Origin of the sequence: Mangrovibacter sp. MFB070, assembly GCF_000705335.1 — a bacterium.
GTDB classification, from domain to species: domain Bacteria; phylum Pseudomonadota; class Gammaproteobacteria; order Enterobacterales; family Enterobacteriaceae; genus Mangrovibacter; species Mangrovibacter plantisponsor.
Map to the genome: position 1 here is coordinate 57,672 of NZ_JJMI01000002.1, position 115,343 is coordinate 173,014.

Here is a 115,343-nt window from a genome sequence, read left to right on the forward strand (position 1 = left end):
GTTTCGAGCACCACTTCACCACTCAGGTTACACACAGCGACCACCTGAGACTCACTTTCAACAGTGCCAATAAAAACCGTTGGGGAAAGTTTTAAACGCCGTTGGGTGACCAGGTGACCAATCACATTCTCCTGCACGCGGGTGAAGTCTTCTTCACTCCATACTTGCAGTAGTGTTAGCTGTAACCCCCCAAACGTTGCCAGCATATCGCCGGCAAATTGCGTGGTGTAAAACTGGTGAACCGCTGGCTGCAAGGTGATCCCCATGGCTCGCTCAACAGCGCCCAGGTCCTCAGACAGGCTAAAAGGCTGAGGTTGCCAGTACACCACATCCTCTTTAGTTTGGGTAATACAGGGCGATGCCACGCCGAACAGTTCATCACTCGCCGGGTGGGTTCCACACAGTTGTTCCCACGCCTGACTGTATCGTGTGGTAAAATCCTGCAAAGCATTCTGGACAGCGTTATCCACTCTTTTCTCCGAAGAAGTCACTGCAAACCGGCGGCCTGGCGAGAAGTAGCCAGATACCGTTGACGACCAAAGCGGACACCATACAGGATGGTAGCGTAGCTTGCTAACTTCCGGCCGCAAAATTTACACGAACAAAATAAACACCACCTTCTCGGCATCCTGTTTAAAGGTAAAGTATGACTGTTTACGATAACCACAAGGCACTCAGTGGCCTTACACTGGGTAAAACCACGGATTACCGGGATCGCTACGACGCTAATTTATTGCAACCCGTACCCCGCAGCCTGAACCGCGACCCACTGGGGCTGCATGCTGACAGCCTGCCGTTTCACGGTTGCGACATTTGGACATTGTACGAGCTCTCCTGGCTTAACAGTAAAGGGCTGCCTCAGGTTGCTGTTGGGCATGTTGAACTGGAAGCGCGCAGCGTTAACCTGATTGAATCGAAGAGCTTTAAACTGTATCTCAACAGTTTCAACCAGACCCATTTTGAAAGCTGGGACGACGTGCGCCAGACACTGATTCGTGACCTGAGCCAGTGTGCAAAGGGCCAGGTTGCCGTCACACTGTATAGCGTTGGTGACCTGGAAGGGCAACCTATCGCCGCTTTTAACGGTGAGTGTATCGATAACCAGGATATCACTATTGATGATTATCAGTTTGATGACACATTACTCGAAGGTGCCGCAAGCGCAGGCCCGGTCATCGAAGAAACACTCATCAGCCATTTACTGAAATCAAACTGCCTGATTACTCACCAGCCGGACTGGGGTTCAGTACAAATCGCCTATCAGGGCAGGCGTATTGATCGCGAAAAACTGCTGCGTTACCTGGTCTCTTTTCGCCATCATAATGAGTTCCATGAACAGTGTGTTGAACGCATATTCAATGATATTCAGCGTTATTGCCAACCTAAAGCACTGAGTGTTTATGCCCGCTATACACGCCGTGGTGGTCTGGATATCAACCCGTGGCGCAGCAATTATGCCTTCACCCCTGCTACAGGCCGCCTGCCCCGCCAATAGCCTTTGTTGCTCATGGAAGAGCAATGCTTTGAATCACTTTTCGCTATGCGAACCAACACGCGAATCAACACAATAATGCAAACTGTTGCACTCGGGTGGGTTGTTAAAACACACAAGCCAGGGCTATTGTAATCAAAGGGAGCTGTGCCTTTAGCCCCATAAGGAGTCTACTTGATTACACATATCAGCCCACTTGGTTCAATGGATTTGTTGTCGCAACTGGAAGTCGACATGCTTAAGCGCACGGCCAGTAGCGATCTTTATCAACTGTTTCGTAACTGTTCACTTGCCGTTCTGAACTCCGGTAGCCAGACAGACAGCAGCAAAGAGCTGTTATCCCGCTTTCAGAATTTCGACATCAACGTACTGCGCCGGGAACGTGGCGTTAAACTTGAGCTGATTAACCCGCCTGAAGATGCCTTTGTCGATGGGCATATCATTCGCTCACTGCAGGCCAACTTGTTTGCCGTGTTGCGCGATATTCTGTTCGTTAACGGGCAAATTAATCTTGCCAGCCGTGTACAGCACCTGGATCTGGAAGCCTCGGCACATATCACTAACCTGGTGTTTTCGATTTTGCGCAATGCCCGGGCATTGCATGTTGGTGAAGCCCCGAACCTGGTTGTTTGCTGGGGTGGTCATTCAATTAATGAAACTGAATATCTGTATGGCCGCAGCGTAGGTAACCAGCTCGGCTTGCGGGAATTGAATATCTGTACTGGCTGCGGGCCTGGTGCAATGGAAGCCCCAATGAAAGGTGCGGCGGTTGGGCACGCTCAGCAACGCTACAAAGATGGCCGGTTCATTGGTATGACTGAGCCTTCAATTATTGCCGCTGAGCCACCAAACCCGCTGGTTAATGAACTGATAATCATGCCGGATATTGAAAAACGCCTTGAAGCATTTGTGCGTATTGCCCATGGCATCATCATTTTCCCGGGAGGCGTCGGTACTGCAGAAGAACTGTTATACCTGCTCGGCATTTTGATGAATCCGGAAAACCAGAACCAGGTGCTGCCGTTGATTCTCACCGGGCCGAAAGGCAGTGCGGATTACTTCCGGGTGCTGGATGAATTTATTGTTAACACGCTGGGTGAAGAAGCCCGCAAACATTACACCATCATTGTTGATGATGCGGCTGAAGTGGCGCGCCAAATGAAAAAAGCGATGCCTCTGGTGAAAGAGAATCGCCGTGAAAGCGGAGATGCTTACAGCTTTAACTGGTCATTACGTATTGCACCAGACCTGCAACTTCCCTTCGAACCCACCCATGAGAATATGGCAAACCTTAACCTGCATACGGAACAGCCAGCAGAAAAACTGGCCGCGGACCTGCGCCGGGCTTTCTCAGGAATTGTGGCGGGTAACGTGAAAGAGGTGGGCATCAAAGCGATTGAAACCTATGGCCCGTATAAAATCCATGGTGACAGCCAGATAATGAAACGGATGGATGACTTACTACAGGGCTTTGTAGCCCAGCATCGTATGAAGCTCCCCGGGTCGACCTACATTCCTTGCTACGAAATTTGTAGTTGATAACCAGGTTAATGCGTAACCATTCATACAGGGCAGTCTTCACTGCCCTTTTTTATTGCGGTTAAATTTGGAAACTGCCGCGCATTGTTTTCCCCCAGCCTGGTAGCCAAAGCCATAAAATGGTAGGGTTCATTTATAGTAACTTGCTGAAAAATACTGCTATGTCATCACACTTACTGATAATTGACGCACTGAATCTTATCCGCCGCATTCATGCTGTATCCGGTTCCCCTTGCCGGGATACCTGCATACATGCGCTCAGGCAGTTACTCAACCACTCCAGCCCCACTCATGCTGTTGCGGTATTCGATGACGAGAACCGGCACCACGGCTGGCGCTATCGCCTGTTTCCGTCATATAAAGCAGGCCGCTCAGCAGTACCGGAAGATTTACAAAATGAGATGCCACTGATTCGCAAGGCCTTCACTGAACAGGGCGTTGCCTGCTGGTCACTGGAAAACTGCGAAGCAGATGACCTGGCAGCAACGCTGGCTGCAAAAGTTGCTGCCGCCGGGCAGTTAGCCACCATAGTTTCCACTGATAAAGGCTACTGCCAGCTCCTGTCGCCCACTATTCGGATTCGTGACTATTTCCAAAAACGCTGGCTGGATGCCCCATTTATTGCAGAAGAGTTTGGTGTAACCCCGGAAGCATTACCCCATTACTGGGGCCTGACGGGGGTTAGCAGCAGTAAAATCCCAGGGGTGCCAGGCATTGGCCCCAAAACGGCCAGCCAGTTAATCAGCCAGTACCAGACTCTGGAAAACCTCTGGCAACACCTGGATGACGTTCCAGAAAAGTGGAAGAAGAAGCTCGCAGGGCAATATGACACTGCCCTGCTTAGCAGAAAACTGGTTACGCTGGAAACCGGGATGGTGTTATCCGGCAACCTGCAGCAACTGCGCCTTAATAAGCCATAACGGGTTACTGGCGTTGTAAACCAGTAACCACAGGCACGCTTAACGCTCGTCTCGCCGCCCACCTACAGCCGCCCACCAGCGGCGCACATGCACGGTGACTTCCTCCCGGTCATGGTACAACTGCCGCGCCTGGATTGTGGCGTTAATTCCCTGTTCATCCAGTGCATTACGAATAGACGCCAGGTTTTGCGACACCTCTTCATAGCGCTTTTTCATTGGCAGTTTGAGGTTAAAAATGGTCTCCCGGCACCAGCCATTTACCAGCCACTGCACCATCAGTGCCGTTACTTTGGCGGGTTTTTCCACCATGTCGCACACCATCCATGAAATGTTGTTGCGATTAGGGCGGAAACGGAAACCATCTTCCCGTAACCAGGTCACCTGCCCGGTATCCATCAGGCTTTGTGCCATAGGCCCGTTATCAACGGAGGAAACCCACATGTTGCGTTTCACCAGTTGGTATGTCCAACCACCCGGGCAGGCTCCCAGGTCCACGGCATACATACCATTCGCCAGGCGTTCATCCCATTCATCTTCAGGAATAAACACATGAAAAGCTTCTTCAAGCTTAAGGGTTGAGCGGCTTGGTGCGTCGGAGGGAAACTTAAGGCGGGGTATCCCCATATAAAATGGCGAATTATTAGTGCTCAGGGAATAACCCACATAGCAACAACCCGGGGCGATAAAAAAGACATGAACCACCGGGCGGCGGTTGTTTTCAACTTTTGATAACACCCCGGCAGAACGCAACGCACCACGCAACGGTACCGTAAATTTACGGCAGAACTTCATCAGCTCTTTACTTTCGTTGGTATCGGCAACCTCGACACGCAAATCGCCGCCTTTATCAACCTGGCCGGTAAGTGCGGCAACAACCGGTGTGATACGGTCCTCGGGCGGTAAATCTTTAAGCAATTCGCCGGTGATAAACATTTGCCGGGCAAAAATCAGCGACATAAATGGCAGGTTTTTTATCAGTTTTTCTGCATCGCCATCCTGGTAGCATTCAAATAAAACCCAGGCAGAATGCTCTTTTACCCGGGCAAAACCGTACACTTCTAATTGCGCCGCTTTATCAGTTATTTCTGCGGCACACTCTTTTTCAAAACCCTGCCGGCAGTAAAGTACTACCTTATTCATGCGTTACACCTTTGCGTTTCAATCGAATTGCGCCAATCAGCATCAATACCCAACCGGCTAAAAAACTCACTCCACCAACGGGGGTGACAAACACCCACAAACGGAGTTGGGACAACGCCAGGCAGTACAAACTGCCGCTGAACAAAACTGTCCCTAATGCCAGAAAAACACTACTCCAGTAAAACCAGATACTGATCCGGCGTTGCATTGCCACCGCCAGCCCTAAAATTGCCAGCGTATGGAATGCCTGATACTGGAGCCCGGTATGTATCCATCCCAGTTCAGCAACCCCAATAGACTTACTGAGAACATGTGCGCCGAATGCGCCAAAGGCGACATAAACAAAACCGCTCACCGCGGCAAAAATCAGCATAAAACGGCTGGTCATGGTATTACCTTAAATTGTGCCCTGCCCAGGCAGCACAGATTAATGATCATAACGAAAACGGAATTTTTCTTGTTCACTGGCCGCTTTCGCAAGGATCCACTGCCGGAAGGCTGCGATTTTTCCCAGCTCTGCCTGGCTGTCATGACAAACCAGATAGAACGCGTTTTTACTCACCAGCACATCATTGAAAGGACAGACCAGGCGGCCTGCTTCAATCTCAGATTGCGCCATAACATTATTGGCTAACGCAATCCCTTGCCCGTGGATAGCAGCCTGCAACACCATCGAGCTGTGGCTAAATATCGGTCCTTGTTGCACATTAATATGCGCCAGCCCCAGTTGCCGGGTGTAGGCCTGCCAGTCACGGCGCGACGCATCATGCAAAAGCGTATGCTGAATTAAATCCTCAGGGGATTTTAACGGTTTATCTCCGGTTAACAACAACGGCGAACAAACAGGAAGCAAATACTCAGCATAAAGCTTTTCAACACGCAGCCCCGGCCAGTTTCCCCGGCCATAAAAAATAGCCACATCGACATCATCCGCCAGCTTATCTTCCTGCCTGTCCACCGCCTGAATACGTACATCAATGCCCGGGTAATCAGCGTTAAAGCTTGATAAACGCGGTACCAGCCACTGTATCGCAAAACTTGGCAGTAAACTGACTGTTAATGCCCCTTTCGCACTGCGCGCCTGTAGTTTGCGCGTTGCCTCAGTTAACTGGGAGAATATTTCTTTGATATCGAGAAAATAGCTTTGCCCTTCTTCTGTAAGCAGAAGGGAACGGTTACGCCGCCGGAATAATTTAAGCCCCAGAAAATCTTCCAGGGACTTTATCTGGTGGCTGACCGCCGCCTGAGTAACGAATAATTCTTCAGCCGCTTTCGTAAAACTCAACTGGCGCGCTGCAGCATCGAATACACGTAATGCGTTGAGAGGTGGAAGTCGCTTTGACATCTTTGCCTGGCTTTTATGTTAACCAATAATAACAAACAGGAAACAGAGTTTAACCTATTAGTTTTTTTTATCTGAGCCATTATAAATTGTCCGTTGAGGTTGCACCAGCAAATACCTATAGTGGCGTCACTTCCTGAGCCGGAACGAAAAGCTATTCTGAAATGAAGGTTTTAGAGGGGCTTTTGGCTTACGGTTGTGATGTTGTGTTGTTGTGTTTGCATTGGTCTGCTATTCAGACCCCGGCGGCAAAGGCTGCCTTTTTCACTTCCTGTACATTTACCCTGTCTGTCCATAGTGATTTGTATAGCACCGCAATTTGCGGTGCTTTTTTTTGCGTTAAGATCAGCGAAAATCAGTTATCCAGCGCTGTCATTTCTTTTACATCTGAACGGTTTATCTGTTGTTGAGCCCCACTGGCATCTTCATATTTAATCATGCCAGTTTCATCATCGGTTGAAGGTTTACCCTGAGTGACAATCGTTCTGCCATCATTGGTGTGCATCACATAGTTGGTTCCGGAGCAGGCTGAAAGTGCCAGTGTCATCATCCCCGCACACAGCATTGCATAAACCTTTGTCATTCTCGCCTCCTTCAGTATGAGATGCTGCTTTATAACGCAGCTGCACTATTGAAAATAAAATTGCTAACACTATTCAGCATAACAAACTCCCTGACGGCCATTTTCATTCCTGGAGGAATCTGAATCCCTGTCATGGCTTGTAGAACGCTTCAAAATACGCCACGATCTACGCCATGAAATGAGGAAAAGCATGAAATCATTTAATCCCAGCCAGTTTCGCGCCCAATTCCCTGCACTGAATGATGGCCCGATTTATCTCGATAGCGCGGCAACTGCCCTGAAACCCGGCGCAGTCATTGATGCGACTACAGCATTCTACAAAAGCAGCGGAGGCAACGTTCACCGTAGCCAGTCGGTACAGGCACAGCAACTGACGGAGCAATACGAAAATACCCGTACTCTGGTCGCTCAATATCTGAATGCCCCGGACCCAAACACGATTATCTGGACCCGGGGCACGACAGAAGCCATCAATCTGGTAGCCCAGGGGTTTGCCCGCTCTCGCCTGCAGGCCGGAGATGAAATTATCGTCAGTGAAGCAGAGCACCACGCAAACCTGGTGCCCTGGCTTATGGTGGCTGAACAGACTGGTGCCAGGGTGGTGAAATGGCCGGTGAATAGTGAAGGTCTGCCAGATATTCAGCAATTACCCGGCTTAATGACCTCTCGCAGCAAAATTTTGGCTGTTGGCCAAATGTCTAATGTGACTGGAGCCCAGCCTGACCTTGCCCGGGCGATAACACTGGCTCACCAGGCCGGTGCATTTGTTGTTGTCGATGGCGCGCAAGGTATTGTGCACAACCCACCAGACCTCACCGCACTGGGTTGTGATTTTTATGCATTCTCTGCCCACAAACTCTATGGCCCGACAGGTATTGGCGTACTGTACGGGAAAGCGGAACTGCTGGCAGATATGTCGCCGTTGCTGGGTGGCGGGAAAATGATTACTGACGTTTCCTTTGATGGCTTTACCACGCAACCAGCCCCGTGGCGTTTCGAGGCTGGCACACCCAATATGGCGGGTGTCGCAGGCCTGAATGCGGCGCTGCAATGGCTGGGGCAGGTTGATACTGCTCAGGCAGAAGCCTGGTCGGGCCAGCTAGCCGACAGCGCCGCACACCAGTTAGCACAAAGGCCCGGTGTCCGGCTGTTTCGGGCACCCCATGCCAGCCTGTTTGCTTTCACGGTTGATGGCCTGCACCACAGCGACTTAGCAACGCTGATTAGTAGCGCCGGTATCGCTTTACGCTCTGGTCAGCACTGCGCACAACCCCTGCTTGCTGCTCTGGGCGTGTCAGGTACACTACGGGTTTCATTTGCGCCTTATAATACGCCAGACGATGTTGCCGCCCTGGTTGCAGCGTTTGACCAGGCGCTGTCAATTTTGTTGGACTAAGCCATATGCCTTTAACCGGACAACACCCTTTCGGAACCCAGATAACGCCAGAATCCTTGCAACATGAATTTGCGCCGCTCACCGCCTGGGAGGAAAAGTACCGCCAGTTAATTTTGCTGGGTAAAAAGCTCCCGCCACTACCCATTGATGAACGGGAACGGGCACACGAAATCAGTGGGTGCGAAAACCGTTTATGGCTTGGGTGGGAGCAAGCCGAAAATGGGCAGTTGCACTTCTTCGGCGACAGCGAAGGGCGAATAGTGCGCGGCCTGCTGGCGATATTGTTAACGGGCATTGAAGGGAAAACCCGTGATCAACTGCAAAATAGCAGCCCACTGGCGCTATTTGAAACCTTAGGGCTCAGGGCGCAATTAAGTGCCAGCCGCAACCAGGGGCTGAATGCTCTGGAAGCGGCAGTAAAAGAAGCGGCGCACGCTCAGCCCTGAGCCAGGCGGGCAGCTTTAGCCAGCATCTTTTTCAATGCATGAGATACGGCGACAAAGCCAAAAGTTGCGGTAACCATTGTTGCCGCACCAAACCCGGAAGCACAGTCCATGCGTTTTGGCCCTTCTGCGGTACTTTTCGCGGCGCAAACGGAGCCATCCATTTGCGGGTAAACCAGGGCTTCGGTGGAGAAAACACAGTCCACACCAAGCTTTCCTTTGCTGTTTTTCACTACGCCGAAATCACTTTTCAGGCGTTCACGAACTTTGGCAGCCAGAGGATCCTGGATAGTTTTCGCCAGATCTGCCACCTGAATCTGGGTAGGATCGATTTGTCCACCCGCACCTCCCGTTGTAACCAGAGGTACTTTGTTGCGCCGGCACCAGGCTATCAGCGCAGCTTTAGGGCGCACACTGTCGATGGCATCAATCACGTAACTGAAGCCTTTATCCAGCAGTTGTGCCACGTTATCCTGAGTAACAAAGTCATCCACAACTGTCACCTGGCATTCCGGGTTGATTGCGGCGATACGTTGCGCCATAACTTCCGCTTTCGCCAGCCCGACATTCCCCTGCAATGCATGTATCTGCCGGTTTGTGTTGGTGACACAAACATCATCCATGTCAATCAGCGTAATAGCACCCACGCCTGTACGCGCCAGCGCTTCTGCAACCCATGAACCCACGCCACCAATGCCGACAACGCAAATATGTGCATCAGCAAAACACTGCAGAGCCTCACGCCCATAAAGCCTTGCAGTACCGCCAAAGCGTTGCAGCCAGGCATCCGTCAGTACGACAGCCATGAAAAACCTCAGATATTCTACAAATAAAACGGGCTGGATAATCCAGCCCGCAAGGAAGAGAGTCAGCCACTAAATATACCGGTTCCTGGCGCTGTTTTCAGCACCCAAACGCGGCCATAATGGTTAAACCAGCCCGCACGATGCCCGGCAGCATCGCCAATCCCCTGATAAATATCGAAATGCTGGCCTTTAATTGCCCCGCCAACATCAAGAGCAACCATAACTCGCAATTCATACTGGCCTGCGAATTTGCCGTTGTCATCCAGAACAGGGACTTCAGCCAGAATCGTGCTGCCTGCCGGTACAATCGAGCGGTCAGAAGCCACGGATGCTCTGCCAACCAGCGGCACCGCACTGGCACCTTTTACCGGAGCCAGTTTTTCTGGTTTAAAGAAAACAAAGGAAGGGTTCTGCTCAAGCAGTTCACGCACTTCTGCTTCACTGTGTTGCTGACCCCATTCACGAATAGCCTGCATAGACATATCTTCGCGTTTCACTTCCCCCCGGTCGATGAGTACCTTACCGATACTCACGTAGGCATGGCCATTTTTACCGGCATACCCAAAGAATGTCAGCGGCTCTCCATCACCGAAGTCAACATAACCGCTACCCTGGACATCCATAATGAAATTGTCCATCAGGGAGTTGCTCCAGGCGAGCACATAGTTATCGCTCAGTGCACCCGAGTATATCTGGGCGCGAGAAGGTAACCGGCCGCGTTTTGGTGGCATACGGTAAATCGGATACTGGAAAGCGCCCTGGCGAGTATGGCGAGCCTGAATAACCGGTGTGTAATAACCGGTGAACTGCACGTTGCCATAATTATCAACACCCTGCATTTGCCAGGCGTCAATACCGAACTGGCGTAGTGTGCGGGTATCGCCACCCGAGCGTAACCAGCGCTCTACCGCATCATAGACTGCACTCTGAGAACCGTACAACCGGGGCGATGCCCCCTGAATAAGCCCCACCTGCTTTGCAAAATCACCAGCATTGATTGGTGCGCCTATGGCATCAGGCTGGTTTACCAGTGAAAAAGGCTGAGTGAGTTCACCGTCTTTATATTGCTGACCACGATCCGTCGGTTTTGAGGAACAGGCAGCCAGCATGGTCGCCAGACAGCCTGCAATTAACACCTTCCCCCAATGAGATTTCATGATTTTCCCTTCGTTATAACTGCGTTCGCTTCGCGAAGATAACAAACCCCGGGCCTGAATAAAATCAGCAGGCTCGCGCCAACCTGTAATATGCGCAAAAACCCGGCATGTAGCTGAATATTTCACCACAACTGGCACGAATCAGCATGTTGATTTAAAAAAAGGTTGCATCACAACATGATGAGTGTATAGTGCGCTTCCACAGACGCGGGGTGGAGCAGCCTGGTAGCTCGTCGGGCTCATAACCCGAAGGTCGTCGGTTCAAATCCGGCCCCCGCAACCAATTTTGTAGATTAAGCGTTATATGCTGTTTACAAAATGAAAAAGTGAAGAAGAAAGACGGACGCGGGGTGGAGCAGCCTGGTAGCTCGTCGGGCTCATAACCCGAAGGTCGTCGGTTCAAATCCGGCCCCCGCAACCAATAAATTAACGCCCTGATGGGTGTTTTTTTGTTTCTGGCGCCAGAAAAAATCTGACTACGCCTCACTACCTGCAACGCCCCCAACCTGAAAAATCCCCGGCAGCCTTTTTCACAAGCAGCAACCCGCTATTTTTTACTGACAACAACAGAGAAGAACCCCCCGACGCGCTCTTCTCTGCTGGTGATATACCCGGGTATTAGCTGCGACGTGCCAGTTTGGAGCTGTCTGCGAAATAAGCCTGTATTCCGGAGAAAATAGACTCAGCCACTTCCTGCTGGAAGCTGGCGGTTTTGAGCTTACGCTCTTCTTCCACATTACTGATAAATGCGGTTTCCACCAGTATAGAAGGGATCTCAGGTGCTTTAAGGACGGCAAACCCGGCCTGATCTACCCGGTTTTTATGCAGCCGGTTCACTCGTTCTAATTTATTGAGCACTTCTTTGCCAAACTTCAGGCTGTCAGTGATAGTCAGTGACTGCACCATATCGAACATAGTGTGGTCCAGATAACGGTCGCCACTTTTACTGACACCACCAATTAAGTCGGCGGCGTTTTGCGTCTGCGCCAGGTATTTCGCGGCGGTACTCGTCGCCCCTTTCGTTGATAATGCAAATACGGAAGAACCGCGGGCCTCACGGCTGGTAAATGCATCCGCATGTATCGAGACAAACAAATCGGCCCGTTGTTTCTGGGCTTTCGCCACCCTGACTTTCAGCGGAATAAAGACATCTTCATTGCGTGTCATGTAGGCCTTCATGTTGGCCTGCTTATCAATCAATGACCGCAAACGGCGCGCGATTTTCAACACCACATCTTTTTCGCGTGTTTTATATTTGCCAATAGCCCCCGGATCTTCGCCACCGTGCCCGGGATCTATCATGATAACAATTGGACGATCACGGCCGGCTTTGCCCGGTTGTGGCCCCTGCGGTTGCGCAGGCATTTTTTTATCTAAATCGCCATTGTTGTAATCTTCCAGCAATGCCAGCAACGGATCCTGCTCACTGGAGGCATTAACCGGGTATAGATCCATAACCAGGCGTTCTTTAAATTCAGCAACAGGCGCCAGCGCAAATAAATGAGGGGTGACATTTTGCTTGAGTTCAAACACCAGGCGCACAGTATGGGGATCAAACTGGCCGACACGGGCGGAACGGATATAAGGATCATTAGCGTTGATAAGATTACCCAGCCCTTTCAGAACCGAGTTTAACTGCACACCTTCTATATCCAGAACAAGGCGGGATGGGTTGCTCAACGCAAACTGCTTATATTTAAGCTGGTGACTGGATTCAACTGTCACACGCGTATAACTTGATGCGGGCCAGACGCGAATCGCGATAACGTGGCTTGCGGCAGCAAAACTCAACGGGCTGACGCTCAGGAGCCACATCGCGCCAGCACCTTTAAGTAAATTTCGACGGCTAAACAATGAATGAGAATCTGACATGCTTCTCCTGAGCATTTTAAAACGCTGCGTTGCCAGGCCGGAAATGTGCCACAACGGTAAATATTAAATCGAAACTTTAACGAAAGGTTGTGCACCTGTCATCAATAAAAGGGTAAACAAACCTCAACAAGTCAGGCCTTACTCCAAAGACCCGCTATTTTACAGGGTTAAATTTGGACTTGCACCCAGGCCCATAAAAGAATAAAAATACACTTATTTCGAATAATCATGCATTGAGGGTGTTGCCGTGGTAAAGGAGCGTAGAATCGAGTTGGTGCAGGGATTCCGCCATTCTGTCCCCTATATTAACGCACACAGAGGGAAAACCTTTGTCATCATGCTGGGCGGTGAAGCCATTGAGCATGAGAATTTCTCCAGTATTGTCAATGATATTGGTTTACTGCACAGCCTTGGTATCCGCCTGGTTGTCGTTTACGGTGCGCGCCCACAAATTGATGCAAACCTTGCCGAGCACCATCACGAACCGGTTTATCATAAAAATACCCGTGTGACAGACAGTAAAACACTGGAGCTGGTGAAACAGGCAGCAGGCCTGTTGCAACTGGATATCACCGCTCGCCTGTCGATGAGCCTGAATAATACACCACTGCAGGGCGCACATATTAATGTGGTCAGCGGTAACTTTATCATCGCTCAGCCCCTCGGTGTGGACGATGGCATTGATTATTGCCACAGCGGCCGTATTCGCCGAATTGATGAAGAAGCCATTCACCGCCAGTTGGATAGTGGTGCAATTGTTTTGATGGGCCCGGTTGCTGTCTCTGTTACTGGTGAAAGCTTTAACCTGACATCAGAAGAAATCGCTACGCAACTGGCAATCAAACTGAAAGCAGAAAAAATGATTGGCTTTTGCTCATCGCAAGGTGTGACAGACGAAGACGGGAATATTATTTCTGAACTCTTCCCGAATGAAGCACAGCAGCGCGTAGATGCGCTCGAAGCAGAAGGTGATTATTATTCAGGTACTGTACGTTTCCTGCGCGGGGCAGTAAAAGCCTGCCGCAGCGGGGTACGCCGCAGCCACCTGATAAGCTACCAGGAAGATGGCGCATTGCTGCAGGAACTGTTCTCCCGCGATGGTATCGGTACCCAGATTGTGATGGAAAGTGCGGAACAAATTCGCCGCGCAACTATCAACGATATTGGTGGGATCCTTGAGCTGATTCACCCGCTGGAACAACAAGGCATTCTGGTTCGCCGTTCTCGTGAGCAGTTGGAAATGGAAATTGATAAATTCACCATTATTCAGCGAGATAACCTGACAATAGCCTGCGCCGCGCTCTACCCGTTCCCGGAAGAGAAAATTGGCGAAATGGCCTGTGTCGCCGTGCACCCTGACTACCGCAGTTCTGCCCGGGGAGAAATACTGCTGGAACGGATTGCCAGCCAGGCAAAACAAATTGGGCTGGATAAACTGTTTGTTCTGACAACCCGCAGTATTCACTGGTTCCAGGAGCGTGGGTTTACGCCTGTTGATATCGATTCATTGCCCGAAAGCAAAAAGAAAATGTACAACTACCAGCGGCGTTCTAAAGTGCTGATGGCTGACCTTACCTGAGTAGTTTGTCGCATTGCTTACCGGTGGCGAGCCTGCCACCGGTACTGTTCCTGTTTCCCGCACTAACCAGCCTGAAAGGCCTCCGGCAAACCACTGCGCCTTGTTGTGCGGTTTTTCACTGCCTGTAGCAAAACCGGCATATCGGCAAATACAGAAAGTTGTTTTTTTGCCCGGGTAACCGCGGTATAGACCAGTTCACGTGAAATTACCGGGTTCCAGCCTGGCGGCAAGATAAGTGCTGCATGGTCAAACTCCGACCCTTGTGATTTATGCACCGTCATGGCCCAGGCGGTTTCATGAGGTGGTAAACGCCCGGGTAGTACAGACTTAAGCGAGCCATCAGGCATAGAAAACCATACCCGTAAACCCAGCGGTGTGTTCAGCGTAATACCAATGTCACCATTAAATAGCCCCAGACCACTGTCATTACGATTGATCATAACCGGGCGGCCATGATACCAGCGCGATTCCCGGGCCGGGCGCTGGAGCAGATTTTTGCTAAAAAACGCCTGTTCGATTCGGTTATTCAGGCCCGTAACACCAAACGGCCCTTCCCGTAATGCACACAGAACCTGGCTGGTTGCAAATGCCAGCAAAATACTCTGTGGCTCACTGCCTTGTTTCAGGGATGAAAGAAATGGCTGATGAGCAGTGACAATCTGTTCCAGCATACTGGCGTAATCGTCCGTCGTCGCCATCGGGAATAGCCCGATATCATTAAACCGCCCGTCAAATGCAGCCTTTACAGCCGCAACCTGGTTACCATTCACCGCGCGGGCAAGAAAGCCAATACCCGAATCTTTCCCAAAACGGTAGCTTTCCTGCAACAGGCAAATGGCATCACGCAAGGTATCCACCCCGGCGGCCTGCCCTGCCGGAACCGTGCACTGGCACAGGCGGGACAGCTCAGAGGCACGTTGCGGGCTGAAACCCTCACCAACAAAATGGCAAATATCCCCGAGAACGGCACCCGCCTCAACTGAAGCGAGCTGGTCGCGGTCACCCAGAAAAATAACCCGCGCATGTGCCGGTAAAGCTGCCAGTAACCGCGACATCATAGGCAAATCGACCATGGATGCTTCATCGACCACCAGCACATCGAGGTGCAGTGGGTTACCCTGGTGATAACGGACCGCCTGGCTCCCCGGTACGGCCCCCAATAAACGGTGTAATGTACTGGCTTCATCGGGCAATGCCGCCTTCAACGATGCATCCATATTCAACCGCTGTAACGCAGCCCCCAAAGATTCGGTAAGACGCGCCGCCGCTTTACCTGTTGGCGCAGCCAGCCGAATGCGCGGCAGAGATGGCCCGGAAAGTTGCACCAGGGCTGCCAGTAGCTTTGCCACTGTGGTTGTTTTACCCGTTCCAGGCCCACCGGATATCACCGCAATGCGCCGGGTAAGGGCAACTGCCGCCGCCACTTTTTGCCAGTCTGGCCCGTTCTGGCTTCCGGGGAATAAAGTATTCAGCACGCCGGCAAGAAGGGCCTCATCAACGACCAGAGGCTGATTAGTATCACGGAAAAACTGCGCCACACGCTGCTCATTACGCCACAGGCGGTCGAGGTATAAACGCCCTGCTGACAGTTTTATAGGAGTGACATCGTCTTCATTACTGACTGCATCACTGCACAACAGTTTTTTCTGCCAGTCTTCAACCTGGCCAACACCGGCAAATAGCGGTTCACCAATTAAACTGACCGCAGGCCCAGAAAAGCTCCGTTCCGGGCTCAGGCGTTCGAGTGGTACGCAAACGTGCCCTTCGCCGGTATCACGGCTCAGAATGGCGGCAGCCAGCATAACTGCCGGGTCACCAGCAGCAACCATTTGAGCAAACTGGACATCGAGATAGCGAAAGTGCCCCTCAGCAGCTGCCTGCTCTAATAACGCCAGCAAGGGTGCTGTCATTTCACTGCCTCCATATCCCGCCCGGCAAACAGTGCATCCATTGCGGATACCAGTTGTTCATCTGGCCTGGTGGTAAAAATGCCATTGCCTGGCAAACCGGGTTCCACACCACGCAGAAAGAGGTAAATAACCCCACCAAAATGGCGCTGATATTCGTAATCAGGCACCCGATGGCGCAGGTACCGGTGCAGGGCCAGCGTGTACAACTGGTACTGGAGATCATAGCGATGTTCACACATCGCCTGGGCCATGGCATCAGGGGTATATGCCTCGCTGGTACTGCCTAACCAGTTGGATTTGTAATCCAGCAAATAGTAGCGGCCCTGCCAGCGGAATGTCAGGTCAATGAAGCCCTTCAGCATGCCGCGCACCTGCTGAAAATCCAGAGCAGGAGAACGTGCCGACAGAGGGTCATGCTGGCGAATCAACGCATCAAGTTCACCTGGAGCCAAAAGCGTATCTACAGGCAAGTAGAACTCCATTTCAACCCGTTTATCTTGCGCAGATAACACATTCAGGCTTAAGCCACCTTCAGCCAGTGGAGCGCAAAGCAAAGCCTCAAGCCAGGGTAATAAAACAGGCAGCCACTCAGCGCCATACCCTGCGGAGAGTAATTGCTGCTCCAGCCATTCGGCATCTACTGGCTGGGTGAAGTCCAGTTGTTCAAACAGGCTGTGAAGAAAAGTACCAGGTACTGCTCCACGCGGGAACGTATGGATGGTAAGTGCTTGCTCACCAGGGGAAGAGACTGCCCCTATGGCGTCAATATCCAGCCGGGGTAGCAAAGCCTGCCCGGCCGATGAACCATGCTGCTGTAGCCCTGAATAGCTGGTGACGCGCCAGAAATCGGTGAATGTTCTTGTTACTTCCCGGGCAGCCAGATTCTCGGTTGGCAATACCGGGGGTGACCACGGGGATTCATCGCTAAGGTCGATATCTTTTAAGGCGATATCGCCCCGACATAGCAGCTCCAGGGACTGCCTGAGCTCCCCGGCGTCACAAGGTTGTGCCTGCTGAATCAGCCTTCCGGGCGCACTCAGGTGGAAATCTGATGCGCCTTTTTTGGCCCGGTTACCACGAAACAGGGGGCCAACCCCCAGGCTGCAGTGCCATATCGCCCGAGTGACAGCAACGTAGAGCAGGCGCAAATCTTCGGCCAGCCGTTCAGCTTCTGCCAGCTCAAGGCTGGTTTTTTCTTTGTGTAAATCCAGTACAGCGTCGAATGTCTGGCGGTCGTGATATAACCCTTCGGCCTGAGCGCGATAATTGGCAATAAATGGCAACCACACCAGCGAGTACTCGAGTCCTTTTGACTTATGAATTGTCACTATCTGAACGAGGTGCCTGTCACTTTCCAGACGAAGTTGCTGGCTGCTTGCGTTGTCATCCGGTTCAGCAATACGTTGTGATAGCCAGCGCACCAGCGCATGCTCGCTGTCGGCCGTAGCCGCCGCTTCCTGCAATAACTCACTGACATGCATAATATCGGTCAGGCGGCGTTCACCATCCAGGCTTGCGAGAATATTTTCCGCCAGGTGCCTGTAAGCCAGCAGAGAGCGCAACATGGGCATAACCCCACGCTTTAACCAGCGTTGGCGGTAACCAACAAACTCATCAACCAGATTGTCCCAGGCCGTTTCATTCTGAGATAACTGCTCAAGGGTTGTTGCATCCAGCCCCAACAGGCTGGTTGCCAGCGCACTGCGCATGGCTGCTTCGTTTTCCGGGTTAAGCACGGCCTGCAGGACACGCAAAATATCCTGCGCCTCCTGGGTACTGAAAACGCTGTCGCGGTTAGAGAGGTAAACCGACTGAATCCCCAATAAACTCAGTGCTTCTCGTATTAATGCTGCTTCCTGACGGCTGCGCACCAGCACCGTTATATCTGCTGCGGTGACCGGGCGCGTTTTGTCCTCACGCTCCAGCACCGCGTTACCGGCCACACCAGCCACAAGCCAGTCACGAATCTGGCAGGCGCACTGGCGTGCCATGGTTTGCTGGTACTCCACCACACCACAACCTTCGCCGGGCATTAACCAAACGGACATCGCAGGCTGAGGCTCCCCATTGAGTACAAAACGCACTCCCTGGTTGCGCGGTGCCGCGTTAACGGGCAGAAAAGGGATCTCCTCAAACATGAACGGATTTTCGAGGTGGCTGAACAGCTGATTCACACTATTAACCATCGCCGGAGATGAGCGCCAGTTAGTCTCAAGCGTATAGTGAGCACTAACTTCCCCGCGAGCTTTCATGTAGGTAAAAATATCCGCGCCACGAAACGCGTAGATGGCCTGTTTCGGGTCGCCAATCAGTAACAGTGCTGTTTCAGCCTGCCCCAGCCAGATATGGCGGAAAATACGGTATTGCTGTGGGTCTGTATCCTGAAACTCATCAATCATGGCAACCGGGAAGCGCCCACGGATAGCCGCCGCCAGATTGTCACCTTCCGGTTGTGCCAGGGCCTGGTCAAGGCGGCTTAGCATATCGTCAAACCCCAGTTCACCCCGGTAACGTTTTTCCTGCGTGATGGTGTAACGAATGTCTACCAGTGCCCGGGCAATAACCAAATCGCGAATGGTCAGTGGCTGAGAAAGAAAAACATCAATGGCGGAAAATAGCGCGTGCTCAGGCGGATTACCTTCTGCTTTAGTACGCTCATAAAGAAATGACTGGGAGAAGCGAGCCAGAGCATCCGGGTAAGTGTAATTTTCTGTTGGGCTTGCCGCCCAGGCCTCAACAGCATCAAACCAGATACCCTGGTTTTTACGGTTATATTTGCGCCTGTCGATGGCGGAATTTTCAATGATATCCGGAAGATCGCCAGAAGAACTTTGCCACTGAGCTTTCAGAGTATCAATGGCATTAATGATCGCATCGTGGCGGGTCTGGAGGGTTTCATCGTCATTTACAGGTTGCTTCAGCACCGGTGCGTCGCCAGACAGGTAACGCCCAATTTCACGCAACAGAGCCTGAGGCCCCGGCCACATCTCACTGACAGCCTGAGCAACTGGCTTATTCAGCGGGTAACAATAGCGCCGCCAAAAGTCAGCACAGGCTCGCTGGCGCAATTCTGTTTCATCTTCAATCAGTTGTTGTTCAAACGGCATACCTGATTCGAATGCATTCAGGCTCAGCATTCTCTGGCAAAAACCATGAATGGTGAAAATGGCGGCTTCATCCATCTGCCGTTCAGCAAGGAGTAATATTCGTGCTGCCTGTTTTGTGTCACTGATTTCAGCGAGCAATTGCTGGTACAACGGGTTGCTGCTGCCTTGCCGGACACAGGCGATACGCAGCTCATGAATGTTGCTGCGTATACGCCCACGTAACTCTTCCGTGGCCGCTTCGGTAAATGTCACCACCAGAATAGATTCCACCGGTAGTGGCCGCACAAAAGCCGCGTCGCCCCCCAGGCCCAGCAACAGGCGCAAATAAAGGGCAGCGATGGTATAGGTTTTTCCGGTACCGGCTGACGCCTCAATTAAGCGTGCCCCTGCCAGGGGTAAACGCAGCGGGTCAAGGGCAGTTGGCTTATTATGATGCTCCGGCATCACTCAGCCCCCGACTGAGGCAATGTCTTTTGCAATGCTTCAACACTGCCCCACTGTTTCCAGCCCTCAGGTGCGGCAAAATCGGCCTTCCCTTGTTGAGTGCCACTTACCTCGGAAATAACCGCCATACCATCGTGTTCGATAACTGCCTGCCGGAAGAAATCCGCAACTTTGGCAGGTGTTAAACTGCGCACAGCGCGGATAACCGCATCATCACTATCAAACGCCATATTTGCCCGGTCGAAATCCATGCTGACTTTCGCCACTTCGTCGCCGAGAGTCTGAGGTGCCTGCTGTATCTGGCTAATGACCGCCTGCTGCACCTGAGCAAACTCAGGTTCAGGCATTTCACGCAGCCGTTTCTCTGTCCCGGCAAAGAATGCGTTATAGCGTTGCCACAGTTGAGCTGGTTGCCGGGTATTACTTTGCAACAGGAAACCTAACCCCCACTGGCGGCCCACACTCATCGGGAATGCAAACACGGCATAACCCAGTTGCTCCTGGGTGCGAAGCTGGTTGTAGAACCAGGGCTGAATAATCTGGCCCAACACTTCGCTGTATGCCGAACTGGTGTTTTCATCAAACCCGGAAGGTACAAACACGGCCGCCAGAGCTGAATCACTGCCGGATATGGTTTTTTCAAACACAATTCGCCGCGGCTGGTTAACGACCACAGACCGGTTACGGGTCCATTCCGTGCCTTTTGTTCCCAGCAACTGTTGAACCTGCAATGCCAGGTTATGTGCTGCATCAGGTGTGAGGTTGCCTACCACCAAAAACTCAGGGCGGCTGCCAGTTTTCAACTGCTCACGATAATCCAGGATATCCTGCACAGTAATAGAAGGTAAAAGTTCCCGCCGCGCCTGCCGCTCGAAATACGGCACCTGCGACATCATTTGTACTGGCATAATAGCCAGTTCATAGGCTTTACCTTTTTCCGCCGATGCCAGCATTTGCTTATACCAGGATTTGGCCTGTTCAAGCTGGCCCTGCGTTGGCTGGTAACTGAAATACCCTTTCAACAAATCAAGATAAAGTGGCGCCAGCCGCTGGGTGTACCCATTCGCGCTGACCATCAGCCCGCTATTGGCATTGGTAGAAAAATGGATACCACCTACCGCAGCCTGCTGGCTCAACTGGTCCAGGGCCAGGCCTGCCATATAGTCATTAAGTGCAAACATGACCTGATTTTTTACCGTATCCATGGCATGCGGGTTGCGCAGTACTAATGTCACACTGGCTTTTGGCTCGCTGGCAAAATAGCGGCTGGGTTGATACACCACACGCAACCCGGGGTCATTGACAATCAGCTCAGGTTTGGTCCACTTTTTATCCTGCTTAATCAATGAAAAATCATCAGGAATATAGGGATTGAGCTCCGGTAAAGTGAACGAGAGCGACTGCCCAAACTTATCCCATTCAGAAAATTTTTCCGCACTAATTTTATCGACCTGATACGGTGCCTGTACAAAGTATGCCTGCTTGTTATGAGGTTCATCCGGGCTGACATACCAAATACGGGCATGTTGAGGGGTCATCTCAGCCAGGCGGGAAGCGATCGCCTGCGGGTCGTATTGATCTGCAATATTACCGGCATCCAAAACATGGCTGACCGGCACACGAATCATGGTATCGGCTAACCACTGCACATAATCCATATCGCGGGTAATAGAGGGAAAGCGGAAGTCCAAATCAAGGACATGCGCCATTTCGTCGAAATATTGCTTACTGATGCCTTGTGATTTCAGGGTGTTGATATAACGGAAAACAGCAGCCACAACTTCATCGCGGTGAGCAAGGCCTTTATCGGTCAGAGAAACGGAAATGGCGAAAACGCCACTATTACCGGCAACAACCGGGTCAGAATCAGCACGGATGCTGTCTGCCAGACCCTGAGTTTGCAGCCAGTCAGACAACGTGTTTTTACTGCGGCTGCTAATCAGGTAGCCAATAAGCTCATCCGTTTTACTGCGAAATTTATCGCTATTATTGGCAATGCGGAATTCCACCCGCACCACTTTGCGTGGTAACGCCGGCACATAGTGAATAACTATGCCGGTCTGTGCATCCGTGACAACAGGTTCAGTTACCTCTGGGCGCTGAATATGCCTGTCGGGAACTCGCCCGTAGGTTTGCACTGCCAGTTCAGCTAAGTCTGCCAGCGGTTTGTTACTGTAAATAACCGCTTTCATGATATTTGCTGAGTAGTACTCATCGTGAAAATGGTGCAGTGCATCCAGCAATTTACTGCCGGGTTTATCACGCAGTGTTTCCAGGTTCCCACCAGAAAAACGTGCCGCAGGGTGTGCCGGATTAATGGTTTCAGCACTGACCTGCGCCATGCGCATGCCATCACGTTCCCGGGCAAGGGTCAGTTCGGCATTAACTGCATTGCGCTCACGTTCTGCATATTCCGGTGCCAATAACGGCTGGGCGATGGCATCTGCCAGGCGGTCAACCGCTCCAGCCAGCGCATCATTTTCCACTTCCAGGTAGAACGCTGTGCGGTAAGGGGCGGTGCTGGCATTATGGCTGCCACCATGCAGTTTGAGGTATTCGGCAAGGCAATCCGGCTGCGGATATTTTTTGGACCCCATCAGGGTCATGTGTTCAAGGTAGTGAGCCAACCCCAGGTGGTTATCCGGGTCCTGCAAAGAGCCCACCGGAACAACAAGTGCAGACAGCGATTTAACTGCCTGTGGGTCGGAGACTAATAGTACCGTCATGTGGTTATCAAGCTGTATTGCCTGATACAGACGGGGGTCGCTCGCACTTTTATGGATAGTCTGCTGGATGGGTTGCCAGCCGGTACCGGCCTGGCTTAAAGGGGCCCAAAAGAGCACAACGTAAACAAACAGCGCATAAAACCAGGTACTGCTCTTAGGCATTCACAAACCTCACCTTTAACAACTTTGCTATTCATCATCTGGTACTGTTCAGTGCCGATGCCTGCCTCCACCTTTTGAGGTGCTGCAGACTGTTCTTTTATCTCATTTCGACTGGTTGTACCTGAACAGGGGTAACAAAAAACGCTCTGCTTCACGCAGTATTGCCTGGTAATACTCTGGTTCAAGGGTACGCCACAAGCGTTGTAACCACATATCAGCCCCTTCACCAGCCACCATTTGGTTCCCTTCCCATACCTGGGTCAGCTTACGTCGGGCATTTTTTTGCGTATCTTCATCCCATAAAATGGCACTATTTTCGGCATCGTAACAGGCTTTTATCCATGCACCACCACTGTGCGGCAGTAAAACCAGTGGCTGAGACAACCCTTCCTGATACCCTTCAATAAGTTGAGCAAGGTACTTTTCAGCAAGATCCTTTTCCAATGGAGGGAACAGCCAACCAGAGTCATTACGCCCATATAAACGGCTGGCTCCCGTTCCACCGCCAACACAATAGACAAGGTGTTCAATCCAAAGTTGCATACCATGTGCAACACTGAGTACCGATGGCCGCCAGCGTAACAGCCCATCAGGCTGGACATGCTGTAACCACCCGGTCAACTTAACACCTGCTAAAGAGATATTCACTTCCTGCGCTGTATCAGATGTGCGCTGTGACAACACCTGGCTGGCAATTTCCTGCATTTCGTCTTGTTGCTGTGCCCAAAAAATCTCACCAAAAGGCCCGTAAGGCAAAGCCCCGGCGGCCCGGAACCGGCGATATAACCGGGCGGGATCCTCTCCGTTTACCAGTGTATTGAGCAATTGCTGATTGACCTGGAAACGATCAAGGCTATCGAGTTCAAAGGGCTCAGTATCAGGAATTTCTGTTTCATCCAAATGACTACTAATCCTCAACCGCATCTGGAAAAACGCCCTCACAGGATGGCGCCAGAAGCGTTGTAACGCCTCAAGCGCCAACTCATCAGTAGGCAACTCTGGTAACGGCTGGCGAATAAAATGCGGCTGGGGTTGCCCTACGCCAGAGGCCGCAGGCAACCATTCATGAGCAAAACTCTGTTGTGTGGCACCAGGGATAAAATTGCTGGCATCGAAAGGTGTTCGTGGGTAAACCTGCAATAAATGCTCGCGTACATGACGTGCGCTGGTGTCAATATCCTGTTGTTCATCGCCAGGCAAATAGTGGCTTTGGGCGACATAGTCAATCAGTTCCTCTACCAGAACTGATGGGTAACGTGGGGTGTTGTCCTGCACCGAGCGGCCTACATAACTGATATAGAGCTTTTCCCTGGCAGAAATAAGTGCTTCAAGGAACAAATACCGGTCGTCATCACGCCGGCTGCGATCCCCCCTGCGTGGTTTCTCGCTCATGAGATCGAACCCCAGAGGTGAGAGTGTTCTGGGGTAAACACCGTCATTCATGCCGAGCAGGCACACAACTTTAAAAGGAATAGAACGCATAGGCATCAGCGTGCAAAAATTAACTGGCCCGGCAAGAAAACGTTGGCTGATACGCTCCTGGTCCAAACGGCCAGTCAGTTCATCACATAATAAACTGAGTGGCACAGGCTGCTGATACTGGGCCTCCAGCGCCTGGTCTATGATGGACTGCCACTGCTTTTCAACCAATGCCAGCGCGGCCTCTGCATCCGGGTCTGGTGCAAAAAAATCCGCCAGTAGTTCATGGCAAACAGGTGACCACGCCAGTGGAGTACGGGAGGTATTGAGCGTGTCACGCCAGTTTTTCAGGCGCGACAGCAATGTTGCCAGTTGGCCGGCAAGTTCCGCAACCAGGCCACTGGATTCATCATACGGCAGGATATCCCGCCACTCACCTTCAGCACTGTCCATCGCATAGCCCAGTAACATGCGCGTCAGGCCGAATTGCCAGGTATGTTGCCCGGTTACTGGCAGTCCAAGGTCATGGACATTATCGTCGTCCAGCCCCCAACGAATACCTGATTCATTCACCCACTGGCGTAAATACCCTAACCCGTCTTCATCAATACCAAACCTGGCCGCCACTGCCGGCACTTCAAGTAATGCCAGTACATCTTCAGAAGTAAAACGGCTGACTGGCAGTGCCAGTAGTGCGAGGAAAGCCTGCATTGCGGGGTGAGCCTGGCTGGCCCGGCGGTCGGAAATAGCGAACGGAACATAACGTTCCCCCTGCGCACTGCCAAATACTGCCTGAATATAGGGGCTGTAACTGTCGATGTCCGCAACCATCACGATGATGTCGCGTGCTGAGAGTTCAGGCTGGTTCGCCAGCAATGCCAGCAAATAGTCGTGCAACACTTCAACTTCCCGCTGTGGACTGTGGCACAGATGGAAAGTCAGACTGGTGTCACCCGGTGCCAGGCTTTGTTTGCAGGTGCTGTGCTCAAAGCGTTCAAGGCTCAACCCTTCTTCCGTGGTATTGCTGAGGGTTAACACGTCATCCTGCAGGCGGTGCAACAGTGTGTCGCGCTCGCCATCAACGAACACATCCAGGTCATTAATATGTTCAAGGTCTGCCAACAACCAGGTGTAATCGCGGCCCAGTTTGCCCCATGAAGCCAGTAAAGCGTTAGGAAGTTCCTGTTCGCCGTTATCATCAAACAGTGAACCCAGCGCGGTTTCATCTCTGAACAAGGGGCGTGATTCATCTGACTGGTGCCGTTTGCGTGGGCGGGTAACTAAACGGGCAAGCCAGGCCTGGTCTTTAATATCTCCCCAGTAATAACGGCACGGGTTAGTAAACAATAAGTGGACGTCAATATGCCGCCCCAATGCTTCCAGCGCCTGCAGATAAACGGGTGGCAGAGCGGAAATCCCACAAATAAAGACACGCGAAGGCAAGCCTGCCGGGGGCTGGTCACTGGTTTCAAGGGTACGGATAAACCGGGTGTATAACCCGGCTCGGTGCCATCCAGGCTGGCCCAGTTCAGCAGTATGTGCAACCAGCGCCCGCCATAACGGCGCCTGCCACACCTGGGCATCGCCTAATTCACCGAGTAACTGTCCGGCCTCCCAGGCCGTCAGCCATTCAGGCCGATACACCAGGTACTGGTCGTAAAGGTCAGCTACCCGAGAAGCAAGTTGGAAACACTTACGCTGGTCGATGTCATCGTCAAGGTAATGGCGCAGAGCCTCAAATTCAGGCTCAGTTATCATGGCTGGTAACAGTGACATGAGTTTCCAGGTCATTCCCGGTTTGCTGAAGGCACTCTCCTGCGGAATGCCCGGCAGAACCGTAACAAACATTTCCCAGATAAAACGTGCCGGTAATGGGAATGACATGTTAGCGGCAATTCCGAATTTCTGCGCCAGAGTCATTTGCAACCATTGCGCCATCCCGGTGCTTTGCACCAATACCACTTCTTCAGCAAAGGGATCGGGTAATGGCTGTTGCTCAATAATAAACGCCATGATCTCTTCCAGAACATCCAGGCGATTTGAGTGATAGACCCTTAACATAAAAACTCCTGACTACCGTGCCAGTGGACAATGTAAACGAGATAGCTCGCCCTGTCTGCCTCCCGGGCTTACCAACTGAACCTGAAGGGTAAAACATGCTCCCTCTTCCCGCCGTGAACGACTTAAAAGCCAGCCTTCAGGTAAATCAGGGGCAACTACATTAACTTGCTGGCTGGCAAAACGCCCGACCATTAAGAATTCGCGCTGCGCCTGTATACCCTGCGACAATGCATGCTGCAATGCCACCAGTGCCGCCAACATCAATGCGGACATAACTACGCCAGCCAGGGTTTCGACCAGGCTGAAGCCTTGCTGGTTACGCACTACGGCAATGCGCATGCTTTACTCTCAGATAATGGACAAAAATCGATCCACCCCCGTGGCAGCCAGGTAATACCGGTGTCTGTTAGTGTTCCCCAGCGCCATAAGACCAGATGCGGCTTTGCATTATGTTCCTCTGCGGGCGTTTCCGGGCTTGCCGCCAGTAATACACGGTTTTGAGAAATCTGGCGCATACAGGCACGCCCTGAACTATTTGCCGGTGTCTGGCAAAGCCAGTCAGTTGCCGGAGACCATTGCTGCTGAGTTCCCCATGCCAGCAACGTAAACGCCATATTCCATTGTGCCAGGGCCGTTCGCTCCTGGTGGATACGGCGAAAACGCATTTCATACTGCTGTGCCTGCCCGGCCAGGACTAACAGCCCTAACAAAAACAGCATGAGGACAACCACCAGCGATGATGCGCCACCTTGCTTTTTCATGGCAGATTATACCCCACCACACTGTGCAGCACAGACAGGCGAACCTGAGGGTAACGGCGTAAGTACCCTGCCAGCGAGACTTCAAAAACTGCCGGGTTCTGTGTTGATGATGCGACAGTAAAATGAGTCACGGCCACCCATTCCGGGTCAGTAATACGCTCCCAGGTACCTTGCTGGCAACCCAGGGAACCCCGGCTGGTTTGCAGGCTTTCGCCCTGAATGCGAAACCCAAATTGAGCGGGTTGCGCGGCAGGTAAAACAGGCCATTTACCCGAGCTGTCGCTGTCCCACTGTACAACCAGACACCCCGGTTGCAGGTATACGGGCGAACCTGCACATTCACCATTACAGTAACCAGCACGTTGAATATGCTTACTCACCGTAAATGCCAGTTGCCAGAGCTCGTCATCCAGTTGCATACGCTGTGTTTCCCGGCTTACCTGAAGAGTGAGAAAGGGCAGGATCTTCAGCACAGAAGGCAATAAAACCGCGCTAATGGCGAGGGCAATCATCAGTTCCATAAGAGTGAAACCACGCTGCCTGGCTATTCGCATGATGTGTCTCCAGGCAAACATACGCGAATTCTCCCCCACGCGGAGACAATAAGCTGCCCTTCACCTGCCGGGCTGCGCACAGTTATACGGCCAGTGCGGGCAGTGTTACGGGCACCGTAAAACCCCAGCCCGTCAGTCATGCTCACCAACTGAATTTCAGGTGTTACCGGGGTATAAACCTGACGGGGTGATGAGGCACACCCGCCATGAATATGTTCAGTTGTACTGATACACCACAAGCTATTTTCATGATGGATATACAAACGCACGTCCTGATTGTTCCAGTTGGCATCATCGCGCCATGCCATTAAAAATGCGCGTAACAGATTGATGCTTTGCACCAAACGCTGTTGCTGTTGCCAGCGCATCCACTGGGTATGCCCACCGGCAGACAACCCCGCGACAATCACCATAACAACCAACATTTCCAAGAGTGTAAAACCCGCACTGTTTCGTTTTTTCATGGCGGCAATGTGCCAGAGCGCTGCAGAAGAAGTGAAGACAGATATAACGGTTCAGGAAGGCCGGCCGACAAAAACTTAACAAGGAATGTAAACGTTACACGGCATTGCGAGCGGTACCGAAAAAGTATGCCGTTCATACCGTTAACGTCAAAGATGGCAGGCAAAAAAAAAGCCCGCATCGCAGGATGCAGGCCTGGGTTACTGGCAAACAAGAGCTCTTGTTTGCTGTGAGCTGTTAGACGAGCCGCACTTAGATAGCCACTGGTGCTTTAATTGCCGGGTGCGGGTCGTAGCCTTCGATTTCGAAGTCATCAAACTGGTAGTCAAATACCGACGCAGGTTTACGCTTGATAACCAGCTTAGGTAGCGGACGAGGTTCACGGGTCAGTTGCAGATTTGCCTGTTCAAGATGATTCATATACAGGTGAGTATCGCCGCCAGTCCAGACAAAGTCGCCGGGGATCAAATCACACTGTTGCGCCACCATATGCACCAGCAGAGCATAGCTGGCAATATTGAACGGCAGGCCAAGGAACACATCGCAAGAGCGCTGGTACAACTGGCAGGACAGCTTGCCATCGGCAACATAGAACTGGAAGAACGCATGGCAAGGTGCCAGTGCCATTTTGTCCAGTTCAGACACATTCCATGCGGAAACGATAATCCGGCGTGAATCAGGGTCGTTTTTTAGCTGTTCAATAACCCGGGTAATCTGGTCAATGTGCTCACCGTCCGGTGTGGGCCACGCGCGCCATTGTTTGCCATATACAGGCCCCAGGTCACCGTTTTCATCAGCCCATTCATCCCAAATTGAGACATTGTTTTCACGCAGGTAAGCGATGTTGGTATCCCCTTTCAGGAACCACAACAGTTCATGGATGATTGAGCGCAAATGGCAGCGTTTTGTCGTCACCAGCGGGAAGCCTTCCTGCAGATTAAAACGCATTTGGTGACCAAAGATTGAACGCGTACCGGTACCAGTACGGTCATTCTTAAACGTGCCTTCATCCAGCACTTTTTTCATCAAATCAAGATACTGTTTCATGTTTTCTCACGATAACTGCGGCTGGCTTTTGCGGCGATATGCCCAGACCATCATCGCCACGCCAGCCAGGATCATTGGGATGGAGAGAATTTGCCCCATGCTGATGTACTGAACCCAGGCACCAGTAAACTGCGCATCAGGCTGGCGGAAGAATTCGACAATAATACGAAACGCGCCATAGCCTATCAGGAATAACCCGGATACAGCCCCAGCAGGGCGAGGTTTACGAATAAACACATTCAGAATAATAAACAGTACGATCCCTTCGAGGAACAGTTCATACAGTTGAGATGGGTGGCGGGGCAGCATGCCGTATTTATCAAACAGGGCCTGCCATTGCGGGTGACCAGGTAACAGCGCGATATCTTCACTACGAGAGCCAGGAAACAGCATGGCAAAACGGAAATTCGGGTCAACACGCCCCCACAACTCACCATTGATAAAGTTACCCAGACGCCCGGCGCCCAGGCCAAACGGAATTAATGGTGCAATAAAATCAGATACCTGGAAAAAAGTGCGTTTCGTGCGACGGGCAAACCAAAGCATCACACAAATAACGCCAATCAACCCGCCATGGAACGACATACCGCCATCCCACACTTTGAATAAATACAGCGGGTTATTAAGAAACGATGGCAGATTATAAAACAGGACATAACCAATACGGCCACCTAAAAAGACACCGAGAAAACCCGCATACAGTAAGTTTTCCACTTCATTTTTTGTCCAGCCGCTTCCCGGGCGGTTGGCCCGCCGCGTTGCCAGCCACATAGCAAAAACGAACCCGACCAGGTACATAACACCATACCAGTGGAGGGAGACAGGGCCGAGAGAGAAAATGACCGGGTCGAAGTCAGGGAAATGCAGATAGCCAGTGTTCATAGTCACCATATAAACGCTTATTTTTCTGCCAAAAAGCAGACAGTTGGTCATGCGCACACGGAGCATACGCGCCAGAAAGCGCGCATAATATCATAAAGGCGACAGCCAGCGGGTTATGAGTTGTAAAGAACTATTCAGCAGTTAAAACCGCCTAACGTCCACCGCGAATCAGCCCGCCCATGGAACGGCGCTCCATAAATGCCGCCACCTGATGGCGAATTTCCGTGGTCATTTGTAGTTCCAGTGCGCGTTTTGCCAGCTCCTGCGCCTCTGCGATTTCAATATGACGTAACAGATATTTAATACGAGGCACCGAACGGCCATTCATTGATAAATGGTGGTACCCCAGGCCAACCAGAAGCGCAACACACATCGGGTCACCGGCCATTTCGCCACATACGCATAAATCCAGGCCAACCTGTTCTGCTTGTTCGGCAATCATTTTCAGCGCGCGCAATACAGCCGGATGCAAACTGTCATACAGGCTTGCCACACGCGTATTGTTCCGGTCAACCGCCAGTAAATACTGAGTCAGGTCGTTGGTACCTACAGAGATAAAATCAACCCGCCCGGTCAGGTCCGGCAGCAGGAACACCATAGAAGGCACTTCCACCATAATGCCAATACGCGGACGGGGAATGTCGTACCCCAGCATTTCTTCTACTTCACGCCCAGCCCGCTCAATCAGACGCCTGGCTTCGTCGATTTCATCGAGGCTGGTTATCATTGGCAGCAAAATGCTCAGGTTTTCGCTGGCTACGTTAGCCCGCAACATTGCGCGCATCTGTACCAGAAAGATCTCAGGTTGATCCAGAGTGATACGGATCCCGCGCCAGCCAAGGCACGGGTTCTCTTCACTGATAGGCATATAAGGCAGTTGTTTATCAGCCCCGACATCCAGTGTTCGCAAAGTAACAGGCTTACCGTTAAACATTTGCAACATACCCTGGTACTGCGCCACCTGCTCATCTTCTGAAGGAAAACCAGCCTGTAACATGAACGGGATTTCGGTGCGGTATAACCCAATCCCGTCAATTCGGTCGCCCAGTTTATCTTCATGCTGTGGGCTAAGGCCGGCATTGAGCATCACCTGGATACGTTCGCCGCTTTTCAGTTGCGCGGGTTGCTCAACTTCACCTTCAGCCAGTTTACTCAGCTCAAGCTCTTCGGTTATCAGCCGCTGATATTCTTGCTCCAGTACCGGTTCCGGGTCGACCAGCACTTCACCACGGTAACCATCGACCACCAGGGTTCGGTTATGCAACAAGCCGGGTTGCATGTCCGCCCCCATAACCGTGGGGATACCCAGAGCGCGAACCATAATTGCAGCGTGTGAGTTGGCGGCACCATCCCGCACGACAACCCCCACCAGCCTGTCTGTGGGTAACTCTGCCAGGGTTGCCGCAGATAGCTCATCCGCCACCAGAACAAAGCGCTCAGGCCAGGTATCCGGGCTCTGAATCGTATCATCGAGATGGAAAAGAATGCGCTGGCCAAGTGTGCGTAAATCCCCGGCGCGCTCTTTCAGATAACCATCAGTGAGCTCAGCAAACTGGGCAGCAAATTTCTCAATGATTTTTTTAACAGCCCACTCAGCAACCGACCCACCGTCAACTTCATCGAATAACTCACGGCGCAGGCGGGCGTCGCTCAGCAGGTGCGAATAAAGGTCAAAAATTGCAGCCGTTTCTTTTTGCGCACCAGCAGAAAAGCGCTTGCTGTAGCGACGAAATTCATTAGCAGCCTCTTCCAGTGCTCCCGTCAGGCGCTCACGCTCAAGGCTTTTATCCAGTGCTGAAGCTTCTGAGACCTGCTCAATCAGTGGCGATGTGGTATCCATCCACCCGGGACCTATGGCCACCCCTGGCGATGCCGCCAGCGCACGAATACGGGTTTGGCGGTATTGGCCAAATAAAGAGGTCAGTTGAGATTGCGACAGAATGGCGGCCATTTGCGTGGCCAGGGTAACTAAAAAAGATTCTTCACTTTCATCAAACTGGCGAAGTTCTCTTTGCTGTACCACCAGTACGCCCAATAGCTGCCGGCGCTGGATAATAGGTACACCCAGAAAGGCTTTGAAGCGTTCTTCTTTAACCGCAGGAATATACTTAAAACTGGGGTGTTTTTGTGCATCAGCCAGGTTAATAGGCTCAGCAAGGCGCCCGACCAGACCAACCAGGCCTTCGTCGTACGCCAGTGTGATGGTTCGCCCACGTGGTTTTTTCAGCCCACGGGTTGCCATTAAGTAGTAACAACGCCTGTCCTGGTCTGCCAGATATACCGAGCAAACTTCAGTGTGCATCGCCTGACAGATGTCAGTAACCAGAATATCCAGCGCCTCGTTTAAACGAGGCGCACTGGCGACCTTCTCTACTATTTCTCGCAACCGCGTTAACATATATCGCCTGTATTAACCTCTTTTACGCCGATAGTTAGCATTAGCAGCCGTATTACGTTGCGGCGCGATATCCTGCAATGCCATAACAACGCTGGCGAACTCTTTCATTACGCGCCGGTAGACATCCCGTTTGAAGGAAACAACCTGGCGAACCGGATACCAGTAACTTACCCAGCGCCAGCCATCAAACTCTGGCGTACTGCTGGTTTGCATATTGATATCAGTATCATTGCTCATCAACTGTAAAAGAAACCACTTCTGTTTCTGGCCTATACAGACGGGTTTTGTATCCCAACGCACCAAACGTTTCGGTAATTTGTAACGTAACCAGTTTCGGGTCGAGGCAAGAATCCGGACATCTTTACGCTGTAATCCGACTTCTTCAAAAAGCTCACGGTACATCGCCTGCTCAGGCGACTCACCGGGGTTTATACCTCCCTGAGGGAATTGCCAGGAGTGCTGACCAAAACGTCTGGCCCACATTACCTGTCCCTGGCGATTACAGATCACAATACCTACATTCGGGCGGTAGCCATCATCATCGATCACTGGACTACCTCAAAATAAACCTGGATGCGTTTGATTGTTTCATACTCCTGTATGGCGGTAAACCACTGTATGTGGGCAAGTACAAACGAATAACAATTGAATAACTCACAGAACACGCCACAGTTATAAACACCCACACAGCAATAACAGCGGTTTTATTCACTTTTTCTGTGGATATCATTGTGAAGAAGTACCGTATTACTCAGGGAAAACTAGTGACAGACTGCGTAGCCCTCGCATTAAGCGAGAAATTAACTTCATAAATATCATTATATTAAAAAAGAAATCACCACAACCGAGCTCTGAAAGGTGATATTCATCACATTAAGGATCGGCTTACTGATGAAAGATCAACCAGCGTCGATTTTATCCACAGATTATGCCAGTATCTTAGGCACAATTTGTCTGAAAATTGGATTTTATTCGCAAGTCAAGGCTGTAAATCAAACCAGTAGTTGCCACTTTTCCCGGTTATCCCATTTTTCTGTGGATAACCCGGTGTAAGATCCTGTTTATTCCCAGTGACCAGAATTGGAAAACCTTCAGAGCGCTAAATAATCCTGTGGATGAATAATTAAAAATAGCTTAAAAATCATAAAACTGTAATTTCTTTTAGCACAACGGTAAACTGAGTGGATAACCCTGCACTTACGCGTTCAATTTTTAATCACTCAGGTGAATATTGTTATGGCTGTCCTTCGTCCTCTGCCTCACCCCCCTTCAAGCGAACTGGAACTGGTTAACCAGGCGCAACAATTGGCGGGTATGGCATTAGGCGAACTGGCAACACTGGCCGGAATGAGCACCCCACCAAATTTGAAGCGTGACAAAGGCTGGACCGGGGTTTTGCTCGAACGCTGGTTAGGCGCCAGCGCCGGGAGTAAGCCTGAACAGGATTTTGCCAACCTGGGGATTGAGCTGAAAACCATTCCAATAGATGCTCAGGGGCGACCACTGGAAACCACATTTGTGTGTGTTGCCCCACTCACCGGTAATACAGGTGTGGTTTGGGAAACCAGCCACGTGCGCCATAAACTGCACCGCGTGTTGTGGGTTCCTGTTGAAGGTGAGCGCAGTATTCCACCAGGTGAACGCCGCGTCGGCACACCATTATTGTGGTCGCCTTCTGAAGAAGAAGATGACCAGTTACGCCGTGACTGGGAAGAGTTGATGGATATGATTGTGCTGGGCCAGGTTGAGCGCATAACCGCACGCCACGGCGAAGTACTGCAAATTCGCCCCAAAGCCGCTAACAGCAAAGCACTGACCGAAGCCATTGGGGAAAACGGGCAGCCCATAATGACACTACCCCGCGGCTTCTATTTAAAGAAAAATTTCACGGGCGCTATTCTCGCGCGCCACTTCATGTTGTAGTTCACAACAGCCAGCATGTGTCAGACCTGCCAGCCAGAAATATCGCCAGCCGATCCACTCAGAAACAACGCACCCGGAGCCCTTGTAGCGGGCAGCCCTGCAACTCATTCAGGTTTGGGTATATAATATTCCCTTTCTTTTATTTCAGGGTTTTTTGATGTTATTTGCGTGGATAACCGACCCCAATGCATGGCTGGCGCTGGGAACACTGACGCTGCTGGAAATTGTTCTGGGTATCGATAATATTATTTTTCTCTCTCTGGTGGTTGCCAAACTTCCCAAAGCACAACAAAACAAAGCTCGCCGTCTCGGTTTGATGGGTGCGATGGTAATGCGTTTACTGTTACTGGCCTCAATTGCCTGGGTAACGCGCTTAACGAATCCACTTTTCTCTCTGGCGGGCCATGCAATTTCATTGCGTGATTTAATTCTGATGGCTGGCGGGCTATTCCTTATCTGGAAAGCCAGTAAAGAAATTCATGAAACAATAGAAGGTGATGAAGAGAATTTACGTACCAATGTGCACTCTTTTTTCGGTGCCATTGTTCAAATCATGCTGCTCGATATTATCTTCAGTCTGGATTCGGTGATTACCGCGGTAGGTTTGTCTGACCACCTGTTCATAATGATGGCGGCCGTAGTGATTGCCGTCGGTATTATGATGTTCGCGGCCAGGCCGATTGGTGAGTTCGTCAGCCGTCATCCTTCAGTAAAAATGCTGGCACTTTCTTTTTTGATCCTGGTGGGTTTCACCCTCATTTTGGAAAGCGTCGGCATCCATATACCTAAGGGCTACATTTATTTCGCAATGTTCTTCTCAATTGCCGTAGAAAGCCTGAATTTGTTACGAAATAAAAAAAACTCGCATTAATTTTACTGTGCGCGTGACCAACGCGCACTTATTTACATTTTTTCAGAATATACTGCTTCCTGAATTCCGCCCAATTCGCTATTACTAGTATAACTTCGCAACCCTGAGAGGAAAATAATGATGAATAAATGGGCTGTAGCCATTTCCGCCGTGGGTCTGGTTTTTACTGTTTCTGGTTGTAGCAGCGATTACGTTATGGCAACCAAAGATGGCCGAATGATCCTTACTGATGGTAAGCCTCAGGTTGATAACGACACTGGCATGATCAGCTATGAAGACCAGAAAGGGAATAAGTTACAAATCAACCGCAACGAAGTTTCACAAATTATCAAACGCTAAACCTCAACCCGGCTGGCTCTGTGCCAGCCTGTAATTTTTTACTTCCCCTTTGCCGCCCGCTCTGCCATTTTGATAGCCCCCAGCAATTAAATTGTGGTGGGCTTGCAGAATACGTCACGATAAATCTGGCCCCATGAGGCCTCGCAGTCTGCACGCCAACCCGCCTGTACAATTGAATGGCAGGAAACTGTTGTCGGGAAGCGACTCGTTGTAAACAACAAAAAGAAGGAAACCGGCTATGCATTATCACCGTATTCCCCACAGCTCACTTGAAGTCAGCGCCCTGGGCCTTGGGACAATGACATTTGGTGAGCAAAACAGCGAAGCTGAGGCCCATCTTCAGCTCGACTACGCCGTAAACCAGGGCATTAACCTGATAGATGTCGCAGAAATGTACCCCGTGCCCCCCCGCCCGGAAACTCAGGGGCTGACCGAAACCTACGTGGGCAACTGGTTACATAAACGTGGTAACCGGGAAAAACTGGTTATTGCTTCAAAAGTGAGTGGCCCTTCACGCAATAGTGACAGTGGAATCCGGCCAGAGCAGTGCCTTGACCGCAAAAATATCCGTGCGGCGCTGGATGCCAGCCTGAAACGTCTGCAAACCGACTACCTTGACCTGTATCAGGTTCACTGGCCACAACGTGCCACCAACTGTTTCGGTAAGCTGGGTTATACCTGGACTGAAAACAAGCCTGCGGTGACGTTGCTGGAAACGCTGGAAGCCTTAACGGAATTGCAACGCGCCGGGAAGATTCGTTATATCGGTGTTTCCAACGAAACCGCCTGGGGCGTGATGCGCTATCTCAATCTGGCAGAAAAACACGACCTGCCGCGTATTGTGACCATTCAGAACCCGTACAGTTTGCTTAACCGCAGTTTCGAGGTAGGCCTGGCAGAGGTGAGCCAGTATGAAGGTGTAGAGTTGCTGGCGTATTCGTGCCTCGCGTTTGGTACGCTGACAGGTAAATACCTTAATGGAGCCCGCCCGGCGGGTGCCAGAAACACATTATTCAGCCGTTTTACCCGTTACAGTAGTGAACAGGCAGAACAGGCCGTAGCCGCTTATGTCGACGTGGCAAAACGCCATAATCTGGACCCGGCACAGATGGCGCTGGCATTTGTTCGCCAGCAGGCGTTTGTTGCCAGCACCTTGCTGGGGGCAACCAGTATTGAACAGTTAGCAACAAATATTGGCAGCTATAACCTGACACTGTCTGAAGATGTGCTGGCAGAGCTGGAAGCGGTACACAAGCGCTATACCTACCCGGCACCATAACCACTGCGTTGCCTGTTTTCACAGGCAACGTTACCCCTGGCCCGTTAAGGCGCTGTGCGCTGGCGGGCTTTTTTATCCTGGCCGCGCTTCCACACCCACAGGCCACTGATAGCCACAGCAAACAACACACCAAACCCAACACCAATGCCAATCACCGGTACACCCACTTTCACCGCCAGTGAGTAGAGGCCAAGCATCAGCAACATGGCGATGTTTTCACCCAGGTTTTGGACTGCAATAGCATTGCCTGCTCCCACAGTATGTTTACCTCTGTCCTGTAACAGAGCATTCAGTGGCACAACAAAAAAGCCGCCCAACATACCAATCACCATCAACAGGATATAAGCAGGCAACAGGCTGTGTTGTACGGCAAAAAAGGCCACACCGACACCAATCAGCACCCCGGCAGGCATGCACCGGGCAACCGTTTTAAGCGTTACCAGGCGCGCGGCAGCTCCTGCACCAGCCACAATGCCAATCGCCACCATCGCGTTAAGATAGGTTGGCGTAGCGTTGTCCGTCAGCCCCAGCGCAACAGGCACCCACAGCACCAATAAGAAACGCAGAGTCACCCCTGCCCCCCAGAACATGCTGGTACCCACCAGTGAAAAACGGGTCTCTCCCATGTGCCAGAGTGTGCGGCAGGCCAAAGAAAAGTGCGCCACCATTTTTCCCGGATGCCAGGATAACCCGGTACGTGCAGGTTGCAGGCGGGGAATCAAAAAGTTTGCTGCAACAGCACCGCCATAAACCAGTACACACACTCCCAGTGCCGCCAGTATGTGCCAGTCGGCCAGTACTCCCCCGGCCACTGAGCCCATAAGAATGGCGGCAATAGTTGAGGACTCCATCAAACCATTAGCTTTAACTAAACGGTCACCGGTAGTCAGCTCGCCCAAAATGCCATATTTCGCTGGCGAGTATGCCGCCGCGCCAATACCAACCAGGGTATAGCCGACAAACGGGTTAAACCCGGCACAAATCACCGCTGCGCCAAACAATTTCAGGGCGTTGGCAATCATCATTACTCGCCCTTTGGCAAGGCTGTCCGCAAACTGCCCCACAAAAGGAGCAAACAAAATATAGGCGCCAACAAATACCATTTGCAGTACAGGCTGGCTCCAGTCCGGGTAGAATTGCTGTTTCAGTACTGCCAGCGTGGCAAACAGCAATGCATTATCGCCAAACGCAGACAGAAACTGCGCCACCATCACCGCCATCATGCCACGCGAATACAACCCCTGCTGCACCTCTGGCGCCTTAGCCATTAACGTTTTCTCCTTCAGCAACCATACTGGTCAGGGTAACAAAATCAGGCTTGCCACTGCCCAGCAACGGCAATTGTTTAAGGAAGCGAATATCACGGGGAACCGCCAGTTCTGGCATGCCCTGCTCACGCGCCTGGCGCAACAAACGTTCGCGAGTCAGTTCGCTGTCTGTGGTATACAGCACCAGCGCTTCACCTTTACTGGCATCATGGCGGATAACCGTGGCATGTAATTTTTCCGGGGAAACTCCCAGCGCCAGTTGCTCGACGGCCTCCAGTGAAACCATTTCCCCGGCAATCTTGGCAAAACGCTTTGCGCGCCCCTGAATAACGCAGAACCCCTGGTTATCAAACGCAACAATATCGCCAGTGTCGTACCAGCCCTCTTCAGACTCACCATGCTGGTTTTCTGCACAAGGCGTTTCCAGAAAGCCCGGTTTCTCTACCCGCAAGTAACCTTTCATGATATTAGGCCCTTTGAGCTGTAACCGCCCGCCTTCACTGATACCTGGTACGGCCAACAAGCGTGCATCCATTCCCGGAAGAATACGCCCCACAGTGCCACTTTTTGCGGCCATAGGGACATTGATTGATACCACGGGAGCACATTCCGTCACGCCATAACCTTCCAGCACACGTAACCCAAATTTCTCCTGCCATAATGCGCGGGTTGTTTCCTGGAGTTTTTCGGCCCCAGCCACGACATAGCGAACTTTGAAGAAATCGTAAGGGTTAGCAAAACGCCCATAATTGGCGAGGAATGTAGGAGTACCGAATAACACCGTGCAGTTACGGTCATACACCAGTTCAGGGACAACCCGGTAATGTAACGGGCTCGGGTAGAGAAAAACCTCGGCACCTGTCAGCAAAGGGGTTAATAACCCAACGGTTAACCCGAATGAATGGAACAAGGGTAGCGCCGACATAAAGCGATCATGCGCGGAAAAATCGGCAATAGTGCGAATTTGCTCAACGTTTGCCAGCAAGCTTTTGTGGCTGTGTACCACGCCTTTCGGGTGGCCTTCAGAACCGGAAGTAAACAAAACCAGAGCTTCGTCTTCAGGTTGCTGAGCGACCTGAGCACAGCGAGGCACCAGAAGATGTGCGAAGATCCAGACCTTATCACTGAATGTGATATCGGCTTTTAAATCCTCGAGAAATACCCATTTAACCTGAGTCAGTTGCTCCGGCAGGTGCCATAGTTTGCCTTTATCAAGAAACTGCCTGGACGTGAATACCGTTTTAATCTCTGCGGCAGTAATCGCGCTGGTCAGCCCTTTAACCCCGGCCGTGTAATTCATCATGGCCGGAATTCGCCCCCGGGAAACAGCCCCGAAAATAACTGCGGCCGAAATACCGGCATTAGGCAACATCAGGCCAATTCGCTCGCCTTTCTGGCTGTATTTTTCGAGTACCCGGCCAACAAAGAGGATCTTGGTCAGTAACTTCCGGTAGGTGTCTGGAGTGAAATTGATATCTTCAATGCAGTTTTTGCGGGAACCATAGCGGTGCTGTGCTGACAACAGCGCTTCAAACAACGTTTCGCGCGGGCGAACAGCCATACGCGCTTCCATCATGATTTGATGTAGCATTTCCCCGGCCATGCGGCGGCGGTCACGCGCTTTAGGGGCCTGTGGCATAGACAATGAGGTCGGGGGAAGGATATGCAGCGTAATTCGTGGAAACAGGCAGCGTTTGACCACCCCTTTCAGGCGGCTGAAAAATGTCAGTTCAGCACCATCAATACGCAACGGTACAACAGTCGCCTGTGTTTTGGCAGCAACAAACCCGGCACCATCATAGATTTTCATCAGTGAACCCGTTGTACTGATACGCCCCTCCGGGAATATCACTACCGGCCTGCCCTGCTCCACCAGGCGAACCAGGTGCTTTATCGACATCGGTTTTGTCGGGTCCAGCGGAACAAAATCAATAATGGGGCGCAACCAGCGCATAAACCATTGGTTACTTATGGAGGTATAAACCGCAAAAACGGGCCTGACGGGAAGGAACAACGCCAGCAATACGCCATCGAGAAAAGAGACATGATTCGGCGTAATCAGCACCCGCTCACTGGACAGTGCCGTTTTATCCCCACTGACAGTGACGCGAAACATTATTCTGAATACTGCGCGAAAAAGACCAAAAAGCATATCAACTCCCTTTGTAGTCGGAAACCTGTACAGTCAGAAATGAATACAGGGAAAGAGAGTACACGACTTGCCAGACGGGAGCGACTGAATATCTGCAGAGTAAAAAAAACCTGCGCATCCGCGCAGGCTGGTGTAATGCTTGAGTTCAGCTGAAATTGGCTGACATCACCTATCAATACCTCTGGGACTCTTATCCTGACCGGTAGACAGGTAATACACCACCTCTAAAAAGCAAGTAAATTGGGCGAATTGCAACCAGGTATGTCCTTTCCCGGTTTATGTTACAACCCTGAAAAAAGGCAAAAAAAAACCTGCGCATCCGCGCAGGCTGGTGTAATTCATGTGTTCAGCTGAAATTGGCTGACATCACCTATCAATACCTCTGGGACAATCAATGTATCAGCAGGCTCCTTTACACCGCCACCCGGGAATCGCAACAGGCTTTCGCAAAGTGTAAGCAAAAATTTGCCCTGACACGCTTTCCGTTCATCCCACATAAACCGATTACACTATTTTGCTTTTTTTTGTGAGATGGCCTGGCAGAGCAGCAGGCATTTACTTGATGTGATGGGGTTTTTCCGCAACACTAAAGAAAGTGTAATCGCTTCCCCTAAAATAAGGTCTGCTATGGCGACAATAAAGGATGTGGCCCGGCTGGCAGGTGTTTCTGTCGCCACTGTTTCGCGCGTCATCAATGACTCCCCAAAGGCCAGCGAGGCATCACGCCTGGCGGTGACAAGTGCTATGCAGGAACTGAACTACCACCCCAATGCAAATGCACGGGCGCTGGCACAACAGAATACTGAAACGATTGGTCTGGTCGTTGGTGATGTTTCTGATCCTTTTTTTGGGGCGATGGTAAAAGCAGTAGAACAAGTGGCTTACCACACGGGCAATTTCTTGCTGATAGGCAATGGCTACCATATTGAGAAAAAAGAGCACCAGGCCATTGAGCAACTGATACGCCACCGTTGTGCCGCACTGGTGGTTCACGCCAAGATGATCCCGGACAATGAACTGGTTCCATTGATGCGGCAAATCCCCGGAATGGTGTTAATCAACCGTACGCTACCTGGTTATGAAAAACGCTGTGTGGCACTGGACGACCGCTATGGTGCATTTATTGCCACCCGGCACCTGATTCAGCAAGGGCATACAGAGATTGGTTACTTGTGCTCCAACCACCAGATATCTGATGCCACTGACCGCCTGCAAGGTTATTACGATGCCCTGAAAGCTCATGATATCCCCACCCAGGACAGGCTGGTGGCTTTTGCCGAGCCAGATGAAAGTGGCGGCGAGCAGGCAATGACCGAGTTGCTGGGCAGAGGGCGCAATTTTACTGCCGTTGCCTGTTATAACGACTCAATGGCAGCAGGTGCGATGGGGGTTTTAAGCGATAATGGCATCGAAGTGCCACGGGAAATTTCACTGATTGGCTTTGATGATATTCTCATTTCCAGGTACATGCGCCCGCAATTAACCACAGTACGTTACCCTATCGTCACCATGGCGACACAGGCCGCAGAGTTAGCGCTTGCCCTTGCGGAAAACAGGCCCATTCCGGAAATTACGCATATGTTCAGCCCGACTTTGGTACGCCGCCATTCAGTCACGGCGCCTGCGGACTCTCATAACGACTGATGGTAGAGATGAACGGGTTTGTCTGGCGCATCCAGCCCGTCACCAATGTAGTGCCAGCCAAAGCGCTCGTAGTACTCTTTACAGGCCGAATACAGATACAGGTCACTAAACCCTTGTTTGCGGGCGTACTGCATTACATGGTGCTGTAGCGACTCCCCCAGCCCTTGCCCACGCCATGGGGTATCGACATACAGGGCTGCCAGCCAGGGCCATAAATCCTGGCGGCTTATCAAATCACACCGCCATAACCCTACCGTCCCACAAAGTTGCCCCTGTTCACTGGCAACAAAAGTAACGGGCAAAGCGCCAGGCAGCTGGCTGTGCTGAACTACGCTGGCATAAAAACCAGCATAATCTGCCCCACCGAAAGCTTCGGTGAGCCAGCGGGTAACCTGTGGTGCAAAATGCGCAGCCTGGTACAGAGGCTGGATTATCATTGCAGTTTCCCCTGGAAAATGGGAACAGATTCAAACAGGTAACCATCGAAATCTGGTGCGTCTGCATCAGAGAACTCCAGCATACTGTGTTTGAGATTTTCTAAATGCTGCCACATTGCCTGCCATGCGCCCATCACATCACGGCGGCGGAGTGCGGCCAAAATGGTCTGGTGATCCCCCATCCATTTAAGCCGGTAAGCACGCGTTTCAATATGCCCGCGCATGTGCTGCCATAACGGGCTGGCATCCATATGGCGCCAGATACTTTCCACAGTCTCCAGTAGCATCTGGTTTTGTGAAGACCCCGCCAGCACCAGGTGAAAAACCTTATTGTTATCCTGGCTGGTATCATTCAGCGCAATAGCACGCTGCTCTTGCTCCAGAATGCGTTTGAGGTTATCGATGTCGGCTTTCGTCGCCATTTTCGCCGCAAAGGCAGCAATATTGCTCTCGAGTAACTGCCTGGCCTGCAGCATTTCAAACGGACCAATTTCACTATTAAAAAAGCGCTCTTCTTCCTCTTCATTTTCCGCCGGAATACGCATCACATACACACCGGATCCCTGGCGAATATCCACCACACCCTGCAGTTCAAGCATAAGCAGCGCTTCCCTGACGATAGTGCGACTGACCCCATATTTTTCAGCAATCATGCGCTCAGTGGGCAAACGGGATCCCACAGGATGCAGCCCCTGAATAATATGATTTCTGAGATCGTCGCCTATCTCCTGATACTGTTTTTTTTCTGGCGGAACGGCCATCTTTTCCACGATGTCACCTGCGAGCATTACAATCAGCATAAAGCCGCCGGGAAAAACGCCACACGCCTGTTCCCGGCGGAAATTTATGCTAGCTTACCAAACTCATTGCCTGATCGAGAACTTTCGCACCGTTAAGCGTGCCATAGGCCACAGGATCGATAACGGCTATCGGGATCTGGTGTGCATCCGTCAACTTTTTGTTTTCAGCCAATTTAAACCGCACTTGCGGCCCCAGCAGCACCGCCTGAATATCAGCACCAAAGCTTTCCAGTTCATCACGCAGGCCCTGTTCCGCAATTGCGTAAATTTCAACCGTCATGCCACGCTGCTCGGCTTCCTTACGCATTTTGGTCACCACCAGTGAAGTGGACATCCCGGCAGAACAACACAGTACAATACGTTTCATGGTTATCCCCTATTTCCATTCATCATCAAGTGACAAAGCCAACACCCTTGAATCGCGAATCTGGCGAAACCAGTGTGCTGATTTTTTCAGGCGACGGTCACGGTTATTTTCAAGGTCGATTTCGACCAGCCCATAGCGGTTTTTGAATGCGTTCATTGGCGAAACATTGTCAGTAAAAGCCCACACCATATAGCCAAGGCAATTTGCGCCAACTTCACGGGCACGCAATGCCTGAAAGAGATGTTCGCTATAGAATTCAATGCGGTAGTCATCTTCAATTACACCATCGCTGTTACGAAAACGCCCTTCATTTTCAATGCCCATACCATTTTCTGCGATGAACCACGGTATGTTGCGGTAGTCCGTTTTCAGGCGCATAGCCATGTCATAAATGATTTGTGGGTAGATTTCCCAACCCCGGGATGTATTCATTCGCCGTCCGGGCAGTGCAAAAGGCTCGTAATAGCAGGCAGGGTGAAAGGGCGTTTCCGGGTTCCAGGCATGAGAAGGCGCCTGAACCCGATGGGGGTAATACAGATTGATACCCAGTTCATCAACGCAGTTATCCCGCATCACAGCAAGATCGTTTTCGCTGTAATGCCAGGCAACTTCATGGCGGGCGAGTGTATCCAGCAGCAATTCGGGATAGCAACCATGCACCATTGGGTCAAGAAACACCCTGTTGTAGAACAAATCATACATCTGTGCAGCTTTTTGATCATGAGCCGCACTGGAACGCGGATAGGTGACTTCCGGATTCAGGATGCAGCCAATCGTACCCGGATACCCTTTTTCCCTGAATAACTGGATAACTTTCGCTGTTGCAAGGTTCTTGTGGTGATTCCATTGCATCCAGGTGCCCGTATTTTGCTCATGAGGCCAGCGCAGAGCATCCAGATATACCCGGGTTTGCACCACAACCGGCTCATTAAACGTATACCAACGGCGTACCTTTGCATGGAAACGTTCAAATACTTTCCCGGCGTAACGCACAAACAGCTCAACAACCTCGCTGGACGCCCAGCCTCGGGCGTTGTCAAATAACTCAGCCGGCAGCTCATAATGTTCCAGGCAGAGCATGGGCTCAATACCTGCAAGAGTCAGCTCATCAAGCACATTATCAATGTATGTCGCATAGTCTTCATCGACCACAGCATTACGGTAATCGGTGAAAAAACGGGACCAGTTAATTGAGGTCCGAAAATGTGTCAACCCGGCCTGTTTCATCAGGGCGACATCTTCTTTGTACCGTTGATAGAAGTTCGTGGCGACAGCAGGACCATAGCCGTTATGCCATACATGGCGTTCGCGTTTGTACCATGCGTCCATCCATGAATCCTGCCCGGGCTGCTTGCCCTGCCAACCTTCCGTCTGCCAGGCTGAAGCGGCAGCGCCTAAAATAAAATCATCAGGAATAGTTTTCGTTATTGATGCCATGATTTCCCTCACGCATTAGTGGGTGTAGCACTTTGCTGGCGTTGTGCCTGCTCTGCACGGTACGAAGCGATTTTTACAAAGGGTAAATAGATCAGTACCGAAACCAGGATGCACACCAGTTGAGTTACCACTGCGCCCATAGAACCTGCTGTTGAAAGCCAGGCATTGATCAACGGTGGCGTTGTCCAGGGCACCATAACGACGGCTTTGCCAGCAAACCCGGTTACCGTGGCAAAATAGCCAATCGTTCCTGTGACCAGCGGTGTAATAATGAAAGGCACAGCGAGAATGGGGTTGAGCATAATCGGCATACCAAATATGACGGGCTCATTAATATTGAACACACCAGGCCCAATAGAGAGCTTGGCTATTTCCTTCATCTCTTTGCGCCGGGTGGCAATCATTACCGCAAGCAACAAGCCAATTGTCAGGCCTGAGCCACCAATACTCATGTAAACATCCCAAAATGGCATGGTAATAATATTCGGCACTTCTTTGCCCTGCTCAAATGCCGACATATTGACGGTAATCGCCCCAAGCAAAAGTGGCTCGCGAATGGGCTTGATCATCTGGTTACCATGAATGCCTATCACCCAAAATAACTGGGCAACAAACATCAATAACAGTATTCCCGGTAAGCTTTGTACTACCCGCTCCAACGGCTGCTGTACCACCTGGTATACTGCATCATATAAATACATACCGGTGAGCTGATGGAAGATAAAACCCAGGGTGGCAATCAGTGATGTTGTGATAATTGCCGGGATAAGTGCAGAAAAAGAGGCAGACACATTGGGCGGTACGGTGTCAGGCATCTTAATTTTCAGGCGGTCGCGGTTTTCCAGCCAGGTATAGATTTCCACCGAAAAAATGGCGATAAACATGCCAAGAAACAAGCTGCGGGTATCAGAAAACTGCCGGGCCAGCACATCTTTCACCATATGTAACTGACCATCCACCATCATTTCCACAGTGGTTGGTGTGACACAGATAAAACAGATCACCGCCAGCAACCCCGGGAACAGGGTTTTCATGCCATTAATCCGCCCCAATTCAATACCGATTAAAAACACCGCACCGATATTGAGGAAGTTTAATGTGGCGTAATTCAGTGCACTGGTAATCGGTTTCAGGGTTGAAAGGAAAGAGAACATCTCAAAACTGGCTAATCCATTTTTGGAATCCAGCACCATATTCGAGATAAGCACAGAGAATGCACCGACTATAATCACTGGCATCAGTGTAATGAATGCAGCTTTGATTGCCATGATATAGCGGTAGCTATTGAATCGGGTGGCAAAACTCCCAAGGGAGTCGATAAGCTTTTCCTGTAAGGCCATGAGTTAATACCTCATATCGCAATTATTGTTATGTCAACGTGGGTACAGCAACCTCTATTTGGCATACCAAAAAGTAGTATCAGAGAGGTTAATAAACTGTGACGAAATTCTCACAAGACAAATTTGGTATTCCAGTAAGATGTGTTTTGTGAATTTTGGCATACCAAATAAGGTGAATTATGTTCGACTTTGAAAATTGCGTAATGGGGTTACTGGTTCATGCAGGAGAAGCGCGTTCATGTGCCATGCAGGCGATGCAACTGGCCCGTGAGAAACAATGGGACGAAGCACGCAAAGCACTGGCTGACGCGGATGCTGCAGCCAGAGAAGCGCACAAAGTACAAACCGCGTTAATCAGCGAAGATGAAGGTAGTGGGAAAGTTGCCGTGCCGTTGATCCTGGTTCATGCCCAGGATCATCTGATGACAGCCATGCTATGCAGGGATCTGGCAGAAGAAGTTATTCTCCTGCGTGAAGAGATTTGGCATACGAAGCAAGGCTAACCAGCCTTGCCTGTTCCTGCTGTATTAACATTGCTCAAGTTGCAGCAATTCATCAATGGTCTGGCGTCGGCGAATCAGGCGCGGGACGCCCTGCTCGAATAACACTTCCGGCAGTAATGGGCGGCTGTTGTAATTAGATGACATAGAAGCGCCATATGCCCCGGTATCATGCAGTACCAGGTAGTCACCAACATGCACTTCAGGTAACTGGCGTGGCTCGACCATGCCACCTTCCAGTTGGGTAAAGACATCGCCAGATTCACACAACGGGCCTGCGACAACGGTATCCCGGGTGGAGGCCATATCAACACTGCGCCCCGCTCCGGGCAACACAGAGATATGGTGATAACTGCCGTACATGGCCGGGCGCATCAGGTCATTAAAACCGGCGTCCACCAGCACAAAGTGGCGGCTGCCCATATCTTTCACGCCGCGTACCTGGGTAACCAGCACACCCGCTTCAGCCACCAGAAAACGGCCAGGTTCAATTTCCAGTTTTACCGGATGCCCTAAATGTGCAGCAATTTTCTCGCGTGCTGCATTCCACAGGCCAAAATAATGCGCAGTGTTAATCGCTTCTTCATCGTAATGATAGGGAATAGACAAACCGCCACCAGCTGAAATGGCTTCAAGATCCTGACCGAACTGCACCACCTGGTTGACCATGGCGTCGCACACTTGTTCCAGATGGCCGTAGTCGACACCCGATCCAATATGCATATGCAGCCCCACCAGTTTCAGTTGATAACGCTGAATCACGCGCAATGCTTCTGGTAAATCTGCATACCAAATACCGTGCTTGCTGTTTTCCCCACCGGTGTTGGTTTTCTGGCTGTGCCCATGACCAAACCCCGGGTTAATACGCAGCCAGACACGGTGACCAGGAGAACTCTGGCCGACCTGTTCCAGCATATCCACCGAACCGGCATTAACAGGAATGTGCAGTTCGCGCACCCGCTCAAGCGTTGCCTCATCAATCACGTCTGCCGTAAAGACCATATCATCACTATGTGTAAGTGGGTCAAACCCCGCGACCATAGCACGCTCAATTTCCCCCAGAGAAACGGCATCTACCCGAACCCCATGTTCACGCATCAGGCGAAGAATATGGGTGTTTGAACAGGCCTTTTGGGCAAAGCGAATTACATCAAACTGGGCGAGTTGCGCAATCTGCCGGGTGATAACGTCAGCATCGTAAGCCCATACCGGGCACCCGAACTTTTCCACCAGTGGTAATAAATGAGTGGTATTTAACGCAGTTTCAGTGGTGTTCAGCGGACGTGGCATAACGGATTCTCCCGGCTCGGTAAAAGGCAATAACGCCATTACGCCATACTCAGCAAAAAATAAAAAATATCGCTTTTTGTTAACTCCATGCAAAAATGATATGGATTTTGGAGGGGAACAATATGCCAGCAATCAATTTACGCCAGATAGAGATCTTCCATGCGGTAATGACAACCGGCAACCTGACAGAGGCTGCCGGGCTCCTGAACACGTCTCAGCCTACGGTAAGCCGTGAACTGGCGCGTTTTGAAAAAATTGCTGGCCTGCAATTATTTACCCGGGTTCGTGGGCGGTTGCACCCCACAGCGCAGGGCCTGCGGTTGTTTGAAGAAGTTCAGCGCTCCTGGTATGGGCTTGACCGTATTATTGATGCAGCCGAGAGTTTGCGTGAATTTCGCCAGGGAGAACTGTCGCTGGTGTGTTTGCCGGTTTTTTCCCAGTCACTGCTACCCGCTTTAATTCAACCTTTTCTGGCGCGTTACCCTGAGTTAAGCCTGACCATTGTTCCCCAGGAATCACCCGTGCTGGAAGAGTGGCTGTCTGCCCAGCGTCATGACCTGGGCTTAACAGAAACCACCAGCACACCGGCAGGTACATCACGCCAGACGCTGGCAACACTCAATGAAGTATGCGTACTACCCGCCGGCCACCCACTGGGAAACAAACCTTGCCTGGAGCCATCTGATTTTAGTGGTGAAAACTTTATTAGTTTGTCTCGCCAGGACAGCTATCGCCAGTTGCTGGATGCATTATTTCAGGAGCATAAAGTTAAACGCCGCATGGTGGTGGAAACCCACAGTGCGGCGTCAATTTGTGCCATGGTGAAAGCGGGCGTGGGGGTTTCGGTCGTGAATCCTTTTACCGCTCTGGATTATGCCGGGCGCGATATCATCGTCCGGCCTTTTAGTGTGGACGTCCCGTTCACAGTGAGCCTGATTCGCCCACTGCACCGCCCTGCTTCCGCCCTGGTTGATGCCTTCAGTGCGCATATGTCCCAGGCCATAACCACTGTCACGCAGCCACTTGCATCCTTACTTAAGCAGGGCAATCCGCCAGCATAAACGCCAGGGCATCTTCAACATGAATCGCAGTGGTATCAAAGACAGGCAGGGGAACATCTTCCTGCTTGATCAGTAAACCAATTTCCGTACAGCCGAGAATAATCCCTTGCGCCCCGCGGGCAATCAGGCCTTCGATGGCGTCCAGAAAAGCGGTTTTCGCCTCTGGAGTGATTTGGCCCATACACAGTTCATCAAAGATTATCCGGTTGATATTCTGGCGTTGTTCTGCGGGCGGTACCAGGCACTCCAGGCCAAAGTTTTGTGCCAGGCGGCCTGTCAGGAAATCCTGCTCCATGGTATAGCGGGTACCCAACAACCCCAGGCGTTGAATTCCGGCCTGAGCAATGTTGCGCCCTGTAGCATCGGCAATGTGTAAAAATGGCAACGAGCAGGCCGCTTCAATTTGGTCTGCAACCCGGTGCATGGTATTGGTACACAATACAATGCCCTGCGCACCAGCCGCCTGCAGGCCCTGCGCTGCACAGGCAAGTATTTCCCCGGCTTTTGCCCACTGCCCTGAAGCCTGGCAAGCCTCAATTTCATAAAAATCAACGCTATGTAATACAATTTTGGCGGAGTGCAGACCACCCAGTCGCGCTTTAATACCTTCATTAAGTAACTGATAATAAGGCAGAGTGGACTCCCAGCTCATACCGCCAATCAGGCCCAGTGTTTTCATCCTTCACCTCCTGTAAATACTCACAGACTACCCTGTTCAGATAAGTAATAAAACGTGATCCCACTTCCAAATCCCTGGGTCATCGTTTCTTTTCTCAGTTGAGTGCTATAAAATAATTGAAACAATGTTTCACTATCATGGAATCCACACATGTTTACGTTTATCAAAGAAACCGAACTTGAAGATCTGGGCGCAGGTGTTTCCCGCCGTATTCTGGCGCATGATGGCAATATGATGGCAGTTGAAGTGCATTTTGAAACAGGCGCTGTCGGCCCAATGCATAATCACCCCCACGAACAATTAACCTATGTTCTGGCTGGCGAGTTTGAATTCACCATTGGTGATGAAACCCATGTGGTTACCGCTGGTGATACGCTCTACAAACAGCCTAATATCATGCATGGCTGTGTATGCCTGAAAGCCGGTAAATTGTTGGATACCTTTACGCCAATGCGGCAAGATTTTCTGAAGTAAGCGGTTCGCCAGGCCGGGCGACAGAATACCGCCAGGCCTGTGCACAAGCAGATTAAATACCGGATTCTTTCACCGGGTCCGGGTTCCAACCCATTATACGCGCCTTTTGTTGTTGCACCGCTTGTTTACCAAACGTCCACATACAGAAAGCACACGCCCCAAATAAAGCCGCAATCACCGCCACAAAGAGCCTTGAAATACCATCTTTCTTGATGGGTAAAGAAGGCGACATCTGATAACGGAAAGGAGAGAAATCAATCTCCTTAATTTTTACTGCTTCCAGTTGTTCAAGGACATGTTGCTGATTAAGCAAATCAGCATTAAGTTCTGCAACATCATGAATCGACTTCTCTATATTGAGTTTTTCCGCCAGGCCATGAGACCCCAGAGCGATGCTGAAATCCGGGTCATCATTCACTACCTGGCCACTGCTATAGACCGGTTCTTTGATACCTGCGGCATTTGCGACAGCCAGGGAATAATTCAGGCGCTGAATCGCAACATTGTGTGCATTTTCCAGCCGCGTGCGTTCCAGGTTCAGTTGGCGTTGTTTATAGCGAACATTAAGCGTCAGGTCGTCCTGAATGGTTTTTACTTCCTCCGCCACCACCTGCTTCATTACGTATTCGATATACCCGGTGAGTACCTGTTGTGCATCCTGCGCATCGGGTGCGGTAAACTTCAGCGTCCAGGATTCATAAGGGCTGTTTTCAGGGTGCTTTGCATCTACATCAGATGCAGCGGTTATCTTGCCAGAGACCTGAACCACCGCGCGGTGTAAGTCATCAGCAGTATATTTCGCCCCATCTAATTGAGACAAAATAAACGGTGACTGGGACAAGTAACTCGCTTTCAGCGTCTGGGAGTCAAACTTTTTCAAAAAGGATTTGAACAACTTTTGCGGGTCAACATGGCGCTCAACGCCCAACACGTTGAGGGGGATTAACTGGCTCCTCAGAGCTTCAAGCTGAAAACTTTCGGCTGGTGTGACAACTGCCTCGCTGGTCCATTTCTGGGGCAACAGAAAAGTTATCGCCACCCCAATGAGTGCACACAGAAGTGTGAACATAATTAACTGTTTTTTAACCTGTCCAAGTAAGGAAAGCAAAGCAATTAAGTCGATTTCATTCTCTGGACGTGATAAAGCGAGTGATTCATTCCCATTAAAAAAATCAGTTTTCCCCTGATTTTTCAAAGCACTTTGCACTGTCATCGTATCCCTCTAAGGTCTTTGCTACTGGTGTACATGCATCCTGCAAGACCGATTTATAATGTTATACAAAACAAAATTTTAACAAAATTATTCTGTCAGATTTCTGACCGTTAACACTTTACCGCACTCAATCGGCTGAAAATAGGAAAATTCCCCTTCCACTACTAAAAATGGTAGAACCTGACACCTTCCTCTGCTCCCTGTCCGTACAGGCAAAAACCTCTGTCACATCAAATTTTCAAAACATCGTTTCGACTTTGATCACATTTCCATTAAACAGCGAATGACGGCGAATAAAATAACAATAGAATAAAATAAAACGCTGTTTTACAAACATGAAATAGCGGTTCATTTAAACCTGTATGCACTGTCTTTCCTGTTACAGGACAAAGAATTGAAATTGTTTTGCACAGTGCTGGCCCATGCCAGCACTCACCGCTACAGCACACCACAGGTGCGCTGTGCAGCAGTAAGCAGCCGTTTCTCTAATTGTTTGCCAGGTAGGTATATTATGAATGAAAACAAGCTTCTGGGTCTGGCCTGGATATCGCCCTATATTATAGGGCTGATAGTCTTTACGGCCTTCCCATTTGTTTCATCGTTTTTTTTAAGCTTTACCGATTATGATTTAATGAACCCGCCCACATTTAACGGCATTGAGAATTATCGTTACATGTTTTTGGAAGACGGACTCTTCTGGAAATCAATGGGTGTCACCTTTGCCTATGTATTTATTACTATTCCGTTAAAATTAGCCTTCGCACTGGGTATTGCGTTTGTTCTTAATTTTAAATTACGCGGAATTGGATTTTTCCGTACGGCTTACTATATACCGTCCATTCTGGGCAGTTCTGTTGCCATTGCGGTTTTGTGGCGCGCACTGTTTGCGATTGACGGCCTGCTCAATAGCTTTATCGGCTTTTTTGGTATGGATGCCATCAACTGGCTGGGCGAGCCTTCACTGGCGCTGATGTCAGTTACCTTGTTGCGCGTGTGGCAATTTGGTTCAGCGATGGTTATTTTCCTGGCTGCACTACAAAATGTTCCGCAATCTCAGTATGAAGCAGCCATGATTGACGGTGCATCTAAATGGCAGATGTTTATGAAAGTGACGGTGCCACTGATTACGCCAGTTATTTTCTTTAACTTCATTATGCAGACCACACAGGCATTCCAGGAGTTTACCGGCCCTTACGTTATTACTGGCGGTGGGCCAACTTATTACACCTACTTATTCTCACTCTATATCTACGATACCGCGTTTAAATACTTCGACATGGGCTATGGCGCCGCACTGGCCTGGGTATTGTTCCTGGTCGTCGCGCTATTCGCATCTATCGCATTCAAGTCTTCAAAATACTGGGTGTTCTACTCTGCCGATAAGGGAGGCAAAAATGGCTGATATACAGCATAGCCCGATGTCGTCGCAAAAACTCTCTAATGCTGAACGGGAAGTTCAGCGTACTCTGCGACGGGAAAAAATAAACGCGTGGATCCGTTATGTGATTCTGCTGTTTGTCGGTTTATTAATGCTTTATCCACTGGCCTGGATGTTTTCGGCCTCCTTTAAACCGAACCATGAAATCTTTACCACGCTGGGTTTATGGCCTTCAAATCCGACATCCGACGGGTTTATCAATGGCTGGAAAACCGGTACGGAATACACCTTTGGTCATTACATGCTCAATACCTTTAAGTATGTGATTCCCAAAGTATTGCTGACCATTATCTCTTCTACTGTGGTTGCCTACGGCTTTGCCCGTTTCGAGATCCCCTGGAAGAAATTCTGGTTCGCCACATTGATTGCCACCATGTTGCTGCCAAGCACTGTTCTGCTGATCCCGCAGTACCTGATGTTCCGTGAAATGGGCATGCTGAATAGCTATTTGCCACTGTATTTGCCACTGGCATTCGCAACTCAGGGGTTCTTTGTCTTCATGCTGATTCAGTTCCTGCGTGGTGTCCCGCGCGATATGGAAGAAGCGGCCCAGATTGATGGCTGTAACTCCTTCCAGGTGCTGTGGTACGTGGTGGTGCCGATTCTTAAACCCGCCATTATCTCCGTCGCGCTGTTCCAGTTTATGTGGTCAATGAACGACTTTATCGGCCCGCTGATTTATGTCTACAGCGTGGATAAATACCCCATTGCACTGGCGCTGAAAATGTCTATCGATGTCACCGAAGGCGCACCGTGGAATGAAATTTTGGCAATGGCGAGTATCTCCATTCTGCCGTCAATTATTGTTTTCTTCCTGGCTCAACGCTACTTCGTTCAGGGCGTTACCAGCAGTGGAATTAAAGGTTAACGAGGGAATATCATGGCTGAAGTTATTTTTAATAAACTCGAAAAAGTCTACTCCAACGGCTTCAAAGCGGTACATGGTATCGACCTGAAAATCGCAGACGGAGAGTTCATGGTCATCGTCGGCCCGTCAGGTTGTGCTAAATCGACAACCTTGCGCATGCTTGCGGGGCTGGAAACCATCAGTGGCGGTGAAATTCGCATTGGTGAAAAAGTGGTGAATAACCTGGCACCTAAATCGCGCGGAATCGCGATGGTGTTCCAGAACTACGCGCTCTACCCACATATGACGGTGCGTGAAAACCTGGCGTTTGGCCTGAAGTTAAGCAAGTTGCCAAAAGAACAGATTAATGCGCACGTCGACGAAGCGGCCAAAATTCTTGAGCTTGAAGACCTTCTTGACCGGTTGCCACGCCAGTTATCTGGCGGCCAGGCTCAGCGCGTTGCCGTTGGCCGTGCCATCGTGAAAAAACCCGATGTTTTCTTGTTTGACGAACCACTGTCCAACCTTGACGCCAAGTTACGCGCCTCCATGCGTATCCGTATTTCTGACTTGCATAAGCAACTGAAGAAAAGCGGTAAACCTGCGACCACTGTCTACGTGACACACGACCAGACAGAAGCGATGACCATGGGTGACCGTATTTGTGTCATGAAGCTCGGCCACATCATGCAGGTAGATACACCAGATAACCTGTACCACTACCCGAAAAACATGTTTGTCGCAGGCTTTATTGGTGCGCCAGAAATGAATATCAAACCATCAAAACTGCTGGTGCAGAATGACCGGCTGCATATTCGTGTCGGCGAAGACTTACTTGAGCTCAACGACACACAGCAAAAGAAACTTGCCGACCATAAAAACCAGGATGTGTTCTTCGGTATCCGCCCTGAATTTGTCTCCATTGCCGATGAACCCTTTGCTGGCAGCCACACAACCGGCCAAATGGTGCGCGTAGAAAACATGGGGCATGAATTCTTCGTCTACCTGAAGGTGGGTGACTTCGAACTCACTGCCCGTATCCCTTCCGATGAAGCTAAACCGATTATTGAAAAAGGGCTGCATCGCCAGGTGTATTTCAAATTCGATATGAATAAATGCCATATCTTTGACGCAAAAACAGAACAAAACCTCTCTCTCTGACAGGAGTCATGATAATGAAAAAAATGTTATTGGGTGCCCTGATTACGACCACACTGGCAATAACCACCGGCCAGGCTTTTGCTGAGCAGGTGAATTTACGTATGTCCTGGTGGGGCGGTAACAGCCGCCATCAGGCAACGCTTAAGGCACTCGACGAGTTTCATAAACTACACCCGGATATCAATGTTAAAGCGGAATACACTGGCTGGGACGGCCATTTATCCCGGCTGACTACTCAGATTGCCGGGCGCACCGAGCCCGATGTCATGCAAACAAACTGGAACTGGCTGCCTATTTTTTCTAAAGATGGCACTGGTTTTTATGACCTCAACCAACAGAAAGATGTACTGGATCTGACCCAGTTCTCTGCAAAAGAACTGCAATCCACCACCGTTAACGGCAAGCTCAACGGGATCCCGACATCGGTGACAGCACGCGTTTTCTATTTTAATGACCAGACCTGGCAAAAAGCGGGTATCGCTTTCCCGAAAACCTGGGATGAGCTGATGGCTGCCGGGAAAACATTTGAAACCAAACTGGGTAAACAATATTACCCGGTAGTACTGGAACACCAGGATGTTCTGGCACTGCTTAACTCTTATATGGTGCAAAAATACAATATTGCTGCCATTGATGAGAAAACCAAGAAATTCGCTTACACCAAAGAACAGTGGGTAGAGTTTTTTGGGATGTATAAGAAGCTTATCGATAGCCATGTAATGCCAGACACCAAGTACTATGCCTCTTTTGGCAAGAGCAACATGTACGAAATGCGCCCATGGATCCAGGGTGAATGGGGTGGCACCTATATGTGGAACTCCACTATCAATAAATATTCCGACAACCTTCAGCCACCGGCCAAACTGGAACTGGGTAGCTACCCTATGCTCGAAGGTGCAACTGATGCAGGACTGTTCTTTAAACCCGCACAAATGTTCTCAATTGGTAAATCCAGTAAACATCCAAAAGAATCAGCCATGCTGATTAACTTCCTGCTGAACAGCAAAGAAGGTGTGGAAGCTCTGGGGCTGGAACGCGGTGTTCCGCTAAGCCATGCAGCAGTAGAGATCCTCACAGCAGACGGTTCAATCAAAGACACCGATCCGGCTGTTGCAGGGCTGAAACTGGCTCAATCACTGCCAACCAAACTTTCTGTCTCGCCTTACTTTGATGACCCGCAGATTGTGGCGCAGTTTGGCACCACTCTGCAGTACATCGATTATGGGCAAAAAACAGTTGCAGAAGCAGCAGCGGATTTTGAGCGCCAGTCGGACCGCATTTTGCGTCGCGCCATGCGTTAATCACATGCCTGGTTGGTGTTTGCCAATGGTTATCCACTCACTACTGCCTGTTACCGGGCGGGAGTCAGGATAACTGAACACCGAATTACCCTGCCTCACATGGGGCAGGGTATTTTTTTATTTGTAAGGAGATATCATGGCTAAAGGAAGAAAAGTTCATCTTTCGTTTCGCCGCCACATTGACCGTGAAACAGGCCACGAGGTTGTACGCTTAACGCCCCCTCATGTTATTTGTCATCGCAATTATTTTTACCAAAAATGTTTTACCCGGGATGGGCAAAAAATTATCTTTGGCGGCGCATTCGAAGGCCACTGGAACTACTATCTACTGGATCTCAATCGCGAAATTGCCACCCAACTGACTGAAGGCAATGGCGACAATACTTTTGGCGGTTTTTTATCCCATGATGACCGCCACCTGTGGTATGTCAAAAATAAACGCGAACTGCGTAAAGTCTGCCTTGAAACCTGGGAAGAACAGTGTGTCTACGAGGTTGACTCCGAGTGGGTTGGTTATGGTACCTGGGTTGCCAATAGCGACTGTAGCCAGCTTGTGGGTATTGAGATCCGCAAGTCTGACTGGCGTCCATTGACTGACTGGCAAAAATTCCGCGACTTCTGGTACACCCGCCCGGAATGCCGGTTAATTCGGGTCGATTTACATACTGGTGAGCGCCATGTGGTATTGCAGGAAAAAAACTGGCTTGGTCACCCAATCTGGCGCCCAGATGACGACCAGACCATCGCATTTTGCCATGAAGGGCCACGCGACCTGGTCAGTGCTCGTATGTGGCTGACGGACCCACAAGGGAAAAAGGTGCGCAAGGTGTGCCAGCCGCAACCCGGTGAGAGTATGACTCATGAGTTTTGGGTGCCCGATGGAAGTGCGCTCTATTATGTCACGCACCATGAAGATGATGCCCACCGCTATTTATGCAGCGCAGACCCGGAAACCCTCGAAAACCGCAGGCTGAGAACGATTCCTCCCTGCTCCCATTTAATGAGCAGCCATGACGGGCGCTGGGTTGTGGGAGACGGTTCACCGCATAAGACTGGTGCTCCAGAGCTCAACGATCCTTTTATCTGGGTGTTCGATCTGCATAAGGGCAGCCAGAAAGCTATTTGCCGCCATGATTCGTCATGGAAGGTACTGGAAGGCAACCGCCAGGTCACTCACCCACATCCCTCGTTTTCACCAGATAACCAGTGGGTTTTATTTACTTCAGATGCTGAAGGAATGCCAGCGCTGTGGCTGGCACATGTATAGTACCGTTAACCTTACCGCCTCCTTATGGAGGTGGTTCATGGCTAATAAAAAACCTCTGCACGGCTTCCCGGGCAGAGGTTTTTTAGAGGTGGGATACGAATTAACGAGCCAGCCAGCCACCGTCAACAGCAACGGTATAACCGTTGATGTAATCTGACGCATCTGATGCCAGGAATACTACCGGCCCCATCAGATCACTTGGCAGGCCCCAACGCCCGGCAGGGATACGGTCGAGGATTTCAGCACTACGCTGTTCATCGCTACGCAGTTGCTGGGTATTGTTAGTGGCCATATAACCCGGCGCGATAGCATTCACGTTGATATTGTGTTTGGCCCATTCGTTCGCCATCAGGCGAGTGATACCCATTACACCGCTTTTTGATGCAGTGTAAGACGGCACGCGGATCCCGCCCTGGAAAGAGAGCATGGAGGCGATGTTGATAATCTTGCCGCCTTTACCCTGCGCAATAAATTGTTTCGCAACCGCCTGAGACATAAAGAAGACAGTTTTGATGTTCAGGTTCATCACGTCATCCCAGTCTTTTTCGCTAAATTCAATAGCGTCCTGGCGGCGAATCAGGCCTGCATTGTTGACCAGAATATCGATATGGCCAAATTCAGCAACCGCACGCTCCAGTAAAGCCGGGATACCTTCAATCTGGCGCAGGTCGGCAGTCAAACTCAGGAAACGACGCCCCAGAGCAGCCACACGCGCGATAGTTTCAGTTGGTTCAACAATATTGATACCAACGATATCGCAGCCAGCTTCTGCCAGACCAATCGCCATGCCCTGACCAAGCCCAGTGTCACACCCGGTAACCAGGGCGACTTTACCTTCTAAGGAGAATGAATTCAGAATCATAAGTAAGTTTCCTTTTAGAGCGCATGTTGCGAACGGGCGTATCACGCGACAGCAAATATGAATAGTTCAGTTAAACAGTGCATTACCTTAAACGGTTCGTTTCAGGCGCATGCGGTAACGGCTATCTGATAAAGCTGAAAACCCGTATTCCCTTAACACCGTTTAGTTTGTACGCTCATCTTAGACGGCTTGAAATACCATTTCAATTCTTATTGAAACGTTGTTTCAGTTTTTAAGCATGTTATTTTCATTTTTGATATTCTGATCACGGTTAGGCTCAGCACCTGGGGTTCCAGGGGAAAATAAACACACAACAGAAGGCCAGGAAGCCATAACCGGTAACAACAATTCTGCTATTTCACTGGTAATTTGCGCCAGCAATCACATAAAATGAAACAACGTTTTGATAAATTACCAACTTGTTTTTGAACTTAACCACTTTATGGGTATACCCGCAGATTTTCGGGCTACAGCAAGAAGCTGATGTAACAGATAACCTGATGGCTGAAGGGTATAAAACTGGAATTTTGAGGAGTTAATTATGGCTAAGGGCATGCAGATTAAACTTCAGTACGAGGTGTATACGGACCCTGATACCGGTGCAGAAATTACCCGGTTAACACCACCTGAAGTCACTTGCCACCGCAACTATTTTTACCAGAAATGTTTCACCAACGATGGCAACCGCTTGCTCTTTGCTGGCGCTTTTGACGGTAACTGGAACTACTATTTACTGGATATTGGCAAAGCAGTCGCTACCCAGTTAACCGAAGGTACAGGCGACAACACCTTTGGGGGGTTCCTGTCACCTGATGATCAGTTCCTCTATTACGTTAAAAATGAACGGACCCTGTTGCAGGTCAACCTGGAGACACTGGCTGAGCGTGAAGTTTACCGCGTGCCGGAAGAGTGGGTTGGGTATGGTACCTGGGTGGCCAATAGTGACTGCACTAAACTCGTCGGTATCGAAATCGCGAAAAGTGACTGGGTACCATTGAATGACTGGAAAATTTTCCATGACTTCTTCCATAAAGGTCCACACTGCCGCCTGCTGCGCGTTGATTTAGCGACTGGCGAAAGCGCAGTAATTCATGAAGAGAAGATCTGGCTGGGTCACCCTATTTATCGCCCGTTTAATGATCAAACCGTGGCATTCTGCCATGAAGGCCCTCATGACCTGGTTGATGCCCGCATGTGGATGGTTAATGAAGACGGCAGCAATGTGCGTAAAGTAAAAGAACATGCGCCAGGCGAAAGCTGCACACATGAATTTTGGGTGCCGAATGGGTCTGCTCTGGTTTATGTTTCCTACCTGAAAGGCAAACAGGGCCGTACCATTTTCAGCTACAACCCGGATACAGGAGCCAATGTTGCACTGATGCAGATGCCGGCATGTTCTCACCTGATGAGTAACTTTGATGGCACCCTGATGGTGGGTGATGGCTCAGGTACACCAGTTGATGTAAAAGATACCAGCGGCTACACCATTGAAAACGATCCCTATTTATATGTATTCGATGTAGCGAAAAAGGCCTGCTTCCGGGTTGCTCGCCATGATACATCCTGGGACACCTTCGAAAACAGCCGCCAGGTCACGCACCCTCACCCGTCTTTTACCCCAGACGACAAAGCCGTGCTGTTCAGTTCAGATAAAGATGGCAAACCTGCACTGTATATCGCGAAACTCCCGCAACAACGCGAGTATTTGCCTGCGTAATAATGTTTGCGTAACTGTTGTGTTCTGAAATCTGTACTGGCCTTGCCCCCATATTTATGGGGGCTTAGATTGATGAACAAGAAGGAAAAAGCGTGGTTTTTCCTTCTTTTTAGTTAGCAGCCGAAAATCAATAAATTGATTTTCCTGTTTTTTTATTGGGTGACACCCTCTCGTTCTGTGCGGACATGAGGTTTGTCATCAGACTCTGCCCCCATATTTATGGGGGCTTTTTTATGTTCGCAGCCCACAAGCCGCGGTAAGTTGGATTCAATCCACCACCAGTTGAACGGGCAGAAGTCAGAAGCAGCATAAGAAAACAGACAGACAAATACTCACACAAACTCACAGCCATACTCAGCAAAAACATCAGCTAAATATTTATGCATTTAAAGGTTTTCATTAAATAAACAACAAAAAAAAGCACTCCCTGCGGAATGCTTACCTGAATACCCGGTATTACAATGTGGCGTCAAGAAAGTAAAGTCAGATGCTCTGTATCCTCAGTCTGCATTACAAGTTTATTAGTAATACCGGCATGACAGTCAATAGATTTAAAATGCGTACCTATCAGGAAAAAGGGTAATAACGCAACCTGGCATTTCCAACAAAGGAAATGTTTATTTCATGCATAATAGCACCACCTGTATTTCACGGTGCATTATGCATTTCAAAAAGAGAATATAGCAGCAGATAATTTATTACCTGCTGCCTGTTATCAGAAGGAATATGCAACCCCTACGCGGTAGCGAGTCTGGCGTTCATCCGTTTTTGAGCTACCGGAAATATTGCCCAACTCAGCATATGGCGCCCAGTTTTTGTCCAGTTTGTAAGCGACTTTCAGGTTGTATTCTTCAGAGTATTTATTGTTATTAGAGCGAATATTATGCTCACTGCGTGCATACAGATAGTTCAGCTCGGCACGCCAGTCACCCAGAACATAACCCACCCAGACATCGCCACGGTTTACCTTATCATCATCTTTATCGGCATTATCTGGATAACGTGTATATTCAAAGCGATAACGTGCAGCAACATACACACCACTATCAAAGCTATATTGTGCGTGCAGGAAAGGTTTATAGGTTGATTTACTGTCATTACTGTCAAGGTTCATACCTGGTGTCAGCGCAAAGTTTTTATTTGGACGCCAGCGCCAGCTAATTTGCTCTTCATGGCCATTAGCAATGATATCGGTAAAAGGCTGGTCCTGGTGAGTGCCACCTGATTTCCATTTGGCTTCAACAGTAAAACCAAAACCATTCGCAAAGCGGTGAGAAACAGCAACACGGTCCGCGTTACGGCCATCATCACGATATTCATGACGCAAATCTACAGTAACAGCAGAAGCAGCAAAGCTCGCCCCACATAACACTGCCAAACCCAGAGCTTTTTTTAACATGTTATATCCCCTATTGAAAAGCTGTTTCATTTTTATGGAATGAGATTTTATTTTTAAATTAACCTTATTTTAGTGATCCACGTCAGAATTAATAACCAGTAAAATGAACTATTCCACCATTCGTGACACGAGTCATAATTCCCACTCAAAAAACAAACAAAAAACCTTTATGAATCACAACAAAATTTCCTGAAATCACATTTGAAACGATATTTCAATTAAAAAATCAGGATCGTTATCGCATTTTTTTAGTACAGCTTAAAATACTTAGCAGACTAATTCTTAGATTTTCATATAAGACCGGGAAGATAAAAAGAAAATCAATACAGGGCAGGGTTCAGAGCTAATATTTGGCTAATCTGGCAGATACAGGTAATGAAATAGCGTGACGTAGCATATTCACCGCATATGATGTGCCAACAAAAACCAGTTTTTTGTCAAAAAGATGGTAATAATGAAAGCTTTCGGGCTTTCACTCCAGGCATGAGGTAGGGAAAATAAAGGTATGAAGTATGAAAACAGTGTGAAGTATGAAGCGTAGCGTGATGCAGGCAGTGAAATTGCTGTAAACACGCCAGTGAAGGAGAAAACAGAGGTTATCAGCGCATTACGCTTGCAAAATAGCTGCTGGCAACGGCCACCAGAGTCTTAACGTTCTACCGCAAGCGCCACGCCCTGCCCCCCGCCAATGCACAAGGTAGCCAGCCCCTTACGCGCTTCGCGTTTTTTCATTTCATGCAGTAGAGAAACCAGAATCCGGCAGCCAGACGCGCCAATCGGGTGGCCAAGTGCCAAAGCCCCACCATTGACATTCACCTTGCGGGTATCCCACTCCAGGTGGCGGCTGACCGAGATCATTTGTGCAGCAAACGCTTCGTTGGCTTCAATAAGATCAAGTTCTTCAAGAGCCCAGCCAGCCCGCTCCAGGCAGCGCCGGGTAGCATGAACAGGCGCGATACCCATAAATGCCGGATCAACGCCCACACTGGCAAATGCCTTGATCCGCGCCAAAACAGCGACACCCAATTGTTGTGCACATTCCGCGCTCATCATCATAACAGCGGCGGCCCCGTCATTAATCGATGAAGCATTCCCCGCCGTCACGCTGCCACGCACATCAAAAGCGGGGGAAAGTGCGGCCAACAGCTCAGCACTGGACTGCCTCAGCGGTTGCTCATCGCTTTCAACCCATGGCGTTACGCTGCCTGGTGCAGCAGTAACAGGAACGATTTCATCGCGAAAACGCCCGCCATGAATAGCCGAGAGCGCTTTTTGATGCGAAGCCAAAGCCCAGTTATCCTGCTCCTGGCGACTGATACCAAACTCACGCGCCAGGTTTTCTGCTGTAACACCAATATGATAATCATTAAAAGCATCCCACAACCCGTCATGCACCAGGCTCTCCACTACCTGGCCATTACCCAGGCCACCAGAATTTGGTCCTTCCACAAGCAGGTGCGGCGCCCGGCTCATATTCTCCTGGCCCCCTGCTATTACCACATCTGCTTCACCGCACTGAATAGCCTGGGTTGCCAGGTGCAGAGCCTTCAGGCCAGAGCCACAGACATCATTGATAGTAATAGCGGAAACAGTGCAAGGCAGGCCACTCTTCAGGGCTGTTTGCCGGGCAGGATTTTGCCCGGCTCCGGCGGTGAGTACCTGCCCCATAATCACTTCATCCACTAATCCGGCAGAAACGCCACTGCGTGCCAGCAATGCCTTGACAACCAGGCTGCCCAGTTCGACGGCAGAAAGGTGAGATAAGGCGCCCTGGAAACTGCCAATGGGGGTGCGAACCGCACCAGTAATCACCACATCCCGCATAGCTGAACACTCCCTAAATAAGATCCTGTTGTATGGTAAAGCAACAACTGGAGGTTATTTTTAAAATCTATGCAAAAAGTGAACAACATCACGGTTACAAACACACCGGTTCGCTGACCCCTTCACTGCTATGTGGCAACTCAAAATCTTATCTCTGGTCAAAGAAAACCGTAATGGCTAAACCACCGCATCTGTTTTATGAAGCAGTTCGCTTTTTCTGGTGATATTCAGGCCGATGATTTTATGAGGAAAGACACCCAAACCGGCCAGATTCAGGAGGACATCATGACGCAAATCACGGACATTCAGGCTTTTCGTAAGGATCTGACAAATGCGGTACTGTGCTGGCTGGCAACGGTTGATGCCAGTGGTGCGCCAAATGTCTCGCCCAAAGAGATGTTTTCCTGGGATGGCAACCAACAGATTATCATTGCCGATATCGCCTCAGCCCGTTCTGTCGAAAATATCCTCCAGCAGAACAAGGTATGCCTGAGTTTTATTGATGTGTTTCGCCAGCGAGGTTTCAAAATTACCGGAAGTGCTCAGATAATACCGGCAGGATCCCCCAACTTTGCCGCAATTGGCCACGATGTTCTGGCTCGCATTAAAGGTGAGTTCAGGGTGCAAAATCTTATCGTTGTGACGATTGAGTCCGTTTCCCGTGTTCTTGCGCCCAGTTACTTCACCTTCCCCGAACGTAATGAAGCAGAGCATATCCGCCAGACGCTGGAGTCCTACAGTGTGAACCGGTTGCTCTATGGAAAGTAATGTATCTGTAATAAGCTGAATGGCCACCACCCGGTCGAAACTACCGGGTGGTGTTGCGCTGAAGATAGCGAGATCAGCACTTAGTGCGTGCTATTACTTAACCCGCCGCCCAGAGATTCCCACAGCGTAATACGGTTTTCGAAGTCGGTTTGTTCAAGCGCAATTAATGATTCCTGAGCGGACCATAATGTCCGTTGCGCCGTCAGCACGGTGAGGTAATCACCGCTACCAATTTGGTAACTTTTTTGCGCCAGATCCAGCGTTTTCTGCGCTGCTGCCACATAACCACGTTGAGCATCCATTTGTTCACCCAGCGTTTCACGGCGCGCCAGTGCATCCGCCACATCTTTAAACGCACTCTGAATCGTTTTCTGGTAAGTCGCCACCAGGCCTTTTTTCTCGGCCTGAGCGTAGTGCAATTGTGCCAGGTTGCTGCCCCCGGTGAAAATGGGCAGGCTAATTGATGGCGCAAAACTCCACACTTTCAGCCCATGGTTGAACAACCCGGACAGACTGTCACTCCCCACACCGGCACTGGATGTCAGCGAAATGGTGGGGAAGAAGTTGGCCCTGGCGGCACCGATATCAGCATTGGCACTCAACAGGTTATGCTCAGCTTCCTGCACATCCGGGCGGCGTAACAGGACATCGGAAGAGACCCCGGCAGGCACCAGTTCAATGCTATTGTTGGCCAGCTTGCTCAGTTCGTCAGGCAATAATGTGTCCGGCACCGGTTCACCAACCAACAAATCCAGCGCATTTTTATCCTGCATCACCAGCGTTTTGTAACTGGCGACGCTGGCACGGGCTTCCTGCCACACTTCCATCGCTTCCGAGACATCGGTTGCTGCAGCCGTGCCAACATCATGCTGTTTACGGGTGATTGCCAGTGATTTTGCTGCGCTGTCCATCGTGCTTTGCGCCAGCGCCAGATTATCTTTATCTGCTGCCAGCGTAACCCAGGCGGTCGTAGTTTCAGAGATTAAGGTCAGCCGGGTATCTTCCGCGGTGTATTTACTGGCAAGCCAGGTTTCTTTTTCCGCCCGGCTCAGGCTCTGGTTATAACCGAATAAATCCAGTTCAAAGCTCGACACCGTTCCTTCTGCACTGGCACTGGTGGAAACACCATTGGTCGTCGTCCGGCTGCGGGTCACATCAAGCCCTGCATCCAGTGAGGGGAAAAGTGACGCACGCTGTTCAATATACAGCGCCCGGGCAGCGTCGATGTCGGTAATGGCTTTTTGTAAATCACGGTTGCTGGCAAGGGCGCGTTGTACCACTTGTTTCAAACGCTGGTCATTCACAATATGCTGCCAGTCTTTCAACACCACCGGTGCCGCACCGTGCTGGCTGGCACCCGGCCAGGTGCCCGGCACCGCAGATGCCGGGCGTTCATATTTCGGGTCCAGTGAAATACACCCGGTTAACAACAATGATAAAGCGATAACTGTAATTCGCGGTAACATGGGTTACTCCTGAACGGAACGGCGGCTGGCAAACAGGTATTTCACCAACACAAAGAACAACGGCACAAAGAAAATCGCCAGTAACGTTGCGGTCAGTGTTCCGCCAATAATACCGGTCCCGATTGCTATACGGCTGTTCGCCCCGGCACCAGTCGCTATCGCCAGTGGGAATACCCCGGCAATAAAGGCAAGTGACGTCATAATGATGGGGCGTAAACGAGTGCGGGCGGCCTGAATAGCGGCGGCGCTCAATGACATACCTCGTTTCACCCCGGCTTCAGCAAACTCCACTATCAAAATGGCGTTTTTCGATGACAGCCCAATAGTGGTTAACAGCCCCACCTGGAAGTACACATCGTTATCCAGGCCACGCAGCGTGGCTGCCAGGGTTGCGCCAAGCACCCCGAGCGGGATGACCAGAATGACAGAGAAAGGCACAGACCAGCTTTCGTACAATGCCGCCAGGCACAGGAACACCACCAGAATCGAAATGGCATACAAACTGGTTGCCTGGCCACTTGCCATCTGTTGCTGTAATGACAGCCCACTCCATGCCCAGGTCGACCCTTTCGGCAGGTTATTTGCCAACTGTGCCATTTTATCCATCGCGGCACCTGAGCTATAACCCGTGCTGTTATCCCCCTGGATTTCATACGCAGCATTACCGTTATAACGCACCAGGGATTCAGGCCCGTAAGTCCAGTGAGTGGTGGCGAAGGCTGAAAATGGCGTCATGGTGTCACTGCTGTTGCGCACATACCATTTGTTCAGGTCAGACGGTTTAGAACGGAACTGCTTATCCCCTTCAATAAACACTTCTTTGACACGCCCGCGGTCAATAAAGTCGTTTACGTAGGTACCACCCCAGGCGCTGGATAACGTATCTGTCACATCACTGAGCGTCAGCCCCAGGGCCACCGCTTTGTTGTTATCAATATCCACCTGCAACTGGGGCATTTCCGGTAATTCGTTGGCACGCACGGATGACAGTTCCGGGCTCTTATTCGCTTCACTAATCAGTGTGTCACGCAGTTTTGCCAGTTCAGTACGGTCGGTACTGCCGGATGCCATCAGCTCAAAAGTAAAGCCACTGCTGTGCCCCATACCAGACACAGAAGGCGGCGTCATCGCAAAAACATGAGCATCACGCAGGCTGGACAATCCCCCCATGGCACGCAACGCAATATTCTGTGCGGTATTCGCAGCCCCCTTGCGCTGATCCCAGTTTTTCAGGGCAACAAACGCCATCCCGGTGTTTTCGCCGCTACCTGCAAAACTGAAGCCGGTAATGGTAAAGATGACATCGGTATTGGCCTTTTCCTGGTTCAGGAACCAGTTGGTTACCGCTTTGTTAACTTCATCGGTACGATGAGCACTGGCGCCCGCAGGCAGGGTGTACTGCACCATGACATCACCCTGGTCTTCCAGCGGAATAAAGCCACCGGGAAGCCTCAGCATCAGCAGTGCCATAACACCAGCCAGCACACCGTAAACCACTATCAGACGCACGGGTTTACGCAACACACCCAGTACGCGGTGGCGATATTTGCCTTCAGTAGACTGGTAAAAACGGTTAAATCCGGCAAAGAAGCCTTTGGTATGTGGGCGGCTGTGTTGCAGGACACTCCCGCACAGCGCCGGGGTCAGCGTCAACGCCACGACCACAGACAACGCCATCGCAGAAATAATGGTGACTGAGAACTGGCGGTAAATAACCCCAGTGGCACCACCAAAGAACGCCATAGGCAGAAAGACAGCAGACAACACCAGGGCAATAGCCACCAGCGCACCAGAAATTTCGCCCATGGATTTTTCTGTTGCCGCCTTCGCGGAAAGCCCCTCCTCGCGCATTATGCGCTCGACGTTTTCCACCACGACAATGGCATCATCCACCAGCAGCCCAATGGCGAGCACCATCCCAAATAGTGTCAGGGTGTTAATGGAGTAACCAAACACCGAAAGAACACCGAAGGTACCCAGCAAAACAACAGGCACAGCAATAGCCGGAATCAGCGTTGCGCGGAAGTTTTGCAAAAACAGGTACATAACGGCAACCACCAGGATGATGGCTTCAAACAGGGTTTCCACCACATCATGAATGGACAGGCGAATAAACTCAGTGCTGTCTTTCGGGTATGCCACCGCATAGCCTTCCGGCATATTACGCTGGTATTCCTGAATTTTAGCCTTCACCAGCGCTGCGGTATTCAGCGCATTCGCGCCCGGTGCCAGCATAACCGCCATACCAGCGGCCGGGTGGCCATTCAGCCGCCCCTGGGCGGTGTAATCTTCACTGCCCATTTCCACCCGGGCAATATCTTTTATTCGCACCACCGAGCCATCTGACTCGCTTTTCACAATAATATTGCGGAACTGCTCAGGTGTTTGCAGGCGAGACTGGGCACGCACAGTCGCGGTAAATTGCTGGCTGTCTGCGGAAGGCATGCTCCCTATTTTCCCGGCAGTAACCTGGACGTTCTGCGCTTCAATGGCCGTTTCAACATCAGACGGCATTAATGCGTAAGAAGCCAGTTTGGCCGGATCCAGCCAAATGCGCATGGCGTATTCGGCGCCGAACACCTGCACACTCCCCACCCCATTAAGGCGAGACAGCGGGTCCTGAAGATTACTGACCAGCCAGTCCGAGACATCAGAGCTACTGGCTTTATCGGTTTTATCATAAACCGCAGCAATCATCAGGAAGTCACTTTGGGTCTTGGTGACGGTTATCCCTTGTTCCTGGACTTCCGTTGGCAGGCGCGACTCAGCCTGTTGTACTTTATTTTGTACCTGTACCTGTGCTGTATCCGGGTTGGTTCCCTGAGCAAAGGTCACGGTAATTTTCACACTACCATCGGAACTACTGGTGGATGAAAAATAGAGCAGGTTATCCAGCCCGGTCAGTTGCTGCTCAATAACTTTGGTAACACTGTTTTCCAGTGTATCGGCAGATGCTCCGGTATAGGTTGCTTTAATTTGTACGGAAGGAGGCGCAACATCCGGGTATTGCGCAACGGGTAATGTCCGAATGGCAATGGCGCCAGCCATCATAATTAAGATGGCTATCACCCAGGCAAATACCGGGCGATTAACAAAGAAACGTGAAAACATCAGTTCGCCTCTCCGCTCAGTTTCACTTCAACTGGCTTGACGGTTTGGCCCGATGCCACTTTATCGCTGCCTTCCACGACAATCCGGTCACCAGATTTCAGGCCACTCAGCACTACCCAGTTCGTACCATCAGCTTCGCCAGTTTTGAGCGTGCGTAATTCCACTTTGTTATTGGCATCGACAACATAGGCAGTGGCTTCACCTTTCGGATCACGGCCAATCCCTTTTTGCGGAGCGAGAATGGCATTCTCAACAACGCCTTCGTCAATACTTGCGCGCACAAACATACCGGGGAGCAAAATATGCTGGGGATTAGGGAAGACAGCACGCAGCGTGACAGAGCCTGTAGAGGTATCCACCGCCACTTCGGTGAGTTCAAGGCGCCCTTTCAGCGGATAAGTGCTGCCATCTTCCAGAGTGAGAGTCACTTCCAGCGTATTGCTGTTTTGCGCCAGAGCCTCTTTGCGCAGGCGCAGCAAATCCGCACTGGAGCGCGTCAGGTCAACATACATTTTATCAAGGCTGTAAATCGTGGTCAGCGCGGTATCCTGAGAAGCACTGACCAGTGCGCCAGGTGTAACTGACGAAATACCGATTCGCCCGCTGATTGGCGCGGTGACTGTTGTCCAGTTCAGATCAATACGCGCGGCTTCTGCCGCTGCTTTTTTCTCTTCAAGCGTAGCCCTATCCACCCCACAGGTTGCCACGGCATCATCTGCATCCTGCTTTGAGACCCCGTCAACTTTTACCAGTTGGGAATAACGGCTGGCTTTTTGGCAATCACCCACCATTTGCGCCTGCGCCGTTTTTTGCGCTGCGACTGCTTCATCATAAGCCGCGCGATAGCTGGACGGGTCTATCTGGTACAAGGCCTGCCCTGCTTTGACGTCCTGGCCTTCAGTAAACAACCTTTTTTCAATAATGCCGCCAACCTGAGGGCGCACTTCAGCACTGAGCGTCGCGGTAGTACGCCCGGTCAGTTCGCTTCTCAGGGTGTAAGGCTGTTGTTGTAAAGTAACCACCCCCACTTCAGTTACTGCTGAGGGTTGACTGGCGTTATCCTTGTTATCACATCCGAACAATAAACATACGGATAAAAGGTAAATACCACGAATTTTCATAATTCCTCTAACTCACACCCAAAGGCGCAAACAGCAAAAAGGAACCCTATTGAAAATCAGATAAATCAAATCATTAAACCGGCTTTCGCCACCCCTGGTTGGCACAAAGCCAACAGAGAAAATCCCATTAAAGGAAGAAATATTATTCAGCATGGGGGTTTGCCCCGCTGTTATAAAATAGCCATTACTTTTAGTGCGCCTTTGTAGTGAAACCGCATGCCAGCAACCAGGCAAAAACTCTTCGTAGCTCAAGAAAATGGCTACTCACAAAGTCATTACCCATTTTTTATACAGGGATTGCAGGCAATAGCGTCATCACTGAGACTATTCTCATCTCACTTATTTTCACGGCGTTGCTAATTATGAGAATTTTCATTCTCATTTTGTAGCTATTTGTGCCAATTCATAAAATGTCACGTTCCGGCACTATTTCCTGACAAAGACTTCAGAATATCTCGCATTTAACTTCATACTTTCTGCCATATTGCAGTGATTGCGGATGTTAAAAAACGAAAAGAGACATTTCAGCCCATGGAGAGTGAAGTACGATATACGTATCAGCAATGGTCAACAAGCCTTACCCGGCAGACAACCGGGTAAGTGAAAAGACAGGTAAAACGAGTGAAGACTGTTGGTGGTGATCAAAAGCCAGACAGCACAATTTTGCCTTTTGCCCGGCCACTTTCCAGCGTGGCATGCGCCCGGCGCAAGTTTGCCGCATTAATCGCTCCGTAGTGTTCGCCCACCGTTGTTTTCAGTGTTCCGGCATCAATAAGATGGCTGACATGGTCGAGGATTTCATGCTGGCGAATACGGTCCGGTGTGGCAAACATGGAACGTGTGAACATCAGTTCCCAGTGCAAAGAAATTGCTTTCTTTTTTAATGGCATAACATCAAGAATGGCCGGGTCATCAATCACCCCGAAACGCCCCTGTGGCGCCAGCACATCCACGATATCAGCAAAATGCTGCTCTGTGTGGGTAAGGCTTGCTACATAGCGCACAGACTCGATCCCGGCTTCCTGTAAGCCTTCACGCAGTGGTCGGCTGTGGTCAATAACATGGTGTGCGCCAAAACTTTTTACCCACTCCGCTGTTTCCGGGCGGGAAGCCGAGCCAATCACCGTCAGGTTGGTCAGCTTTCTTGCCAGTTGGGTCAGCATGGTGCCCACGCCACCGGCGGCACCAATGATCAACAACGCGGCCTGTTCATCTTTCGCGGCATTCAGCCGGTCAAATAACAGTTCCCATGCAGTTAGTGAGGTCAAAGGTAATGCCGCGGCATCCGCCACACTCAGCGACGCCGGTTTGTGCCCGGCAATAAATTCATCCACCAGACCATATTCGGCATAAGCCCCCGGGCGGGTAATGTCACCTGCGTAATACACTTCATCACCCGGTTTAAACAGTGTAACGGCTTCACCCACTGCATCCACCACACCAACTGCATCCCAGCCAAGAATGCGCGGCTCAGCCACAGCAGCACTTTGGCGGACTTTCATATCTACCGGGTTGACAGCAATCGCCTGGATTTTTACCCGCAGATCATGGGGGCCAGGTACTGGCATGGGGAGTTCCGTTTCATATAACGCCTGTTCATCGGTAATCGGTAAACCGTGCTGGCTATAAACAATCGCTTTCACAACCTGCCTCCTGTTAGTGGCAAAGGGCAATTAATAACTCAATTAAAGTTGGTTAACGCAGTCTACGCCTGGCAGATAACCAGAAAAATTAGCTAAAATGAGCAACACTTTCACTCCAGGAGTGTAAATAGAATTCGCTGTGAGACTCTGCTTATGATTCGCCTTGAAGATGTTCATTTGTTTATTCGTTCAGCGCTGCTTGGCAGTTTTTCCGCCGCCGCTCGCGAAGCCAGCCTGCTGCCAGCCCTGGTCAGCGCGGCCATTCGCCGCCTGGAAAGGGATTTGGATACACGCCTGTTTGCCCGCTCCACCCGCAGCCTGCGCCTGACCGCTGAAGGTGAAAAATACTTGCCCTTTGCGCGGGAGATGCTCAGCGCAATGCAGGCTGGCGCTGAAAGCCTGCGTACCAGCGAACAGGATTTCCAGGGAGAATTAAAAATAGCGATGCCCTCCGATGTAGGGCGCAATGTGTTACTTCCGGTTATTACTGATTTTTGCCGGAGCCACCCGCGTATCAGCCTGCGCTTATTTTTATCCGACCACGTCAGTGATATTTTCCGCGACCCGGTGGATATCGCCATTCGCTATGGCGTGCTGAGCAACCGCGACTATGTAGCTCTGCCGCTCGCCCCGGGAAATCGCCGGGTGCTGGTTGCGTCACCTGCATACCTCAATGAACACGGCAGGCCTGAATCACTGGAAGATATCCTCAACCATCCATGCCTGGCATTTACGCTCAACAACACGTTTGTTGATAAGTGGTCATTTCCGGTAAACGGAACAATGCAAGAGCTGCCAGTGGCAGCCAGGTTGCTTTGTGATGATGCCGATGTAGCCCGGCGCTGGGCAATTGAAGGAATGGGCATCGTGTACAAATCATGGCTGGATGTTTGCCGCGATGTTGAGAACAACAGGCTCGAAGTTGTTCTGCCGGAGCAGGCAGGAGAAGCCGCGCCGTTAAACTTGATTTGCCCGCATCGTAAACAGTTCTCACCGGCAATCCGCACCCTGCACAGTAACCTGAAACAACACCTGGCGGCGATTACCGGGGCACTGGCTCATTACACCAGCTTTGGTGAATACCCCTGACACTTCCTGCCACAAAAACGCAGAGTTAAACGTGCCTGCGGGATTAAACCCAACGGCACAACCGCCAATAATCCAGCCCCGATTTTGTACTGATAACTGTTTGACTCTGCAGTATGGTTACATGATAATCAGAACGATTATCATTAACATAAACAAATAATAATTCATCTCAAAAAGGTTGTAATCATGGCTCTGCAAAACACACGTTTTAAACGGCATTTCTCTCACCTGGCGCTGGCTGTCATGCTTAGCGGCATGGCATTTTCTACTCTGGCCGCAGACACTGTGTTGCGCAAACCTGTTGGTTTTGGGGAGTACGAAATTGTTTATAACCCAAATAACAATGCGGTATATGCAGCAACAACCAAACAGCGCAGTGAACCTGGCGGCGCGGTTTATCAGCTAAATGCCAGCACACTTGATACAACCCATGTTATTGATACACCGAACAAAGCTTTTGGTGCGGCGCTGAACAGCAAAACCAATACCCTGTATTTCGGCGACACTTTTACCAGTGCTTTGATGGCTGTCGATGCCTCTACAGGTAAAGTTGCCGGTACTCTGGCCCTGGTTCCCCAGGCCGCCGCGCAGGATAAAAAACCGGGCGCAGAAAAAAACCGCCCGCCCGCACCACGTGAACTGGCAGTCAATGAAGCAACCAACACCATTTACGTTGGTGGTATTGGCCGGGCCGACAGTGTGATTTGGGTAGTGGATGGCAAAAACCTCACACTGAAACACACCATTACTCACCTGGGTAAGCTGAATACCGGGCTGGCGCTGGACAGCCAGACTAACCGCCTGTACACCACCAACGCAGATGGCGAGTTGATTATTATCGACACCACCAACAACAAAGTTCTGGAACGCCATAAAATTGTGGATGATGGCAAAGACCATATGCTGCTGAATATCAGCCTGGATACCCAGGGCCAGCGCGCCTTTATTTCTGATGGCAAAGAACCTGGCTTATTTGTGGTGGATCTGAAAACCAATAAAGTGGTTAACCATATCGCCACACCAACGTCTGTTGCCGTACTGTTTAACGCGAAGCGTGACGAAATTTATGCCACACACCGCACAGATGGTTCAGTCAGCATAATCGATGGCAAAACCCTGGCAGTGACCAAAACCATTAAGTTACCGGTTCACCCAAACAGCCTGGCGGTTTCACCGGACGGTAATACTCTGTATGTCACCGTTAAGCAGGAAGCAAGCCGCACCAAACCAGCGACTGCACCGGATGATATCGTGCGCATCGCACTGAATTAATTGATACAGGCAATGCCCGGGCGGGTATTGCCTGCATTTCATATTTCCCGAATTTGGATGTTGCGCCCAAAGGTACCGGATAGATACCTGCCGGTTCAGGCATGCTTTGTAAATATGGAAGGGAAACGGCTCACACAGTGGCGTATAAGCCGTTCAAATTAACGGTATGAAATAAAGACTAACCCAGTACCGCTGTACTCAGGCGGCAGGTACAACAACGCCGCCCTTGTTCATCAAACACCACAATTTCCCAACTTTGGCTTTGCCGCCCCAGGTGCAGTGCAGTACAGCGCCCACGAACCTTGCCCTGAGATACCGGGCGGTGGTGAGTGGCATTTAATTCAGTACCCACCGCACATTGCCCTTCCCGGGTAGTCAGAAAACAGGCCATTGACCCCAGCGTTTCAGCCAGTGCAGCGGATGCCCCACCATGCAGCAAACCGAAAGGCTGAAATGTCCGGCTGTCTACCGGCATTTCCGCCTCAAGGTAATCTTCGCCTAATTCGGTATAAACAATACCCAGTTGCGCCACCAGAGTATCTGCACTGGTAGCATTCAGTGCTTCAAGAGACAGTTGCCGCTTCCACACAGGCTATGCCCCCAGGGTTGAGCCGCCGTCCACCACAATATCCTGCAATGTGATGTGGCTGGCGAGTTCAGAGGCAAGGAACAGTACTGTGTTGGCGATCTCCTCAGGCCGGGCGATTTTCCCCAGAGGTATTCCCAACTTGAATTGCTCAGCGAAGCCTCGAATACGTTGCTGTTCGGCATCATCGCTCAGCCATAATGTGCGCTGCATATCGGTATCCGTTGAACCGGGTGAGACCAGGTTACAGCGCACACCAAATGGGGCCAACTCCAGCCCCACGGTTTGCGCCAGGCTTTTCAGCGCCGCTTTAGAAGCGCCATAGGCACTCATACCAATACGCGGTGTATGAGCAGCATCCGAGGCAACGGTCACGACAGCCCCGCCTTTCTGGTGGCGAAACTGTGCCATAGTGTGGCGGAACAGGTTGAATGCGCCGCCCACGTTAACCGCAAAGGTGCGATGCCAGGCTTCTGGGGTGAGTTCATCGGTTGCCCCCATAGTCAGAATTCCGGCAGCATTCACCAGCACATCCAGCCGCTGGATTGATGCCAGTTGACCCCGGCAGACTTCACTTACCTGCTGGTCATCCGCCACATCCATCATCACTGTTGAAAAGGCATAGTTATTCAGCGGGAATGCAAGGTCGAACCCGGTGACATTCGCACCTGCGGCAGCAAATGCCTGCGCCGTCGCGTAGCCAATACCTTTGCCCGCGCCAGTCACCCACACGGTTTTATCCTTAAACTCAGGGTTCATACCCGAACCTCGCGGGATAACAGCGCCCACCAGGCATCAATGGTGGGGTTCTTCGCCAGCATCACGAAGTCGATATCATGGTGAACTTTGCGCCAGCGTGCTGCCAGCGCCATCATCCGCACGGAATCCAGGCCGAAATCCACCAGGTTTTCATCATCCATGGGTTCATCTTCTTCATCAATCAGTGGGCGAATAACATCTCGCAGGTGCCCTTTACTGGCAGGTAATGGCACCACATCCTGGGTCATTACCACTTGCCCGGCGCAGCCAGCCACATAGTTGAGTGCCATCAGGTGTTTTTCGCGGCTGAAATCCGCCAGGGCATCGGCCACCATAAACGGCTGAATATCACGCATAAAGGCATCAGTAGCCGTCGTCATGCAGCCAATATGGGCATACACGCCAGTAATAATCAGTTGGTCGCGGCCACTTTCTTTGAGCAACTGTTCCAGCGGTGAGCGGTGAAACGCACTGTAGCGCCACTTCACTAATACGGTGTCATCTGCATCTGGGGTAAGTGCGGCCACCACTGCCTGTTGTTCTGGCGATTTGGTCAGCCCGGGCCCCCACATATCATTCAATAAAGCCCGGTCTTCAGCAGGCTGGTCTTTTGGCTGCGCGGTGTAATAGACCGGGATCCCCTGCTGCTTACAGTACTGGCGAAGAGCAGCAATATTATTCACCACCTGGTTGATCATGGAGTTATTTTCCCCCCAGAACCCCACGAAGTATTCCTGCATATCGTGAATCAGCAGTGCTGCGCGGGCAGGATCTGCTTCCCAGTTGACTTTGCTGACCGGTAACTCGCTGGCTTCAGGCAATGCATAAGCCGTTAATTTTGGAATCGCCATTTCACTACTCCTCAGGTTGCGTCGCGCTCAGCCATCCAGCGGCGAAGCGCTTTTTTATCTACTTTGCCCACAGCCGTCAGCGGCAAGGCATCCACACACACCACCCGGTCAGGTAGTTTGTAATCCGCCACGCCAAGGCCGCGCAGAAAACGCCGAATATCCACAGCGCGTAGCGGCGCAGAGGTCACCAGGTAAGCGCAGCTCTTTTCCCCCAGCAAAGGGTCGTCAATACTGACCAGACCGGCATGAATTACCGCCTCATGGCGTTGCAGTAAGTTTTCTATTTCTTCTGCCGCAATTTTCTCACCGCCACGGTTTATCTGGTCTTTCTCGCGCCCCTGAACAGTGATGTAGCCTGCGTCATCAATAGCAATCAGGTCGCCTGAGCAGTAAAAACCGTTCGGGTCGAAAGCACTGGCATTGTGTTCCGGGCTGTTGAAATACCCACGGAAGGTATAAGGGCCACGGGTCATCAAACGCCCCACCTGGCCTGCTGGCAGCGGGTTACCGTTTTCATCTGCCACCCAGACTTCGTCATCGGGGCACATGGGTTTGCCCTGGGTGTTGATAATGCGCTCTGGTGTGTCATCCAGCCGGGTGTAGTTCACCAACCCTTCAGCCATGCCAAACACCTGCTGTAACTGGCACCCTATTTCGGCCGGAATTCGTGCAGCAAGCGCTGGAGACAGGCGTGCGCCCCCCACTTGTAGTAACTGTAGTGATGCAAGTTGCTGGTGATTGCCCCATTCACTGATAGCCTGTAACCACAAGCTGACTGCCGGTGGTACCAGGGCTGTGACATTGATTTGGTGCTGTTCAATTAAGGGGAAGCACAAAGTGGCATCCGGGTCACCAGCCAGTACCACACATCCACCAGCAAGGAAGACACCCAGAGTTCCCGGCGAACTCATTGAATAGTTATGGGCTGCAGGCAGCGCGCACAGGTAACGGGTTTGTGCACTGAACCCACACACTTCGTTACTGCGGCGAATGCTGTAGTAATAGTCGTTATGCGTGCGGGGAATGAGTTTTGGCGTGCCGGTACTGCCGCCAGATAACTGGAAAAACGCCACCTGGTCTGCCGGGCCAGGGACCAGTTCAGTACCACCAGCCGGTTGTTCAATAGCTGCAGTCAGGCTCTGTGAGCCTTGCGCCCCCAACAGTAAAACTGTGCGAATGGAAGCGTGCCGGGTAACAAAATGGTCCACAGCTTCGGCATTCTGGTACAGGCTGTGCTGCTGGTCGGCAATCAACAATGTTGGCGAAATTTGTACTGCATACGCATCCACCTCATTACGCTGGTGGCTGAACAACGCATTAACCGGGACTACGCCAATTTTCAGCAACGCGAAGAAGGTAATAAAAAACTCAGCGTTATTGCCCAGATGTACCAGTGCGGTGTCGCCCGGTTTAACGCCACGGGCTAACAGGCTGGCAGCCAGGTTGCAGGCGAGCTGGTTGAGTTGCGGGTAACTGAACGACCGAGTGCCATCAACCAGTGCAACAGACGGGTTTTCACGTTGATTTTCAATAATGTCTGTCAGAGGCCGGTCCAGCCAGTAACCTTTTCCCCGGTAACGCCGGGCGAATTCATCTGGCCATGGAGTGAAAGGAATTGCCATTGGTATGTCCTTGTTAATTAATTCAGCCCGAACACATTCAGCATGGTGGTGAGCTTAACGCCGGTCTCTTGCCACTCTTTCTCAGGTGACGATGCCGGTACAATTCCCGCACCGGCAAACAAGCGCACCTGGCTGCCATTCAACGCGGCACACCGGATGGTTACAGCCCATTCGCCATTGCCCTGCTCATCACACCAGCCAACAATGCCGCCAAACAGTTCGCGGTCAAAGGGTTCCAGTTCACGTATCAGTGTTGTGGCAATCTCATGAGGGAAACCGCTCAGTGCTGGCGTCGGGTGCAGACGGCTTGCCAGTGACAACACGTTGTCGCCTGGGTTGGCCACACCCTTTATCGGGGATGCCAGGTGCCACAATGTAGGCGTAGAAATCAGTTGTGGCGTGGCAGGAATTTCCAGTTGCTGGCAGTGCGGCGCAAGTACGCTTTTCATGGCCTGTACCACCAGTGCATGTTCATACTGGTCTTTTTGCGAAGCCAGCAGTTGCTGCCCGGCGTCTTCATCCAGACCGGCATCACTGTGGCGGTGCGCTGAACCAGCAAGGGGTAAGGAAGCAAAAACTTCGCCATCTTTGCGTACCAGCAGTTCCGGGCTGGCCCCCAGCAAAACACGCCCGTCAGCCAGCGGCACATGGAAGTTGAAACTGCCCGGGTTTTGCGCAATAAGCTGCTGAAGCAGCACAGTGCTGTCCAGGGGGGATTGCGCGGTAATATCAATCAGCCGCGATAAAACAATTTTATCCACCTGTGGGGTATCGGTTAATGCTGCCGCCCGGGCAACCATCGCTTCAAACGTATCCTGTTCAGGGATTGCTTTACGGTGCACCACAGCCAGGGGATTTTTTTCAGGCGTATTCACCTGGTTTAGCCAGGCTTCACGTGAGAATTCCGACCAGGTTTCCGGGACGAATAACGCACAAGGCTTACGCGTATCAAAAGGTATCGCCCCAACCACAACAGGCCTGGTTAACCCGGCCTCATGTGCCTTGCCAAACGCAGCAGTTAACGCCTGTTGAAACGGGCTGCCTGCATCCACGCCACCGGCCAGCGGCGTGGTAATTCGGGAAAAACACCCCTGTGTCACCAGGCTGCGAAATGGCGACATAAAAAAGAAGCTATCGGATCTCAGTGTTGCAGTCATAGACTGAATCCCCACCCTTCAAAAACATCAGAGTCACTTATCCTCAATAGTTCTGGCTGCTGTGATTTTGCGTTGTACCAGAATTATCTTTGGGCTTTAACAGAAATGATAAACACTTTAATAACAATTATCATTTGCGTATTTAAGTCTGCTACCCTAAAAGCAACAGCACGGTATGTCAACCACACAAACCGCATGAACAGTGGGCTGGCGCTATTTTCGGCCAACGTGTTTCCCGTAAAATCAGCCCATTAATCGCCAGGCTATATCCGGTAAACTGTCAGAGGGCCGCCAGTGGCAACCCGTTTTCAGACTTTCCTCACGCAGGATTTATGCCTGCCCCGGCGTACCGGAGGCAGAAGAGACCGCCTCCTGGCGAAAACGGCGCAGTTGCCCCAGGGCGAGTAGCAGGATTACGCCAATAATGCACAGCACAACACCGCTGACACTGGCAGAGTGCGCTGGCGAAACAACGGCCCCCAGCCCACCCAGCACCGCCGCGCCAATGGCATCGCCAGTAACGTTTTGCGCCGTCCATAAACCATTTATCCGGCCCAGCATATGTTCCGGAGTCTGGGTTTGTAGCAAGGTGTACTGGAGCAATGCACTGATGGCGCTGAGCCAGCCAAACCCCACCAGGCACACAACACCCGGCAACCAGGCTGGCATAAGCCCGAACAGGGCAATGGCAATAAACGCCCCCAGCGTAGTCAGGAGCATCAATAAACCGGGGCGCGGGTGGTGCGCCAGGTTACCACTGGTTAGCGCCCCTGCCGCAGCGCCAAGTGGTATAGCCGCATACAACAGGCCAATATGGGAGGCAGACATCTGCCAGCCTTCTGCCAGCGAGGGGTAGAGTACCCTCACGGCACTCGCCATTGTCACCAACCCACCTAACAATGCGATGCCACCAATTAACGGGTTTTTCACCAGGTAATGCCCGGCACCGAACAGGGATTTGAGTGGGTTTTCCCGCGGCTGAGGCGGAGGGGGTAAACGAGGCAGGAACAGCAAAGGCAACAGGGTAATAAAGGTACCCAGAGCAGCCAGGCCATAGTTCCATTCCACACCGCCACTCGCCAGTAACAGCCCACCCAGCATGGGGGAAATCACCGACCCAAGGCGAACCGTCAGCATGGTTATCGCTCCGGCCTGCATCAGGTTTTCACGGCCCACCAGAGCCGGCGTTGCCGCCAGCAGGGCCGTCACACCCAGCGAAGCAAAGAAACCGTCCCAGATACCCAGCAGATAAATCACCGCCAGCGATGGCGCAGGCAATAACGTATTGATGCACAACCCAATAAACCCGACACCACAGGTGGCTCTCGCAAAAAGAATCAGCTGTTTGCGCTCGTAGCGGTCAGCCAGCACACCGCCTGTCATCAGGCCAATAAACATCGCCCCGCCGGTCAGTGTCACCGCCAGGCCTACCATCCAGGTTGACTGGGTAAGAGTCTGGATTTGTACCGGCACCGCCACCCCTAATAACCCAAGCGAGAGGATGGAGATAAACCGGGCAAAGAACACCGCGCGAAAAGCCGGGTGTGTTTTCAGCAGGCTGAGATTAAGCCACCGTGAAGACTGCTTATTCATGAAGGCTCTCCCAACAATTGACTGATTTGCGGGCCAATAGTGACAAAGGCATCCGGCGCAATAATCTCAGCATGAGCGCATGGCTGGTGATATACAGATAATGACCCGGTCCAGGGTGCCCAGGCGCTGTGCGGCTCAAGCCCGCTGGCGAGTGTCTGGTCTGCTACAAACAGAGTGGCATGCCCGTTAAAACGCTGGCTTCGCGCTGTTGCCAGTAAGCGGACGGCGTCGGCGTAGTTGGCTTCAATAGCGCTGAACAATTCGTCCCCCGCATTCTGCCCCTGCTGCGCTGCGATAAAGGCTTCACGTTCATGGGCGATTTTCTCAAGCACTTCCGGGTCGAGTTGCTGATGGTCTTTACCTGACCAGTTTTGTGTCTCTGGTGGCCAGGTGTCGAGCAACCCAAGGAAAGCCACGGTTTCGCCCCGCGCTTCCAACCGGGATGCCAGAGCATGCGCGAGGGTTCCCCCTAACGAATAACCAAGCAGGTAATAAGGCCCGTGAGGCTGACGCGCAGTCAGTACAGCAAGGTGGTGCTCACACAGTTCTTCAAGGGTTGTTGCCGACTGCATTGGCCCTTCCGGGCCTGCTGCCTGCACACCAACCACAGACCAGCATGGCGCCAGGTAGCGGGATAACACGCTGAACTGCCAGGCAAAACCAGAAGCCGGATGGAAGCAAAACAGCGCAGGCCCGTTGCCTTCCCGCAAAGTCAGTAACGGCTCAAAACCAGCTGGCTGAGATGCAGCTGAGTTGCCCTGCCCAAGCGCTTCGCTGAGTTTTTCAACTGTGGAGGCTGCCATGATTTGCCCGGGCCGTACCAATTGCCCCAGTTGGCGGCTCAGTATGGCTGCAAGGCGCATCGCCAGCAGGGAATGCCCGCCAAGGGCAAAGAAATCGGCGCTGGCATCGTTGATTTCACAGCCCAGCAATTGTGCAAATGCGCCAGCAACCAGGCTTTCAGTGCCGGGCAAAGGCGATCGCCCATGAGATGACTGGCGCAGTTGTGGGAGCGGCAGTGCTTTACGATCCAGTTTGCCGTTAGCGCTCAATGGCAACGCATCAAGCGTAATCAGGACAACCGGCACCAGGTGCGGTGGCAGTTGCTGGCGTACCTGTTCCAGTAACACGGCTTCATTTGGCACACAGCCCTCTTCCGCCACCAGGTACCCCACTAACTGGCGGGCATCGCCCCCCACATCTGCGGCCTGGTTGAAAACACAGGCATGGGAAACCGCCTGGGCAACACCCGGCAGGCTCTGTAATACTGCGTCTATTTCACCCAGCTCAATACGCTGCCCACGGATTTTCAACTGGAAGTCGCTGCGGCCCAGGTATTCGACTGCACCATTGCCCAGCCAGCGCGCCACATCCCCCGTGCGGTACATTCGTTCACCTGGTACAAACGGGTCGGCGATAAACCGGCTGGCGGTCAAATCAGGTCGGTGCATATACCCCTGAGCCAGTTGAACCCCTGTAAGGTACAGGTCTCCGGCAACGCCAACAGGAACCGGTTGCATCATGTCATCCAGGACTCGCAACCCGGTATTCCACACCGGGAAACCAATTGGCACACTGGGGGTGGTCACTGCGGCCAGTGTCTCGCCATAAGCCGGGTACCAGGAGACATCCACTGCGGCTTCTGTTGGCCCGTACAGGTTATGAAGCGCCACACCAGTCAGTTGTTCCCATTCGCGGCATAACCCCGTGGGAAGCGCCTCTCCACTGCAAAAGACCTGGCGTAATGAATCACAATCCTGGCAATGCTCTTTGGCGGACAGCGTGGCAACAAATGCCGCCAGCATGGAAGGCACAAAGTGGGTGGTTGTCACCCCATAATGGCGGAAAAACTGCAGCATCATTTCCGGGTCACGGTGGGCATCTGGCTCAGCCATAACCAGTCTTGCCCCGGCGATAAACGGCCAGAAGAACTCCCACACCGAGACATCGAAACTGCAGGGTGTTTTCTGTGCGACAACGTCATTCGCCGTCAGGACATAATGGTCCTGCATCCAGAGCAGGCGGTTAACAATTGCCGTTTGCCCCACCATAACGCCTTTCGGCCTGCCGGTAGAACCCGAAGTAAAAATAATGTACGCCGTATGTTCCGGGCGAGAGAGTGCCAGTGGCGTTGCTCCCTGAGCAGGCAGGAGCCCGTCATAACAAATAAACGCTGGCACACCACTATGCCGGAAACGTTCTTGTTGTTGGGGTGTGGTGATCAGTACCGCCGGGCGGGCATCTTCCAGCATCATATGCAGGCGTTCGTCCGGGTAGCCCGTATCCAGCGGGAGCCAGGCGGCTCCGGCTTCCACAATGGCATGCAGAGCAAGAGTCAGGAAGACGGAACGTGGTAAGGCGACGGCAACGCAATCTCCAGGCCGTACACCCTGCTGGCGTAACAGATGCGCCAGGGCAACCACCTGTTCACGCATCTCCCGGTAACTCAGGCTGATACGGGCATCAACCAACGCTGGCGCATCGGGCGTTTGGCTTGCCTGGCGTGCCAGCAGTTCACTTAATGTGGTGAGCGGAACGGGTGTTTCAGTCTGGTTAATACAGGCCAGCAGGGCTTGTTCTTCTTCGAGCAGCACCTGGCTGTCGCCACAGCGCAAATCCGGGTTGGCAGCAAACTGCCTGAGTAACAATGGCAGGCGTTGCATATGGCGGGAGAGGCTGTCAGCATGGTAGCGGCGGGCATTAGCCAGTAATTCAATGCCGAACGCACCACCTTCTTCACCCGGTAACAGCACCAGTTCCAGATCATTAACCGGGCCGGTAGCCAGGATATGAGTTTTGCCACGCAGGCCGTCCATATCAACCTGGTAATCAAAGACTTTTACGTTAAATACCGGGCCATACAGTGGTTCGTGGCTGACTACGCGCCCGGTATCCCGCAGGATCTGTTCAGTGTCGTAGCGCTGGTGGCGGCGCATTTTCTTTAACTTACCCGCCAGTGATTGCGCCAGGTCAGCCAGCGTTTGGTTAGGGTCAATCGTGACCGCCAGTGGCAACACATTCAGCACCGGCCCGGTCGAACTCAACGCGGCCGAGCCCATACGCCGCATAAAAATAAACCCGGCGGTATAATCGCGCCGCCCGGATAACCGCCCAAGCCACAGCGCAACCAGAGCCAGAACGATGTCTTCCCGGCGACAACCAGGTACTGCCTGCATCAGTTGGTTAAATACCTGTGCATCAGCCTGCTGAACCAGTTTTATAATCTCATGGCCGGATGCATTCCCCTGTAATGGCACCTCAGACAACGAGACCGCAGGCGGTAGCTGCTGTGCTTCCTGCGCCCAAAACGCGTTATCACGCCCCCGGGCATCGCTGTGCTGGTATCGCTGGTACTCTTCCACTACATCTGCAAACGGTGTAAATGGCGAAGGAGGCAGAGATTCCCCGTGCAGTAATGCACGGTAAATGGCGGTAATATGCTGAGTAATAGCAACAAAACTGAAGCCATCCACCAGCAAATGGTGGTAGCGCTGATACCAGTACCAGCGGTTGTCGCCCACGCGATAAATATGGTGGTAAACCAATGGATTATTGCTGTCCACCCGCAGATTCTGGTTTAAATCCTGCTGCATTAACGCCATCGCCGCGTTATGAGGCCCGGCTTCATGGCGCAAATCAGTCAGCCCGGGAGCAGGAAAAACCAGGGAATCATCCACTGATTGCCAGACTTCACCCTCTGTTTCATGAAAACGCAGGTGAAGGGTATCTGCCTGTGCTAACCCGTGTTCAATTGCACGGGCCAACAATGCCGCATCCAGTTCACCTTCCAGCTCCACATAATGCGCCACACTCCATTCACTTTGCAGTGACGAAAGTTTTTCTGCCATCCAGATGCCAGGCTGCGCCGCTACTAAAGGTAAATTCATACACCCTCTCCTTCACAACTCACCTGGTGATGGGGATGGAGGGACTGCCATTGTGCTTTCAGCCAGGCATCACAATCAGCCTGGGGCTGTGCGTCACAGGCAACGTGCCATCCCACAGGCAACGCACACTGCTGCGGCCACAAACAGTATTGCTGCCGGGGATTACACAAAATCAAAAATAACCCTTGCGGGTTATCGAAGGGGTTGCTGAATTCCATACCAGGCTCCTCTGCCATGAAAAACACGCTTTACTGGCTCAACAGTGGTGCCCAGAGAGTTTTTAACCCGCTGGTTAGCCCACCGCGCCAGCAAAACGCGTCATGTCCGCCGTCAAACTGACGCCACAAAACGTTGTGCTGTGTGTGTTGTAGTTGTGCATACATAGCCTGGTTGGCCCGAAAGATAAGGGGTTCACGCAAGCCCGCCTCAAGAATGATTCGTGGGCGGCCAGCCGGGAGCTGGCCACTTTTAACCTGGCGGATAAGCTCGCCATCCACAGTTTCCCCACGGTTGGGCCACCAATAGGAACCAGAAAGGCTGAGCGCACAGCCGAAGCGCTCAGGCCAGTGTAATGCGGCATATAAAGATGCCAGGCCACCAAAACTTTGCCCGGCAACCACGGTATTTTGTGGCCCGGGATGAAAGGGTTCGAGTTGCGCAATATGAGGTAATAATTCGTTTTGCACTGCCAACCAGAAATCCTGATTGCAGGGCAATTCCCGGCTGCGATGAGCAGTATCGATAGCATCAACCAGTACATATACTGCTGCGGGCAGTTGCCCGGCCAAAGTCAGTGATTGCAGAACAGGCCAGACAGGCATGCTCTGCGCCCAAAACTCGCCATCCAGCAGTATTGCCAGTGGCCGTTGGGCAGGGTTTGAAGCCTCACCGGTGGTGTAAACCCAAACCCGGCGGGTATTGTGCAAATGTTCGCTGTGCCAGTTAACACACTGTGGTTCTGTATAAGACACTTGCGTGTTTTTCCACCCCGGTTGCTCTGGCGCATCCGGGAGTTCCAGACCTGAAACTGGGTGACCACGCCCCCCTCGCCAGCTTACCGGGTTTAGTGGGTCTGCAATCGCCTGGGGCAACAACCGGCGCCAGCCTTCACGCAGCGCCATTTTATCGCTCATATCACCCTGCATTACGGCTTCACTGAAGTCGTTCTCACCAAACGAGGGAATAAGGCAATAGCTGCCACGCCAGTGTGAACTTAATGAGGTAGTCCATGACCAGGCGTCGGTGCCCGGAATACGTTGCAGAGACTGGGGAACAGCACGCTGGTGGTGGTCTGTAACCCCGGTAATGTAGAGCCATACCCGCCGAACAGGCGAAGTGGATTCATCACCGTCGGGATCACGCCACCAGAACGTCACCCGGTACTTATCTGTGCCTTCAGCCACCCACTCCGGGCTTTGTTTATGTTGCCACCACGCATGGCTCCCACAGGCCAGTTCCATTGCACAATAACCTCATCGTTAAAATGGTTTTTTAACTGTAACAGAAATCGCGCATTATAGTATTGATAATAATTTTCATTTTCAATGATATTCTGATTCTCATAAATACCATTCAGAAAAAGCAGAATACTTAAAAAGCCCATGTTTTTAATAGGAATTAACTTACCGGGGGAATCACTGGTTGAAGAGATTTTGGAACTAATGGGAGCAGCAAGGTTTTCAGTGAGGGAAGTAAACTGTGGAGATTAAACCAGAAAAACCGTAGCAAAGGTTTTTCTGGCTGTACTGTCAGTTGCAGGCCATTATTTGGTCAGTTCTGCAGTCATATGAACTCTGTTGTTCATATTTGCTTCAGTAATATGGTAAGACGCACCTTCCTGCTGTGCTTTTGCAGCAATTTTTGCTTCAGCGCTGTCCAGCGTATCCGCAGTCACACTGACAGATTGTGCAAAGCTTGCAAATGAAACCAGAGTAAGAGCAGCGGCAGCAGCGATGGTTTTAATATTTTTCATGGTCATATTCCTTCATTCATTAATTAACACAAGTGATTTTGTTGAACGATGTCTTATCGTCGATGTATATATAGTAACCATTGAAATTATATTCATAGTAACTAAAAGTGCGCTTATAATTTTCTTTCGCACAGATTAATAAAAATTATTAGGTACACAAGAAAGAAGCAATGAAGGAATATGATTTAAAATCAGTTTATTAAAGGATGTTAACCAGAGTAAAACAGAAGGTGCCGCTGGGGTAACGGCCTGATGAGCTTTCAGCAGTGAGCAAGGTACGTGCCCTGCTCACTGGTTGATGAAGATTATTCTTCTTCGCCGAAGAACCAGTACCCCTGGTTTACCAGAGCAGTCAGTTCAGCTACAAACGCCGGGTTATCCAGCCCGTTGCCCAGTTCCTGCTCACCAATAGAGGTATAACGGCACAGTGCGTCTGCAGCCTTATCATCACTGGTGTTCAGCGCTTCACTGTGAACAAAGAAATGTTCGCCAATATGCAGAACCCGCAACCCACTGAGCCGGGTCAAAACCTCACCAGAACGCAGGGCATTAACCACTTCATCAGCCTGGTAAGCAGGTTCTGGCGGAGCAATATCCAGCTCATGGCGTGGCGTAGTGGCAAAACGGCCAAACCATTGCGCAAAGTCTTCGGGCTGGTTGATCAGATCAAGCATCATATTGCGCACCCGATCCAGTTCATAATTTTCTACTCTCCCGGGGTGCTCACGGCATGTCAGATCCGGATCACTGTAATGCTCACCACCCAGATCGTTTTCCAGCGCATAATCCGCAAAACTGCTGATCAGATCGCGCCCATTAGGGCCACGAAAACCAACGGAGTAATTTAATGCTGTCTCATGGGTAAAGCCGTCATGGGGGAATCCGGGTGGGATGTAAAGAATATCGCCTGGTGCCAGGTCTTCATCAATGATTGGCTCAAATGGCTCAACATGCAGCAAAGCCGGATGCGGGCAGAACTGCTTCAGTGGCAGTTTATCCCCTACCCGCCAGCGGCGGCTGCCCATGCCCTGAATGATAAAGACATCATACTGATCGATATGCGGGCCTACGCCCCCACCCGGTACCGAGAACGAGATCATCAAATCATCAAGCCGCCAGTCCGGTAATACCCGAAACGGGCGTACTAATTCAGCCGCAGGCGCATGCCAGTGGTTTACCGCCTGTGCCAGTAAAGACCAGCCAGTTTCCCCCAGGTGGTCAAACTGTTCAAACGGCCCGTTCCACGCCTGCCATTCCCCATTCTGCAGGCTCACAATACGGCTGTCGACTTCAGCTTCCATCGCGAGGCCGGCCAGCTCATCTGGTGTAATAGGATCGACAAAATCTGGCAAAGCATTTTTTAAGATAACCGGTTTTTTCTGCCAGTAAGTTTCTAAAAACTCCGGCCAGTTAATATTGAGTTGGTAAGCCATTCATGTGTACCGCGCAAGGGAAATGGGGGCTGATTATAAAGAAGTGGGGTTGTGGGGCTCTTTGTTGTGGGTCAAACCTGCGAGCGAAAGAATGGGAATGACAGGAAGCCCAAACTCAAAGGCTTCCTGTCACTGGTTTAAAATTCCGCGTCAATATCTACAACAGAAATCAATTTGTGGTTAACAAACTCTTTGATACCCAGCCCGGTTAATTCACGGCCATAACCAGAGCGACGTACGCCACCAAATGGCAGGTCTGCTTTCACGCGAGTTGGGTGATTAATGTAAACCATCCCGGTGGATACTTTGGTAGCCAGTTCAGCACCACGAGCAGTGTCACGAGTGAAAATAGAACCACCAAGGCCAAACGGCGAATCATTGGCGATGCGCACTGCATCGTCATCATCTTTGGCACGCAGTATCATAGATACCGGGCCAAAAAACTCCATGTAATAAGCCGGATTATCGGGTGTTACCTCAGTGAGAATTGTGGGCTGAACAAACGCCCCCTGACCTGGTACTTTTGGCCCAACTTCCAGAGCCTGTGCACCATGGGAAATCGCCAGTTGGATTTTCTCTTTGACTTCATCTGCCGCCTGTTGCGAGGAAAGCGGTGCCAGCGTAGTCGCCGGGTCCAGAGGATCACCAGCCTTCAGCGCCGCCACGCCTGCAGTATAGCGTTCAAGGAACGCATCATAGACGTCATCAACAATAATCATCCGTTTGGAGGAAACACAGACCTGCCCGCCATTCCAGTGGCGGCCAAATACGGCCCATTTTGCTGTTTTGTCCAGGTCGGCATCTGCCAGCACAATAAAGGCATCAGCCCCACCTAATTCAAGGGTGGATTTTTTCAGTGCCTTCGCAGCCTGTGCAGCCACTGTTGCCCCGGCACCTTCAGAACCGGTGAGCGCCACACCCTGCACACGCGGGTCATTCAGGATTTGCTCAATATGGTGACGGGCGGCAAACAGGTTGATAAACCCACCATCAGGCAGGCCTGCATCATGCATGAGTTTTTCAAAACGAGCGGCACTTTGCGGTACATTGGAGGCATGTTTCAGAAGGATGGTATTCCCGGCTGAAAGTTGCGGAGCAATGATACGGGCAATCTGGTAGTACGGGAAATTCCAGGGTTCGATCGCCAGCAGGACACCTAACGGTTCATGAACAATTTTCGCTGTGGCTTCCTGGGGGTTAGCTACTGGTAAGATTTCCGGGGCCAGTAGTTTTTCCGCATTTTTAACGTAATATTCAAAAATCTGGGCGGACAGCTCTACTTCAGCCAGCGCTTCACTATACAGTTTGCCCATTTCCAGTGTCAGTAAGCGTGCAAATTCATCTTTCTGCTCACGCAGCAAGTTGGCTGCGTTTTGTAAGATTTCGCCACGCTGTGAAAATGAAACATTACGCCATGTAGTGAATGTATTGTGCGCTCTGGCAATAGCGTCGGTGACTTCTGCATCTGTCGCGTCGGGAAATGTCTTAATAACTTCCCCTGTCCAGGGGTTCGTTGTTGCATATGCCATGGAAATTCTCCTTATAAATAATAAGCCACATAATGTGGCACCCTTTTTTATCTCATCGAGCTTTTCCCGCCCCGCATGCCTGCCAGGGCTAAAAGTTAAATTGTCCTGCATCAGTCTGGCACAGATAACTGCACGTTACCGGGGGTACCACACATAATGTAAAAATAGTAACCAGCGTGTATCACAAGAGAAAGACAGTAGTTTTGTTGGTGTTAATCAGAATTATTGAATATTCAACAAATTCGTTTCCCTTGTTTATTATTTCTTGCCTTTAGCATCTGATTTTATTTTTAGCCCCAAGTTCACAACCAGCCTGGGAAAGCACACTTTTTATCTACCTTCCATCAACACAAAAATCAGCAACGATATGTTTTATATAGATAAAATATGAATTCACATATTACAAAATAAAATATAAATTCATATTAATATAATAAAATATTTGTAATACAAATAACACAGCCACCTTGAACCCGGAACCAAAATGGGTTGATAATAGTCTCAAGTTGATAACATTTTATTTACCTTGTGTTATTGCCGTTCTCTTTTTAGGGAGTTTTTTATGTCGAAAAGTATTGCAAACTTTATTACCGAAACACTTGATAAAGCGGGTGTTAAACGTATTTGGGGCGTTACTGGCGATTCATTAAATGGCATCAGCGACAGCCTGAGAAAATTAGGTACAATTGAGTGGCTGGGTACCCGCCACGAAGAAACAGCGGCATTTGCTGCAGGTGCTGAAGCACATGTAACTGGCGAATTGTCTGTATGTGCTGGTTCTTGTGGCCCGGGTAATATGCACTTAATCAACGGTCTATTTGACTGCCACCGTAACCGTGTTCCGGTACTGGCTATTGCCGCACATATTCCTTCCGCAGAAATTGGCACAAATTATTTCCAGGAAACTCATCCGCAAGAACTCTTTAAAGAATGCAGTGTTTATTGCGAATTAGTTTCCAACCCGGAACAAATGCCTTATTTGCTGGAAACGGCTATGCGCCAGGCCATTCTTCACCGTGATGTCAGCGTATTGGTCTTGCCGGGCGATATTGCATTAAAAGCAGTTCCTGAAGGGGTTGAGCCGAAATGGAATGTGCCTAAACCTGCCTATTACCAGCCTCAGCAGTCAGATCTTGCTGAACTGGCCGAAAAACTTAATAACAGTGCAAAAATCACCTTAATGTGTGGTGCTGGTTGTGCTGAATCCCATGAGGAAGTTGTTGCTCTGGCTGAAAAATTACAGGCTCCGATTGTTCATGCCATGCGTGGCAAAGAATATATCGAATATGACAACCCTTATGATGTGGGGATGACAGGCTTAATCGGTTTTTCATCTGGCTACCACGCCATGCGCCAGGCCGATACAGTTTTACTGCTGGGCACCAGTTTCCCATACCGTGCGTTCTACCCAGAAAATGCCAGCATACTGCAAATCGATAATAACCCGGCGTCTTTGGGCCGCCATACCCAGATAGACCTCGGTGTATTGGGTGACATCAAGTCCACACTGAAGTCTCTGCTACCAATGGTTAACAGTAACCACAGCTCTGCGCACCTGGAGCAGTGTGTGGCAAATTACACCGAAGCACGTAAAGGGCTGGATGAACTGGCTAATGGGAAAACGTCTTATAACCTGATTCACCCGCAGTATTTAGCTCGCCTGGTAAGTGAAGAAGCGGCTGATGATGCGGTATTTACTTGTGACGTGGGTACTCCGACATTATGGGCAGCACGTTACCTGAAAATGAATGGGAAACGCCGTTTAATTGGTTCGTTTAACCACGGCTCAATGGCTAACGCATTGTCACAGGCAATGGGGGCGCAATCTGTCGACAGAAAGCGCCAGGTCGTCGCACTGTGTGGTGATGGGGGCTTCTCCATGCTAATGGGTGATCTGTTGTCCCTTAATCAGTTGAAACTCCCGGTAAAAATTGTGGTGTTCAATAACCGTTCTTTGGGCTTTGTCGCCATGGAAATGAAAGCCGGTGGTTATCTTTCTGACGACACAAACCTGGAAAACCCGAGCTTTGCCGCCATTGCTGAGGCCTGCGGTGTAAAAGGTATTCATGTCGGTAAGCCAGAGGACCTGCCAGGCGCGCTGAAAGAGACCCTGGCACACCCGGGCCCGGTGGTTCTGGAAGTGGATACCGCCAAACAGGAACTGGCGATGCCGCCACAAATTAAAATGGAACAGGCGAAAGGCTTCAGCCTGTACATGATGAAAGCGCTGCTCAATGGCCGTGGGGATGAAATCATTGAGCTGAGCAAAACCAACTGGCGCAGATAACCCCTTGCCTTACTTAAAAGCCATGCTGCGGCATGGCTTTTGTTTGCTATTTTCCCGCTCTGAAAATTTATTTACCCGCAAAAAATCACAACTGCACTGTTCTTTTCCGGGCAACTATGTTGCCTTACCCATGAGTGATTAATTAATGAAGAATGCTCATATCTGATTGTTGTTTTCGACTGTTTATTTTTAAAAGCCTCCTGACTTATTATTTTCTGCACATGATGTGCACCAGTCGCCAGAAAACTACCCGTAACACACCAAATTAATTGTGATTTTACCGGGAAAATTCGCTCACCTCCGCGTAGACCAATCGCCTTACCTTTCTGGGCTGGCACTGACTAAACACTCTGAATCAGTGCTTCGGTAACAACGAAGCCAACATCTGTAGCGGAAATAATATGATGAAAACAATCGAAAACACTTTTTTTGAGGGAGAACGCCCTCTTTTTGCATCTGAAGATCTGTTGGTGCAGAACGTAAAATTCTACCCGGGCGAGTCGGCCCTGAAACAATGCCTGAATATTAAAGCCAGTAACTGTGAGTTTATGGGGAAATACCCTTTCTGGCACAATAACAATACGCAGATTGAAAATTGCCGCTTCACTGTTTATGCCCGTGCCGCTATCTGGTATTCACAGAACTTGCGCATGATTAACTGTGTTGTTGATGCCCCAAAAATGTTTCGTGAAGTCACTCATTTTTACCTGGAAAATACTCAGTTGCTCAGTGCTGCGGAATGCTGCTGGAATTGCCACCATGCTGAATTTCATAATGTAGAGATTCATGGTGGTGACTACCTGTTTATGAATGGCTCAGACATCAATATTGATGGTTTCCGTCTGCAAGGCAACTACGCGTTTCAGGATGCCCGTAATGTTGTGATTCGTAATGCCCATCTTGATTCAAAAGATGCATTCTGGAATACCGAAAATGTGACTGTTTATGATTCCGTACTGAATGGCGAATACCTGGGGTGGCATTCGAAAAACCTGCGCCTGGTTAACTGTAAAATCTCCGGCGAGCAGCCACTGTGCTATGCCACCGACCTGGTGATGGAAAACTGCACCATGACGGATACCAATCTTTGCTTTGAATACAGCACATTACAGGCAGACATCCAAAGTGAAATCATCAGTGTGAAAAACCCGCGTGGTGGCTATATCAGAGCAAACCATATTCAGGAAACCATTATTGATGAAAACTGTATCAATCCTGGAGCCTGTGAGATTGTAACCGCCACTCATGCCGGTGCCTGATTATGAACCACAACTTTGATCAGATGACTCAGCGCCGGGGCACTGATTGTACCAAATGGGATTGTGCGCCCGATGACGATATGCTGCCAATGTGGGTGGCAGATATGGACTTCATCACCGCACCTGCTGTTATTACGGCCCTGGAAAATCGTGCCCGCCAGGGGATCTTCGGTTATGTGCGGGTTCCTTCCCGTTTTTATGCGGCCATTGCCAGTTGGTTTAACCGGCGGCACAGCTTTACCATCACCCCCGGGCATTTACTTTACACCACAGGCGTAGTACCTGCTTTATCTGCCATTGTTCGGGCACTCACGCAGCCCGGTGATAAAGTCATTGTCCAGACACCTGTATATAACTGTTTTTTCTCTTCTATTCGTAACCAGGGCTGCGAAATAGTCACCAATGCGCTTCGCCGCCAGGATGATACTTACGTTATAGATTTTGCTGACCTGGAACAAAAAGCATCTGATCCGCAAGCCAAATTACTACTACTATGTAACCCGCACAATCCGGCTGGCCGGGTTTGGCAACCCGATGAATTAACACAAATAGGCGAAATTTGCTTACGCCACAACGTTATCGTTGTAGCCGATGAAATACATTGTGATTTAGTGCAACCAGGTTTCCGATATACACCTTTTGCCTCCATCAACCCGGAATTTATGCAAAACGCCATCACCTGTATGTCACCGAGCAAAGCCTTTAACCTCGCCGGTTTACAAGTTGCAGCCATTCATACAGCAAATGATGCTATGCGCCAAAAGATTGATAAGGCTCTGAATATCCATGAGGTATGTGAAATTAACCCATTTGCCGTTGAAGCCCTGATTGCCGCATATAACAATGGCGAAGCATGGTTAGACGACCTGAATAATTACCTGCACGGGAATTACCAGTATCTGAAGGCCTTTTTTGAGGAACATTTACCGGCATTCCCGGTAACACGCCTGGAAGGAACCTATCTGGTATGGGTGGACTGTTCAGCCATCGCGCATTCTGCAACTGATATTACCAGGCACCTCAAATTGCATGAAAAGCTCTGGGTGAATGAAGGGACGCTTTATGGTGAAGAAGGTGAGCATTTTATCCGGCTGAACATTGCCTGTCCAAGAGAACGCATGATAACCGGGCTCAACAAAATAAAGCATGCTTTCACTGGTGGGTGGGTTAAATAACAGACTGAATTTTTTCGTTGCCGCATGATTTCCATGGTTGCCTGCACCTGGCAGAGAAAGCAGATACACTGTCTGTGTAATTAGTTTTGGCAGACAGTGTAGCAATTGCACTCACGGATAATATTGAGAGGTACTGGTGGCACGAGAAAATCTTAATGATCTCATGGCATTTATTGCTGTAGCCCGGGAGAAAAGCTTTACGCGTGCCGCGGCTATTCTGGGCGTATCGCAATCAGCATTAAGCCACAGTATGCGCACTCTGGAATCGCGCCTGGGGATGAAATTACTGACGCGAACCACACGCAGTATTGCACTGACAGATATTGGGCAAACCATGCTTGAAGACCTGGGGCCATATATTGATGGCATTCAGGACAGGTTGCAGTCGCTAAAAGATCTCAATAGCAAAGCATCAGGCACTGTGCGTATTTCAACGTCTGATTATGCAATAGGTTCGGTTATCTGGCCGAAACTGGAACCGCTCCTGAAAGAATACCCTGACATCAACCTTGAGTTGATAGATGATTATGCATTGACCGATATTGTCTCTGGCCGCTTTGACGCAGGCACACGCCTTGGTGAGCAAATTACTAACGGCATGATCTCCGTGCGTATTGGCCCGGATGTCCGTTTTGCTGTTGTCGGTTCACCTGGCTATTTTTCCCGTAACCCTCATCCCACTCATCCCAATGATCTTATTGACCATAACTGTATCAACCTGCGGTTTCCTACTCATGGAAACCTGTATGTCTGGGAGTTTGAAAAGGAAGGCAAAAGCATTAATGTAAAGGTGAGCGGCCAGTTGGTATTCAGCCGTATCTACCAAAATCTTCAGGCAGCATTGAATGGCTATGGGCTCGCCCATGTACCAAGAGATATTGCAGAACAACATATTGCCAGAGGCGAATTAATCAGTGTGCTTGAGGACTGGTGCCCATACTGGGATGGCTACTATATTTACTACCCAGAGAACCGCAACCTTTCAAAAGCATTTCAAATAGTTGTTGATGCTTTACGGCATTATAAACACCCTTAAACAAGCGACATTGCTCTTGCTGTAAAAACTTGGGTAGGGATTACCTAAAAACTTGTTACTGCCGCCGGGCCTCTGCGGCAGGCAATATTTCAGAACCCTGGCCACCAAACTGCTTTCTCAACCCTTCAATATCCCGCTTTGGCGATAAACCAAAAAGCTGATTATATTCACGGCTGAAGTGCGACGGGCTTTCATAACCCACCTGGAAAGCCGCACTGGCTGCTTTCATTCCTTCACTGAACATCAGGCGACGGGCTTCAGTCAGCCTTAACCATTTTTGGTACTGTAAAGGGCTCATGGCTGTGAACTGGCGAAAATGCTGATACAGGCTGGACGGGCTCATTTGCACACAGGATGCCAGCTCATCAACACGCAAAGGTTGAGCATAGTGCTCTTTCAACCAGGTGATGGCACGGGAAACCCGATGCCCCTGGCTGCCGACAGATGCTATCTGCCCAAGCCGTGCCCCCTGGTCACTGCGCAGCAACCGATAATGGATTTCCCGTTCAATAAGTGGTGCCAAAACAGCAACAGATTCGGGTTCATCCAGCAAATCAATTAACCGTTTGAAAGGCTCCAGTATCGCTGTTGTTAGCATGCCTAACCCAATACCAGAGTCTGGCCCTCGGGCCTGCCCAGAGGGGAATAACACGCTATCCTGAGCCATCAACTCAGCCATAATGCGTAAATCAAGCCGAAACGCAAACCCGAGGCAGGGTTTTTCCGGGCTGGCTTCCAGCACCTGAGAATAAGCAGGAATATCCAGCGAAGTAATCAAAAAGCGGCTGGTGTTATAAGGGTAGGCTTCACCCGCAACCAGAATCTGTTTTTCACCCTGCACTGCCACCACAATACTGGTTTCAACCAGGCAAAGCGCGGGGGGCGCAGGCCTGTCTCGGTGAAACAAGCTAAGGCCATTAATCACACTCGGATAATCTTTATTACCACCAACACGATGCGCAACACTCTCTGCTATTTGGGCTCTTATCCTCTCGAATGTGGCTGTTTCACTGTTATCTGGCATCGCATTATCTTGCATGGTCTCTCCTTATTCTGGCTGTGGTAAGCAATATATTCCTTTACGACCGATGTCGATTAAAAGATCTGCCGGATGGAGGATCAGGCAAGAAATTTGCCGGTTCTGTATATCAACAACTTATTTGGTAGTGCCAGGATATTCCACTATCTCCCGTCAATAACCACCCAAATTTCGACATCAATGATCATCGATTTTAAAAGGAGTACAACGATGAGTGAAGATAATGAACTGAGCCGCAGAGAGTTTGTCGTACGCTCTGGCGCGGTGGTCGGTGCAGGTATGCTTATGAGCAGCCCTCTGGGAGTACTGGCTGCAGATGGAAAAGAAGCTACCACTAAATCGCGCGGTTATGCCGCTTTTGATACCTCAGGCAAGCTCGCACCATGGACCTTTGAACGCCGCACACCTGGCGACAACGATATTCTTATCGAAACTAAGTATGCCAGTATCTGCCATTCAGATATCCACCAAATGAAAGGCCACTGGGGTGTACAAAAATACCCTCAGGTTCCTGGACACGAAATTGTCGGTATTGTTACCGCGGTAGGTAAAAACGTGACCCGCTTTAAAGTGGGAGACCGGGCGGGTGTGGGATGCATGGTTAACAGCACGCTGCCACGTAATAAACTCGCCACTTTGGAAAATGTCGAACAATACAGCCCGGCGACGATTTTCACCTACGGTTACCCGGAAAAAGATTCACCAACCGGTATTTCTCAGGGTGGGTATTCGACAAATCTTGTGGTGCGTGACCACTTCGCAGTACATATTCCGGACAACATCAGTTTTGAGGAAGCAGCTCCGTTGCTGTGCGCAGGCATTACCACTTATTCTCCACTGATGCAGGCGAAAATAACTAAAGGCATGAAAGTCGGTGTTGCAGGCATTGGCGGCCTTGGTCATATGGCTATAAAAATTGCTGTATCCAAAGGTGCCGAAGTGTATGCCTTTACTACCTCACCTTCCAAAGTTAAAGATATTCTGGCTTTTGGTGCGAAAGAAGCCATTGTGGTTGATGACCCCAGCAAAATGGCCCCGTATCAGGGCAAACTGGACTATCTGATTTCCACTATCCCTTATCAATATGATGTCGCAACCTATGTTTCTGTCGTGAAACCTTATGGCACCTTTACTCAGGTTGGTATGCCGGTAGGTTTCCAGTTGTCGCTTAATGCGCTGAATCTGGCCGCAAGCCGGGTGAACTTTAATGCTTCGCTGATTGGCGGCATGAAAGAAACGCAGGAAGTCGTTGATTACTGCGCTGACAACAAAGTTCTGCCGCAGATCCAGATTATTAAAGCAGAACAAATCAATGAAGCATGGGAAAACGTCGTGAATAAAAAAGCACGTTATCGCTATGTAATTGATGCGGCAACACTATAAGTTCCGCAAAAACGACTAATCAGGAAAAGAAAGGCACCGAAGTGCCTTTCTGGCATAGTTTTACTAACCCGTTAATTCATAACCAGATATCAGGCAACTTCATCAACCATGTTACTGCCCTGATTCGCCGACAATGTGGACGCAAAATTCTGCAAAACAGAACTGAGCGTGGCATTGCTGCTACTTTGCCCCAGACTGGCGAGCATAGAGCTGAAAGCACTTTGCAGGTCACTGATTTCAGTGCCTGATGATGAACTGGTTGTTGAACTGGAAGAAGAAGCCAGCTCGCTAATCAGCGCATTCAGGTCGGTCTGCATCGGGTTTTCTGATGACGAATCTGCCACCACAGTTGGCGGTGGTGGCGGCGCATCTGTGTCTGTTGCTTGTGCCGCAGGTGCGGACATACTGTGCATGGCAGCCATCAAAACCTGGATAAACTGCCCGACAGCCTGTTCAGTATCTGCCGTTGATGCAGTACTGGACGTATCCGTATCTGTTGCTGTTGCTGTGGTATCTGCGCTACTGAGTGTAATACCAGACTCAGAAAGCGCATTAGCCAGTGCGCTGTAAATGCCACCACTCCCGGAATGGCGCGTGGTAGCCTTTTGCACTTCAGACACATCAGTTGTTGCCAGGACACTACTGGTACTACTGACTGAAGGAACATACGACAAGGGATAAGTCGTATACCCCGATAGTGATGAGACCATTGTCAAATCTCCAGATATGTTCATGAATGAACGGAGGAGTGCCAGAAGCAAGTCCTTTCAGGCATGTAATATTGCACCTGCCAATGCAGGCAACCAACACGAACCAGTGTGCGGGAGGATTGTTTGCATTAAGCCGGGTACAAAACCGCAAGTGAAACAGCCTGGCGGACTGGATTAGCACATGTGCGTTGCAGGAATGCATTGCACAGCCTTAAGGCAAATCACCCAGAGGTGAAATAGCCAGTTACAGCTTCTGTTTCATTGAACAAAGGACAACAAACCCAATAAAAATAAACCCAATAAAAATAAACCCAATAATAAATACGTTATGGCAGTATTTATAACCTGATAGCGATAGCCGGTTCCTTGCCACTCACAGGTACTTGTTATGATTTCCTTCTTTCCAGGCTGAAAAAACAGTCTGGCTGTATGATTTAACCAAAATTAATCACCAGCTAATCGCAGGAATAGCGATAAAGAAAGATACTGATTTACGGTTTTACCTGAGCTTAAACAGTATTTAACGCCAGACAAACACAAACCAGGCATGATTTGTGTGCAACTAAAGGAAAGGTATAAAGTAAAAAGCCGACAGGCAGGGTCTGTTTTCCCTGGAGATAATACAGCAACGAAACCGGGTCTGGCATCACCCAGACCAGGCCAAAAAACCTGCTGGTACTCAGAATAAATCAACGCAATACCCGCACCACTTATTGTGCTGGAAAGTGGCCCGGGTATTGACGAACCCGGTGATCAGTCGTGGATTTTCACACCAAGGCAGCCACGAACGAATTCAGGATTAAAGTGTTTTACTGCTTCGCCAACGTAGCCTTCATCCAGCGAACTGATTTGAGCCATTTCGCCATCCGTAAGTGAGAAATCCCAGACAGCAAAGTTCTCTTCAATACGTTCCTGGCGCGTGGATTTAGGGATAACCGTTACACCACGTTGCAGATTCCAGCGCAGAATAACCTGAGCAATGGTTTTGTTATGGGTGCTGGCAATGCTTTGCAGCATTTCATTTTCATAAGGGTTATGCCGCCCCCCCGCTAACGGAGCCCAGGCTTCAGGCTGAACGTTGTAGTATTTCATGGTTTCAAGTGCATCCGGTTGTGCAAAGTAAGGATGCAATTCGACCTGGTTCACCATGGGTTTGATTCTGACGGTTTCGCAGAAATTTGCTAATACGTGCGCATAGAAATTGGACACCCCAATTGCTTTCAGTTTCCCGGTGTCATATGCATCTTCCAGAGCGCGCCACGCACTGAAGTAATCCCCCATTGCCTGATGCAGTAAGTAGAGGTCAAAATATTCTAACCCCGATTTTTCCAGCGATGCTCCGATACCGGCTTTCGCCATATCGTAGTCAGCCATATCCTGCACCCACAGTTTGGATGTGATAAATAATTCCTCGCGGGTACACAGACCTTCTGCGATAGCTTCACGAACAGCATCACCAACAGCGTCTTCATTGCCGTAAACGGCTGCGGTATCGATAAGGCGATAACCTGCCCGAATTGCACTCAACACGGACTGTTTACATTCTTCTTTATCGGTTACCTTAAACACACCAAAACCTGCCATCGGCATTTTAAGGTTGTTGCTTAATACTGAATATTCCACGGTTGAGCTCCTCTGCCATCTCAAAGCATCATTCTAGAATAAAAGTATCCATGTAATTAATATGCAAAATAAGATATGACTTGTGAGCAGAACTCATTAATCAGACACTCGCTGTTTGCGGGCAAAGCGGGAAAGCTAACACAAGGAATAAGGCCGCCAGGAGCCAGAAACAACAACCTTAGCAACGCGCCAGAACCTGAAACTGCCCCGGGGTCATACCCATAAACCGCCTGAAAACCACAATAAATGCGCTCACATTCTCATAGCCCACCAATAAGGCAGCTTGAGAAACTGGCGTACCACTCTGTAAAAATTCCAACGAGCGCAATACCCGCGCCTTTTGCTTCCACTGACTGAATGTTAACCCTGTCTGCTGCATAAAAAGCCGGCTTAATGTCCGCACACTTAACCCAGCCTGTTTAGCCATGACTGACTGAGATAACACATCCCCGGTGCCCGCTAATACAAACTGCGCAACCTGTTTTGCCCGTGCATCTGCAGGAAGAGAAAGTTGCGACAACGCGGGTGTGGCCTGTTCGATTTCGTCCACCAAAACCTGTTCCAGGTGCATTAAGTATGGTGAATGAACGCCAGCCGGAACTCGCTCACTAACCTTCTGTAATAACAACTGCAAAAAAGGGGAAGCGCTGCGGATACAGGGCAACAAAGGAAGTAGTAAAGTTCCTGTGGGGCTACAGTGCAGAATCTCTCCACGGGCATCAACAGGCATCCAGGCACTGTGTAGTATTTCTGCAGGGATCCACCCTATAACCCCTGGCGTTACCGCCCAGTGCATGTGTTCAGCCTCAATCATGATAATGCCCCGGGTAACCCAATACAGTTGCCCGGTTGAATGACGGTGGCTCGGGGTATGGTGTTTAGCTGTATGGTTCAGGGGCTCTGTGCTTTTTATCATGTTGGCCGATTCGCGTTATTGATTGTCACCTCAGGGTTACCCTGGCTGAACAGATAAGGCATATCCTCCGGTGACAGTAAATCACACGAGGTAACACCTATGGATAACCATATTCCATTGATAAGCGGAGCGCTGGAAGCAGTAATTACCAGCCCCGAATATAACGAGAAAATATTAGAGACTTTTTTTGCCCCGAACTACCACCAGAGGGTGAACGGTATTGAGCTTGATTACACTCAGTTTGTCGCACATCTGTCACAACTGAGGCAACTCACCACGGCGATGGAACTCAACATTCTGGCTATCGCGCAACAAGAGGACAAGGTACTGACTCACCACCTGGTCGACGTATCTAAAAAAAATGGCGGGCATGCTCAGACCGAAGTGTTTGCCAGCTTCACTGTGGATAATGGGCTAATTATTGGCTGCCAGGAGCTCACCCGGCTCATTGAAGGCCAGGCGGAAGATACATATCTGGGGAGTGTGCGCTGAATAACTCGGGCTGCCTGAACACCAGCATAGTTTCTGGTAAAATTAATATTGCGCTGAAGAGTTAAATCATTTCAATAAATTAATGTTTTTTGCTCTGCCCGTACTGGCAATGCTACGCATTCATACATAACCATTGCCGTTCCATCCGGCAATGGTTATGTTGTTCAGGCTCTGACTGGGTAAATGACGTCCAATAAAGCAGGAGTGCATATGACAATAAATTCGCAATCAATAATTAGTTACTCTGCCATTGAACTTAGTGAAATAATGAATGCCTGTTTTGAGCGCTATGTCATTCCTATAAAAACCACCCCGGAATATTTTATCTCTCGTTTTATATCTGAAGGAATAAGCTTCAATGATTCCTGTGTCTGGAAAGATGGGGAGAACATTGTTGCAATCACTATTATCTGCCTGCGTAGTAACAAAGCGCGCCTTGCTGCTTTTGCACTCGCACCGAAGTATCGTGGCAAAGGCTTAGCTAAAAAACTATTAAATTATTCCTTTCAAAAACTGAAAGAAAAGAACATACAAGAGATCCATTTAGAAGTCATTCAGGAAAATCATGTCGGCGTAGAGCTATATAAATCGCTTGGGTTTAATATCACCCGTGATTTAGTAGGATTTAAATCACAAAGTAATAATAAAAAGAGCGAAGTGGAATTTATCTCTGGTTCATACGATGAGCTGGTGAAGGATATCTGCAGGCAGTCGCCCCTTGAAGTACAGTGGCTGATCTCCCCATTATCTTTTCATACTATCCCGTGTAAAATCCTTAATTATGCAAATAAAGGATGGGCTGTGCTGGACACTTTATCTGGCACTGAACAATTACGCTATATTTTCATCACCCCAGAGTGCAGGCGTCAGGGTTTTGCTACCAAATTTTTACGCGATATATCTGTTGCATACCCAGGAATTACCACTCCCGTTGCAATCCCCGGAGAGCTACAAAGAATGTACTTACAGGCGGGCTTTGTTGAACTCCCCATCAAGCAGTACGAAATGGTATTAACCTTATGATGAGGTTAATCTCGCATTTTTTAAGCATAGAAATGAATATGGGAAATCATGGAGCGGGTGAAGGGAATCGAACCCTCGTATAGAGCTTGGGAAGCTCTCGTTCTACCATTGAACTACACCCGCATTGGAAGTGCGTAACGCATTATAGACATTTGAAATTGATTAACAAGAGCCGCACGAACTGAGTGCTGTCATTTTAAGCAACCGCCCTGCTTAGCAGGACGGTGATTTCCCTTGAGGGGGCAAGTAACGCAGTGGATCCAGTGCTGTCGCTTTGTAGCGGATCTGGAAATGCAGTTTTACTGTGTTGGTACCTGTGCTGCCCATAGTGGCTATCTTCTGCCCGGCTTTCACCTGTTGGCCATTGGTAACCAACATGCTCTGATTATGACCATAAGCAGTAATGTAGTTTTCATCGTGCTTAATCAAAATCAGGTTGCCATAACCACGCAACTGGTCGCCAGCATAGACCACTCGCCCGGCAGCAGCTGCATACACGGGCTGCCCAAGCGTACCGGCGATATCAATGCCTTTATTACCGCCATCTTTACTGGACCAGCCATCAACCACTTTACCTTGTGTCGGCCAGCGCCAGCACTTACTGCCGGGGGAAGGCCAGTTGGCAGGGGCCAGTTTTTCCGGTTGCGACGCGCTGCTGCTACGAGCAGTTGTGGTGGTTTTGGTTGATGCCTTCGGCGTCACTGTTTTACTGGGCGAAGAGCCGCTCAGGCGCAAACGTTGCCCAACCTGGATGGTATAAGGCGATGAAAGGCCATTAAGACGGGCAAGCGTACCCACTGAGTTACCAGAACGCAGTGCGATGCGATACAGCGTATCACCACGCTGGACGGTGTAAGTTGAACCAGAAATTGACGCATTGCTGCGGGATGCACTCCCGGAACAGGCGGCCAGAGACAGGGCTAAAAACAGACAGATAATTGGCCGAAGCCAGTGTGAAAAAGTTATTCCCGAACTCACGCACTCTCCTCTGGATCTATTCAGATAGCTTCCGGTGCTGATGGCAAGACGGTAAACCAGGCCGAACGATAGCGAGAAAACGCTCCCCAAATGGGGAGCGTTAGCGGATTATTTCACCGGACGCATAGCCGGGAACAGGATAACGTCACGAATGGTATGGCTGTTGGTGAACAGCATAACCATACGGTCAATCCCGATACCCAAACCTGCAGTTGGTGGCAGACCGTGTTCCAGTGCAGTGACATAGTCTTCATCGTAGAACATGGCTTCGTCATCACCGGCGTCTTTCGCAGCAACCTGCTGAGCAAAACGATCAGCCTGATCTTCAGCATCATTCAACTCGGAGAAACCATTACCAATCTCACGGCCGCCGATAAAGAATTCAAAACGGTCGGTAATTTCCGGGTTTTGATCATTACGACGCGCCAGTGGAGACACTTCTGCCGGGTATTCGGTAATAAATGTCGGCTGGATCAAATGGCTTTCTGCCACTTCTTCGAAGATCTCAGTCACTACGCGGCCCAGACCCCAGCTTTTCTCAACTTTAACACCGACAGACTCAGCAATAGCCACAGCTTTCGCCATATCGTCCAGATCCGCCATATCGGTTTCCGGGCGATATTTTTTGATAGCTTCACGCATGGTGAGTTTTTCAAAAGGTTTGCCGAAATCAAAGGTTTCATCACCATAAGGCACCTGAGTCTGGCCCAGAACTTCCTGCGCCATTGTCCGGAACAGAGATTCGGTCAGTTCAATCAGGTCTTTATAGTCTGCATACGCCATATAGAGTTCCATCATGGTGAACTCAGGGTTATGGCGCACAGAGATACCTTCGTTACGGAAGTTACGGTTGATTTCGAACACCCGTTCAAAACCACCCACGACCAAACGTTTCAGGTACAGCTCAGGAGCAATACGCAGATACATATCGATATCCAGCGCATTGTGGTGTGTCACGAACGGACGCGCAGAAGCCCCACCCGGAATCACCTGCATCATTGGCGTTTCTACTTCCATAAACCCGCGACCTACCATGAATTTACGGATACCAGCCAGAATACGTGAGCGTACCTGGAAAGTATGGCGGGATTCTTCGTTGGCGATCAGGTCGAGATAACGCTGGCGATAACGCATTTCCTGGTCAGAAAGACCGTGGAATTTATCTGGCAACGGGCGCAGTGCTTTGGTCAGCAGACGCATCTCGGTGCAATGGATGGTCAATTCACCGGTTTTGGTCTTGAACAGTTTACCGCGAGCGCCGAGGATATCGCCCAGGTCCCATTTTTTAAACTGTTCGTTATAAATGCCTTCGGCTAAGTCGTCACGGGAAACATACAGCTGAATACGGCCGCCCATGTCCTGCAACGTAACGAAAGAGGCTTTCCCCATAATACGGCGGGTCATCATGCGCCCGGCTACGCTGACTTCAATACCCAGCGCTTCCAGTTCTTCATTTTCTTTGCCATCAAATTCAGCGTGCAGTTTGTCAGCAGTGTTATCACGTCGGAAGTCGTTCGGGAAAGCCACGCCCTGCTTACGCAGTGCAGACAGCTTTTCACGGCGGTTTTTCATTTCATTATTAAGATCGACTTCAGTGCCCTGTGATTGTTGTTCAGACATGTTGGTTCCTCATAACCCTGCTTTCAAACTTGCTTCGATGAATTTATCCAGACTGCCGTCCAGTACCGCTTGCGTGTTACGTGTTTCCACGCCAGTACGCAAATCTTTGATACGGGAATCATCCAGTACATAAGAACGGATCTGGCTGCCCCAACCAATATCAGACTTGGTTTCTTCTACTGCCTGCTTCTCAGCATTTTTCTTCTGCATTTCCAGCTCATACAGCTTCGCCTTCAACTGCTTCATTGCCTGATCTTTGTTCTTATGCTGAGAACGGTCATTCTGGCACTGAGTAACCAGCCCGGTAGGAACGTGCGTAATACGAACCGCAGATTCAGTCCGGTTTACGTGCTGACCACCCGCCCCGGATGCACGATATACGTCAATACGTAAATCAGCCGGGTTAATTTCAATATCAATGTCGTCGTCTACTTCCGGGTAAACAAATGCGGAACTGAATGACGTATGGCGACGGCCACCTGAGTCGAACGGGCTCTTACGCACCAGGCGGTGAACGCCAGTTTCAGTGCGCAGCCAGCCATAGGCATAATCACCCATCACTTTCACTGTGGCGGATTTCAGGCCGGCAACTTCACCTTCAGACTCTTCAATAATTTCGGTTTTGAAACCTTTGTCTTCCGCCCAACGCAGATACATACGCAGCAGCATACTTGCCCAGTCCTGCGCTTCAGTACCACCAGAACCGGCCTGAATATCGATATAGCAATCTGCGCTGTCGTATTCGCCAGAGAACATACGGCGGAACTCAAGCTGACCCAGTTTCGCGTCCAGTTGATCCAGCTCGACGATCGTTTCGTTAAACGTTTCTTCGTCGTCAGCTTCTACCGCCAGTTCTAACAGGCCATTGACATCGTCCAGGCCTTGCTGCATTTGGTCCAGCGTGCCAACAATGGCTTCCAGTGAGGAACGTTCTTTACCCAGCGCCTGTGCGCGTTCAGGTTCGTTCCACACATCGGGCTGTTCCAGCTCGGCGTTTACTTCTTCAAGACGCTCTTTCTTCGCATCATAGTCAAAGATACCCCCTAAGAACGTCAGTGCGCTCGGTGAGGTCCTGGATGCGGTTTTTTACCGGGTTAATTTCAAACATGGTTGCGAATCTTACGTTGAATTAAGAGAAGACATATGCGGTTACAGACCGGGAAGTCTACCGGATTTACTGAACATTTTATACCTTAAAAATTTACGCCCCAGGCGGTTATTTCACCTGGGGCGCTCTGGCGGATAACTGGCGGGAATATTTTGGGTAATTACACCGGCCAGAGGTTTTCGATAATTAACTGTAAGTTGCGGTTACCACGAAACTCATTGATATCCAGCCGATAAGCCAGTTCGACTTCTTTTACGCCCATATCGGGCCAGCATTGTGTATCCACATTAAAAGCAATGCCATCCAGTAACGGACCGCCGCCAACAGGCTCCAGCATCACTTTCAAATGGCGTTCGCCCACCAGGCGCTGCTGCAACAAGCGAAAACGCCCGTCAAACTGTGGTTCCGGAAACATCTGCCCCCAGGGGCCAGCGTCACGCAGCATTTCAGCGACGTTCAACGTCATTTCCTGAGGTTCCAGCAGGCCATCCGACCAAATTTCACCTTGCAGCATGGCGGGATCCAGCCATTCATCCACCAGCGCGGCAAAATGTTCGCGGAATGTTTCAAACTGCGCTTCTTCTAAAGACAGCCCGGCAGCCATGGCATGACCGCCAAACTTCAGCATCAGCCCAGGGAAACGCGTATCAAGGCGTTCCAGCGCATCACGCATATGAAAACCCTGAACAGAGCGCCCGGAACCTTTCAGGCTGCCGTCACCAGCGGGCGCGAAAGCAATTACCGGGCGATGGAAACGCTCTTTCATGCGCGAGGCCAGTATACCAACAACGCCCTGATGCCACTCCGGGTGGTACATTGCCAGCCCGGAAGGCAACGTTTCACTGCTGCGCTCCAGTTTGTCGCACAACACCAGCGCTTCCTGCTGCATGCCCTGTTCTATCTCTTTGCGCGTCTGGTTCAGTGCATCCAGCTCACTGGCTAACATACGTGCTTCGCCGGGGTTATTGCACATTAACAGCGCCACGCCGACAGACATATCATCCAGCCGTCCTGCGGCATTCAGGCGCGGGCCAATGGCAAACCCCAAATCCATCGCCACCAGGCGTGATGCATCGCGGTTAGCCACTTCAAGTAGTGCACGGATCCCGGGGCGGCAACGCCCGGCGCGAATGCGGCTTAACCCCTGCCAGACCAGTATCCGGTTATTGGTATCCAGCGCCACTACATCTGCCACTGTACCCAGTGCCACCAGGTCCAGAAACTCCGCAAGGTTAGGTTCTGCCCTGCCCGTTTCAGTGAACCAGCCAACAGCGCGCAAATGGCTGCGCAGCGCCATCATTAAATAGAACGCCACCCCCACACCTGCCAGTGATTTGGAGGGGAAATCGCACCCGTGTAAGTTGGGATTAACCATGGCATCTGCTGCGGGCAATGTTTCACCAGGCAGGTGGTGATCGGTAACCAGCACCGGGATCCCAAGCTCATGAGCCTTGTCCACACCCGCATGTGACGAAACACCGTTATCAACAGTCATGATAACCTGAGCACCACGCTGGTGTGCCTGAACCACAACTTCCGGGCTCAGACCATAGCCATCTTCAAAACGGTTAGGAACCAGGTAATCCACATTGGCGCCAAACTGCTTTAACGCCAGCACACTCAATGCTGTGCTGGTTGCGCCATCGGCATCAAAATCGCCGACGACCACAATGCGCTGCTGGTTCACCAGAGCCTGGTGTAAAAAAGCCACCGCGCCGTCCATACCGCTCAGTTGCTGCCAGGGAAGCAACCCTTTGACACTGCGCGCTAAATCCTCTTCACCATGTACCCCACGGCTGGCATAAATGCGCCGTAATAACGGCGGGAGAGACTCTGGAAGTACCGCCTGGTCATCAACGACCCGGCGGCGAAGTTGCAACTGTTTTTTCACCCGAAACTGACCACGCTTTGCTGAACTTTAACTGTCATGTTGATCCAGGAAGTTTTTCATTTCTTCAGGCCCCTGGTAGCCTGGGATCACGCTGCCATTTTGCAACACCACGGCCGGTGTGCCCTGGATACCAAACTGCAGCCCCAGGTTGTAGTGTTTTGCGATATCAACCTTGCAATTCGCCGCAGGCGCTTGTGTACCAGCCATAGCGTTATCGAAGGCTTTTTTAGGGTCTTTGGCACACCAGATATTTTTCATGGCAACCGCCGTTTCACTTTGCAGGCCCTGGCGAGGGAAAGCCAGGTAACGCACGGTGATGCCCAGGCTGTTATAGTCCTGCATCTGCTCATGCAGTTTGTGGCAATAGCCACAGGTGATGTCCGTAAATACGGTAATCACATGTTTTTCCTGAGCGGCTTTGTATTCAATCATTTCGCCTTTCAGGGCTTCAAGTGAACTGACTAACAGCGCGTTAGTCACGTTAACCGGGCGCGCGCCACTGACATCATACAAAGGCCCCTGAATCACATGTTTGCCATCTTCAGTGACATACAACACGCCTGCCGGTGTCAGCACTGTTTTCATCCCCGGTACAGGTGAAGGCTTGATGGTCATCTGGCTTACACCCAGTTTCCCCAGCGAAGTTTTGATGGCGTCGTCATCGGCATGCACAAGGCCTGGCAACATCCCTGCCATTAAAGAAAGCAATACAAACCCTTTTTTCATAAAACATCCTTTTGCTTCGGCACTCACGCGCGAGGGTGGTGCTGTTGATGAAGTTGGCGCAGTCGTTCCGTGGCCACATGTGTATAAATTTGCGTTGTAGAAAGCGAGCTATGCCCCAGCAGCATTTGCACCACACGCAAGTCCGCACCATGGTTTAACAGATGCGTGGCAAAAGCGTGGCGCAACACGTGAGGTGACAGCTTCTCACTGTCGATTCCCGCCAGCGTAGCGTAATGTTTAATACGATGCCAGAAAGTCTGGCGTGTCATCTGCCTTGCCCGCTGGCTGGGGAAAAGCACATCAGACGCCACACCATTGAGTAACCAGGGACGGCTGTATGTCAGGTATTGTTCCAGCCAGTAAACCGCTTCTTCACCCAGTGGCACCAGGCGCTCTTTATCGCCTTTACCAATCACGCGTACCACCCCCTGGCGCAGACTGACATCACTCATACTCAGGCCCACCAATTCCGACACACGCAACCCGGTGGCATAGAGCACCTCCAGCATGGCTTTATCGCGCAACTCCAGGGGAATATCCACCACCGGTGCCTGCAGCAGGTGCTCAACCTGGATTTCGCTCAGGTCTTTGGGTAAGCGTTGAGGGAGTTTTGGCGATGCCAGCCTGGCGCATGGGTCATCAGTACGCAGTTTTTCGTTGTACAAATACTGGAAAAAACGCCGCAGAGCGCTCAATAAGCGTGCGGAACTGGTCGCTTTATATCCGCCTTCAACCCGTTCTGCCAGCAATGCCTGCAAATCGTCACCCGTTGCGGATAACACGGTTTGTTGCCGGTGGTGAAGCCACTCCACCGCCATGTGTAAATCTCGCCGGTACGCGCTGAGGGTATTTTCCGCCAGGTTGCGCTCAAGCCACAGCGTATCGAGGAACTGCTCAATCAGTGCAAGATTGTCGTCCATTTTCGCCTCGTATTTGTCCAGATATGCGCATTATGCCTTAACCTGCGGGGGATCTGGTACACTATGCCTGTTGGTATAAGAAATGAATGGTTAACATGATGAAAATCGGCCTTTTTTATGGCTCCAGCACCTGCTACACCGAAATGGCTGCGGAAAAAATTCGCGACATCATTGGCCCGGATCTGGTGGAGCTGCACAACCTGAAAGATGACTCCCCCACATTAATGGAAAGCTATGATGTGCTGATTATGGGGATACCGACCTGGGATTTTGGTGAGATCCAGGAAGACTGGGAAGCCATATGGGACAAACTGGGCGACCTTAACCTCAAGGGAAAAATTGTCGCACTGTACGGCATGGGTGACCAGGAAGGTTACAGCGAGTGGTTCCTTGACGCACTGGGCATGCTGCACGGCAAACTACAACCTCTGGGCGTTCACTTTATTGGTTACTGGCCAACAGAAGGCTATACCTTTACCAGCCAGAAACCCGTCACGGCAGATGGCAAGCTATTTGTTGGTTTGGCTCTGGATGAGACCAGCCAGTATGACCTGAGTGATGAACGGCTGGAAAACTGGTGTGAACAAATTCTTGGTGAAATGGCACAGGCATTCGGCTGACCAGCCCCGGCAATACTTATGTACTGCCGTGTTGGTTCAGTAAGCGGCGCAAATCACGCCATGCTTTTTGGTCCATACTGTCTGCTGCCAGCCATAAATGGTGTTTGCGCCCTCCCGGGAGGCGGCGCAAACACAGCAAAACGCCATACTTCAACATCCAGGGCTGGCCTGCCAGAGCCCACTCAGCTTCTTGCCATTTAACCCGGTTTTCGGTTAACAGTTGCAATTCACCATGGCGGGCATTTATACGCCGCTGGCTTCTTACGCAGTCGAACACCACCAGCGAAACCAGCAACAGCCATACAGGAGTCCAGGCCAGTGGCCAGGGCAAAAACAGCACTGCCGCAGCCACTAAACCGTGCAGCAGAAGTGAAAGCCATTGCGTTTGCCAGGAAACCCGCAGGTCAGAGTGCCACAGGACCACGAGCCATATTCCGTGACTGAATCAGTGCAACCATTTGGGCCAGTTCCGGGTCTTCTGGCGAACCGTGGTTCATCAGCCAGTTAAAGAGATCCGGGTCATCGCAGGTGAGTAACCTGACAAACGCTTGTTTCTCGCTGTCACTCAACGTGTCATATTCATGCTCGAAAAAAGGCATGATGGAAATGTCTAACTCGCGCATACCGCGGCGGCATGCCCAATGAATACGAGCTTTATTATTGATATCCATACATTCTTTCCTGTAATCCACAAGCGGGTACCTGGCTAGTTTACCTTGTTTTATCGCCACTCTTCACCGGAATATGCGATTTTCCTTGATCCTTCTAACTTTACTCTTAATGTTGCAGGCTATTACATTAGCCTGCAGCCCTGCACGCAAAGGCACAAAAGGTATGGTGAAAGCCCTTGCAATGGCTTGCGTCTCTTTTACCATAGTTGGCATATCGCACTCATTTAAACGGGACTAATACTATGTCTTTCAATCCGTTTGCGCCTCGCCAGGCGGTTAACGCAGCCCGCCTTCCTTTGACATTAATGACACTGGACGACTGGGCCGTTGCCACCATCAGCGGCCCTGACAGTAAAACATATCTTCAGGGGCAACTTACTGCAGATCTTGCTCAGCTAACGGAACATGAACATGTGCTGACAGCACATTGCGATGCCAAAGGGAAAATGTGGAGCAATCTGCGGTTATTTCCCGGTGAACAGGGTTTCTCCTGGTTACTGCGCCGCAGTGTGTGTGAAACACAGTTGAGTGAACTGAAAAAATACGCTGTTTTTTCCAAAGTCACCATCGCGCCAGATGATAACGCAGTGCTGCTCGGTCTGGCCGGTTTTCAGGCCCGTGCCGCTCTGGCCTCTGTTTATACCACCTTGCCAGATGCCAGCCAGCCAGTCGTACAGGATGGCAATACCACGATTCTGTGGCTGCCTTTGCCTGCCGAGCGCTTTTTACTGGTAACTGACACCTCTCAGGCTCAGGTAGTGGCCGATAAACTAAAAGGTGAAGCCCAGCGTAACAACAGCCAACAATGGCTGGCGCTGGATATCGAAGCTGGCTACCCCGTTATTGATTTGGCCAACACCAATGAATTTATTCCACAGGCTGCAAACTTACAGGCTCTGGGGGGAATCAGCTTTAAAAAAGGCTGTTACACCGGGCAGGAGATGGTGGCACGGGCAAAATTCCGTGGTGCCAATAAGCGCGCAATGTGGCTGTTATCTGGTAAAGCCGGGCATATTCCTGCCGCGGCAGATGCACTGGAAATGAAAATGGGTGACAACTGGCGGCGTACCGGGCGTGTTCTGGCCGCAGTATCACTGGAAGATGGCCGAACACTGGTTCAGGCCGTAATGAATAACGATATCGAGCCTGGCACCGTATTCCGTGTTTTGGGCGACGAAAGCAGCGAACTCAGTCTTGAGCCACTGCCTTATTCACTTGAAGAAGAAGCCTGATTCCCACCACGTACTGGCGCCAGGCAAGGGGCAAACGCATTCTGCCTGGCGTACTTCAACAGATATGCGCCTTAACCTTACTCTGGTATCCTCCCGCCAGCTGCCCCCCCACATTTACCCGACATAAAAGTAAATCGCCAGGAAATGGCACACGCTACCACCCAGCACAAAGCCGTGCCAAATAGCGTGGTTAAACGGGATACGGCGGCAGACATAAAAAATCACCCCCAGGGAATAAACTACCCCACCCGCTGCCAGTAAAGTCACCCCGCCCGGGGCAATACGCATTGCCAGTTGGTACACCACCAATAATGAAAGCCAACCCATAGCAAGGTAAGTTACCAGCGACAGTACTTTAAACCGGTGAGCAATGGTGAGCTTAAACAGGATCCCCGCTAATGCCAGGCTCCAGATAATCACCATTAAGGTATGCGCCAGTGGCGAGCGCAGCCCGACCAGCAAAAATGGTGTGTAAGTACCGGCAATCAACAGGTAGATGGCACAGTGGTCAAATTTTTTCAGTAGCGGCTTAATTCGCGCATGCGGAATGGCGTGATACAGCGTGGACGCCAGGAACAGCAATATCATACTGCCGCCATACAGGCTGTAACTGGTTATGGCTGTCGCACCCGCCCGGGTATCCACGGCCTGAATCAGCAATAACACCAGCCCAACGATGCCAAACACCAGACCTATCCCATGGCTGATACTGTTGGCAATCTCCTCTGCCAGAGAATATCCCTGCGCAAAACGTTTTGTCCGGGCCATAAGATCAACTCCTGGAAATAATAAGGTCACCGCACGTATAGCCTAACTGAGAATGATTTCAGTGAACACATGTTCACTGAAATTTAATATGTGTACAGGTATTTCCAGGTTGATCGCAGGTAAGCGGAATTTGTTTTACAATTTGCGCAGGCGCATAACAGCAGGATAAGAACGATGACCGGTAGTACTCCTGGTTTTGGTAAATTTACCGATATCATTAATTTTCTTATGGAAATTGACAAACTCAAGCGGGTTGAACGTCGCACCCGGCTGTTAGGCGGAGGGCGTGCAGAAAACAGCGCTGAGCACAGCTGGCATTTTGCTGTAGCCGCAATGAGCATGGCACCTTTCGCAGGCAGCAAGGTGGATATTGACCGGGTAATAAAAATGGCACTGCTGCATGATGTTGTCGAAATAGATACCGGTGATGTACTGGTGTACGACCTGGAAGCCCGCGCCGCCATTGCCAGCCAGGAAGCCCAGGCAGCAGAACGTTTGTTTGGCCTGCTGCCTGCCCCGCAAAACAGCCAGTTTTTGGCACTCTGGCAGGAATATGAAGCGGGCACCACGCCCGACGCCCAATTTGCTGGCGCGCTGGACAGAGTGTTACCGGTGCTGCAAAACCTGCATAATGAAGGGCAGAGTTGGCAGGAGAACCAGGTCAGGCTTGAGCAAGTTCTCAACCGTAATACCTGTGTTGGCGATGTCTGGCCGGACTTATGGGAACATGTCAAAACACAGTTATATGCCGCTCACGAAAAAGGCTGGTTACGCTAACAACCATTGGCTTGATGACTCAGGATACCCGCTGTGACCTTATTTAACCATGCGGCAATCGCCGGGCTGAACAACCTGGAATTGCTGGTCTACAACTACGCCATCAAGAATCATGATGCCGTGATGTACATGACTATCCGGGAACTGGCAGAAGCTGCCGGAGTTTCCACAACCACGGTCTTACGTTTCTGCCGCAAGCTGGGTTGTGATGGTTATTCTGAGTTTCGTGTGCGCTTCAAGCTCTATTTATCCCAGGCTGAACCACTGCCCGCCAATTTTGGCACTGGTGAAATCATCAGTTTCTTTAACAGTGTGAATAACCCGGAGTTTGATACGTTGCTGAACCAGGCCGTGGATATTATCTGCCATTCAGAGCGTATTATATTTGTGGGGGCCAGCACATCAGGCTCTATGGCGAAATACGGCGCACGTTTTTTTTCCAACATGGGAAAATTCAGTAACCATATTGATGACCCATATTTCCCGGTCAACAACGATATGGCGAAAAACGCGCTGGCAATTGTGCTTTCCGTTTCCGGGGAAACGCCAGAAATTTTGCGGTTTGCCAGCCAGTTCAGCCTGCATCACTGCAAAGTTATGTCAATCACCAGCAACGACAACTCGTCACTGGCCCGCATGGCGGATTTCAATATCTCCTGGCATATTCCCCAAATGCGCATTTCTGGCAATCACGATATTACCAGCCAGTTACCTGTCGTCTATATTCTGGAAACATTAGGCCGGAAACTCGCCCGAAAGCTGGCCTAAAAAACGCCCTGTTTTTTGCATGTAACTAGTCACAACCCACTGATTTTGTTATATCGTGACATTTGCATCTGCTTTTGCCAGACTCTGAAGCATGACTTTTAACTGCTGAATATCCGTTCTGTTTTACGCCCAATTTCCGGGCGGTAAAACCAGGATATCGCGTGCACACTCAGAGGACGTTATGAAAAAACTCACACTGCCAAAGGATTTTTTGTGGGGTGGTGCTGTTGCAGCACACCAGGTTGAAGGCGGCTGGGATAAAGGCGGAAAAGGCCCCAGCATTTGTGATGTGCTGACCGGTGGTGCTCACGGTGTGCCACGCGTGATTACCCAGCAACCAGAAGCAGGCAAATACTACCCTAACCATGAAGCTGTCGACTTCTATGGTCACTACAAAGAAGACATTAAGCTGTTTGCTGAAATGGGCTTCAAATGCTTCCGGACATCCATTGCCTGGACCCGCATCTTCCCCAAAGGGGACGAAACCCAGCCAAATGAAGAAGGCCTGAAATTTTACGACGAGATGTTTGATGAAATGCTCAAATACAATATTGAGCCGGTCATAACTCTGTCGCATTTTGAAATGCCTTTACACCTGGTGCAGGAATACGGCGGCTGGGCTAACCGTAAAGTTGTCGATTTCTTCGTTCGCTTCGCAGAAGTGGTGTTTGAGCGTTATAAATCCAAAGTGAAATACTGGATGACGTTCAACGAAATCAATAACCAGCGTAACTGGCGCGCGCCGTTATTTGGTTATTGCTGCTCTGGTGTGGTGTATACCGACCATGAGAACCCTGAAGAAACCATGTATCAGGTGCTGCATCACCAGTTTGTTGCCAGCGCAATGGCGGTTAAAGCCGGCCACCAAATTAATCCGGAAATGAAAATTGGCTGCATGCTTGCCATGGTGCCGTTGTATCCGTTTACCTGTAACCCGGATGACGTGATGTATGCGCAGGAATCCATGCGTGAACGTTATGTCTTTACCGATGTGCAATTACGCGGTTACTACCCGGCTTATGTACTCAACGAGTGGGAACGCCGTGGGTTTACCATCCACATGGAAGAAGGTGACGAGCAAATTCTGCGTGAAGGGTGCTGTGATTACCTGGGCTTCAGCTATTACATGACCAATGCGGTAAAAGCAGAAGGTGGTAGTGGCGATGCCATTTCCGGCTTTGAAGGCAGCGTACCGAACCCACATGTTAAAGCGTCTGACTGGGGCTGGCAGATTGACCCGACAGGCCTGCGTTATGCACTGTGTGAACTGTATGAACGCTATCAGAAACCGCTGTTCATTGTCGAAAATGGCTTTGGCGCGTACGACAAAGTTGAAGACGATGGCAGTATCAATGATGACTACCGTATTG

The 115,343-nt window shown here is 50.6% G+C and carries 99 protein-coding genes and 3 tRNA genes (2 of these 102 cut by a window edge); 39 read left to right on the top strand and 63 right to left on the bottom strand.

All coding sequences use genetic code 11. The features are described 5' to 3' along the window. A protein-coding gene (gene syd, locus DT73_RS00745) for a SecY-interacting protein (protein WP_036102597.1) crosses the window boundary here: on the bottom strand, positions 1 to 470 show its 5' portion. It extends 79 nt beyond the left edge of the window; the window shows 470 of its 549 coding nt (coding positions 1–470); the start codon lies at positions 468 to 470; its stop codon lies beyond the left edge, outside the window. 176 nt (positions 471 to 646) lie between these two features. Here syd and queF point away from each other — a divergent pair, with 176 nt between their 5' ends. The 3 genes from queF (at position 647) to xni (ending at position 3,951) form a co-directional block, all read left to right on the top strand. Continuing rightward, on the top strand, positions 647 to 1,495 hold the full coding sequence (queF, locus tag DT73_RS00750; RefSeq protein ID WP_036102600.1) for an NADPH-dependent 7-cyano-7-deazaguanine reductase QueF: 849 nt from the start codon (positions 647 to 649) through the stop codon (positions 1,493 to 1,495). 171 nt (positions 1,496 to 1,666) lie between these two features. Continuing rightward, positions 1,667 to 3,031, top strand: a complete 1,365-nt coding sequence (gene ppnN, locus DT73_RS00755) for a nucleotide 5'-monophosphate nucleosidase PpnN (protein ID WP_036102604.1) — start codon at positions 1,667 to 1,669, stop codon at positions 3,029 to 3,031. Positions 3,032 to 3,192: 161 nt separating this feature from the next. Further along, a complete protein-coding gene (gene xni / locus DT73_RS00760; RefSeq protein WP_036102889.1) occupies positions 3,193 to 3,951 on the top strand; it encodes a flap endonuclease Xni in 759 nt (252 codons plus the stop codon). A 39-nt stretch (positions 3,952 to 3,990) separates the two neighbouring features. Here the strand turns inward: xni and rlmM are convergent, their stop codons facing one another. From rlmM to DT73_RS00780, 4 genes are all read right to left on the bottom strand, one after another. Further along, a complete protein-coding gene (rlmM, locus tag DT73_RS00765; RefSeq protein WP_036102607.1) occupies positions 3,991 to 5,091 on the bottom strand; it encodes a 23S rRNA (cytidine(2498)-2'-O)-methyltransferase RlmM in 1,101 nt (366 codons plus the stop codon). Next, a complete protein-coding gene (locus DT73_RS00770) occupies positions 5,084 to 5,479 on the bottom strand; it encodes a DUF423 domain-containing protein (RefSeq protein WP_036102611.1) in 396 nt (131 codons plus the stop codon). Before DT73_RS00770 ends, rlmM begins: the two co-directional genes overlap by 8 nt. A 39-nt stretch (positions 5,480 to 5,518) precedes the next feature. Continuing rightward, a complete protein-coding gene (gene gcvA / locus DT73_RS00775) occupies positions 5,519 to 6,436 on the bottom strand; it encodes a glycine cleavage system transcriptional regulator GcvA (RefSeq protein ID WP_036102614.1) in 918 nt (305 codons plus the stop codon). Between the two features lie 352 nt (positions 6,437 to 6,788). Continuing rightward, positions 6,789 to 7,016, bottom strand: a complete 228-nt coding sequence (locus tag DT73_RS00780) for a YgdI/YgdR family lipoprotein (RefSeq protein ID WP_036102621.1) — start codon at positions 7,014 to 7,016, stop codon at positions 6,789 to 6,791. Positions 7,017 to 7,206: 190 nt separating this feature from the next. On the opposite strand from DT73_RS00780, the gene csdA reads away from it, so the two are divergent. Further along, positions 7,207 to 8,412 carry a cysteine desulfurase CsdA gene (gene csdA / locus DT73_RS00785; protein WP_036102623.1) on the top strand — a complete coding sequence of 402 codons (1,206 nt, stop codon included), beginning with the start codon at positions 7,207 to 7,209 and terminating at the stop codon, positions 8,410 to 8,412. A 5-nt stretch (positions 8,413 to 8,417) separates the two neighbouring features. Further along, the gene (gene csdE, locus DT73_RS00790) at positions 8,418 to 8,858 is read left to right on the top strand and encodes a cysteine desulfurase sulfur acceptor subunit CsdE (RefSeq protein WP_036102625.1); all 441 of its coding nucleotides are present in this window, start codon (positions 8,418 to 8,420) and stop codon (positions 8,856 to 8,858) included. On the opposite strand, the gene tcdA is transcribed toward csdE, so the two are convergent. Together tcdA and mltA are read right to left on the bottom strand one after the other, a co-directional pair. Then, positions 8,849 to 9,661 (bottom strand): tRNA cyclic N6-threonylcarbamoyladenosine(37) synthase TcdA, encoded by an 813-nt coding sequence (tcdA, locus tag DT73_RS00795; protein ID WP_036102627.1) that lies wholly within the window; start codon positions 9,659 to 9,661, stop codon positions 8,849 to 8,851. The genes csdE and tcdA overlap by 10 nt on opposite strands. A 62-nt stretch (positions 9,662 to 9,723) precedes the next feature. Then, entirely contained in the window at positions 9,724 to 10,818 is a 1,095-nt protein-coding gene (mltA, locus tag DT73_RS00800) for a murein transglycosylase A (protein WP_036102891.1), read from the bottom strand. A gap of 206 nt (positions 10,819 to 11,024) precedes the next feature. On the opposite strand from mltA, the gene DT73_RS00805 reads away from it, so the two are divergent. Together DT73_RS00805 and DT73_RS00810 are read left to right on the top strand one after the other, a co-directional pair. After that, a tRNA-Met gene (locus tag DT73_RS00805) sits at positions 11,025 to 11,101 on the top strand. Positions 11,102 to 11,162: 61 nt separating this feature from the next. Continuing rightward, a tRNA-Met gene (locus DT73_RS00810) sits at positions 11,163 to 11,239 on the top strand. Positions 11,240 to 11,436: 197 nt separating this feature from the next. Here DT73_RS00810 and amiC read toward each other — a convergent pair. Beyond that, positions 11,437 to 12,690, bottom strand: a complete 1,254-nt coding sequence (gene amiC, locus DT73_RS00815) for an N-acetylmuramoyl-L-alanine amidase AmiC (RefSeq protein ID WP_036102634.1) — start codon at positions 12,688 to 12,690, stop codon at positions 11,437 to 11,439. 247 nt (positions 12,691 to 12,937) lie between these two features. Between amiC and argA the strand changes: the two genes are divergently transcribed. After that, positions 12,938 to 14,269, top strand: coding sequence for an amino-acid N-acetyltransferase (gene argA, locus DT73_RS00820; RefSeq protein ID WP_036102636.1), 1,332 nt, complete (start codon positions 12,938 to 12,940; stop codon positions 14,267 to 14,269). Between the two features lie 62 nt (positions 14,270 to 14,331). On the opposite strand, the gene recD is transcribed toward argA, so the two are convergent. The 12 genes from recD to rppH all read right to left on the bottom strand — a co-directional run bounded on the left by recD (position 14,332) and on the right by rppH (position 32,751). Next, on the bottom strand, positions 14,332 to 16,179 hold the full coding sequence (gene recD, locus DT73_RS00825) for an exodeoxyribonuclease V subunit alpha (protein WP_036102639.1): 1,848 nt from the start codon (positions 16,177 to 16,179) through the stop codon (positions 14,332 to 14,334). Further along, positions 16,176 to 19,730: an exodeoxyribonuclease V subunit beta gene (gene recB / locus DT73_RS00830; RefSeq protein ID WP_036102640.1), complete on the bottom strand. Its 3,555-nt coding sequence runs from the start codon at positions 19,728 to 19,730 to the stop codon at positions 16,176 to 16,178. Before recB ends, recD begins: the two co-directional genes overlap by 4 nt. Beyond that, complete coding sequence (gene ptrA, locus DT73_RS00835) at positions 19,730 to 22,618, bottom strand: pitrilysin (protein ID WP_036102642.1); 2,889 nt, start codon at positions 22,616 to 22,618, stop codon at positions 19,730 to 19,732. Before ptrA ends, recB begins: the two co-directional genes overlap by 1 nt. Before the next feature lie 102 nt (positions 22,619 to 22,720). Beyond that, positions 22,721 to 26,098, bottom strand: a complete 3,378-nt coding sequence (gene recC / locus DT73_RS00840; RefSeq protein WP_036102643.1) for an exodeoxyribonuclease V subunit gamma — start codon at positions 26,096 to 26,098, stop codon at positions 22,721 to 22,723. Positions 26,099 to 26,110: 12 nt separating this feature from the next. After that, positions 26,111 to 26,437 carry a prepilin-type N-terminal cleavage/methylation domain-containing protein gene (locus DT73_RS00845; RefSeq protein WP_036102646.1) on the bottom strand — a complete coding sequence of 109 codons (327 nt, stop codon included), beginning with the start codon at positions 26,435 to 26,437 and terminating at the stop codon, positions 26,111 to 26,113. Further along, complete coding sequence (locus DT73_RS00850; protein WP_036102648.1) at positions 26,422 to 26,859, bottom strand: DUF2509 family protein; 438 nt, start codon at positions 26,857 to 26,859, stop codon at positions 26,422 to 26,424. The genes DT73_RS00845 and DT73_RS00850 overlap by 16 nt, the downstream gene beginning before the upstream one ends. After that, positions 26,856 to 27,413, bottom strand: a complete 558-nt coding sequence (locus tag DT73_RS00855) for a prepilin peptidase-dependent protein (protein WP_036102650.1) — start codon at positions 27,411 to 27,413, stop codon at positions 26,856 to 26,858. The genes DT73_RS00850 and DT73_RS00855 overlap by 4 nt, the downstream gene beginning before the upstream one ends. Continuing rightward, on the bottom strand, positions 27,404 to 27,877 hold the full coding sequence (locus DT73_RS00860) for a prepilin peptidase-dependent protein (protein WP_036102653.1): 474 nt from the start codon (positions 27,875 to 27,877) through the stop codon (positions 27,404 to 27,406). The genes DT73_RS00855 and DT73_RS00860 overlap by 10 nt, the downstream gene beginning before the upstream one ends. Positions 27,878 to 28,127: 250 nt before the next feature. Next, entirely contained in the window at positions 28,128 to 28,922 is a 795-nt protein-coding gene (thyA, locus tag DT73_RS00865) for a thymidylate synthase (protein ID WP_036102655.1), read from the bottom strand. A gap of 6 nt (positions 28,923 to 28,928) precedes the next feature. Next, a complete protein-coding gene (lgt, locus tag DT73_RS00870) occupies positions 28,929 to 29,804 on the bottom strand; it encodes a prolipoprotein diacylglyceryl transferase (RefSeq protein ID WP_036102893.1) in 876 nt (291 codons plus the stop codon). A gap of 151 nt (positions 29,805 to 29,955) precedes the next feature. Next, complete coding sequence (ptsP, locus tag DT73_RS00875; RefSeq protein ID WP_036102662.1) at positions 29,956 to 32,202, bottom strand: phosphoenolpyruvate--protein phosphotransferase; 2,247 nt, start codon at positions 32,200 to 32,202, stop codon at positions 29,956 to 29,958. 12 nt (positions 32,203 to 32,214) lie between these two features. Next, positions 32,215 to 32,751 (bottom strand): RNA pyrophosphohydrolase, encoded by a 537-nt coding sequence (rppH, locus tag DT73_RS00880; protein ID WP_036102664.1) that lies wholly within the window; start codon positions 32,749 to 32,751, stop codon positions 32,215 to 32,217. A gap of 442 nt (positions 32,752 to 33,193) precedes the next feature. Here rppH and DT73_RS27010 point away from each other — a divergent pair, with 442 nt between their 5' ends. The 5 genes from DT73_RS27010 to DT73_RS00900 all read left to right on the top strand — a co-directional run bounded on the left by DT73_RS27010 (position 33,194) and on the right by DT73_RS00900 (position 36,614). Next, positions 33,194 to 33,325, top strand: coding sequence for a hypothetical protein (locus DT73_RS27010; RefSeq protein ID WP_342768386.1), 132 nt, complete (start codon positions 33,194 to 33,196; stop codon positions 33,323 to 33,325). A 113-nt stretch (positions 33,326 to 33,438) separates the two neighbouring features. Next, positions 33,439 to 34,125 (top strand): DNA mismatch repair endonuclease MutH, encoded by a 687-nt coding sequence (gene mutH, locus DT73_RS00885; protein ID WP_036102666.1) that lies wholly within the window; start codon positions 33,439 to 33,441, stop codon positions 34,123 to 34,125. A gap of 157 nt (positions 34,126 to 34,282) precedes the next feature. After that, positions 34,283 to 34,996, top strand: coding sequence for a TerC family protein (locus DT73_RS00890; RefSeq protein WP_036102668.1), 714 nt, complete (start codon positions 34,283 to 34,285; stop codon positions 34,994 to 34,996). 120 nt (positions 34,997 to 35,116) lie between these two features. Then, positions 35,117 to 35,335 (top strand): YgdI/YgdR family lipoprotein, encoded by a 219-nt coding sequence (locus DT73_RS00895; RefSeq protein ID WP_036102670.1) that lies wholly within the window; start codon positions 35,117 to 35,119, stop codon positions 35,333 to 35,335. Between the two features lie 238 nt (positions 35,336 to 35,573). Then, positions 35,574 to 36,614, top strand: coding sequence for an NADP(H)-dependent aldo-keto reductase (locus DT73_RS00900; RefSeq protein ID WP_036102673.1), 1,041 nt, complete (start codon positions 35,574 to 35,576; stop codon positions 36,612 to 36,614). Between the two features lie 44 nt (positions 36,615 to 36,658). On the opposite strand, the gene lplT is transcribed toward DT73_RS00900, so the two are convergent. Next, positions 36,659 to 37,882 (bottom strand): lysophospholipid transporter LplT, encoded by a 1,224-nt coding sequence (gene lplT / locus DT73_RS00905; protein ID WP_200874759.1) that lies wholly within the window; start codon positions 37,880 to 37,882, stop codon positions 36,659 to 36,661. After that, the gene (aas, locus tag DT73_RS00910; RefSeq protein WP_036102675.1) at positions 37,875 to 40,034 is read right to left on the bottom strand and encodes a bifunctional acyl-ACP--phospholipid O-acyltransferase/long-chain-fatty-acid--ACP ligase; all 2,160 of its coding nucleotides are present in this window, start codon (positions 40,032 to 40,034) and stop codon (positions 37,875 to 37,877) included. Before aas ends, lplT begins: the two co-directional genes overlap by 8 nt. A 627-nt stretch (positions 40,035 to 40,661) precedes the next feature. On the opposite strand from aas, the gene galR reads away from it, so the two are divergent. Next, positions 40,662 to 41,678 carry an HTH-type transcriptional regulator GalR gene (galR, locus tag DT73_RS00915; protein ID WP_036102677.1) on the top strand — a complete coding sequence of 339 codons (1,017 nt, stop codon included), beginning with the start codon at positions 40,662 to 40,664 and terminating at the stop codon, positions 41,676 to 41,678. Here the strand turns inward: galR and DT73_RS00920 are convergent. The 5 genes from DT73_RS00920 to DT73_RS00940 all read right to left on the bottom strand — a co-directional run bounded on the left by DT73_RS00920 (position 41,666) and on the right by DT73_RS00940 (position 46,059). Next, entirely contained in the window at positions 41,666 to 42,115 is a 450-nt protein-coding gene (locus DT73_RS00920) for a GNAT family N-acetyltransferase (RefSeq protein ID WP_036102679.1), read from the bottom strand. The genes galR and DT73_RS00920 overlap by 13 nt on opposite strands. Further along, the gene (locus DT73_RS00925) at positions 42,112 to 42,885 is read right to left on the bottom strand and encodes an FCD domain-containing protein (RefSeq protein ID WP_036102897.1); all 774 of its coding nucleotides are present in this window, start codon (positions 42,883 to 42,885) and stop codon (positions 42,112 to 42,114) included. Before DT73_RS00925 ends, DT73_RS00920 begins: the two co-directional genes overlap by 4 nt. 79 nt (positions 42,886 to 42,964) lie before the next feature. Next, on the bottom strand, positions 42,965 to 43,282 hold the full coding sequence (locus DT73_RS00930) for a PTS sugar transporter subunit IIB (protein WP_036102681.1): 318 nt from the start codon (positions 43,280 to 43,282) through the stop codon (positions 42,965 to 42,967). Between the two features lie 9 nt (positions 43,283 to 43,291). Continuing rightward, positions 43,292 to 44,719 (bottom strand): glycoside hydrolase family 1 protein, encoded by a 1,428-nt coding sequence (locus tag DT73_RS00935; protein WP_036102684.1) that lies wholly within the window; start codon positions 44,717 to 44,719, stop codon positions 43,292 to 43,294. An 8-nt stretch (positions 44,720 to 44,727) separates the two neighbouring features. Further along, a complete protein-coding gene (locus DT73_RS00940; RefSeq protein ID WP_036102687.1) occupies positions 44,728 to 46,059 on the bottom strand; it encodes a PTS sugar transporter subunit IIC in 1,332 nt (443 codons plus the stop codon). A 179-nt stretch (positions 46,060 to 46,238) separates the two neighbouring features. Between DT73_RS00940 and DT73_RS00945 the strand changes: the two genes are divergently transcribed. After that, positions 46,239 to 46,562: a PTS lactose/cellobiose transporter subunit IIA gene (locus tag DT73_RS00945; protein WP_072006883.1), complete on the top strand. Its 324-nt coding sequence runs from the start codon at positions 46,239 to 46,241 to the stop codon at positions 46,560 to 46,562. Between the two features lie 24 nt (positions 46,563 to 46,586). Here DT73_RS00945 and lysA read toward each other — a convergent pair whose 3' ends face one another. Further along, a complete protein-coding gene (lysA, locus tag DT73_RS00950) occupies positions 46,587 to 47,849 on the bottom strand; it encodes a diaminopimelate decarboxylase (protein WP_036102691.1) in 1,263 nt (420 codons plus the stop codon). A 122-nt stretch (positions 47,850 to 47,971) separates the two neighbouring features. Here lysA and DT73_RS00955 point away from each other — a divergent pair, with 122 nt between their 5' ends. Beyond that, entirely contained in the window at positions 47,972 to 48,910 is a 939-nt protein-coding gene (locus DT73_RS00955; protein WP_036102693.1) for a LysR family transcriptional regulator, read from the top strand. Here the strand turns inward: DT73_RS00955 and DT73_RS00960 are convergent. After that, on the bottom strand, positions 48,885 to 49,589 hold the full coding sequence (locus tag DT73_RS00960; protein ID WP_036102695.1) for an amino acid racemase: 705 nt from the start codon (positions 49,587 to 49,589) through the stop codon (positions 48,885 to 48,887). The genes DT73_RS00955 and DT73_RS00960 overlap by 26 nt on opposite strands. Before the next feature lie 150 nt (positions 49,590 to 49,739). Here DT73_RS00960 and DT73_RS00965 point away from each other — a divergent pair, with 150 nt between their 5' ends. Then, positions 49,740 to 50,063 (top strand): cupin domain-containing protein, encoded by a 324-nt coding sequence (locus DT73_RS00965; RefSeq protein WP_036102698.1) that lies wholly within the window; start codon positions 49,740 to 49,742, stop codon positions 50,061 to 50,063. Positions 50,064 to 50,115: 52 nt separating this feature from the next. Here DT73_RS00965 and wzz(fepE) read toward each other — a convergent pair whose 3' ends face one another. Then, entirely contained in the window at positions 50,116 to 51,276 is a 1,161-nt protein-coding gene (gene wzz(fepE) / locus DT73_RS00970; RefSeq protein WP_051691231.1) for an LPS O-antigen length regulator Wzz(fepE), read from the bottom strand. Positions 51,277 to 51,787: 511 nt separating this feature from the next. On the opposite strand from wzz(fepE), the gene DT73_RS00975 reads away from it, so the two are divergent. The 5 genes from DT73_RS00975 (at position 51,788) to DT73_RS00995 (ending at position 57,290) form a co-directional block, all read left to right on the top strand. Next, the gene (locus DT73_RS00975; RefSeq protein WP_036102900.1) at positions 51,788 to 52,678 is read left to right on the top strand and encodes a carbohydrate ABC transporter permease; all 891 of its coding nucleotides are present in this window, start codon (positions 51,788 to 51,790) and stop codon (positions 52,676 to 52,678) included. After that, complete coding sequence (locus DT73_RS00980; RefSeq protein ID WP_036102700.1) at positions 52,671 to 53,582, top strand: carbohydrate ABC transporter permease; 912 nt, start codon at positions 52,671 to 52,673, stop codon at positions 53,580 to 53,582. Before DT73_RS00975 ends, DT73_RS00980 begins: the two co-directional genes overlap by 8 nt. Before the next feature lie 12 nt (positions 53,583 to 53,594). Then, a complete protein-coding gene (locus tag DT73_RS00985) occupies positions 53,595 to 54,722 on the top strand; it encodes an ABC transporter ATP-binding protein (protein WP_036102703.1) in 1,128 nt (375 codons plus the stop codon). A 14-nt stretch (positions 54,723 to 54,736) separates the two neighbouring features. Beyond that, positions 54,737 to 56,023, top strand: a complete 1,287-nt coding sequence (locus tag DT73_RS00990; RefSeq protein WP_036102705.1) for an ABC transporter substrate-binding protein — start codon at positions 54,737 to 54,739, stop codon at positions 56,021 to 56,023. 136 nt (positions 56,024 to 56,159) lie between these two features. Beyond that, a complete protein-coding gene (locus tag DT73_RS00995; RefSeq protein WP_036102708.1) occupies positions 56,160 to 57,290 on the top strand; it encodes an oligogalacturonate lyase family protein in 1,131 nt (376 codons plus the stop codon). Between the two features lie 100 nt (positions 57,291 to 57,390). On the opposite strand, the gene kduD is transcribed toward DT73_RS00995, so the two are convergent. Beyond that, positions 57,391 to 58,152, bottom strand: a complete 762-nt coding sequence (kduD, locus tag DT73_RS01000) for a 2-dehydro-3-deoxy-D-gluconate 5-dehydrogenase KduD (protein ID WP_036102710.1) — start codon at positions 58,150 to 58,152, stop codon at positions 57,391 to 57,393. Positions 58,153 to 58,693: 541 nt separating this feature from the next. Between kduD and DT73_RS01005 the strand changes: the two genes are divergently transcribed. Continuing rightward, on the top strand, positions 58,694 to 59,869 hold the full coding sequence (locus tag DT73_RS01005; protein ID WP_036102712.1) for an oligogalacturonate lyase family protein: 1,176 nt from the start codon (positions 58,694 to 58,696) through the stop codon (positions 59,867 to 59,869). A 715-nt stretch (positions 59,870 to 60,584) separates the two neighbouring features. Here DT73_RS01005 and DT73_RS01010 read toward each other — a convergent pair. Then, complete coding sequence (locus tag DT73_RS01010) at positions 60,585 to 61,268, bottom strand: oligogalacturonate-specific porin KdgM family protein (RefSeq protein ID WP_036102714.1); 684 nt, start codon at positions 61,266 to 61,268, stop codon at positions 60,585 to 60,587. Between the two features lie 648 nt (positions 61,269 to 61,916). Then, positions 61,917 to 63,092: an acetyl-CoA C-acetyltransferase gene (locus DT73_RS01015; protein WP_036102716.1), complete on the bottom strand. Its 1,176-nt coding sequence runs from the start codon at positions 63,090 to 63,092 to the stop codon at positions 61,917 to 61,919. 32 nt (positions 63,093 to 63,124) lie between these two features. Between DT73_RS01015 and DT73_RS01020 the strand changes: the two genes are divergently transcribed. Together DT73_RS01020 and DT73_RS01025 are read left to right on the top strand one after the other, a co-directional pair. Next, complete coding sequence (locus DT73_RS01020; protein WP_036102718.1) at positions 63,125 to 63,316, top strand: hypothetical protein; 192 nt, start codon at positions 63,125 to 63,127, stop codon at positions 63,314 to 63,316. 61 nt (positions 63,317 to 63,377) lie between these two features. Continuing rightward, a complete protein-coding gene (locus DT73_RS01025) occupies positions 63,378 to 63,860 on the top strand; it encodes a pyridoxamine 5'-phosphate oxidase family protein (RefSeq protein ID WP_036102902.1) in 483 nt (160 codons plus the stop codon). Between the two features lie 80 nt (positions 63,861 to 63,940). Here DT73_RS01025 and DT73_RS01030 read toward each other — a convergent pair whose 3' ends face one another. The 4 genes from DT73_RS01030 to DT73_RS01045 all read right to left on the bottom strand — a co-directional run bounded on the left by DT73_RS01030 (position 63,941) and on the right by DT73_RS01045 (position 71,201). Next, positions 63,941 to 65,326: an efflux transporter outer membrane subunit gene (locus DT73_RS01030; RefSeq protein ID WP_036102720.1), complete on the bottom strand. Its 1,386-nt coding sequence runs from the start codon at positions 65,324 to 65,326 to the stop codon at positions 63,941 to 63,943. A 3-nt stretch (positions 65,327 to 65,329) separates the two neighbouring features. Next, a complete protein-coding gene (locus DT73_RS01035) occupies positions 65,330 to 68,437 on the bottom strand; it encodes an efflux RND transporter permease subunit (RefSeq protein ID WP_036102722.1) in 3,108 nt (1,035 codons plus the stop codon). Continuing rightward, a complete protein-coding gene (locus DT73_RS01040) occupies positions 68,437 to 69,558 on the bottom strand; it encodes an efflux RND transporter periplasmic adaptor subunit (protein ID WP_036102724.1) in 1,122 nt (373 codons plus the stop codon). The genes DT73_RS01035 and DT73_RS01040 overlap by 1 nt, the downstream gene beginning before the upstream one ends. A gap of 641 nt (positions 69,559 to 70,199) precedes the next feature. Continuing rightward, positions 70,200 to 71,201, bottom strand: a complete 1,002-nt coding sequence (locus DT73_RS01045; protein WP_036102727.1) for a zinc-binding alcohol dehydrogenase family protein — start codon at positions 71,199 to 71,201, stop codon at positions 70,200 to 70,202. A 153-nt stretch (positions 71,202 to 71,354) separates the two neighbouring features. Here DT73_RS01045 and DT73_RS01050 point away from each other — a divergent pair, with 153 nt between their 5' ends. Together DT73_RS01050 and DT73_RS01055 are read left to right on the top strand one after the other, a co-directional pair. Continuing rightward, positions 71,355 to 72,290, top strand: coding sequence for a LysR family transcriptional regulator (locus tag DT73_RS01050; protein WP_036102728.1), 936 nt, complete (start codon positions 71,355 to 71,357; stop codon positions 72,288 to 72,290). Positions 72,291 to 72,476: 186 nt separating this feature from the next. Continuing rightward, on the top strand, positions 72,477 to 73,562 hold the full coding sequence (locus DT73_RS01055) for a YncE family protein (RefSeq protein WP_036102731.1): 1,086 nt from the start codon (positions 72,477 to 72,479) through the stop codon (positions 73,560 to 73,562). Positions 73,563 to 73,740: 178 nt separating this feature from the next. Here DT73_RS01055 and entH read toward each other — a convergent pair whose 3' ends face one another. The 12 genes from entH to DT73_RS01115 form a co-directional block, all read right to left on the bottom strand. Next, positions 73,741 to 74,151, bottom strand: a complete 411-nt coding sequence (gene entH, locus DT73_RS01060; RefSeq protein WP_036102733.1) for a proofreading thioesterase EntH — start codon at positions 74,149 to 74,151, stop codon at positions 73,741 to 73,743. Positions 74,152 to 74,154: 3 nt separating this feature from the next. Further along, positions 74,155 to 74,907, bottom strand: coding sequence for a 2,3-dihydro-2,3-dihydroxybenzoate dehydrogenase (gene dhbA / locus DT73_RS01065; RefSeq protein ID WP_036102734.1), 753 nt, complete (start codon positions 74,905 to 74,907; stop codon positions 74,155 to 74,157). After that, the gene (locus DT73_RS01070; RefSeq protein WP_036102736.1) at positions 74,904 to 75,758 is read right to left on the bottom strand and encodes an isochorismatase family protein; all 855 of its coding nucleotides are present in this window, start codon (positions 75,756 to 75,758) and stop codon (positions 74,904 to 74,906) included. The genes dhbA and DT73_RS01070 overlap by 4 nt, the downstream gene beginning before the upstream one ends. Positions 75,759 to 75,769: 11 nt before the next feature. Next, positions 75,770 to 77,380 carry a (2,3-dihydroxybenzoyl)adenylate synthase gene (locus tag DT73_RS01075; RefSeq protein WP_036102738.1) on the bottom strand — a complete coding sequence of 537 codons (1,611 nt, stop codon included), beginning with the start codon at positions 77,378 to 77,380 and terminating at the stop codon, positions 75,770 to 75,772. Between the two features lie 17 nt (positions 77,381 to 77,397). Further along, positions 77,398 to 78,537 carry an isochorismate synthase gene (locus tag DT73_RS01080; RefSeq protein ID WP_036102740.1) on the bottom strand — a complete coding sequence of 380 codons (1,140 nt, stop codon included), beginning with the start codon at positions 78,535 to 78,537 and terminating at the stop codon, positions 77,398 to 77,400. Between the two features lie 330 nt (positions 78,538 to 78,867). After that, positions 78,868 to 80,130, bottom strand: coding sequence for an enterobactin transporter EntS (entS, locus tag DT73_RS01085; RefSeq protein WP_036102742.1), 1,263 nt, complete (start codon positions 80,128 to 80,130; stop codon positions 78,868 to 78,870). Next, the gene (locus tag DT73_RS01090; protein ID WP_036102745.1) at positions 80,127 to 84,017 is read right to left on the bottom strand and encodes an enterobactin synthase subunit F; all 3,891 of its coding nucleotides are present in this window, start codon (positions 84,015 to 84,017) and stop codon (positions 80,127 to 80,129) included. Before DT73_RS01090 ends, entS begins: the two co-directional genes overlap by 4 nt. Beyond that, the gene (locus tag DT73_RS01095) at positions 84,014 to 84,235 is read right to left on the bottom strand and encodes an MbtH family NRPS accessory protein (RefSeq protein WP_036102747.1); all 222 of its coding nucleotides are present in this window, start codon (positions 84,233 to 84,235) and stop codon (positions 84,014 to 84,016) included. Before DT73_RS01095 ends, DT73_RS01090 begins: the two co-directional genes overlap by 4 nt. Positions 84,236 to 84,265: 30 nt before the next feature. Beyond that, positions 84,266 to 85,477: an enterochelin esterase gene (gene fes, locus DT73_RS01100; RefSeq protein WP_036102749.1), complete on the bottom strand. Its 1,212-nt coding sequence runs from the start codon at positions 85,475 to 85,477 to the stop codon at positions 84,266 to 84,268. 302 nt (positions 85,478 to 85,779) lie between these two features. Further along, entirely contained in the window at positions 85,780 to 85,989 is a 210-nt protein-coding gene (locus tag DT73_RS01105) for a DUF1471 domain-containing protein (protein ID WP_036102751.1), read from the bottom strand. Between the two features lie 305 nt (positions 85,990 to 86,294). Continuing rightward, positions 86,295 to 87,422 (bottom strand): cupin domain-containing protein, encoded by a 1,128-nt coding sequence (locus DT73_RS01110; RefSeq protein ID WP_036102753.1) that lies wholly within the window; start codon positions 87,420 to 87,422, stop codon positions 86,295 to 86,297. A gap of 137 nt (positions 87,423 to 87,559) precedes the next feature. Then, complete coding sequence (locus DT73_RS01115; protein ID WP_036102754.1) at positions 87,560 to 88,951, bottom strand: NAD-dependent succinate-semialdehyde dehydrogenase; 1,392 nt, start codon at positions 88,949 to 88,951, stop codon at positions 87,560 to 87,562. A gap of 562 nt (positions 88,952 to 89,513) precedes the next feature. On the opposite strand from DT73_RS01115, the gene poxB reads away from it, so the two are divergent. The 4 genes from poxB (at position 89,514) to DT73_RS01135 (ending at position 94,708) form a co-directional block, all read left to right on the top strand. Continuing rightward, positions 89,514 to 91,238 carry a ubiquinone-dependent pyruvate dehydrogenase gene (gene poxB, locus DT73_RS01120; RefSeq protein ID WP_036102756.1) on the top strand — a complete coding sequence of 575 codons (1,725 nt, stop codon included), beginning with the start codon at positions 89,514 to 89,516 and terminating at the stop codon, positions 91,236 to 91,238. Positions 91,239 to 91,639: 401 nt separating this feature from the next. After that, positions 91,640 to 92,497 (top strand): DUF3737 family protein, encoded by an 858-nt coding sequence (locus DT73_RS01125; RefSeq protein ID WP_200874760.1) that lies wholly within the window; start codon positions 91,640 to 91,642, stop codon positions 92,495 to 92,497. 2 nt (positions 92,498 to 92,499) lie between these two features. Then, the gene (locus tag DT73_RS01130) at positions 92,500 to 93,672 is read left to right on the top strand and encodes a MalY/PatB family protein (protein WP_036102758.1); all 1,173 of its coding nucleotides are present in this window, start codon (positions 92,500 to 92,502) and stop codon (positions 93,670 to 93,672) included. A gap of 136 nt (positions 93,673 to 93,808) precedes the next feature. Further along, positions 93,809 to 94,708: a LysR family transcriptional regulator gene (locus tag DT73_RS01135; RefSeq protein WP_036102760.1), complete on the top strand. Its 900-nt coding sequence runs from the start codon at positions 93,809 to 93,811 to the stop codon at positions 94,706 to 94,708. A gap of 55 nt (positions 94,709 to 94,763) precedes the next feature. On the opposite strand, the gene DT73_RS01140 is transcribed toward DT73_RS01135, so the two are convergent. Next, positions 94,764 to 95,747, bottom strand: a complete 984-nt coding sequence (locus DT73_RS01140) for an AraC family transcriptional regulator (RefSeq protein ID WP_235234354.1) — start codon at positions 95,745 to 95,747, stop codon at positions 94,764 to 94,766. A 210-nt stretch (positions 95,748 to 95,957) separates the two neighbouring features. On the opposite strand from DT73_RS01140, the gene DT73_RS01145 reads away from it, so the two are divergent. Next, positions 95,958 to 97,130, top strand: a complete 1,173-nt coding sequence (locus DT73_RS01145; protein ID WP_036102762.1) for an NAD(P)-dependent alcohol dehydrogenase — start codon at positions 95,958 to 95,960, stop codon at positions 97,128 to 97,130. A gap of 89 nt (positions 97,131 to 97,219) precedes the next feature. On the opposite strand, the gene DT73_RS01150 is transcribed toward DT73_RS01145, so the two are convergent. From DT73_RS01150 to DT73_RS01160, 3 genes are all read right to left on the bottom strand, one after another. Then, the gene (locus tag DT73_RS01150) at positions 97,220 to 97,840 is read right to left on the bottom strand and encodes a hypothetical protein (RefSeq protein ID WP_036102764.1); all 621 of its coding nucleotides are present in this window, start codon (positions 97,838 to 97,840) and stop codon (positions 97,220 to 97,222) included. Positions 97,841 to 98,593: 753 nt separating this feature from the next. Then, complete coding sequence (locus tag DT73_RS01155; protein ID WP_036102766.1) at positions 98,594 to 99,463, bottom strand: aldo/keto reductase; 870 nt, start codon at positions 99,461 to 99,463, stop codon at positions 98,594 to 98,596. 178 nt (positions 99,464 to 99,641) lie between these two features. After that, on the bottom strand, positions 99,642 to 100,379 hold the full coding sequence (locus tag DT73_RS01160; protein ID WP_036102768.1) for an AraC family transcriptional regulator: 738 nt from the start codon (positions 100,377 to 100,379) through the stop codon (positions 99,642 to 99,644). A gap of 99 nt (positions 100,380 to 100,478) precedes the next feature. Between DT73_RS01160 and DT73_RS01165 the strand changes: the two genes are divergently transcribed. Together DT73_RS01165 and DT73_RS01170 are read left to right on the top strand one after the other, a co-directional pair. Next, on the top strand, positions 100,479 to 100,871 hold the full coding sequence (locus DT73_RS01165; protein ID WP_036102770.1) for a nuclear transport factor 2 family protein: 393 nt from the start codon (positions 100,479 to 100,481) through the stop codon (positions 100,869 to 100,871). Between the two features lie 210 nt (positions 100,872 to 101,081). Beyond that, positions 101,082 to 101,894 carry a GNAT family N-acetyltransferase gene (locus DT73_RS01170; RefSeq protein WP_036102772.1) on the top strand — a complete coding sequence of 271 codons (813 nt, stop codon included), beginning with the start codon at positions 101,082 to 101,084 and terminating at the stop codon, positions 101,892 to 101,894. A gap of 49 nt (positions 101,895 to 101,943) precedes the next feature. Here DT73_RS01170 and DT73_RS01175 read toward each other — a convergent pair. The 7 genes from DT73_RS01175 to xerD form a co-directional block, all read right to left on the bottom strand. Continuing rightward, positions 101,944 to 102,017, bottom strand: a tRNA-Gly gene (locus DT73_RS01175). Positions 102,018 to 102,107: 90 nt separating this feature from the next. Beyond that, positions 102,108 to 102,872 carry an amidase activator ActS gene (gene actS / locus DT73_RS01180; RefSeq protein WP_036102779.1) on the bottom strand — a complete coding sequence of 255 codons (765 nt, stop codon included), beginning with the start codon at positions 102,870 to 102,872 and terminating at the stop codon, positions 102,108 to 102,110. Between the two features lie 108 nt (positions 102,873 to 102,980). Further along, complete coding sequence (gene lysS / locus DT73_RS01185) at positions 102,981 to 104,492, bottom strand: lysine--tRNA ligase (protein WP_036102781.1); 1,512 nt, start codon at positions 104,490 to 104,492, stop codon at positions 102,981 to 102,983. A gap of 9 nt (positions 104,493 to 104,501) precedes the next feature. After that, positions 104,502 to 105,600, bottom strand: a protein-coding gene (gene prfB / locus DT73_RS01190; protein ID WP_110024631.1) for a peptide chain release factor 2 whose coding sequence is annotated in 2 segments (ribosomal slippage) — positions 104,502 to 105,524 and positions 105,526 to 105,600 — 1,098 coding nt in all. Because the reading frame shifts where the segments join, the coding sequence is not laid out codon by codon here. Positions 105,601 to 105,760: 160 nt separating this feature from the next. Beyond that, a complete protein-coding gene (gene recJ, locus DT73_RS01195) occupies positions 105,761 to 107,491 on the bottom strand; it encodes a single-stranded-DNA-specific exonuclease RecJ (RefSeq protein WP_036102783.1) in 1,731 nt (576 codons plus the stop codon). Positions 107,492 to 107,518: 27 nt separating this feature from the next. Then, positions 107,519 to 108,217 carry a bifunctional protein-disulfide isomerase/oxidoreductase DsbC gene (gene dsbC / locus DT73_RS01200; protein WP_036102785.1) on the bottom strand — a complete coding sequence of 233 codons (699 nt, stop codon included), beginning with the start codon at positions 108,215 to 108,217 and terminating at the stop codon, positions 107,519 to 107,521. Positions 108,218 to 108,240: 23 nt separating this feature from the next. Then, positions 108,241 to 109,137, bottom strand: coding sequence for a site-specific tyrosine recombinase XerD (xerD, locus tag DT73_RS01205; RefSeq protein WP_036102786.1), 897 nt, complete (start codon positions 109,135 to 109,137; stop codon positions 108,241 to 108,243). 98 nt (positions 109,138 to 109,235) lie between these two features. Here xerD and fldB point away from each other — a divergent pair, with 98 nt between their 5' ends. After that, positions 109,236 to 109,757, top strand: coding sequence for a flavodoxin FldB (gene fldB, locus DT73_RS01210; RefSeq protein WP_036102910.1), 522 nt, complete (start codon positions 109,236 to 109,238; stop codon positions 109,755 to 109,757). A 16-nt stretch (positions 109,758 to 109,773) separates the two neighbouring features. Here fldB and DT73_RS01215 read toward each other — a convergent pair whose 3' ends face one another. Together DT73_RS01215 and sdhE are read right to left on the bottom strand one after the other, a co-directional pair. Further along, positions 109,774 to 110,181: a protein YgfX gene (locus DT73_RS01215; RefSeq protein WP_036102789.1), complete on the bottom strand. Its 408-nt coding sequence runs from the start codon at positions 110,179 to 110,181 to the stop codon at positions 109,774 to 109,776. Then, the gene (gene sdhE / locus DT73_RS01220) at positions 110,162 to 110,428 is read right to left on the bottom strand and encodes an FAD assembly factor SdhE (protein ID WP_036102791.1); all 267 of its coding nucleotides are present in this window, start codon (positions 110,426 to 110,428) and stop codon (positions 110,162 to 110,164) included. The genes DT73_RS01215 and sdhE overlap by 20 nt, the downstream gene beginning before the upstream one ends. 242 nt (positions 110,429 to 110,670) lie before the next feature. On the opposite strand from sdhE, the gene ygfZ reads away from it, so the two are divergent. Continuing rightward, on the top strand, positions 110,671 to 111,660 hold the full coding sequence (ygfZ, locus tag DT73_RS01225) for a tRNA-modifying protein YgfZ (protein WP_036102793.1): 990 nt from the start codon (positions 110,671 to 110,673) through the stop codon (positions 111,658 to 111,660). Between the two features lie 114 nt (positions 111,661 to 111,774). Here the strand turns inward: ygfZ and DT73_RS01230 are convergent, their stop codons facing one another. Next, the gene (locus DT73_RS01230) at positions 111,775 to 112,428 is read right to left on the bottom strand and encodes a hemolysin III family protein (protein ID WP_036102795.1); all 654 of its coding nucleotides are present in this window, start codon (positions 112,426 to 112,428) and stop codon (positions 111,775 to 111,777) included. 174 nt (positions 112,429 to 112,602) lie between these two features. Between DT73_RS01230 and DT73_RS01235 the strand changes: the two genes are divergently transcribed. The 3 genes from DT73_RS01235 to DT73_RS01245 form a co-directional block, all read left to right on the top strand. Next, entirely contained in the window at positions 112,603 to 113,205 is a 603-nt protein-coding gene (locus DT73_RS01235) for an HD family hydrolase (protein WP_036102797.1), read from the top strand. Between the two features lie 33 nt (positions 113,206 to 113,238). Beyond that, on the top strand, positions 113,239 to 113,973 hold the full coding sequence (locus DT73_RS01240) for a MurR/RpiR family transcriptional regulator (protein WP_036102799.1): 735 nt from the start codon (positions 113,239 to 113,241) through the stop codon (positions 113,971 to 113,973). A gap of 181 nt (positions 113,974 to 114,154) precedes the next feature. Further along, on the top strand, positions 114,155 to 115,343 hold the 5' portion of the coding sequence (locus DT73_RS01245; protein WP_036102801.1) for a 6-phospho-beta-glucosidase. 245 nt of this gene lie beyond the right edge of the window; 1,189 of the gene's 1,434 nt are visible here — the first part of the coding sequence; its start codon is at positions 114,155 to 114,157; the stop codon falls past the right edge of the window.

What these genes read in the sequence shown, in the direction of transcription:
- queF (WP_036102600.1), top strand. Translation starts at nt 647, where the DNA reads ATGACTGTTTACGATAACCACAAGGCACTCAGTGGCCTTACACTGGGT.
- xni (WP_036102889.1), top strand. Translation starts at nt 3,193, where the DNA reads ATGTCATCACACTTACTGATAATTGACGCACTGAATCTTATCCGCCGC.
- rlmM (WP_036102607.1), bottom strand. Translation starts at nt 5,091, where the DNA reads ATGAATAAGGTAGTACTTTACTGCCGGCAGGGTTTTGAAAAAGAGTGT.
- DT73_RS00770 (WP_036102611.1), bottom strand. Translation starts at nt 5,479, where the DNA reads ATGACCAGCCGTTTTATGCTGATTTTTGCCGCGGTGAGCGGTTTTGTT.
- gcvA (WP_036102614.1), bottom strand. Translation starts at nt 6,436, where the DNA reads ATGTCAAAGCGACTTCCACCTCTCAACGCATTACGTGTATTCGATGCT.
- DT73_RS00780 (WP_036102621.1), bottom strand. Translation starts at nt 7,016, where the DNA reads ATGACAAAGGTTTATGCAATGCTGTGTGCGGGGATGATGACACTGGCA.
- csdA (WP_036102623.1), top strand. Translation starts at nt 7,207, where the DNA reads ATGAAATCATTTAATCCCAGCCAGTTTCGCGCCCAATTCCCTGCACTG.
- csdE (WP_036102625.1), top strand. Translation starts at nt 8,418, where the DNA reads ATGCCTTTAACCGGACAACACCCTTTCGGAACCCAGATAACGCCAGAA.
- tcdA (WP_036102627.1), bottom strand. Translation starts at nt 9,661, where the DNA reads ATGGCTGTCGTACTGACGGATGCCTGGCTGCAACGCTTTGGCGGTACT.
- mltA (WP_036102891.1), bottom strand. Translation starts at nt 10,818, where the DNA reads ATGAAATCTCATTGGGGGAAGGTGTTAATTGCAGGCTGTCTGGCGACC.
- amiC (WP_036102634.1), bottom strand. Translation starts at nt 12,690, where the DNA reads ATGTCAGATTCTCATTCATTGTTTAGCCGTCGAAATTTACTTAAAGGT.
- recD (WP_036102639.1), bottom strand. Translation starts at nt 16,179, where the DNA reads ATGACAGCACCCTTGCTGGCGTTATTAGAGCAGGCAGCTGCTGAGGGG.
- recB (WP_036102640.1), bottom strand. Translation starts at nt 19,730, where the DNA reads ATGCCGGAGCATCATAATAAGCCAACTGCCCTTGACCCGCTGCGTTTA.
- ptrA (WP_036102642.1), bottom strand. Translation starts at nt 22,618, where the DNA reads ATGCCTAAGAGCAGTACCTGGTTTTATGCGCTGTTTGTTTACGTTGTG.
- recC (WP_036102643.1), bottom strand. Translation starts at nt 26,098, where the DNA reads ATGTTAAGGGTCTATCACTCAAATCGCCTGGATGTTCTGGAAGAGATC.
- DT73_RS00845 (WP_036102646.1), bottom strand. Translation starts at nt 26,437, where the DNA reads ATGCGCATTGCCGTAGTGCGTAACCAGCAAGGCTTCAGCCTGGTCGAA.
- DT73_RS00850 (WP_036102648.1), bottom strand. Translation starts at nt 26,859, where the DNA reads ATGAAAAAGCAAGGTGGCGCATCATCGCTGGTGGTTGTCCTCATGCTG.
- DT73_RS00855 (WP_036102650.1), bottom strand. Translation starts at nt 27,413, where the DNA reads ATGCGAATAGCCAGGCAGCGTGGTTTCACTCTTATGGAACTGATGATT.
- DT73_RS00860 (WP_036102653.1), bottom strand. Translation starts at nt 27,877, where the DNA reads ATGAAAAAACGAAACAGTGCGGGTTTTACACTCTTGGAAATGTTGGTT.
- thyA (WP_036102655.1), bottom strand. Translation starts at nt 28,922, where the DNA reads ATGAAACAGTATCTTGATTTGATGAAAAAAGTGCTGGATGAAGGCACG.
- lgt (WP_036102893.1), bottom strand. Translation starts at nt 29,804, where the DNA reads ATGAACACTGGCTATCTGCATTTCCCTGACTTCGACCCGGTCATTTTC.
- ptsP (WP_036102662.1), bottom strand. Translation starts at nt 32,202, where the DNA reads ATGTTAACGCGGTTGCGAGAAATAGTAGAGAAGGTCGCCAGTGCGCCT.
- mutH (WP_036102666.1), top strand. Translation starts at nt 33,439, where the DNA reads ATGGCTGTCCTTCGTCCTCTGCCTCACCCCCCTTCAAGCGAACTGGAA.
- DT73_RS00890 (WP_036102668.1), top strand. Translation starts at nt 34,283, where the DNA reads ATGTTATTTGCGTGGATAACCGACCCCAATGCATGGCTGGCGCTGGGA.
- DT73_RS00895 (WP_036102670.1), top strand. Translation starts at nt 35,117, where the DNA reads ATGAATAAATGGGCTGTAGCCATTTCCGCCGTGGGTCTGGTTTTTACT.
- DT73_RS00900 (WP_036102673.1), top strand. Translation starts at nt 35,574, where the DNA reads ATGCATTATCACCGTATTCCCCACAGCTCACTTGAAGTCAGCGCCCTG.
- lplT (WP_200874759.1), bottom strand. Translation starts at nt 37,882, where the DNA reads ATGGCTAAGGCGCCAGAGGTGCAGCAGGGGTTGTATTCGCGTGGCATG.
- aas (WP_036102675.1), bottom strand. Translation starts at nt 40,034, where the DNA reads ATGCTTTTTGGTCTTTTTCGCGCAGTATTCAGAATAATGTTTCGCGTC.
- galR (WP_036102677.1), top strand. Translation starts at nt 40,662, where the DNA reads ATGGCGACAATAAAGGATGTGGCCCGGCTGGCAGGTGTTTCTGTCGCC.
- DT73_RS00920 (WP_036102679.1), bottom strand. Translation starts at nt 42,115, where the DNA reads ATGATAATCCAGCCTCTGTACCAGGCTGCGCATTTTGCACCACAGGTT.
- DT73_RS00930 (WP_036102681.1), bottom strand. Translation starts at nt 43,282, where the DNA reads ATGAAACGTATTGTACTGTGTTGTTCTGCCGGGATGTCCACTTCACTG.
- DT73_RS00935 (WP_036102684.1), bottom strand. Translation starts at nt 44,719, where the DNA reads ATGGCATCAATAACGAAAACTATTCCTGATGATTTTATTTTAGGCGCT.
- DT73_RS00940 (WP_036102687.1), bottom strand. Translation starts at nt 46,059, where the DNA reads ATGGCCTTACAGGAAAAGCTTATCGACTCCCTTGGGAGTTTTGCCACC.
- DT73_RS00945 (WP_072006883.1), top strand. Translation starts at nt 46,239, where the DNA reads ATGTTCGACTTTGAAAATTGCGTAATGGGGTTACTGGTTCATGCAGGA.
- lysA (WP_036102691.1), bottom strand. Translation starts at nt 47,849, where the DNA reads ATGCCACGTCCGCTGAACACCACTGAAACTGCGTTAAATACCACTCAT.
- DT73_RS00955 (WP_036102693.1), top strand. Translation starts at nt 47,972, where the DNA reads ATGCCAGCAATCAATTTACGCCAGATAGAGATCTTCCATGCGGTAATG.
- DT73_RS00960 (WP_036102695.1), bottom strand. Translation starts at nt 49,589, where the DNA reads ATGAAAACACTGGGCCTGATTGGCGGTATGAGCTGGGAGTCCACTCTG.
- DT73_RS00965 (WP_036102698.1), top strand. Translation starts at nt 49,740, where the DNA reads ATGTTTACGTTTATCAAAGAAACCGAACTTGAAGATCTGGGCGCAGGT.
- DT73_RS00975 (WP_036102900.1), top strand. Translation starts at nt 51,788, where the DNA reads ATGAATGAAAACAAGCTTCTGGGTCTGGCCTGGATATCGCCCTATATT.
- DT73_RS00980 (WP_036102700.1), top strand. Translation starts at nt 52,671, where the DNA reads ATGGCTGATATACAGCATAGCCCGATGTCGTCGCAAAAACTCTCTAAT.
- DT73_RS00985 (WP_036102703.1), top strand. Translation starts at nt 53,595, where the DNA reads ATGGCTGAAGTTATTTTTAATAAACTCGAAAAAGTCTACTCCAACGGC.
- DT73_RS00990 (WP_036102705.1), top strand. Translation starts at nt 54,737, where the DNA reads ATGAAAAAAATGTTATTGGGTGCCCTGATTACGACCACACTGGCAATA.
- DT73_RS00995 (WP_036102708.1), top strand. Translation starts at nt 56,160, where the DNA reads ATGGCTAAAGGAAGAAAAGTTCATCTTTCGTTTCGCCGCCACATTGAC.
- kduD (WP_036102710.1), bottom strand. Translation starts at nt 58,152, where the DNA reads ATGATTCTGAATTCATTCTCCTTAGAAGGTAAAGTCGCCCTGGTTACC.
- DT73_RS01005 (WP_036102712.1), top strand. Translation starts at nt 58,694, where the DNA reads ATGGCTAAGGGCATGCAGATTAAACTTCAGTACGAGGTGTATACGGAC.
- DT73_RS01010 (WP_036102714.1), bottom strand. Translation starts at nt 61,268, where the DNA reads ATGTTAAAAAAAGCTCTGGGTTTGGCAGTGTTATGTGGGGCGAGCTTT.
- DT73_RS01015 (WP_036102716.1), bottom strand. Translation starts at nt 63,092, where the DNA reads ATGCGGGATGTGGTGATTACTGGTGCGGTTCGCACCCCCATTGGCAGT.
- DT73_RS01020 (WP_036102718.1), top strand. Translation starts at nt 63,125, where the DNA reads ATGGTAAAGCAACAACTGGAGGTTATTTTTAAAATCTATGCAAAAAGT.
- DT73_RS01025 (WP_036102902.1), top strand. Translation starts at nt 63,378, where the DNA reads ATGACGCAAATCACGGACATTCAGGCTTTTCGTAAGGATCTGACAAAT.
- DT73_RS01030 (WP_036102720.1), bottom strand. Translation starts at nt 65,326, where the DNA reads ATGTTACCGCGAATTACAGTTATCGCTTTATCATTGTTGTTAACCGGG.
- DT73_RS01035 (WP_036102722.1), bottom strand. Translation starts at nt 68,437, where the DNA reads ATGTTTTCACGTTTCTTTGTTAATCGCCCGGTATTTGCCTGGGTGATA.
- DT73_RS01040 (WP_036102724.1), bottom strand. Translation starts at nt 69,558, where the DNA reads ATGAAAATTCGTGGTATTTACCTTTTATCCGTATGTTTATTGTTCGGA.
- DT73_RS01050 (WP_036102728.1), top strand. Translation starts at nt 71,355, where the DNA reads ATGATTCGCCTTGAAGATGTTCATTTGTTTATTCGTTCAGCGCTGCTT.
- DT73_RS01055 (WP_036102731.1), top strand. Translation starts at nt 72,477, where the DNA reads ATGGCTCTGCAAAACACACGTTTTAAACGGCATTTCTCTCACCTGGCG.
- dhbA (WP_036102734.1), bottom strand. Translation starts at nt 74,907, where the DNA reads ATGAACCCTGAGTTTAAGGATAAAACCGTGTGGGTGACTGGCGCGGGC.
- DT73_RS01070 (WP_036102736.1), bottom strand. Translation starts at nt 75,758, where the DNA reads ATGGCGATTCCAAAATTAACGGCTTATGCATTGCCTGAAGCCAGCGAG.
- DT73_RS01075 (WP_036102738.1), bottom strand. Translation starts at nt 77,380, where the DNA reads ATGGCAATTCCTTTCACTCCATGGCCAGATGAATTCGCCCGGCGTTAC.
- DT73_RS01080 (WP_036102740.1), bottom strand. Translation starts at nt 78,537, where the DNA reads ATGACTGCAACACTGAGATCCGATAGCTTCTTTTTTATGTCGCCATTT.
- entS (WP_036102742.1), bottom strand. Translation starts at nt 80,130, where the DNA reads ATGAATAAGCAGTCTTCACGGTGGCTTAATCTCAGCCTGCTGAAAACA.
- DT73_RS01090 (WP_036102745.1), bottom strand. Translation starts at nt 84,017, where the DNA reads ATGAATTTACCTTTAGTAGCGGCGCAGCCTGGCATCTGGATGGCAGAA.
- DT73_RS01095 (WP_036102747.1), bottom strand. Translation starts at nt 84,235, where the DNA reads ATGGAATTCAGCAACCCCTTCGATAACCCGCAAGGGTTATTTTTGATT.
- fes (WP_036102749.1), bottom strand. Translation starts at nt 85,477, where the DNA reads ATGGAACTGGCCTGTGGGAGCCATGCGTGGTGGCAACATAAACAAAGC.
- DT73_RS01105 (WP_036102751.1), bottom strand. Translation starts at nt 85,989, where the DNA reads ATGAAAAATATTAAAACCATCGCTGCTGCCGCTGCTCTTACTCTGGTT.
- DT73_RS01110 (WP_036102753.1), bottom strand. Translation starts at nt 87,422, where the DNA reads ATGGCTTACCAACTCAATATTAACTGGCCGGAGTTTTTAGAAACTTAC.
- DT73_RS01115 (WP_036102754.1), bottom strand. Translation starts at nt 88,951, where the DNA reads ATGGCATATGCAACAACGAACCCCTGGACAGGGGAAGTTATTAAGACA.
- poxB (WP_036102756.1), top strand. Translation starts at nt 89,514, where the DNA reads ATGTCGAAAAGTATTGCAAACTTTATTACCGAAACACTTGATAAAGCG.
- DT73_RS01125 (WP_200874760.1), top strand. Translation starts at nt 91,640, where the DNA reads ATGATGAAAACAATCGAAAACACTTTTTTTGAGGGAGAACGCCCTCTT.
- DT73_RS01130 (WP_036102758.1), top strand. Translation starts at nt 92,500, where the DNA reads ATGAACCACAACTTTGATCAGATGACTCAGCGCCGGGGCACTGATTGT.
- DT73_RS01140 (WP_235234354.1), bottom strand. Translation starts at nt 95,747, where the DNA reads ATGCAAGATAATGCGATGCCAGATAACAGTGAAACAGCCACATTCGAG.
- DT73_RS01145 (WP_036102762.1), top strand. Translation starts at nt 95,958, where the DNA reads ATGAGTGAAGATAATGAACTGAGCCGCAGAGAGTTTGTCGTACGCTCT.
- DT73_RS01150 (WP_036102764.1), bottom strand. Translation starts at nt 97,840, where the DNA reads ATGGTCTCATCACTATCGGGGTATACGACTTATCCCTTGTCGTATGTT.
- DT73_RS01160 (WP_036102768.1), bottom strand. Translation starts at nt 100,379, where the DNA reads ATGATAAAAAGCACAGAGCCCCTGAACCATACAGCTAAACACCATACC.
- DT73_RS01165 (WP_036102770.1), top strand. Translation starts at nt 100,479, where the DNA reads ATGGATAACCATATTCCATTGATAAGCGGAGCGCTGGAAGCAGTAATT.
- DT73_RS01170 (WP_036102772.1), top strand. Translation starts at nt 101,082, where the DNA reads ATGACAATAAATTCGCAATCAATAATTAGTTACTCTGCCATTGAACTT.
- lysS (WP_036102781.1), bottom strand. Translation starts at nt 104,492, where the DNA reads ATGTCTGAACAACAATCACAGGGCACTGAAGTCGATCTTAATAATGAA.
- dsbC (WP_036102785.1), bottom strand. Translation starts at nt 108,217, where the DNA reads ATGAAAAAAGGGTTTGTATTGCTTTCTTTAATGGCAGGGATGTTGCCA.
- xerD (WP_036102786.1), bottom strand. Translation starts at nt 109,137, where the DNA reads ATGGACGACAATCTTGCACTGATTGAGCAGTTCCTCGATACGCTGTGG.
- fldB (WP_036102910.1), top strand. Translation starts at nt 109,236, where the DNA reads ATGAAAATCGGCCTTTTTTATGGCTCCAGCACCTGCTACACCGAAATG.
- sdhE (WP_036102791.1), bottom strand. Translation starts at nt 110,428, where the DNA reads ATGGATATCAATAATAAAGCTCGTATTCATTGGGCATGCCGCCGCGGT.
- ygfZ (WP_036102793.1), top strand. Translation starts at nt 110,671, where the DNA reads ATGTCTTTCAATCCGTTTGCGCCTCGCCAGGCGGTTAACGCAGCCCGC.
- DT73_RS01230 (WP_036102795.1), bottom strand. Translation starts at nt 112,428, where the DNA reads ATGGCCCGGACAAAACGTTTTGCGCAGGGATATTCTCTGGCAGAGGAG.
- DT73_RS01235 (WP_036102797.1), top strand. Translation starts at nt 112,603, where the DNA reads ATGACCGGTAGTACTCCTGGTTTTGGTAAATTTACCGATATCATTAAT.